The following is a 111,945-nucleotide window of genomic DNA, read 5'->3' on the forward strand; positions in this document are numbered from 1 at the left end:
CGGCCTCTTCGACGCGCATCGTGTACGCGTCCTTCTGGCCGGGCTTGCGCTGGAAGCTGCAGTACGCGCAGGAGGCGGTGCAGACGTTGGTGAGGTTCAGGTGCCGGTTGACGTTGAAGAAGACGGTGTCACCGTTCTTCTCCGTCCGGACGCCGTGGGCCAGCTGTCCCAGCCACGCCAGGTCGTCGCTGGCGTACAGGTCCTCACCGTCCTGCCGGGTCAGGCGTTCGCGCGCCTCGACCTTCTCGGTCAGCTCTGCCTTGCGGGACTCGCTCAACGCCTCGGATGTCACGACAACCAATGTACGACGCGCTCTGAAGCGTGCCGGACGGCGGACAGCAGGGGTGCCCGGTTCCGTCCGATTGCGGGACCTGCGGGGTTTGCGCCGTCCGCAATGTCCGAGTTGGAACTGAGCACTTCGTGCGTGGGAACAAGCTGTCAGTACTTTGGTCCCTTGCCGGACACATCTGCTGCTTAGCGTTGTCGACGTGGACGAGACCGCACAGCTCCCCGAGTTCGAACTGGACTGCCGCGACTGGATCGTGTCGCAGCCCGACGAATGCGACGCCGCGGCCGACGAGGCGCCCGTGCTCGCCGTCCTCTCGACGATGGTCATTGACGACGACATCCGCGAAGCCACCGGCTCGATCACCATCGGCCTGCTCGAGAGCGACGACGACCTCGCCGATCTCGCGCCCCGCCCGGTACGCCCCGGCGCACCGGCGCAGGAGGTCCTGGACCACGACCCGCAGCCCGGCACCCGCCGCTACGTCGTCCCCGCCCCCGGCGGTCCGGTCGACTCCCCCCGCCTCGCCCTCGTCGCCGAGTTCACGGTCCCTCACGACGCCGCCGCCGAGCTGGACCGTCGGGTGGACGCCCTCATGGGCTCCTTCCGGTGGCGCGCCGCCTGAACCTGGCTCGCCCCTCAACCGCCGTCGCCTGCTGCCGCCTGCTGCCGCCGCCTGCTGCCGCCCCTCGCTTCGGGCGCCCCTCGCTTCCGGGCGCGCCCTCGTCGTGATCAACTTGTCTTTTCCGCCGTCACCGTGACGGAAAGCGCAAGTTGATCAACGAGCGTGAATGCCTGCGGTGGCGCCGTTGCAGTTATCCACAGGCCCCGTCGGCGACGTCTCCTCTTCGGCACGCTTGTCGGCATGCGTCCGCCGGCCGACCTGCCCCGAGTCCTGCCGTTGGCTGAAGCCAGCCGATACGGCCTGTCGGAGTCGACCCTGCGTCACGCTGTAGCCCGCCGCGGATGGCAACGGCCGGCTCGCGGCGTCCTCTTCACCCGGCCCGATCCGCTGAGCCGTGACGACTGGATCCAGGTCGGACTCTCGCTGGCAGGGCGGAGCGCGGCCGTCAGCGGGTGGGACGCCGTCCGCTCACGCGGTGTAGGCGCCCGACTGCCGCCGTCGCCGCTGGCACTCGTCCTCACGCGCACCGGCAACCAGCGACGTGCTGCCGGGGTCCTGGTGCGACCCACGGCACGGCCGTTCGGCTCCACGACGCTGCCGGCCGAACATCCCACGCTGCCGTTCGTCTCCGTCGTCCATCCGGCGCGCGCCATCGCAGACACCGCACTGATGCATGACGGGTTCATGCCGGTCCGAGCGATGGTCACTGCCGCGATCCAGCGCGGACTCTGCTCGGCCGAGCAACTGGTCACCGAGTACACCGCCGGGCCGCGCGGGGGGAGTCGATGGTTACGCATGGCCCTGGACGACGCGTTGGTGAATGCTCATTCGATCGCTGAAGCCGAAGCGGCGGATGCACTCCGTGACGCCCGGGTCCCGGAGTTCGAACTGAACGTGCCGGTGGTCGACAGCACCGGTCAGGTCGTGGGCGTCGCCGACGTCCTCTGGCGCTCCCTCAGGGCGATCGGCGAGATTCAGAGTCGCGAGTTCCACCTGAACGAGGCGTCCTGGAACGCCAGCATGGCCAGGCACAACCTGCTGACCCGGCATGCTCTCGCAGTCTCGCACTGGCCGCCGTCGGCGATTCGGCGGGATCCGCGCGGCTGGGCCAAGGAGGTCGCCGACTGGCTGCGACGTCGCGCGACCGAGCTCGACATGCCCTATATCCCCGGGAAGGGAGCGCGACGCCCCCCGCCGGGCGGCCCCTCGCCCTTCTTTGTCTCGTGATCAACTCCCACTTTCCGCCGTGCGCACGACGCAAAGTGGGAGTTGATCACGACCAGGGCGGCGTCACTGGCGTCACGGGCGAGGCCGGGACCAGCGGTACCGGGGTCAGGCGGACCGGGACCCGTCCACCCCTCCCTTGTTCCGGGCAGCGAAGGCGACGCCACGGGCAGCGACCTCGACGAGGGCGGCGCCGGCGAGGCCGACGACGACGGCGACGAGGACGCGCTGCGGGGTCGGGTGGAGCAGGAAGATGTCGGTGGCGAAGGCCGGGACCACCACGATCACCGCGATGATCGCGACCATCGCCGACACCAGCGCCACCTTCCAGCCGGCGAGCGGCCGGGCGGTGACGACGAGGATCCACAGCGCGCAGATGAGGGTGACGAGGGTGGCCACCGTCCGCCCCGCCTGGACCGAGTCGTCGTTCAGCGCGTACCGGATCACCGCGTACCCGGTGTAGGCCGCTGCCCCGACGACGACACCGCAGGGGACCGAGAAGCGCAGCACCCGGCCGAGGAAGCCGGGGACGTAGCGGCGCCGGTTGGGGCCGAGCGCGAGGAAGAACGCCGGGACGCCGATGGTGAGGTTCGAAATCAGCGAGAGCTGGATCGGCTCGAAGAGGTAGGCGCCCAGCGTCACCACGGTGATGAGCGCCAGCACCAGCGAGTAGACGTTCTTGACCAGGAACAGCGACGCCGCCCGCTCGATGTTCGCGATGACCCGGCGACCCTCGGCGACGACGTCGGGCAGGTGCGAGAACTTGCCGTCCAGCAGTACCAGCTGCGCCACCGAGCGGGTGGCGGCCGAGCCGTTGCCCATGGCGACGCCGATGTCGGCGTCCTTGAGGGCCATGGCGTCGTTGACGCCGTCCCCGGTCATCGCCACGACGTGACCTCGCGACTGCAGCGCCGCGACGACGGCACGTTTCTGATGCGGCGTGACGCGGCCGAAGACAGACTTCTGCTCCAGGATGTCGGCGAGCTCGTCCAGGTCGTCGGGCAGCGTGCGGGCGTCGACGGCGTCGTCGGCGCCGGTCACTCCCGGCACGCCCACGGCCGCCGCCACCGCCCCGACGGTGCGGGGGTTGTCGCCGCTGATGACCTTCAGCGCCACCCCCTGCTCGAGGAAGTAGCGCATGGTCTCGGGCGCGTCCTCGCGCACCCGCTCGGCGAAGATCACCAGCGCCACCGGACGCAACCCCGCCGGCAGCGACGCGTCCTTCTGGTGGCCGTCCAGCTCGCTCGGCGCGACCGCGAGCAGCAGCGTCCGCCGCCCTTCGGAGGCGACCGTGTCGGCCTGCTCGCGGGCCGCCCGGTCGGCGTCGCCGGCCGGGTCGGGGAGCACCATCTCCGGCGCGCCGAGCACCCAGGTGCCGTGGCCGCGCGCCGAGAGCGCCGACCACTTGCGCGCCGAGGAGAACGGCACGGCGCCGCAGGACGTCCAGGAGGCAGTCGGGTAGCGCTCCTGCAGGGCCTGCGCGGTGGCGTTGGGATCCGGGGCGTTCGCGGCCAGGGCGAGCGCCTCGTCCACCTCGGCGGCGAGCGACTCGTCGAGCAGCCGGACCTCGTCGAAGACGACGTCGCCGTGGGTGAGGGTGCCGGTCTTGTCCAGGCAGACGACATCGACGCGGGCGAGACCCTCCACCGCCGGCAGCTCCTGGACCAGCGTCTGCTTCCGGCTCAGCGTGACCGCCGCGATCATGAAGGCAAGGCTGGTCAGCAGCACCAGCCCCTCGGGGACCATCCCGACCAGGGCGGCCACCGCCCCGGTGACGGCGTCCTGCCAGCCGTTGTTGTCCTCGCTGCTGAACTGGCTCCAGAGCAGCAGCGGGCCGACGACGAGCATCATCAGCGAGATCCAGCGCAGCAGCTTGTTGGTGCCGGCGACCAGCTCGGAGTGGGTGAGCCGGAAGCGCTTGGCCTCGGCGGCGAGCGCGGTGGCGTAGGCCTCGGCCCCGACCGCGGTGGCCTGGAACCGGCCGGTGCCGGCGACGACGATCGACCCGGACCGGACCTCGTCGCCGACGGACTTGTCGATCGGATCGGACTCGCCGGTCAGCAGGGACTCGTCGATCTCCAGCCCGCCGGAGGCGGTGACGATGCCGTCGGCGCAGACCTGGTCGCCGGTGCGCAGTTCCAACAGCTCGTCGGCCACGACGTCCTCGACGGCGATCTCACTCAGGGTGTCGTCGCGCACCACCCTGGCTCGCGGTGCGTTCAGCACCGCCAGCCGGTCCAGGGTGCGTTTTGCGCGGATCTCCTGAAAAACGCCGATGGCGGTGTTAGCGACGATGATGAAGCCGAAGAGCGCGTTCTGGATGCGACCGGTGGCCAGGATGATCACGAAGAGCGTGGCCAGCAGTCCGTTGAAGGGCGTGACGATGTTGGCGCGCAGGATCTGGCTCACCGACCGGCCGGTGTCGGCGTCGGCGCGGTTGACCCGTCCTGCCTCGACCCGCTCACTCACCTGAGCCGCGGTCAGCCCGGTGGAAGCCGTGGTGAAGTCGGATCGGCGCACGGCGAGCGAGGCCGTCGGCGGCGGGGCGGGGGCGTCCTCGGTCGTGCTCACGACCTGGACGGTAACGGCTCGCGCCATGAGCGGACACGGATACCGCTACCCCCTACCCTTGCCCCGTGCTGCCACGCGCTCTCCACCAGACGGATCGGCCGAGCGTGACGGCGCAGCTGACGCTGCTCTGCCGGGCCATGGAGCTCAGCCGACCGGCGGACGAGCGGATCGTCACCGACCGCTTCGCCCCCACCTTCCTCCCCGCCGGCGCCGACCGCCTGCTCGCGGCGCTGCGCGCCGGAGGCGGGATCGTCCGCACCGTCGAACGGCTCGCGCCGGCCTCCATCGCGACCTCGGTGCTCTGCCGGCACCGGTTCATCGACGCGCACCTGCTCGAGCAGCTGCCCGATGTCTCGCAGGTCCTCGTCCTCGGCGCCGGCTGGGACAGTCGCGCCTACCGCTTCAGCGGCGCGATCGGTCCGCGCCCGGTCTACGAGGTCGACCTCGCCCCGCTGTCGCGGGCCAAGCGCGCCGCCGTCGAGGCCCACCCGGAGATCTTCGGCCGCGGTCACGCCGTCAGCGTCGAGATCGACTTCCGGACGCAGACCCTGCCCGACCGGCTGCGGGACACCTCGTTCTCGGTCGGCGCCCCCACCGTGATCGTGTGGGAGGGCGTGAGCATGTACCTCACCGCGGAGGCCGTCCGTGGGACGCTCCGCGCGCTGGCCGAGATCTGCGGTCAGGGGTCGACGCTCGTCATGGACTGCTGGCAGCTCGTCGGCCGCGGTCCGCGGGCCGGGTTGCGACGGCTGGCCGAGAATTCGCTGGGCTGGATCGGCGAGCCGCTGGGCTTCGCCGTCGCCGCCGACCGGGTGGGCGCCCTGCTCGGCGAGGCCGGCTTCCGGGTCGTGGACCTCGCCACCGCGCCGACCCTCACCAGCCGTTACGCCACCGGCGGTCGCCGCTGCGATCCGAGCATGTACTGCGTGGCGGCGCGGCTGGACTGAGGGTCACTCCTCGGGCAGGGCCACCGGGACGCGATCCTCGAACTTGGTCGAGAGGACGACCGTCGTCCGCGTCCGACCGATCCCGCGGATGCCGTTCATCTCGCGGATGGTGGCCTCCAGACCGGCGACGTCCGGCACCCGGACCTTCACCACGAAGGTCTCCTCGCCGGCGACGAACCAGCAGTCCTCGACCACCGGCAGTGCAGCCAGCGAGGTCGCGATCTTCTCGGTGTCCGCGCTGTCGGTGATGAAGATGCCGATCAGCGCGTTCATGGCGTAACCGAGCGACTCCGGCGCCAGCGCCGCGTGGTAGCCGGTGATGACCCCGGCGGACTCCAGCTTGGAGACCCGCTCGTGGACGGCCGGCGCACTGAGGCCGACGAGCTGGGCCAGCTGGGCGTAGGTGGCCCGGGCATTGCCGCGCAGCGCGTCCAGCAGTTTGCGGTCGGTGGCGTCCATCACCTCGACGCTACCGGGAGGCGGCGCCGTCCGCCCGGTCCCGCGCCGCAGCCCCCAGCTCCCCGGTCCAGCGCGTGATGAGGTCGTGCCCGACACCGATCGCGTCCAGGACCTTGGCGGCGACGAAGTCGACGAGCTGGCCGATGGACTGCGGGGCGGCGTAGAAACCCGGGCTGGCCGGCAGCACCACGGCACCGGCGTCGTGCAGGGTCAGCAGGTGCTGCAGCGTGGCGCGGGTGTACGGCGTCTCGCGCGGCACGATGACGAAGGGCCGCCGCTCCTTCAAGGTGACGTCGGCGGCCCGCTGCAGCAGGTCCTTCGACAGCCCGATCGCGATGCCCGCCACCGCGGCGGTCGACGCCGGGACCACGACCATGCCCTTGACCGGATACGAGCCGGATGCCGGCCCCGCGCCGAGGTCACCGGCCGTCCAGTAGGCGGTGTCGTGCGGCTCGCGGCCGAGCCACGTGGTGAGGTCCTCACGCCAGTGAGCGTCGCGGAAGGAGAGCCCGGTCTCGTCCAGGATCGTGAGCCGGGCCGCGCGGGAGACGACCAGGTCCACCGCCTCGCCGGCGTCGATGAGTCCGTTGATCACCGAGCGGGCGTACGGCGTGCCGGAGGCGCCCGAGACCCCGACCACCCAGGGGGTCCGGCTCATGCCGACAGCCCGTTGACGACCAGATCGGCCAGCGAGAAGGCGAAGAGACCGATCCCGATGACGCCGTTGGCAGTGAAGAAGGCGCGGTTGACGCGGGAGAGGTCGTCGGCGCGGACGATCGTGTGCTCGTAGACGAGTACGAGGGCGGTGAGGCCCACCCCGACGTACCAGAGCACGCCGAGCCCGGCCGCGACGCCGAACCAGACGAAGGCGGCGAGGGTCAGCACGTGCACCAGCGACGACGCCCGCAGCGCCGCGGCCACGCCGAAGCGCGCCGGCACCGAGCGGACGCCCACCCGCCGATCGACCTCGACGTCCTGGCAGGCGTAGATGAGGTCGAAGCCGCCGATCCAGCTGCCGACGGCGATCCCCAACGCCGTGGCCGCCCACGAGCCCGAGTCGGTGACGGCGATCCACGCCCCGACGGGCGCGACGAACTGGGCGAGCGCCAGCAGCGCCTGCGGGTAGTCGGTGAAGCGCTTGCCGTAGCTGTAGAGGACCAGCAGCACCACCGCCACCGGGGCGAGCAGCAGGCAGAGCGGGGAGAGCAGCAGTGCGCTGCCGAGGAAGACGACCAGGGCGACGAGGGTGCCCGTGCCGGCGGTGCGGACGCTGACCTCGCCGGTGACGAGCTCGCGCCGCGCGGTCCGGGGGTTCAGCGCGTCGAAGCTGCGGTCCAGGATGCGGTTGGCACCCATGGCCACCGTCCGCGCCGAGACCATCGCCACGGTGATGAGGAGCAGGTCCCACCAGTGGACCGACCCGCTGACCTGCCACATGGCCGTCAGCGCCGCGATGTAGGCGAACGGCAGCGCGAAGACCGAGTGTTCGATCATGACCAGGGACAGGAACGAGCGCACCCGACCGCGTGGGGGCTGCAGATCGGCGGTCACCGATCCAGTGTGCCAGCGGGTCCCGGCGACAGCTCAGCGGATGCCGTACTCCCGCCAGCGCCGCTCGACGAGGGCGGCGGTGGCGTCGTCCAGCACGCACTCGGTGGGCCAGCCACCGTCGCGGCGGTAACCCTCCGTCGGCAGCTTGCGGGTGGCGTCGATGCCGAGCTTGCCGCCAAAAAACTGCTCGTAGGAGGCATGGTCAAGGTGGTCGACTGGGCCGACGGTGTGCAGCACGTCGTGGGCGTAGTCGACGTTGCCGAAGGCCCGCCAGGCCACCTCGGCGTAGTCGTGGACGTCGCAGTCGGCGTCCACCACGACGACCAGCTTGGACAGCGACAGCAGCCCTGCGCCCCAGACCGCGTTCATGACCTTCTGCGCCTGCTTGGGGTAGCGCTTGTCGATGGAGACGATGCAGCAGTTGTGGAAGACCCCGGCCTCGGGCAGGTCGTAGTCGACGATCTCGGGCACCGTCATCTTGATCAGCGGCAGGAAGATGCGCTCGGTCGCCTTGCCGATCGGGCCGTCCTCCTGCGGCGGGCGGCCGACGATGATCGACTGGTAGATCGGGTCGCTGCGCATCGTGACCGTCTCGACCGTCACGAAGGGGAACGGCTCGACGGGCGTGTAGAAGCCGGTGTGGTCGCCGAACGGCCCCTCCGGGAGCCGTTCCCCCGGCTCGACCCAGCCCTCCAGGACGACCTGCGCCGCCGCCGGCACCTGCAGCGGCACCGAGACGCAGTCGACGAGTTCCACCCGGTCACGGCCGAGGAAGCCAGCGAGCAGGTACTCGTCGATGTCGCCGGGCAGCGGTGCGGACGCCGCGTAGGTCACCGCCGGCGGGCAGCCGAAGGCGATGGCGACCGGCAGCCGCTCGCCCCGCCGTTCGGCCACGGAGGCGTGATTCGTCGAGTCCTTGTGGATCTGCCAGTGCAGGCTCACCGTCCGCGGGTCCTGCAGCTGCAGCCGGTACATGCCGAGATTGCGGGCGCCGGTCTCGGGGTGTTTGGTGTGGGTCAGCCCCAGGTTGAGGAAGACGCCACCGTCCTCGGGCCACGCCTTGACGCCGGGCAGCAGCGCCTCGAGGTCGATGTCCTTGCCACGGATGACGACGTCCTGGCACGGGGCGGACTTGGTCTTACGCGGCGGGACGGTGCGCAGCTGCACCGCCTTGCCCAGCGCGTCCTTCAGGCCGCCGACACCCTTGGGCAGCTCGGGCTTGATCAGCTCGCCGATGCGCTGGCCGATCTCGTCCAGGTCGTCGACGCCGAGAGCCAGCGCCATGCGCCGGTAGGTGCCGAAGGCGTTCAGCAGCAGCGGCATGGAGCCGCGGGTCGGCTTCTCGAAGAGCAGCGCCGGTCCCTGCTGCCGGATCGTCCGCTCGACGATGCCGGTGACCTCCAGGTGGGGGTCGACCGGCACCTTCACGCGGGCGAGGTCACGGTCGCGGTCCAGGGCGCGGACGAAGTCCTGCAGGTCGGCGAAGGCCATGGGTCGAGTATTACTGTCGCGCCTCGGCGACAGGTGAGGCGGTTAGTCTCGCCGCCATGGCCCACCTGCTGCTGGTCGAGGACGACGCCGCCATCCGGACGTCGCTCCTGCGCGCGCTGCGAGACCACGGCCACGTCGTCTCGGCGGTGGGGTCCGGGATGCCTGCGCTGAGCGCTGCCGTCGAGCAGAAGCCGGACGTCGTGCTGCTGGACCTCGGCCTGCCCGACATCGACGGCGCCGACGTGCTGTCGATGCTCCGGGCCGTCAGCGACATCCCCGTGATCGTGGCGACCGCGCGGGACGACGAGTCCGAGATGGTGCGGCTGCTCGACCTGGGCGCCGACGACTACGTGATCAAGCCCTTCACCGCCGCGCAGCTGACCGCCCGGGTACGGGCGGTGCTGCGCCGGTCGGGCAAGACCGACGAGGACCCGGTCATCACCGTCGGCGGGCTGGTCATCGACACCCGGAGCTACGAGGTGACCGTCGACGGCCGCGCGGTGGAGCTGGCCCGCAAGGAGTTCGAGCTGCTGCTCGCGCTGGCCCGCCGGGCCGGTGAGGTCGTGAGCAAGCGGGACCTGTTGAGCGAGGTGTGGCAGCTGGCGTGGGGCGGCTCGGACCGCACCGTGGACGTCCACCTGTCGTGGCTGCGACGCAAGCTCGGCGAGACGGCGGCCGAACCGCGCTACCTGCACAGCGTCCGCGGGGTCGGCGTCCGGCTCGTGGCGCCACCGGCATGAGCCGGCCGGCCGGCCGGGGGTCACGGTGAGACGGCGGATCCTGCTGCTCGTCGTCGGCATGACGGTGCTCGTCGTGCTCGCCTTCGCAGTGCCGCTGAGCATCCTCATCCGCAACAACGCCTACGACGACGGGGTCGCCGCGCTGCGACGGGAGTCGGTCGAGATCGCGTTCTCCTACCTGCGCGGTGAGAACGCGGACCGGAGCGAAGCGCAGATCAAGGCCTACCTCGCGGGGTTGGACGACGATCGCCGAGCCTCGGTGCAGCTGCCCTCCGGGCAGGTGGTCGGCTCGCTGCCGCCGGGCGGCATCGACGATCTGCCGTCGCCCCCGGAGCGGTCCAACGGACCCGGTGGCCGCCCCGACCGGGGCGGCGGGCCGGGCGGTCAGCAGCCGACCCAGTCCTATCTCGACGGGCAGCTGGCCCAGCTCGTCGTGCCCGCTTACTCCGGTGGAAGCTTCGAGGACTCGCTCTATGTCGTCCGGGTCTGGGCCGACGACGACACGCTGCGGTCCGGGCAGACCGCGCCGCTGCTGCTGCTGGCCGGCGCCAGTCTGGGGATGCTGCTGCTCGGAGTCGCGCTCGGCGAGCTGCTGACCCGGCGCATCGTCCGCCCGCTCGTGCACACCGCCGACACCGCGCAGCGGCTCGCGGCCGGCGACGTCTCGGCGCGTGCCCCGACCTCCGGACCGGCCGAGGTCGCCGAGGTCGGCCGCGCGCTGAACCGGCTGGCCGACCGGATCGACCAGCTCATCGCCGACGAGCGGGAGACCGTCGCCGACCTCTCGCACCGGTTGCGGACCCCGATGACCGCGCTGCGGTTGGACGCCGAGGCGCTGCGGGACCCCATCGAGGCCGAGCGGGTCGGGCAGCACGTCTCCACATTGGAGCGCATGCTCACCGCCGTCATCCGGGCCGCGAGGCGGCCGCAGCGTGACGGGCGGCTGCCGTCCTGCGACGCGACGGCGGTCATCGGCGAGCGCGTGGCGTTCTGGTCGGCACTGGCCGAGGACCAGGGTCGGACCGTCCGGGTCTCGCTGCCGAGCGAGCCGTTGCTCGTGAGCGCCGGTGCGGACGACTTGGGTGCCGCCGTCGACGCCCTGCTGGAGAACGTCATCGCGCACACCCCGGAGGGCGCGGGCTTCACCGTCGGACTCACCCGCGCCGCCACCGGCGCTGTCCTGGAGATCGGTGACGACGGCCCCGGACTGCCACCCCACGCCTCCGAGCGCGGCCGCAGCGACCGCGGGTCGAGTGGTCTGGGGCTCGACATTGCGCGGCGATGCGCAGAATCCTCCGGCGGATCGATTCAGCTCGGATCGAGCGCCTCGGGCGGCGCACTGGTCACCCTCGTCCTGGGCATCGCCGCCGGCTGAGCCACCAGCGCAGCGGTCTCGCTCCACGCCCGGAATGGAACACGGGCACAACACCGGCCGAGCACGACACCGGCAGGAACTGCCACCGGGCACCGGGCACCGGACACCGGACACCGGACACCGGACACCGGACACCGGACACCGGACACCGGACACCGGACACCGGACACCGGACACCGGACACCGGACACCGGACACCGGACACCGGCCAGTAACCCCACCACGACCCCGCCCGACGCCCCCCTTTTTTGTCCCCGTGTTCTGCACCCGAATTCGGGTGCAGAACACGGGAACGAAAGAGGGGCAGGTCGGCTTGCGCGGGGAGCCCTCATCGGGGCTTGAGAAAGCCTTGACCTTGCTCTGAGGTCACCGTGATGGTCCCGGCGCGACCGTCTGGGGCATGAACCCACGCCTCGCCCTTCGCAGCCGGGCCCGCGCCGCGGCTGCCACCGTCACCCTGGCCGGAGTCCTGCTCACCGGCGGCATCATCGGCGGCATTGCCGCCTCGGCCGACTCGACGTCGTCGGACGCCAACGGCTCCACCGGCAGCGGCTCCACCGGCAGCAGCTCGACCAGCAACAGCTCGACCAGCAACAGCTCGAGCTCGACGAACGCCGACTCCGGTCAGCTCGGCGCCGCGGACCAGGGCAGCACCTCCCACGGCGGGAGCAACGGGTCGTGACTGCCACCTTCGACACCACGGCGTGGAGTTGCGCGGTGCGGCTCGTCGTCACCGACTCGCGCGTCCTGGACGACGCCGCGCGGGACCTGGTACAGCTGCTGGGGCGGGTGGACCGGGTCGCGAGCCGGTTCCGTAGCGACTCGGCACTGAGCGTCGCCAACGCCGCGGCCGGCCGACCGTGCCCTATTCCGCGGCTGCTGGTCGACCTGGTCGGGGCCGCCCTCGACGCCGCCGCCGTCACCGACGGCGCCGTCGATCCCACGCTCGGCCTCGCGATGCAGCGCATCGGCTACGACCGGGACATCGCCGTGATCAGGACTCGCGGTGTCGCCGACGGTGCCGGCGCGGCGGGTGCCGTCGCACCCGTTCCGCACGAAGCCACGGCCGGGGGGCGCTGGCGGAGCGTGCGGCTGCATCGCGAGGCCGGCCTGCTGACCGTCCCGGCAGGCACCGCCCTCGACCTCGGCGCCACGGCCAAGGCATGGACCGCCGACCGCGCCGCCGCCACGCTCGCGGCCCGCTACGGCACCGGCGTCCTCGTCGAGCTGGGCGGCGACGTCGCCGTCGCCGGCCCGGCTCCCGCCGGGGGCTGGGTGCTGCAGGTGGCCGAGCACGCCGGAGGTCCCGGCCAGCTGGTCACGCTGCACGCCGGCGGGCTGGCCACCTCGACCATCACCGTCCGCACCTGGACCCGCGGCGGCCGTAGCGCCCACCACATCGTGGACCCCGCCACCGGCGCGCCCGTCCGCGGACCGTGGCGCACCGCGAGCGTCGCCGCCGGGACCGCCCTCGCCGCCAACGTCACGAGCACCGCGGCGCTCGTGCTCGGCCACCGCGCCCGACCGTGGCTTCGCGAGCGGGGATCGGCGGTCCGCCTCGTCGACCGCGGTGGCGACGTCCACCTGCTGGGCGGCTGGCCGGTGCCACAGCTGGAGCTGGAGCTGGCGTCATGATCACCTGGTACCTCGCTCGCGGAGCGGGCCTCGCCGCCCTCGTCCTGCTGAGCGCCTCGACCGCCCTCGGCGCGCTCGCCGGCCGCGGCCGTGCCGAGCAGAGCTACCTCCGGCAGTACGTCCACCGAGCCACCGCGGGGCTGGGCGTCGCGACCCTGGCCGTCCATCTGGTCGCCGTGCTCTCGGACTCGTACGCCCACGTCGGGTGGTGGGGAGCGCTCGTGCCTTTCACCGCCGGCTACCGGCCCCACTGGGTCGCGCTCGGCACCGTCGCCGCCTACCTCTTCCTCGGCGTCGCCGTCCTCGGCCTGGCCCGCGGCCGGATGGCTGCCCACCCGGTGGGCGCCCGCGTCTGGCGCGGCCTGCACGCGACGGCCTATGCCGGCTGGGTCGCCGCCCTGATGCACGGCTTCGGCTCGGGCACCGACAGCGAGACCGGGTGGGTCCGGGCCATGTACGTCGCCTGTCTCGTGGGCGTCCTCGTCGCCGTGGCCGTCCGGCTGGCGGCGCAGTCCCGCCGCAGCGCCACCGGCCGGTTCGCGCCCACTGCCCTGCTCCGTCCGCTCCCGTCCACCCCGGAGGCCCTCCGATGACCGCAGTGCTCCCCGTCCCCGTCGCCGCCACCACCTCGGTCCGCGCCATCGGCGCACCCCGACTCCTCGCCGGCCTCGACCACGCCTCGCGGCTGGACGCCGCCGAGCACCACCTGGTGCACGGCGCCCTGCCCGGCAGCGACCTCGACCTGCTGCTCGCCCTCCTCGACAGCGCCCCGATCGCTGGGCGTGGTGGCGCGGGCTTCCCGCTCGCGGCCAAGATCCGCGCCCTCGCCCCGGGCCACCGTCGTCTGGTCGTCAACGGCACCGAGAGCGAGCCGGCCTCGTACAAGGACCGGCTGCTGCTGACTCGCTCCCCGCACCTCGTCCTCGACGGCGCGGTCGCGCTCGGCAGCGCGATCGGTGCCCGCGAGATCACGATCGCGGTGCACGACGAGACGGCCGCCCAATCGGTGACGGCGGCGGTCCGCGAACGACGCGACACCGGCCGGGTCAGGGTCCGCACCGTCGACGGTGGATTCGTCGGTGGCGAGGCGCGAGCGGTCCTGCGGTCGCTGCAGCGCGGCCCCGCCCGACCCACCGGCCGCAGGACCCCGCCGACGGTGGACGGTGTGCTGCTCGGCAACGTCGAGACGATCGCGCAGCTCGCGGTCATGCTGCGGCTGGGCGCCCATCGCTTCGGCGCCACCGGCTCGCCGGACGAGCCCGGCACCACGCTGCTGAGCGTGAGCGGCACGGTCGCGCGACCCGGCGTCCTCGAGGTGCCGCTCGGGACCCCGCTCGGCATCGTGCTCTCCGCCGCCGGCGCGGCGCCACGCCCGCGGGCCGTCGTCGTCGGCGGCTACCACGGCAGCTGGCTCGCCCCCATCGATCAGATCCGGTTGTCCCGGGCCGGAATCGCCGCGGCCGGCGGCAGCTTCGGCGCCGGCGTGATCGCGGTGGTCGGCGACGACACCTGCGCCCTCGGCGAGTTGAGCCGCGTGGCCGACTGGCTCGCCGCGCAGTCGGCACGGCAGTGCGGGCCCTGCACCTTCGGGCTCCCCGCGCTCGCCGCGGACGTCCGGGCCCTGGCCGCCGGGCATCCCGCCGCCGTCGGCAACACGCTGGGACGCGCCCGCGCCGTGGTCGGACGCGGCGCCTGCGCGCACCCCGACGGCGCTGCCCGATTCGTGACGTCGGCCGTCCACCTGCTGCAGGACGAGATCCACGACCACGCCACGCGCGGCCACTGTGCCCGACCCGTTCGCGGCCACCTGCCGATCGGGGAGGGGCGATGAGCGCGCCGACCACCCTGGAGATCGACTGGACCCGCTGCAACGGCCACGGCCTGTGCCACGCCCTGCTCCCGGACGTGATCCAGCTCGACGAGTGGGGTTTCCCCATCCTGCCCCGCACTCCCGTCCCCACCGCAGCAGCGACCGACGCGCGACGGATCGTCGCCGCCTGCCCCGCCCTCGCACTGCGGTTGACCCGCCGTGCCGGCTGACCCCTCCCCGCCCCCCGTGCCCTCACCGGAAGGACCCCCTATGACCGCGCTCGGCGACGGATCCACCGCGACCGACCTCCGACCCGGCGTCCCCGACAGCGCTCGCGAGCGCATCGACGTGGAGATCGTCGTCCCCGTCTACAACGAGGAGACCGACCTCGAACGCAGCGTGCGACGACTGCGCGACCACCTCGCTCGGACGTTCCCGTTCACCGTCGTCGTCACCATCGCCGACAACGCCAGCACCGACGGCACCGCCGGGATCGCCGACCGGCTGGCCACCGAACTCCCCGACGTCCGCGCCGTCCACCTCGACGCCAAGGGCCGCGGCCGCGCTCTGAACCACGTCTGGGGGCAGAGCACCGCGCGCGTCGTCGCCTACATGGACGTCGACCTCTCCACCGACCTCGCCGCCCTGCTCCCCCTCGTCGCACCGCTGCTCTCCGGGCACAGCGACATCGCCATCGGCTCCCGGCTGGCCCGGTCGTCGCGGGTGGTGCGCGGTCCCAAGCGGGAGTTCATCTCCCGCAGTTACAACCTGCTGCTCCGGACGACGCTGCGGACCCGGTTCTCCGACGCCCAGTGCGGCTTCAAGGCCATGCGCACCGACTGCGCCCGGGCGCTGCTTCCGCACGTCCGTGACACCGCGTGGTTCTGGGACACCGAGCTGCTGGTGCTGGCCGAGCGCAGCGGATTGCGGATCGCCGAGGTCCCGGTGGACTGGGTGGACGATCCCGACAGCCGCGTCGACATCCTCGCCACCGCGCGCGAAGATTTGCGCGGCATCGCGCGAATCGGTCGCGCACTGCTGCGCGGCGAGCTCCCGCTGCACGAGCTGCGTCGCGCTGCCGGTCGCGACACCGGGCCGGCTGTCGCCGGCGTCCCCGCAACCCTGACGTGGCAGGCCGTGCGCTTCGGGCTCATCGGCGTCGGCTCGACGCTGGCGTACCTGCTGCTGTTCCTGCTGCTGCGCGTCCCCCTCGGCGCGCAGGTCGCGAATCTGGCGTCGCTACTGCTCACCGCGATCGGCAACACCGCCGCGAACCGCCGCATCACCTTCGGGGTACGCGGTGGCGGCGCCGGTCGGCACCAGCTGCAGGGTCTGGTCGTCTTCGGCATCGGCCTCGCGCTCACCAGTGGCTCGCTGTGGCTGCTCGGCCATGCAACCTCGCATCCCGGCCGCGTCCTCGAACTCTCCGTCCTGGTGTTGGCGAACTTGCTCGCCACGGTGGTGCGGTTCGTCCTCTTCCGCCGCTGGGTGTTCGGGTCCAGCACCGACAAGACCGCCAGCGACAAGAAGGTGTCCGCATGACCACCACGACCCCGTCGTCCCATCCCGCCACGCCGCCGGTCCCCCACTACCCCTCGATGAGTGGGCCGACATCGGCCGAGTGGGCCGGTATATCGGCCCACTCGGCCGGAAACGGCCCACTGAGCGGGGATCCGGGAACTCGGCCGCCCGCCCATCGGTTCGCCGAGCGGCACCGGCTGCATCTCGGCATCCTGCTCGCGGCCACGGCCCTGCTGTATGTCTGGGGTCTCGGCGCCTCCGGGTACGCCAACGACTTCTACGCAGCGGCGGTCCAGGCCGGGACGCAGAGCTGGAAGGCCTTCTTCTTCGGCTCCTTCGACTCGTCCAACGCGATCACCGTCGACAAGCCGCCGCTGTCGCTGTGGCCGATGGAGCTGTCGGGACGGATCTTCGGCTTCAACTCGTGGTCCATGCTGGTGCCGCAGGCCCTCGAGGGCGTGGCGACCGTCGCACTGCTCTACGCGACCGTCAAGCGCTGGTTCGGCCATGGCGCCGGACTGCTCGCCGGCGGGCTGCTGGCCGTCACCCCCGTGGCAGTGCTGATGTTCCGCTTCAACAACCCGGACGCGATGATGACGCTGCTCATCGTGCTGGCGGCGTACTGCGTCACCCGCGCCCTGGACGAGGGCTCCACCCGCTGGCTGCTCGGCGCCGGCGGGATCATGGGGCTGTCCTTCCTGGCCAAGGGACTGCAGCCGTTCACGGTGCTGCCGGCACTCGCGCTCGCCTACCTGGTGGCGGCGCCGGTGTCGTGGCGCAAGCGCATCGCGCAGCTGCTGGGGGCCGGCGTCGCGATCGTCGTCGGTGCCGGCTGGTGGGTGCTCGCCGTCGACCTCACACCCGCGTCGTCGCGGCCGTACATCGGCGGTTCGGGTGACAACACCGCCCTCGGGCTCGCGCTGGGCTACAACGGCATCGACCGGCTCTCCGCCGGTTCCGGCGGTGGTCCCGGCGGTGGCGGCGGCTTCAGCGGTGCGACCGGTGTCAGCCGGCTGATGAACTCGCTCTACGCCGGTCAGATCGGCTGGCTGCTGCCCACCGCGATCATCGCGCTGGTCGCCCTGGTCGTCGTCACCTTCCGCGCTCCGTTGACGGACCGGACGCGCGCCGCCGCGATCCTCTGGGGCGGCTGGCTGCTCGTCACCGGGGCCGTGCTCAGCTTCGCCAGCGGCATCATCCACCCGTACTACTCCATCGAGCTGGCCCCCGCGATCGCCGCACTCGTGGCCATCGGGGCCGCCGTCCTCTGGCGGCACCCGGCCATCGCAGGACGGCTGACGATCGCCGCGGCCATGATCGTGACGGGCGTCTGGGCCTTTCAGCTGCTCGGCCGCAGCGCGGACTTCGTCCCGTGGCTGCGCTGGATCGTGCTGCTCGCGGCCGTCGGTTGCGCGGCGCTGCTCTTCGCCGCGACCCAGCGGCGGAGCTTGATCGTTCTCCTGACGACGCTGGGCATCGTCGCGGCCGCCGGCGGACCAGCGGCCTACGCCGTCGAGACAGCGCGCACCGCGCACACCGGCTCCACGCCGTCGGCCGGGCCGGCCACCGGGGGTGCCTTCGGCCGCTTCGGCGGGTTCGGCGGTGCCGGTGCGGGCCGAGGCGGCTTCGGCGGATCGGCCGCGACCGACTCGGCACTCACCGACCTGTTGAAGCAGACGACCACGACCTGGGCGGCGGCCACCATCGGCTCGCAGTCGGCAGGACCCCTCGAGCTCGCCACCGGCAAGGCCGTCATCGCCATCGGCGGCTTCAGCGGCAGTGACGACTCGCCGACGCTCGCGCAGTTCAAGGCCTACGTCGCCGCCGCAAAGATCCACTACTTCATCGCCGGCGGCGGGATGGGCGGCATGGGGCGCGGTGGCGCCGGCGCGGGCAGCGAGATCTCGTCCTGGGTCGCGGCGCACTACACCAGCACGACGGTCGGCGGGTCGACCGTCTACGACCTGACGAAGGCCGCGTCGTGACCGCAACTTTGACACGGCCGGCGGCGCCGGCGACGCCCCGGGTCCGCCGTGGCCTCACACCGCAGCAGGCCCTGCTCGGCGGGCTACTGCTGGGCACGGCACTGCTCTACCTGATCGGGCTGTCCCGCTCGGGCTGGGCGAACCAGTACTACGCCGCCGCGGCGCAGGCGGGGAGCCAGTCGTTCAAGGCCTTCCTCTTCGGCTCGCTGGACTCGTCGAACTTCATCACCGTCGACAAGCCGCCGGCCTCGCTCTGGGTCATGGACATCTCGGTGTACCTCTTCGGGGCGAACTCGTGGGCAGTGCTCGTCCCGCAGGCACTCGAGGGGGTCGCCGCCGTCGCCCTGCTCTACGCGACGGTCCGACGGGTGGCCGGTCCGAACGCCGGACTGCTCGCCGGGGCGGCACTCGCGCTCACCCCGGTGGCGACGCTGATGTTCCGCTACGACAATCCGGACGCACTCCTCGTCCTGCTGCTGACGGCAGCCGCCTACGCGACGCTGCGGGCCATCGAGCAGGGACGGCCGCGGTGGCTCGTCCTGGCCGGCGTGATCCTCGGCGTCGCCTTCCTGACGAAGATGCTGCAGGGCCTGCTCGTCGTGCCGGCCTTCGCCCTCGCCTACCTGGTCGCGGCCGACACCACGCTGCGACGCCGGATCCTGCACCTGCTCGCCGCCGGTGCCGGGCTCGTGGCCGCCGCCGGGTGGTGGGTCGCGCTGGTCGAGCTCTGGCCCGCCGGGTCACGTCCCTACATCGGCGGCTCGACGAACAACAGCGTGTTGCAGCTGGTCTTCGGTTACAACGGCATCGGTCGGCTCACCGGCTCGGACAACAACGGCAGCGTCGGTGGCCGGGGCGGCGCCGGCTTCTCGTCGGACGAGACCGGCTGGACGCGGCTCTTCGGCTCCGAGATGGGGACGCAGATCAGCTGGTTGCTGCCGCTGGCCGTGGGTGCGATCGCCGCCCTGGTATGGCTGACGTGGCGTCGGCCGCGCACCGATCTGCTGCGTGCCGCGACCGTGGTCTGGGGCGGTTGGCTGCTCGTCACCGGCGTCGTCTTCAGCTTCGCGAGCGGCATCATCCACCCCTACTACACCGTCGCGCTGGCACCCGCCATCGCCGCACTCGCCGGCATCGGCGTGGTCGCGCTGTGGCGGGAGCGAGCGCGGCTGACCGCCAGGCTGCTGCTCGGCGGCCTGCTCGCGGCCACCGCGATCTGGACCAACGGCCTCCTCGGCCGGGCGTCGTGGCACCCCGAGCTGCGATGGTTCGTCCTCGGTGCGGGGATCGTGGCCACGACGCTGGCGCTGCTGGACGGTCGGCTCCGCGGTGTCGTGGTGGCGCCCTTCGTCGCCGTCACCCTGCTGCTCGCGCCGGCGGCCTACTCGCTGCAGACCGCGAGCACCGCGCACTCCGGCGCCCTGCCGACGGCCGGTCCGGCGAGCACGGTCGGTTTCGGCGGTCGTGGTGGGTTCGGCAGGGGTGGCTTCACCGGCGGCCAGGCCACCTGGACCGGCCGTCCCGGCGGCGGCCTCGGTGGCGGAGGCGGCTTCGGCGGCGGCCGGGGCGGCGGTATGGGCGGCGGCGGCATGGGCGGCCTCGGTGGCGCCTCGACCGTGAGCACGTCCCTCGTCACCGCGCTGCGCCAGGGCGCGTCCGACTACCAGTGGGTGGCCGCGACCGTCAGCGACAACCAGACGGCCACCCTGGAGCTCGCCACCGGCGAGGCGGTGATGTCCCTGGGCGGGTACAACGGCACCGATCCGGCGATCACGCTCGCGGCGTTCCGGAAGCTGGTGGCGGCCGGCCGGATCCACTACTTCGTCGCGACGGGACAGGGCTTCATCGGCTCGACGGCCGCGAACACCTCGACGGCGTACGCGATCCAGCAGTGGATCACGTCGACCTTCACCGCGACGACGGTCGGCGGCACGACCGTCTACGACCTCACCGCGTCCCGGTGACCTACCGCGAGTGGTCGATTCTCGCGCCGAGTGGTCGCTCGCTGGGCGACCACTCGGCCGCGAAATCGACCACTCGGCGTGGGACGCGACGGCACAGCTCACGCAGGCGTGGGACGCGATGGCTCAGCTCACGCCGTCGCGGGACGCGACGCCTCGGCGTGGGACGCGACGCCTCAGCTCACGCCGGCGTAGGAGTGCAGGCCGGTGACGACGAGGTTCACGATGATGAAGTTGAAGACGATGGCCGCGAAGCCGGCGAGGTTGATCCACGCCGCGGAGCGGCCCTTCCAGCCGGCGGTGGCGCGGGCGTGCAGGTACCCGGCGTAGATGACCCAGACGATGAAGGCCCAGGTCTCCTTCGGGTCCCAGCCCCAGTACCGGCCCCAGGCGGCCTCGGCCCAGATCGCGCCGCAGATGATGGCGACGGTGTAGAGCGGGAACGAGAAGGCGACGACTCGGTAGGCGGCGCGGTCCAGCGTCTCGGCCGACGGCAGCCGCTCCGACAGTGACGCGAGCCCGCCGCTCTTCACGGTGCCGGCGGCCACCTGCTTGTCGTGCCGCGCCTTGAGCAGGTAGAGGGCGGTGAGGACGGCGCTGGTCAGCAGGGCACCCTCGCCGATCGAGACGAGGAAGACATGGATGGCCAGCCAGTACGACTGCAGCGCCGGGACGAGCTTCTGCGCCTCGCCGTAGAAGACGGTGCCGGCGAGGAACATCAGCATGATGACCGGCAGCAGCACGAAGCCGGCCAGCGGCCGCAGCTTCGGCGCCTTCCAGAGGACGGCCAGGAACGCGAGGACTGCGACGAGTCCGGAGACCGAGGCGAACTCGTACATGTTCGACCACGGCACCGCGTCGACGGCGAGGGCGCGGACGAGGATCGACGCCAGGTGGATCAGCGCGCCCAGGGCGATGACCGCGACCGACCAGCGTCCGATGGTGTCGGCCTTGGCCCGCTTCGAGCGAGCGGCCGGGGTGTCGGTCCCGGAGCCGGCAGCGACCGACGGCCCGCCAGCGCCCACCAGCTGTCGCTGCGGCTCGGCCGCCTTCTCGGCGGCGGTCCGTCCGACGCGGCCGAAGGCGTACTCGGCGGTGTGGCCGACCATGGCGACGGCGTACACCGCGATGGCAGTGGTGAAGAGGCCGTCCGACAGGTGGGCCATGCCGCCGTTGATTCCCGCCATCAGGACTCCTTGCTGCCGGTGCCGACGGCGTCCATCGCCGCGACGGTGTCGTGCGAGCCGTCCGGTGGCGTCACGCCTGCGTGCTGCAGGCGTTCCAGCCATCCGGCGAACTCGTCGGTGAAGTTGCCCGAGTCGCTGCGTGCGAGCCCGCCGACCGTCACCACGGTAGGTGACTGCGGGCCCTCTCCGCTCGCGGGGGTGACGCGGATCCACAACCGCCGACGGCGGACGCCGAGCGAGAGGCCGAGCCCCAGCACCATCGCGCCGGCGGCCCCGAGCAGCCAGCCCTGGGCCGGGTCGTGGGAGACCTGCAGGCTCGCCCAGGGCTTCCAGCCGTCGAAGGTGACTCGGACGCCGCCGGGGAAGGTCGCCGTCTCGCCGACCCGGAGGTTGGCGCGACCGATCCGCTTCAGGCCGGTGGTGTCGAGGTTGTAGACGGACTCCGGCTGACCGGTCGGGTTGATGCTGCCGGCGTAGACGAACATCCCGAGCACGGGGTTACGGGCGACGGGCGAGGACGAGGTGTAGACGCCCGGCGAGGTCTCCAACGGGGTCGGGGCGAAGAAGCCCGCGATGCCGACGTCCCGGCCGTCGTCCCGCCCGCTCTGGAACTTGAAGGCGCCTTCGCTGTAGTACGTGCCGCTGTTGGTGGGCAGGAAGGCGGCGGTGACGTTCGAGCGGACGGTGCCGTCGGGCATCCGGACCGTCACCGTCGGGGCGTAGCCGTGGTTGATGAGGTACACCCGGTCGCCGTCCAGGCGCAGCGGGTTGTTGACGGTGATGGTGGCCTGCTTCGCCGCCGCGTCCGGGCTGCGGCGATAGGTCACGTCAGCGCGATAGGACAGTGGCGCGCCGGAGGCGCTGTACTTGTCGGTGAACCGGTCCAGGCTGTCGATGCAGAAGTCGCCGGGACGGACCGTGCCGTTCGCCGCCAGCCGGCCGGGCTTCCACTGGTCGTACTGCGCGACCGTGTTGCAGAAGCCGGTGCCCTGGACCACGACCCGACTGCCCTCGTAGCTGTAGAGCCGTCCGACCGCGATCAGCAGCAGGGCGGCGAGCAGGGCGACGTGGAAGACGAGGTTGCCGCCCTCCCGCGAATAGCCCTTCTCCGCAGCGAGGGTGACGGCGCCGCTCTCCTCGACCCGGCGGGTGACCCGCCACCGGCGGCCGAGCACCGCGCGGGCAGCGGTCGCGTAGTCGGCCGGCGCGCGTCGGGTCTCGAAGCGGCCGGACTCCGGCAGCCGGCTCAGGTACCGCGGCGCCGGCAGCGGCTGGCGGGTGAGCGCGCGGGCATAGACCCGGATGCGCGGGATGAGGCAGCCGACGAGGGACACCGCCAGCAGCAGGTAGATCGCGGCGAACCACACCGAGCCGAAGACGTCGTACATGCCGAGGCGGTCCAGGAACCGCCCCCACCCGCCGTGGTCGCTGATGTACTGGTCGACGTCGGAGGGGTTCAGCGGCCGTTGCGGCAGCAGTGAGCCCGGCACGGCGGCGACGGCGAGCAGGAAGAGCAGGATCAGCGCCGTCCGCATGCTCGTCAGCCGGCGCCAGGCCTGGCGGAGCACGGTCACGCCTGCGCCGGTCATACCTGCACCCCGGCGTCCTGCGGGACGCTGGTCTGAAACTGGATGATCAGCTCGTTCCACAGACCGGTGACGAGCAGGACGCCGATGCCGATGAGCAGCGCGCCGCCCACGCCGCTGACGACCCGCCGATGCCGCCGCAGGAAGCCGAGGGCGGACGACACCCAGCCGAAGCCGGCGGCGACGAGCAGGAACGGGATGCCGAGGCCGAGACAGTAGAAGACGGTCAGCAGCGCGCCGCGGCCGGCGGTGGCGTCCACGCTGGACATGCCGACCACGGCCGCGAAGGTCGGGGTGAGACACGGCGTCCAGGCCAGGCCGAAGCCGAGCCCCAGCAGCGGTGCCCCGAGCAGGCCGGGCCGCGGCAGCTTGTGGATCTTGAATTCCCGCTGCAGGAAGCCGACGCCACCGAGGAACACCACGCCCATCACGATGACGATGGCGCCGAAGACCCGCTGCAGCACGTCGACGTGGGTCTTGAAGAAGGCCCCGAGTTGGGAGAAGAGCGCCCCCTGTGCCACCAGGATGACGGTGAAGCCGAGGACGAAGAGCAGGGCACCGGTGAGCATGCGGCGCTGGCTGGGGCGCTCGTCCTCACCGGCCAGGCCGGCGACGTAGGAGAGATAGCCCGGCACCAGCGGCAGCACGCAGGGCGAGAGGAAGCCGATCACGCCGACGAGCACGGCCACCGCGGCAGCCACCAGGATCGGGCCGCTCTGCACCGTGCCGCTGAAGCCCTCGGCGAGAAGCATCAGGTCTCCGCGCGCAGCGTGTCGATCGCGCGCTCGAGATCCTTCTCGGCGTAGCGGCCGACGTAGAAGGCCGCGACCTTGCCGGACTTGTCCACCACCATCGTGAACGGCGGGCCGGCGGGGCTGTTGCCCAGCTTCTGGACGTTGCGCCCGGTCTCGTCGTAGACGCTCGGGAAGGTGATCTTGAAAGCGGAGAGGAACGACTTCGCACTCGACCGGTCGTCCTTGAAGTTGACGCCGAGGAAGTCGACCTTGTCGCCGTAGGTCCGCTGCACGCTCTGCAGCAGCGGCATCTCCACCCGGCACGGTCCGCACCAGGACGCCCAGTAGGGCACCACCGTGACGGTGCCCTTCCGCGACGCCAGCGAGGTCTTGGTCCCCGTCGTCACGATCGAGCCGTCGATGTCGAAGACCGGCTTGCGCTTGTCCTTCGGGATGAGCGTGCCCACCGGTGTCGCGCTGCCGTACTGGAAGTACTTCGACGTGCCGGCGTCGCCACTGCAGCCGGCCACGACCAGCAGGGTCAGGCAGGCAATCGCGAGGGCGAGACGGGGCAGCATACGGCGCGTGGACATCGCCGACCAGTGTGCGCCACCGACCTGTGCCCGCGGGAATCGGGTTCAGTAACCGCTAGGCACCGGTGCCGTGGCCGGCGGGCAGGCCGGACGCCGGCTCGTGATAGCCGACGTCGACGATCGTCTCGCCCCGGTAGGTGAGGGTCGTCACCGAGGCGAGGCTGCACTGTCGCTTGCGCGGGTCGTGCGGCAGCCGCAGGCCGCGGGCGAGGCGACCGGCGCAGACGATGGGCAGCTGATGGCTCACGCAGATCGCCTCGTGACCGGCGGCGGCGTCGCGGGCCGCCGCGGCGGCCGCCATCATCCGAGCGGCGATGCGCGCGTACGGCTCACCCCAGGACGGCCGCAGCGGGTTGAGGAAGAACCGGAACATCTTCGGGTCCCGGAACAGGCCCGAGCCCCCGGCCACGCGGCGCCCCTCGAAGGCATTGGCCGCCTCGATGAGGCGCTCGTCGGTGGCAATCTGCAGGCCGGTCGCCGCCGCGACCGGCGCGGCGGTCTGCTGCGCCCGCTGCAACGGCGAGGAGACCAAATAGGTAACGTCGCGGCCGGTGAACCAGTCGGCCGCCGCCCGGGCCTGCCGCTCGCCGAGCTCGCTGAGCCGGAAACCCGGCAACCGACCGTAGAGGACGCCGTCGGGGTTGAAGACCTCGCCGTGACGCAGCAGGTGGACGACGGTCGTCTGCGGGGCGGCCATGGGCGTCATCGTCGCAGACGCCGTGCGGTGTCAGGGGTCACAGCTAGGGTCCACCGCATGGCTCTCGACCTGCTTGCCCACGTCCGTGACGAATCAGCCCGTTTCGCCGCCGTGCTGAGCGAGACGGATCCGGCCGCCCGGGTCCCGACCTGTCCGGAGTGGGACGCCGCCGACCTGTTCTGGCACCTCACCGAGGTCCATCACGTGTGGGCCGAGGTGGTCGGCCGCCGCATCACCGACGGCGACGTCGTCGACGGCGAGGTCGAGGGCGCGCTGACCCGACCCGCGGACCACCACGCGATAGCGGCCCTCTACGACCGCACCACCGACGACCTGCTGCGGGCCCTCGCGGCGGCCGACGACAACGAGCCGGTGTGGACGTGGGCCAGCGACCAGAGCGTCGGTTTCGTCCGGCGCTTCCAGGCCCACGAGGCGTTGATGCACCGGGTGGACGCCGAGCTCGCCGCCGGTCTGGCGCCGTCGCCGCTGCCGGTCGAGCTCGCCGACGACGGCATCGACGTGGTGCTCCGCTTCGGCAAGACATGGCGGCCGGGCTGGGCCGACTGGCAGCCCACCGGCCCCGTCGGCCGGCTGCACGCCACCGACACCGACCGCCGTTGGACGGTGCGCATCGGCAGCTGGTCGGGCCACTCCCCCGACACCGGCAAGACCTACGACGGGCAGGACGCCCTCGAGCTCGTCGCCGACCACAGCGAGACCGATGTCGAACCCGACTTCAGCGTGCACGCCACGGCCGCCGAGCTGGATGCCTGGTTGTGGTGCCGCCCCGGCTTCGGGGAGGTCTCCGTGCAGGGCGACGCCGAGCGCTTCACCGCCCTCGTCAAGGACGGGATGCAGTAGCAGCCGCCCGTGCCGCCGCCGGCAGCGCCGCCTCGATCACGGCGAGGGCGTCGCCGTCGATGGCGGCATTGACGAACCACGCCTCGAAGGCACTCGGCGGCAAGTACACCCCGGCGTCCAGCATCGCGTGGAAGAACGGCGCGTAGCGCCACGTCTCGGCCGCCTGCGCGCCGGCGAAGTCGAGCACGGGCTGCTCGCTGAAGAAGATCGAGAAGAAGTTGCCGGCGTACTGCAGCTGGTGCGCGACACCCTCGGCGGTGAGCGCCTGCGAGGCCAGGGCACCGATCGTCCGGGCCAGCTCGTCGAGCCGCGCGTAGACCTCGGGCGTGGCATGGCGCAACGTCGCGAGCCCGGACGCCACGGCCACCGGGTTCCCCGACAACGTTCCGGCCTGATAGACCGGGCCGGCGGGCGCGAGATAGGCCATGACGTCGGCACGGCCACCGAAGGCCGCTGCCGGCAGGCCACCACTCATCACCTTGCCGAAGGTGAAGAGATCGGCGTCGACCGGCTGCAGGCCGTACCAGCCCGCGGCCGAGACGCGGAAGCCCGTCATGACCTCGTCCATGATCAACAGCGCGCCGTGGCGGCGGGTGATCTCGCGGAGCCCGGCGTTGAAGCCGTCGACGGGCGCGATGGCGCCCATGTTCCCGGCGGCGGCCTCCGTGATGACGCAGGCGATGTCGGCGCCGTGCTCGGCGAAACAGGCCTCGACCGCGGCGAGGTCGTTGTAGGGCAGGACGATCGTCTCCGCCGTCTGCGCGCCGGTGACGCCGGGGGTGTCGGGCAGGCCGTGGGTGATCACGCCGGAGCCGGCCGCGGCGAGCAGCGCGTCGACGTGGCCGTGATAGCAGCCGGCGAACTTCACGACCCGGTGCCGTCCGGTGACGCCGCGGGCCAAGCGCACCGCCGACATCGTCGCCTCGGTGCCGGAGTTGACCAGCCGCACCTGCTCGACGGGGGCGACTCGCCCGATGAGCTCCTCGGCCAGCGCGAGCTCGCCCTCGGTGGGCGTGCCGAACGACAGTCCGGAGGCCGCCGCCCGCTGCACCGCCTCGACCACCGCCGGATGCGCATGGCCCAGGATCATCGGACCCCAGGACGACACGAGGTCCACGTAACGGGAGCCGTCGGCGTCGGTGAGATAGGGGCCCGAACCGCTGACCATGAAGCGGGGCGTCCCCCCGACGGCACGGAAGGCCCGTACCGGCGAGTTCACGCCGCCGGGAATGACCCGCTGCGCGCGCTCGAAGAGGTCTGCGGAGATCGGTGCATCGGCCACTGGTCCACTGTGCCATTCGCGTGCCGACGGTCGACGGCGCACCGTCGCCTCGGTGAACTGGCGTACGGCCCGCATCCGCTCCGTATGGCGAATCGGCGGGGTCGGCCGGTTACTGTGCCTCGTGGCGATGCTGCAGCTGCGGGTGGTGTGCCCGGACGACGAGGCCGACCGGGTGCTCACCACGGTGGCCGATCAGGTCGGGACCGTCGCGGTCACGCGCACGGCATCGAGTGACGGCACGATCGTCTGTGCTGACATCGCGCGGGAGAGTGTCGACGAACTGCTCGACCAGCTGCGCGCCATGCGCGCGCTCGAACGCGGCATGGTCACGCTGACGCCGCTCGACACCGCGCTCGGCCGGCTCGCCGAGCAGGCGGAGGCCGATGCCCCCGGAGAAGGCGCGGACGCGCTGATCTGGGATGACCTCGCCTCCCGCACCGGTGAGGACTCGATCCTCACCTGGACCTTCTGCGCCTTCATGGTGCTGGCTGCCGTCCTGGCCGCCATCGGCATCGTCACCAACTCGACGATCACCATCGTCGGTGCGATGGTCGTGGGCCCGGAGTTCGGTCCGCTCGCCGCGGTCGCCGTCGGCCTCGTCGGTCGACGAATGATCATCGTCCGCCGCGCGGCGGTGGCGGTGGTGGCCGGCTTCGTCCTGGCGATCCTGCTGACGGCGGCGCTGTCCCTGCTCGGACGCGCCGCCGGGCTCTTCGACGTCAGCGCCCTGAACAACCACGACCAGACCGAGTTCATCTATCACCCCGGCTGGTTCTCGCTCATCACCGCCCTGGTGGCCGGCGCCGCCGGAACGCTGTCGTTGACATCGTCGAAATCGGCCGCGCTCGTCGGCGTCTTCATCTCCGTCACGACCATCCCGGCCGCGGGCAACGTCGCCGTCGCTGCGACCTGCAACCTCTGGTACCAGGCCGGACAGTCGCTGCTGCAGCTCGGTATCAACCTCGTCGGGATCGTGGCTGCCGGAGTGGTCACGCTGGTCGCACTGCAGTCGGTCCAGGCCCGTCGGGACAGTCGGCACGAGCGGAACGTCAGCCGAGCTCGCGCCGCATGACGATCCGGCGCCCCGCGGCGTCCAGGCCCAACTCGGCTTCCCGCGCTCGCCGGGCGGCGAGCCCCCCGGTCGGCCGCTCGACGACGCTGAAGCCACGGGCCCTGTACCAGGGGCCGTTCCACGGGACGTCGGCGAAGGTGCAGAGGGTCATCGCGGGGTACCCGGCGGCTCGCGCCGCGTCGCAGGCATGGTCGAGCAGTCGGGAGCCGAGGCCGGTGCGCATGACGCTGGGCAGCACGGCGATCTCGTCCAGGTGGGCATGGCCGTCGACCTCCGCGACGACGGCGAAGCCCACGACGCCGGTGCGCGGATCCTCGGCGACCCAGGTCGCGACGGCGTCCGCGGCGACCGCGAACTCGATCGTCGGCAGCTCGACCCCCGACAGCCCGAAGACGATCTCGGCGCGTTCGTCGATCTCGGCGAGCAGCGGCAGGTCGGCCGGCTCCGCCGCTCGGATCGACGGCGGCTGGTGGTCCGCCACCTCGGCCAGCCCGAGGACGGTGGCCAGACGCTGCGGGTGACGCGACGGCACCAGCACGTCCCGCCCGTCGTCCAACCGCAGCGCCACCCCCTTCGTCCGGCCGGGTTTGCCGTTCGGCCAGCCGAGGACGGGCAGGTCACGCGCGACCGCGGGGGCGAAGCCGGCCACCTCGGCACGGACGAGCATCTCGTCACCGACCCAGACCTCGTCGGTCGTCACGACGAGAGTGCGGGTGGCGCGGGCAGCGCCGACGAAGATCGCGTCCACCCCGCTGACCAGCGCCAGCGCGACCAGCCAGCCGGGCAGGTGCGCGACCGCGCCCCGGACGTCGATGACGAGGTCGATGCCGAAGCCCGCCAGGATGACCGCCACGACGACGAGCACCTCGACCCAGCTGCGCGGCGGCTCGCGCAGCACCACGGCACCGGTGGGTCGCCGGTCGTCCGGGTCGACCGCGGTCTCGGCGGCGGGCTCGCTGTCGGTCACCGCAGCACGGTAGCGGCCTCGGTTGCCCAGTAGGTGAGGATGACCGAGGCGCCGGCCCGCTTGATCGAGGTCAGCGTCTCCATGATCACGCGCTCCCGGTCCAGCCAGCCGTTCGCGGCGGCGGCCTCGACCATCGCGTACTCGCCACTGATCTGATAGGCCGCGACCGGCACCGGGCTGGCGTCGGCGACGGCGCGCAGGATGTCCAGGTAGGGCAGCGCCGGCTTCACCATGACGAGGTCGGCACCCTCGCCGACGTCCAGCGCGACCTCGGCCAGCGCATCGGCGACACTGCGGGTGGCGTCCTGCTGGTAGCTGGCCCGGTCACCCTGCAGCGACGAGTTGACCGCCTCCCGGAAGGGACCGTAGAACCCCGAGGCGTACTTCGGCGCGTAGGCGAGGATGCCGGTCTCGCCGAAGCCGGCGCCGTCCAGGGCCGCGCGGACGGCAGCGACCTGGCCGTCCATCATGCCGCTGGTACCGAGCAGGTGGGCGCCCGCAGCCGCCTGTGCCAGGCCCATGTTGGCGTACCGCTGCAGCGTGGCGTCGTTGTCCACGGCGCCGTGCTCGTCGAGGACGCCACAGTGACCATGGTCGGTGAACTCGTCCAGGCAGAGGTCGGCCATGAGCACCGTGGCGTCGCCGAGCTCGTCGCGCAGCCGCCGCAGGCCGACGTTGAGGATGCCGTCCTCGGCATCGGCCCCGGAGCCGACGGCGTCCTTGCCCTCGGGGACGCCGAAGAGCATCACGCCGCCGACGCCGGCCTCGACGGCCTCGGTCGCGGCCTTGGCCAGGGAGTCCAGCGAGTGCTGGACGACGCCGGGCATGGACGAGATCGGCTGCGCCTCGGTGATGCCCTCGCGCACGAACATCGGGAGCACGAGGTCAGAGGGACGGACCGTCACCTCGCTCACCAGCCGGCGCAGCGCAGGGGTCCGGCGCAGCCGGCGGGGACGCGAGACGGGGAAGGGCGGCAGCTCGGGCAGGCTCACCCGTCCCAGCGTAGGACTCGCCACCCGGGCCCCTGCCGTGCTATCCAATGCAGGTGCGGAGGGCTGTGGGGGTGGGGCTCATCGCGGCCCTGCTCGGCGGATCGCTGACCGCCTCGACCTCCCTGCAGTCCCCGGAGCCCGGCTACCTCAGGTTAGAGGTCTCCGCCGACCCCGGTGACGCCGATTTCGGCTGGTACCTCGACACGACGGAGGGCACGCCTCCGGCGCCCGGTCCGTCCCCTCTCGCGCCCACGAGCGCGCCGCGACCGACGGCGACCGCGCCGCGACCTCCGGAACCCTCCACGCCGATCCCTCGCGCCGCCCGGAGGTTCGCGTGGACGGGCAAGCAGGGCGCCCTGCCCGAGGCCTTCACCCTCACCGTGCTCCGGGGGCTCTCCGTACGGCAGGCGCTCGCGACCGTCGCACCCCACCCTTTCTTCCCGGCGCGACCGGTGGCGACGACCCGGCGTGCCATCGACATCGTCGAGAGCGTCCAGGAGCCGGGGAGCCAGGAAGGCCCGTTCCCGCAGCTTGTCGCCGCCGTCCGTCGGGGGCCGTACACCTTGATCCTGGAGGACAACAACTTCCTCGCCACCGACGAGGCCGGCCGGCTGAGCCGCAAGGGTGTCGCAGCGGTCTACTTCTGCAACATCGAACTGGACACCTCGTTCACGGTGGCACGCCGCGGCCGGGTCACCCGGTCCTTCGAACCGTTCAGCGGGACGGACTACCTCGGCCGCCGCCTCCGGCAAGAGCGCGGACTGCCGTTCGGGGGCCGCTACTCGGAGTGGATGGACGCCACCTCGCTCGAACTCGTGCGGCGCGTCACCGGCTACCGGGTGACCCCGGCCGACGTCGACATCGACAGCTACGACCTCGCCGTGGCCGTCGACCCCTGAGCCACGATTCGGGAGTGCCGGTCCCGCTGAGCGGGACCGGCACTCCCCGATCGATGGCGGTCAGCCGGCGGCGACGTCGTCCACCCAGAAGGTGGACGGGCTCGAAGCGTCGTTGCTGGCGCTGAAGGTGAGTGTCACCGACTGTCCGGCGTAGGCGGCCAGGGACGCACTCGACGACTGCCAGGTGGCGGTGGTCCCGGTGTTGGAGAACGTCTTCAGCGTGGTCCCGCCAAGCTTCACGGTCAGCGTGTCGTGAGCGGTGCCGGAGGTGTCGGTGGTCGTCATCCGCGTCCACCAGGTCAGCGAACCGGACGCCGGCACGGTGAAGGTCTGCGAGGCGGCGTCGGTGGTGGAGCTGGTCGCGCCGAGGTGTAGCGAGTGCGTCCCGCTGTGAGCCTGGCTGGTGACGATGGTGGCCCCGTTGAGCGCCCACGGGCTTGTGCCGCTCTCGAACCCGCCGTTGGCCAGCGCCGAGCTGGTGCCACCGCCGGTACCGCCACCCGTGCCGCCCCCGGTCGTGGTCCCGCCGGCCAGCCACTGCGTGGTGTTGAGGGCGATGGCCGCGTTGGTGCCGGCGGAGTCGTCCCAGCCGTCGTAGAGGGTGTTGCCCGACTGCCCGGTGCCGTCGTCGATGGGTGAGCTGTCCCCCCAGAACGCGACCCGGCCGGAGCCGAAGGTGGAGGTCGCCACCGCCGCGCCCGTCGTCCCCGAGGCCGAGTAGCCGCTGCGATAGACGACGCCACGGACGGCCGAGTTGTCCGACGGGTTGAGGGTGGCCGTCGTGCCGTTGCGGATGATCGTGCCCTTGACGGTGCCGAAGGGACCGTTCACCACGGCGGCCGGCGCACCGGAGCCGATGACGTTCGGGTTCTCGTTGTCGATGTTGAGCTTGTCGATGCTGAAGCCGAAGGGGTCGGAGCTGTCGACGGAGTTGTTCGTCATCAGGTCGTTGAGGACGGCCACCGAGTCGGCGCCGTCGTTGTTGCGGTCGCTCTGGTTGTGATCGCTGATCATGAACAGCCCGCCGCCGTTCTTCACGAACGTCATGATCGCGGTCTTCTCGGCGGCGGTGAAGAGGATGTTCGGCTCGGGCAGGACGAGGGCGTCGAAGTTGGTGAGGTCCAGCGAGCCGCTGCCGCCGTAGGTGATCGAGCCGGACGACTGCGTCTTCAGCGAGTAGTTGCCGGTCTTCTGCAGCCCGACGCCCCAGGCGGAGATGCCGCCGGTCCAGTCGGACTCGACCGAGGGGGTCGCGTCCTGGGCCGTCGGGTCGGGCTTGGACGTGGAGATGATCCAGTCGGCGTTGCCCGCCTCTTCGGCCGACGTGTCGTCGAAGAGGACGCGGTACGGGGTGGCCGCGTGGGCAGCGGGAGCCGTCACGACGGTGGTGACGAGGGCGGGGGCCACAGCGGCGACGAGGGTGGCCGCCAGCAGCAAGGGTCGAGAGCGCATGAGCCGAGATGCTAGCGGCCCAAATGCGACATTTTGGTGACGTCGGGGCAACTCGCACCACCCCCCGACGTGATCAACAGGCGGTTTCGGTCGCGGTGACGACCGGAACCGCCTGTTGATCACGGAAACGGCGGGGGGTGGACCTCAGCGCGAAGCGCGGCGGGCGCCGGAGCGGGCCGGCTTCTTGGCCGCAGCTGCCGCCGCGACCTTCTCCTTCTCGGCGGCCGCACGCTCGACGGCGAACTCGGCCAGCGCGTCGATCAGCGCCGGGACCGTCGCCTGCTCGGGCTGGACGTCCACCCGCAGGCCGAACTCGGTCGCGGTGGCCGCGGTCTGTGGGCCGATGCAGGCCACGACGGTCCGGGCGTGCGGCTTGCCGGCGATGCCGACGAGGTTGCGCACCGTGGACGACGACGTGAAGCAGACGGCCTGGAAGCCACCGGACTTGATGGCGTCGCGGATCTCGGCCGCGGGCGGCGCCGCGCGCACGGTCCGGTACGCGGTGACGTCGTCGATCTCCCAGCCCAGCTCTCGCAGCCCGGCGGCGAGCGTCTCGGTGGCGATGTCGGCGCGCGGCAGCAGGATCCGGTCGATCGGGTCGAGCACCTCGTCGTAGGGCGGGAAGTCGGCCAGCAGCCCCTCGGACGACGCGTTCTCGTCCGCCGGGACGAGCTCGGGCTTGATGCCGAAGGCGCGGACGGCCTCGGCCGTGGCCGACCCGACGCAGGCGATCTTGACGCCGGCGAAGGCGCGGGCGTCCAGACCGAACTCCTCGAACTTCTCCCGGACGGCGCGGACGGCGTTGGTCGAGGTGAAGACGATCCACTCGAAGCGGCCGGTCACCAGGCCCTTGATGGCGCGCTCCATCTGGGTGGGCGTACGGGGCGGCTCGACGGCGATGGTCGGGACCTCGACGGGCACCGCACCGAAGCCGCGCAGCCGGTCGCTCATCGAGCCGGCCTGGTCCTTGGTGCGCGGCACCAGGACCTTCCAGCCGTAGAGCGAGCGCGACTCCCACCACGCGAGCTTCTCGCGCGAGGCGGCAGCCTTGCCGATGGTGAGCACGAGGCGGCCGGACATGCCGACCGTGGTCAGCCCGAGGTCGCCGATCTGCCCGGTGACGGTCTGCTGGCCGGTGGTCGTGCCGGCGCAGCTGACGGCGACGGCGGTGTCGGGCTTGAGGCCGTTGGCGACCAGCTGCTCGCCGACGGTCTCGACCTCAGCGGCGTCGATCGTGATCACCACGGTGCCGCTGGCCGAGGCCAGGAACTCGTAGTCGGCCTCCTGCGCCGAGGCCAGGTCGACCTCGGTGCGGACCGCGCCCACCGGGACACCGGCATAGGTGGCGGTGCCGGTACCGAGCGCGATGCCGGGGACGACGTCGAACGGGACGACCGTCTTGGCGACGGCGAGCGTCTCCTTCACCACGGCGTCGTCGGCGAAGGGGTCACCGGCGACGAGGCGCACCACGTGCAGGCCGTTGCGGGCCTCGGCGAGGGCCGTCTTGGCCGTGTCGGCCGGGGCCGCCTCGGCGGCACGGACCTCGACGGCGGCGAGGTCCCGGATCGCCGCGGGGACCGCCGCGTCGGCGATCACCAGCTCGGCGTCGCGGATCGCGTCCGTCGCTCGGGCCGTGAGCAGACCGGGGTCGCCGGGGCCGGCACCCACGAAGGTGATGCGGCCGACGGTCTTGCGGGCGCGGGTCATGTAGAGCTCCCCATCATGGTGTTAGCGCCGTCAGCGAGCAGCTCGGCGGCAAGCCGCCGGCCGACGCCGTCGGCATCGGTCGTGGGTCCGGTGGCGGAGAGTCGCACGGCACCACTGCCGTCGATCGCCGTCACCGAACCGCGGAGGAAAACTTCGGGACCGTCGTCGCCCTCGGCGATCTCGGCCATGGCGCCGACGGGGGCGGAGCAGCCCGCCTCCAGCGCTTCGAGCAGGGCCCGCTCGGCGGCGACCGCCGCGCGGGTGTCGGCGTGGTCCAGTGCTGCCACCAGCGCCACCGCCTCGTCGTCGTCGGAGCGGCACTCGATGGCCAGTGCCCCCTGCGCCGCCGCGGGCAGCACCTGGATGGGGTCGAGGACCTCGGTGACGACGTCGTGGCGGCCGATCCGCTTGAGGCCGGCGTAGGCGAGCACCACGGCATCGAGCTCGCCGAGGGTCACCTTGCCGACGCGGGTGTCGATGTTGCCGCGGATCGCCACCACCTCGACCCCCAGGCCGAGCGCGTTGAGCTGGGCCATCCGCCGCGGCGAACCGGTCCCGACACGGGCACCGGCAGGCAGTTCGCCGAGCGTCAACCCGTCTCGGGCGACGAGCACGTCGCGGTTGTCCTCGCGGGGCGGGACGGCCGCCACCGTGATGCCGGGCGCCGGCGCGGTGGGCAGATCCTTGAACGAGTGCACCGCGATGTCGATGGAGCCGTCCAACAGCGCGTCACGCAGCGCGGAGACGAAGACTCCCGTGCCACCGATCTGGGCGAGGGCGGCGGACGAGCGGTCACCCTCGGTGCTGACCGGGACGATCTCGACGGCGGCGTCGAGCTGCGCGACGACCTGGTCGGTCTGGGCGCGGGCAAGGGTGCTCGCCCGGGTGCCCACCCGGAAGGTACGAGGAGCCATCAGCGCACCTCACCGGACGGTTTCTTCACCGCGGCGACGGACTCCGCGGCGGCGGGGTCGAGGCCGAACAGCTCCCGCAGCGCCGCGGCGTACTGGTCGCCGCCGGGGGTGGTGGCCAGCTCCTTGACCCGGACGGTCGGCGCGTGCAGCACCTTCTCCACCGCACGGCGGACGGCCTCGGCCACCTCGTGGCGGTCGGTGGGGTCCAGGTCGGGCAGCCGGCCGTCCAAGCGGACGAGCTCGGCGTCGACGACCTGCCGTGCCCGCGCGCGGAGCGCGGTGACGGTGGGGGCGACGGCCAGACGCTGCTGCGCGAGCAGGTACTCCGCCAGCTCGTCGGCCACGATGGTGCTCGCGGCGTCGACCTCGGAGTCGCTGACCATGGCCCCGCCACCGCGCAGCGCCTCGAGGTCGACGTAGGTGACGCCGGGGATGACGGCGACGGCGGGATCGACATCGCGCGGCAGGGCGAGGTCCAGGACGCAGAGCGGCCGCTCGGCGCGCGAGGCCACCAGGTGCGACTCCACGACCAGCCCGGTCGAGCCGGTCGAGGAGACCACCAGATCGGCCTCGGCGATCTCGCGGGCCAGATCGTTCAGCCCGACCGCCCGGCCGTCCAGGGTGGCGGCGAGTCGCTCACCGCGGTCGAGCGTCCGGTTCGCCACGACGATCTCGCCGATGCCGCGACGGCGCAGGGTCGCACCGGCCAGCGCGCCCATCGAGCCGGCGCCGACGATCAGCGCGCTACGACCCGCCAGGCCGCCGCCCAGCGCCTGCTCGGCCCGGTCGAGGGCGACCGAGACGATGGAGGCGCCGGCGCGGTCGATGCCGGTCTCGCTGTGGACGCGCTTGCCCACCCGCAGCGCGGTCTGGGTGAGGTCGTGCAGCACCGTGCCGATCGAACCGAGCTCGGTGCCCAGCGCGTAGGCCGCGCGCAGCTGGCCGAGGATCTGGGACTCGCCCACCACCATCGAGTCCAGGCCCGAGGCGACGCTGAACATGTGCTCGGCGGCCGCCTCGGCGAAGTGGACGTAGAAGTGGTCGGAGAGGTCCGCGAGAGCCATGCCCGCGTGGCGGGCGAGCACCGAGCGGATCTCGAAGTCGCCGGGGTGGAAGCGGGGGATGTCGGCGTAGACCTCGACGCGGTTGCAGGTCGAGAGCACCAGCACCTCGCTGATGGTCTCGGCGATGTGCAGCTCCTCGAGCGTCTTGCGCAGGTCGTCCGCGGCGACGGCGACGCGCTCGAGCACCGACACCGGAGTGGTGCGGTGGGAGAGTCCGACGACGATGAGGCTCACGAGTTCGCCGCCTTCGTCAGGGCCGCGGCGGCCTTGCGGTTCTCGTGGAAGGAGAGGATCTGCAGCTCGGCGGCGAGGTCGACCTTGCGGACATCGACGTGATCGGGCACGGACACCACCACCGGAGCGAAGTTGAGGATGCTGGTGACCCCCGCGGCCACGAGACGGTCGCAGACGTCCTGGGCGACCTTGTCCGGGACGGCGAGCACCGCGATCGTGATCTGCTCCTCCGCCACGACGGTGTCGAGCTCGGCGATGTCGCGCACCCGGCAGCCCTCGACGATGCTGCCGACGAGGGCGGGATCGGAGTCGAGCAGCGCCGCCACCCGGAAGCCGCGCGAGGCGAATCCGGCGTAGCCGGCCAGCGCCTGCCCGAGGTGACCGACACCGACGAGGGCCACCGACCGGTGCACGGTGAGGCCGAGCGTGCGGGAGATCTGCAGCGTCAGGGTGCCGACGTCGTAGCCGACGCCCCGGATGCCGTACGAGCCCAGGTAGGAGAGATCCTTGCGGAGCTTGGCGGAGTTGACGCCGGCCGCCGTCGCCAGCTCCTCGGAGGAGACGGTCGCCACGCCGCGCTCGGCGAGCTGGGCGAGCACGCCCAGGTAGGTCGCCAGCCGGGCGACCGTGGCGTCCGGGACGTTCTGCAGCCCACTCGGCGCGACCGTGCCGACGGCACCGCGATCACTGCGCGGGACGTTCATCGACACCTCGGAAGATGGGCGACGCACAGCCCCGCGACCGGCCGTGGACGGGCCGGGCGGGCAGGCGATCGGGCCCGTGTGGTAGTGGCTGACTGCGAGACCGAAGGTACGCCGCTCGTGAAAGTTTTCCCAAATCGTCGCACTGCGTGATAGTGGGACGTCGCCGGCGGTACAGCCCGCCGCGTCAGCGTGCGACGGCCTTGCGCAAGCGCGCCTCCTCCACGCGCCAGTACCCGTGTTCCCTGCCGTCGACGAGGATCACCGGCACCCGGTCGGAGTACTCCGCGCGCAACGCCGGCACGGCGTCGACATCGGCGAGCCGCAGCGTGAAGCCCAGCTCGGCCGCGAGCGAGGCGAGCAGCGTCTCGGCCTCGTGGCACAGATGGCACTGCTGCCGGGTGATCACCGTCACCACGTGATCACGCGGAGCCATCGACGCCGCCTGCCGGTTCCTCGCCGAGCTGCCACTTCTTCACCTTGCCGGTCACCGTGTGCGGCAGGGCGGGGACGACATGGACCACCGTCGGCACCTTGAAGCGGGCGAGCACCGCCGCCGCCTGCGCCGTCAGCGCGGCCGGGTCCAGCTCCACGCCGGGGACCGGCACGACATAGGCGTGGACGGCTTCGCCGGTGCGCGCGTCCCGAGCCCCGACCACCGCCGCCTCCGCCACGCCCTCGGCGCGCAGCAGGACGGTCTCGACCTCGGCCGGGTAGACGTTGAAGCCGTTGACGATGACCAGATCGGTGACCCGTCCGACCAGGCGGAGCCGACCGTCGGCGTCGGTGACGGCGATGTCGCCGGTGGCGAACCAGCCGTCGGCATCGGGACCGTCCCGCCCGTCGGGCCAGTAACCGGAGAAGAGATTGTCCCCTCGGACGACGAGTCGGCCGGGGTCGCCGTCGGCCACCACCTCGTCGTCGGTGTCACGCAGCTCGACCTCGAGCCCCGGCACCGGCCGGCCGACGGAACCCGCCGCCGCATGGGCCGGGTCCGCCGGCGTGCTCAACGCGACGACCGGGGCGGTCTCGGTGAGTCCGTACCCCTCCCGCAGCGCCACGCCGGCCCGCTCGTAGCGATCGACCAGGCCGCGCCCCAGTCGGGTCGAGCCCGCCATCGCGAACCGCACCCGACCGAAGCCGGTGGCGAAGCCGGGTTGCGCGAGCCAGGCGGCGTACTGGGCGGGGACGGCCAGGACGGTGGTCACGGACTCTGCCGCCATGGTCGCGAGCGTGGCAGCCGGATCGAAGCCGGAGGCACCGCCGAGGACGAGGGTCGCAGCGCTGTGCAGCACCGCACCGAGACCGGCGTTGAGGCCCAGGACATGGGAGAGCGGGACGGGGAGGAAGACGACGTCGGCGGCCTCGACCAGCGGCGGGCTCAGCCGCGACACCTGCTCGACGTTGGCCAGCAGCGCTCGCGCGGAGAGCATCGCGCCCTTGCCCTTGCCGCTGGTGCCGCTCGTGTACAGCACGGCGACGACGTCCTCGCCGCCCCGGACCGCGCCGGCGGCGCCGTCGGCGGGTCCCGAACGCCGGGACGCCACCAGCTCGCGCGCCAGGGCGGCGTCGACCAGCAGCGAGACCCCGGCGTCGGCGGTGATGTGGTCGACCTCGGCCTGCGTGTACGAGGGGTCGATCGGCACGCAGATGAGCCCCGCCCGCAGGGTCGCCAGGTAGGACACCACGAACTCGGCGCTGGTCGGCAGCAGCAGCGCGACGCGGGCACCCGCCTCCGGGAGACGGTCGGCGAGGTCGAGGGCGGCAGCGTCGACGGCGGCGTCGAGGTCATGCCAGCTCCACCGTCGGTCGCCGTCGACGAGTGCGGGGCCGTCCGGTCGCTGCCGGGCCGCGCGGCGCAGCAGATCGGCCGGATTGCTCACGTCCGTTCGTCCGGTGCTCACGGCTCCACCCTGTCACCTGCCCGCCGTCGGATCACGGCCACGGCGCAGATCGGTGACGAGCGCCCTTGCGCTTCGCGCCGCAGCAGGCAAGCTGGACCCGGGGGATGTGCTCCATCTCTGGCAACACCCACATGAACTGCGGCAATTCGGGACCAACGGCCCGCCGATTGCCCGGCCTCGGGGGTGTCGCATTCACCGACAGGTCGTTACAGTTAGCGCAGTTTTTACACCGGTGCCATGACCGGAGCACCGACACCCGCGACGAGAGGTCAGCGATGCCGGGTAGGCGCACGCACGGCCTCACCGTCTCCGGCCATGCCCGATCGGCAACGGGCCTGCAGGCCCTCGCCGCCCTGATCAACGACGTCCTCTCGGGTCTGGGTACGCGGCCGGCTTTCGCCCTTGCCGGGACGTCCGGCAACTCCCGGCCGGACCGCTGGGACCGGGTGCAGCACAGCGTCGAGTCGCCGCCCTCCCGTCGCGGTCCCTCGCCGCGACCGCTGGAGGTCGTTCCCACACCGGCCGGCGAGGACGGCACCGGGCCCTCCGACGACCCCGCGGACCCCGACGGCGACACCACCGAACCGCACGCCGAGATGGACGCCGACCACGTCGAGACCTGGCAGCTGGTGCAGCGCGCGCAGACCGGCGACGGCGAGGCCTTCGGCGTTCTCTACGACCGCTACGTCGACCTGGTCTTCCGCTTCATCTACTACCGCGTGAACGACCGTGCCTTGGCCGAGGACTTCACCAGCGAGACCTTCCTGCGGGCGCTGCGCCGGATCGGGTCGATCTCGTACCAGGGTCGCGACATCGGGGCCTGGTTCGTCACCATCGCGCGCAACATCGTGCTCGACCACGTGAAGTCCGCCCGCAACCGGCTCGAGACCACGACCGCCGACACCATCGAGACCCGCGAGTACGAGCGCAGCACCGAGGCCGCGGTGCTCGAGACACTGCAGTCCGAGCGGCTCATGCAGGCCATCGACCAGCTCGGCGACGAGCAGCGCGAATGCATCATGCTGCGCTTCATCCAGGGACTGTCGGTCAGCGAGACCGCCGCCATCATGGGCAAGAACGACGGCGCCATCAAGGCGCTGCAGCACCGTGCCGTCCGCAAGCTGGCCGACCTCGTCGGTGGTGAGCTGCGATGACCGGCAGCCACCAGACTCCGGGCCGGAATTTGTCGGTTCCCCACAGTAACGCTGGGGTCACCCCGTCGTTGGACTTCATGACAGATGGTCATGGCAGCGGAATCGACGCGGCACTGGGTGGCGGACGCGAGCGATCGCGTTCGGAAGCGGAAGTAGGAACCGATGGCTGACGAGCATCGGACGTGGCGCGGGCAACGCGGAGGTCGACTCGAGGACCCGGCGTCCTCCAGCGACCCCGCGATCGCCGGCCTGATGGAGCAGCTGGGTGAGCTGGCCCGTCAGCAGGCCACGCTCGCGACGCCGCGGCCGGAGTTCCGCGCCGAGCTGCGAGCCCAGCTCGTGGCGATCACGCCGCGCATCGTCGCCGAGAGCGCCACCGCCGCCGAGCCCGCCGCCGGTGTCGCTACCGCCGCGCGGGGCGTCTCCGTCCTGGACCGTCCTCGCCCGTCACCTCGTCCTCGTCCGACAGCGGCCGCCGCAACCACGACGTCACCGAAACGCGACGAGCGCACTCCTCGCCGGGGCCTCGGCGGCATCCTGCGCGGCATTCCGCTCGCACGGCCGCTGGCGGTCGCCGCCTCGCTGGTCACGGTGCTGGCCCTGGTGCTCGGCGGTGCGGTGTACCTGAGCCGCAACGCGGTGCCCGGCGACACCCTCTACGGCCTCAAGCGGGCCAGCGAGCGGGTCGAGCTCTCCTTCGCCGACAACGACACCGAACGCGCCCAGAAGTACCTCGAGTTCGCCACGATCAGGGTCAAGGAGGCCCGCGAACTCGTGTCCCGAGCCTCCGCATCGGCCTCGGGCCGTGGTCCGCTGGCCGGTGGTCAGCTCTCCTCCTCGACCGCCCACCAGGTCTCCGACGCGTTGACGTCTGCCGACGGCGACACCCAGACCGCCTCCCGGCTGCTCGGCGGCGTGGCCGTCGACAGCTCGTCGCCGCGCCCGCTGGATCGGCTCACCCGCTGGGCGCCGAGCCAGCTGCAGAGTCTCGGCGAGCTGCGGGCGGCAGTCCCCGCGACCTCGCCGGTGGCGAGCTCCACGAGCCGCTCGGTGACGCTGCTGAAGCAGGCCTCGCACCGCGCCTCGGCCCTGGCCCAGAAGGTCGACTGCAAGTGCCTGCGTGACGCCCCCACCGACGCCTTCGGTCCGGTGCCCGTCCCGACGCCGACCCGCTCGTCCGGGACGACGCCCGCCGCGCCGTCCACCGGGTCGCCGAAGCGCACCCGGAGCACCGATCCGAACTCCGGGGGCAGCGTCTCCTCGGGGCAGAACCGGCCGCGCCAGTCGCAGCCGCCCGCGTCGACGACGACCACGCGTCCGAGACTGCCACTGCCCAGCCTGCCGCTGCCGACCCGCGCCACCACCACCGGTCCGAGCCTGGACCTGTGCAAGGTGAACCTGCTCGGCATCAGGCTCTGCCCGTCCAAGTCCAGCTGAACGACGCTCCCTGAGAAGCTGCCGACAGCGGGCCGGGTAGCGGCTCGGCCTCGGCGGTCGCACAGCGGCGCCCCGACTAGGCTGGGGCCGTGGCGGCGAGGGATTACGGCAGCGCCGACGAGGAGCCCACCGACGACGGCACCGACGATGTCGTGACGGCCGAGGTCCGGACCGCGGGCGACGGGCGCCCGTTCGGCGTCATCGGCACCATCGCCGAGCCGGGGCTGAACGCTCCCGCCGACCCGCGGGCCGCCGCCTTCTTCGACGTGGACAACACGATCATGATCGGGGCGTCGATCTACCACTTCGCCCGCGGTCTGGCTGCCCGGGACTTCTTCTCGTGGCGGGATCTGGCCCGCTTCACCGCGCGTCAGGCGAGGCTGCGGTTGCGTGGTGAGTCGAGCAGCGACATGCACTCGTCCCGCGAATCGGCCCTGGCCTTCGTCGCCGGCAAGAGCGTTGCCGAGATCGTCGCGCTCGGCGAGGAGATCTACGACGAGGAGATGTCGGACAAGATCTGGCGCGGCTCGGAGGCGCTGGCGCGGATGCACCTCGACGCCGGGCAGCGGGTGTGGCTGGTCACCGCCACGCCGGTCGAGCTGGCCAGCATCATCGCCGACCGCCTCGGGCTCACCGGGGCCCTCGGCACCGTCGCCGAGTCCGCGGACGGGGTCTACACCGGGCATCTCGTCGGCGAGGTCCTGCACGGCGAGGCCAAGGCCGCCGCGGTGCGGGGACTGGCCGCGAGCGAGGATCTGGACCTGACGCGCTGCTCGGCCTACTCGGACTCCATCAACGACCTGCCCATGCTGTCGCTGGTGGGGCGGCCGGTCGCGGTCAACCCCGACACCGCGCTGCGGGCCGAGGCGAAGCGTCGGGGCTGGGAGATCCGCGATTTCCGCACCGGTCGCAAGGCGGCTCGGATCGGCATCCCCGCCGCCATCGGACTCGGCGCAGCCGGCGGCGGTATCGCGGCGGGTGTCTCCGTCTGGCGGGCTCGGCGGGACACCCGTCCGGCCTGGCAGCGGCTCGGCGAGGACGCGGCGCGGCGGGCCGTACGGCTGCTCGGGCGGGGCTGACCCCTTCGTCAGCGCCAGACCGAGCGGCGCTGGACCAGCAAGCGGTAGAGCGAGTGCTGGATCGTCTCGCGCACCCGGTCGGTGAGCTCGAAGACGGTGGCCGGGTCGTCCGCGGCCTCGGACCCGAAGTCCGAGGTCTCGATGGGCGCACCGAACTCCAGGTACCACTTGCTGGGCAGCGGGACGGCGCCGAGCGGCCCCAGCCACGGGAAGGTGGGCGTCAGCGGGAAGTACGGCAGGTCCAGCATCCGCGCGAGGGTGCGGGCGTTGCCGAGGACCGGGTGGATCTCCTCGGAGCCGATGATGGAGACCGGGATGATCGGCGCCCCGACCGCCATCGCGGAACGGACGAAGCCGCCCCGTCCGAAGCGCTGCAGCCGGTACCGCTCCCCGAAGGGCTTGCCGATGCCCTTGAATCCCTCGGGCCACACCCCGACGAGCTCGCCCTTGGCCAGCAGCCGATCGGCGTCGGCGGCGCAGGCGACTGTGGTGCCGCCCTTGCGGGCCAGCTGACCGACGACCGGCACGCGGAAGACCAGGTCGGCGCCGAGGATGCGCAGGAAGCGGCCGGCCGGATGCTCGGTGTGCACCGCGGTCGCCGTCATCAGCGCGTCCAGCGGCCACAGGCCACCGGCGTGGTTCGCCACCAGCAACGCCGGTCCGGACGACGGCAGATGCTCGATGCCGTTGACCTCGACCCGGAACCAATGGTCGTACAGCAGCCCCAGCAGCGGCAGCAGACCGTGCCTGGTCAGGTCGGCGTCGAAGCCGAACTCGTCGACGTCGTAGTCGCCGCGCAGGCGGCGCCGCAGGAAGTCGACCAGCTCGGCACCACCGGGACGGGCAGCTGGCTGCGCCAGCGGCAGGGTCGTACCGAGCGGGACGACCGGCGCGGGCTCAGCGGCTGTCGCCGTCTCGTCCAGGTGGTCGGTCCGGCCGACGCTGCGGGCGGCGAGACGGCGTGCCCGGGCCAACGGCCGACCGGCCTCCCCGTAGAGCTGGATGATCCGCGCGCCGTCCATGTCAGGCACTCACGGCGTGCTCGCTGCGGCGCCGGCCGGCGACGAGGTCGGCCACAGCCTGCGCCGTGGTGACGCGAGGCCGGTAGCCGAAGCGCTCCTGCAACGCGGTCGTCTCCAGCACCCGGCCGTAGGTGAGGTAGCGCGCCTCCTCGGAGCTGAACTCGGCGACGCCGGTGTTGCGCACCAGGTCACCGACGGCCGTCATGAGGGCGGCCGGTACCGGGACCGCCAGCCGGCGGGCACGGCGGACGATCTGCGACAGCGTCAGCACGCCGTCGGCGGCGACGTTGTAGGTCCCGGCCGGCGCGCCCAGCGCGGCCAGCCGCAGCACCTCGACGGCGTCGCTGTCGTGGACCGGTTGCAGCCGGGGGTCGTAGCCGAGGGGGGTCGGCACGACGGGCATCGTCAGGTAGCGGGTCAGCGGGGAGTCGACCTCGGCCCCGATCAGGTTGGCCAGACGCAGCACCGTCACCGCGACATCGGTGCGGCGCCGGGCGAAGCCGCGCAGGTAGCTCTCCACCTCGACGACGTCCTTGGCGAAGCCGCTCCTCGGGCCCCGCATCGGCTGCATCTGCTCGGTGATCACCGCCGGCGAGCCCGGACCGCAGCCGTAGACCGCGGCGCTGGACTTCACGACCACCCGCGTGATGGTCTCCGACTTCTGACAGGCCGCCAGCAGCTGCATCGTGCCGATGACGTTGTGCTCCTGCATCGGCACCCGACCGCCGGCCGCCCGCGGCGAGGAGAGCAGCGCGGCATGGACCACGGTGGTCACGCGTGCCTGTGCGACCACCGTGCTCAGCAGCGGGTTGCGGATGTCTGCCCGGACGAACTCGGTCCGCCCCAGCAGCTGTCGCTGGGACGGCGTCGGCGGGACAGCATCGATGCCGATGACCCGCTCCACCGTGGGGTCGGCCGCGAGCACGGCAGCCAGCCGGCTGCCGAGGAATCGGCTGACACCGGCGATGAGCACGACGGTCGACACGGGCGCGAGCTACTTCCCTGCGGACGTGCGCGAATGCCCGCAGCGGTGCGGGCGCCGGAGAGCGCTACTTCTTGTTTCGACGCTGAATGCGCGTCTTCTTCAGCAGCTTGCGGTGCTTCTTCTTCGCCATCCGCTTGCGCCGCTTCTTGATGACCGAACCCATGCTGTGCCGCCTCTCGGGACTGCGCTGTTGTCGTCACGACCCAGCGAGTCCGTGCGAGATCGCTGTTGCCGAGCACCTGCTCGGTGAAGTTTAGCTAACCCGCTTCGATGAAGGCGTCGCGCAGGTAGTCGTGGACGGCTTTCTCGGGCACGCGGAAGGAGCGACCGACCCGGACGGCGGGCAGTTCGCCGCCGTGGACCATCCGATACACGGTCATCTTGGAGACACGCATGACGGCGGCGACCTCGGCCACGGTCAGGAACTTGACATCGGCAAGCGCGGGGTCGACGGGACGTATCCCGGTCGGCTCCTTCGACTCGTCGCTCTTCTGGGCAGGCTTCTTCGAGCTCATTGCTCACCGATACTTTCGGCACGTGTCGGGTGCCGGCTTCCCCACCGGCCACGGGACACGCACGTGCTACCTGAGAGACTAGCGGTACTCGTGGGGCCTATGCGATACCTGAGCAGCAGGTAAATCCCCACTCGAGGGTGCTATCGGCGGGGTTTCGTGCCGATTCGCCACCCCGGCACCCCGTTCAGGGGGAAGGCGGCGGCTACCGACCCAGCTCACGACTGCGGTCGGCGGCTGCCCGGACCGCCGCCGCGAGGGCAGCGCGCAGGCCGTGAGCCTCCAGTTCTCCGGTTCCGGCGACGGTGGTCCCGCCGGGGCTGCTCACCGCCTCGCGCAGCAGCACGGGGTGCTCGCCCGAGTCCCGCAGCATGGTCGCTGCACCGAGCGCGGTCTGGACGACCAGTTCGCTCGCGAGCGGTCGCGGCAGGCCGATCGACACCCCGGCGTCGATGAGCGCCTCGACGACCAGGAAGAAGTAGGCGGGACCGGAGCCGGAGACCGCCGTGACGGCGTCCAGCTGCGACTCGGGTACCCGCACCACCCGGCCGACCGCCGAGAGCACCTGTTCGGCGCGGTCCAGATGCTCATCGGTGGCGTGGCTGCCCGCCGCGATCGCCGTGATGCCCTCGCCCACCAGAGCCGGGGTGTTCGGCATGCAGCGCACCACCGGGACACCCTCGGGCAGTCCCGACTCGATCCGTTCCGCTGTGGCCCCGGCGGCGACGGAGACCACCAGCTGTTCGGCCACGGCGGACGAGATATCGGCCAGCAGCGAGCCGAGGTCCTGCGGCTTGGTCGCCAGGACGACGAGATCCGCCTCGGCCACCGCGGCCGCGGGTTCGGCGGTGGTGATGCCGTAGCGCTCCCGCAGCTGCGCGGCCCGCTCGGCGTAGCGCTCGCTCACCACGAGGCGGGCCGCGGGATGCCCGCCGGACATCAGCCCCGCCAGCAGCGCCTCGCCCATCTTGCCGCCGCCCAGGATCGCCACGCGGGGTCGGTCGTCGGTTCCGGTCGCGCCAGTCATGACCGTCAGATTAGGACGCTCACCGCGCACGCGGCGCCACCGGTGGCGTTGCGGTCAGCCACCGTCGATCCAGTCCAGGCGGCGCAGGATGACACCTTCTCGGAGCGCCCAGGGGCAGAGTTCGAGTTCGTCGACGCCGAGCGCGTCCATCGCGGCGCCGGCGACGACGGCACCGGCGAGCACCTGGTGCGCCCGGCCGACGCTGACGCCGTCCAGCTCGGCCAGGTCGGCCGACGCCATCCGGGAGATGAAGGACGTCACCTGGGTGAGGCCGGTGCGGGTGAGCGTGCGGCGGACCCGGGGCCCGGCCGAGCTGGGGGCGGCGCCGGCGAGCCGCGCCAGCGTGCGGAAGGTCTTGCTCGTCGCCACCACCCGGTCCGGCAGCCCCGTCGCCAGCAGCCGGCGCGCCGGCGAGCGCAGCGTGTCGGCGACGTAGGCCTGCAGCGCCGCCACCTCGCTCTTGCTGGCGGGGTCGTTGCAGAACCACTCGCGGGTCAGCCGCGCCGCCCCGAGCGGGACGGAGAAGGCCGCGTCGGCGTCCTCGTGCCGGCCCGCGGCGAGCTCCAGCGACCCGCCGCCGATGTCCAGGCTGACGAGGTTGCCGGCGCTCCAGCCGAACCAGCGACGCACGGCGAGGAAGGTCAGCCGTGCCTCGTCCTCGCCGGAGAGCACGCTGAGCGCGACGCCGGCCTCCTTCGCCACTCGTTTGAGCACTCGTGCGCTATTTCCGGCGTCGCGGACGGCGGAGGTGGCGAAGGCGAGTAGTTCGTCGCAGCCGAGCTCGTCGGCCTCGTCCCGCGCGTTGATGGCAGCCTTCACGAGGGTGTCGGCGCCGTGCTTGCTCAGGTCCCCGTCGCGGTCGATGTGCTCGGCGAGCCGCAGCTCCGACTTCTGCGAGAGCTGCGGCGTCGGCTGCGCACCCCGGTGCGCGTCCACCACCAACAGATGGACGGTGTTGGAGCCCACGTCGAGCACGCCGAGTCGCACGCGCGCAGGGTATCGCCTGCGCGTGTCGGCGCGGTGTCCCGCGCCGCCGGGCGATCACCGTCGCCGTACGCTCGGGCCGTGCCCACGCGCAGCCCGGCCCCGGTGCCCGAGACGTCGCTCGACTTCCCCCGCGAATGGATCGAGTTATTCGACCCCGCCGATCCCGAGCACCTGATCCGCGCCGACCTCACCTGGCTGACGTCGCGGTGGACCTGCATCTTCGGCCGGGGTTGCCACGGCACCGTCACCGGTCAGGCCAGCACCGGATGCTGCAACCACGGGGCGTACTTCACCGACAAGGACGACCTCAAACGAACGACGAGGTTCGCCGAGCAGCTCACGCCGGCGCACTGGCAGCTCTTCGACGAGGGGCATCGCACCACCAAGCGTGGGGTGCGGAAGCTGGACTTCACCGAGAAGGTCACCGACGATCCCGAGGGCCGCAGCAAGACTCGCACCGTCGACGGCGCCTGCATCTTCGCCAACCGCGACGGGCATCCCGGCGGCATCGGCTGCGCGCTGCACGGCCTGGCCCTCGAACTGGGGCTCAACCCGCTCGAGACCAAGCCCGAGGTCTGCTGGCAGCTGCCGGTCCGGCGGGAGCAGGAGTGGATCGACCGGCCGGACGAGACCCGCATCCTGTGCTCGACCCTCGCCGAGTTCGACCGCCGCGGCTGGGGCGAGGGCGGCCACGACCTGGACTGGTACTGCACCTCGTCACCCGAGGCCCACGTCGGCGGCGAGCCGATGTACCTCTCCTACGGACCCGAGCTCATCGCCCTCATCGGCCGCGACGCCTACGACGAACTGGCCCGGCTCTGCGCCAAGCGCCTCGAGCTCGGCCTCGTCGCCGTCCACCCCGCGACAGCGAAAGCCGGGACGCAACCACCCACGCGATGAGCGCTCGCGCGAAGAGCCCGCCGGCGCGACGCCGAGCGGAGCGAGGCGAATGTGCGCGCGGATGGCCGGATGGCCCCGAGCGGAGCGAGCGGGTCAGACAAGATCCGCCTACGGCGGATCAGATCGGCGGATCAGATCAGCGGATCAGATCAGCGAATCAAGTCAGCTCTCGAACTTGTAGCCCAGGCCGCGGACGGTGACGAGGTACTTCGGCGTCGCCGGGTCAGGTTCGATCTTGGCGCGGAGTCGCTTGACGTGGACGTCCAGGGTCTTGGTGTCACCGACGTAGTCGGCGCCCCAGACCCGGTCGATGAGCTGGCCGCGGGTCAGCACCCGGCCGGCGTTGCGCAGCAGCAGCTCGAGCAGGTCGAACTCCTTCAGCGGCAGGGCCACCTGCTGGCCGTCCACGGTGACCACGTGACGCTCGACGTCCATCCGGACCGGGCCGGCCTCGACGACGTTGAGCAGCAGCTCCTCGGGCTCGGCACCGCGGCGCAGTACGGCGCGGATGCGCGCCACGAGCTCGCGGGACGAGAACGGCTTGGTGACATAGTCGTCGGCGCCGAGCTCGAGGCCCACGACCTTGTCGACCTCGGAGTCGCGCGCGGTGACCATGATGATCGGCACGTGCGAGCGGTTGCGCAGCTCGCGGCAGACCTCGGTACCTGACAACCCCGGCAGCATCAGGTCGAGCAGCACCAGGTCGGCGCCGCTGCGCTCGAAGGTCTGCAACGCGTCGTGGCCGGTGCCGGCCACCTCGACCTCGTAGCCCTCACGCCGCAGCATGTAGGACAGCGCGTCGGAGAACGATTCCTCGTCCTCGACGACCAGGACTCGCGTCATGCGCGGTTCTCCTCAATCTCGGCGGTGCTCACCGCTGCACTGGTGCCTTCGCTGCGCCCGGCGCGGACTGCGCCGGCCCCTCACCGTCGGACGTGGCCGACGATGGACGATCCGAATGAACGCGCGGTAGACGGATGGTGAATGTAGATCCAGAGCGGTCCGCGCTCCAGACGGAGACCGTGCCCAGGTGGTTCGTGACGATGTTCTTCACGATGGCCAGACCGAGGCCGGTGCCGCCGGTGGCGCGGCTCCGGGCCGGGTCCACGCGGTAGAAGCGTTCGAAGATCCGGTCCCGGTCGGCCTCGGCGATGCCGATGCCCTGGTCGGTGACCGCGATGTCGACGGTGGGCCGGGCATCGATGTCGGTGCTGAGCCGCGCCGTCACGGCGACCTTGGTGCCGCTGCCGCTGTAGGCGATGGCGTTGTCGACCAGGTTGCTCACGGCCGTCCCCAGCTGCGACTCGTTGCCCCGCACCTTCAGCCCCGGCGCGCACGAGGCGGTCACCGTGATGTGCGCCTGCTCGGCGGCGAGCCGGGTGTGCTCGATGGCCTTGGCGACGATGTCCTCGACATTCACCTCCGTCGCGCCGGGCATCGGGTCGGCGCCCTGGACGCGGGAGAGCTCCATCAGCTCCCCGACGAGCTTGGCCAGGCGCGCCCCCTCGTGCTGGATGCGGCCGGCGAAGCGGTGCACCGCCTCGGGGTCGTCGGCGGCGTCCTGGATGGCCTCGGCCAGCAGCGTGAGAGCGCCGACCGGCGTCTTGAGCTCGTGCGAGACATTGGCCACGAAGTCCCGGCGGACACTCTCCAGACGCCGCATCTCGGACATGTCGGCCAGCAGCAGGCAGACGGCGGCGACCCGCTCGTCGGGCCCCGGCAGCAGCGGCACGGCGTTCACGGCCAGCGAGATGGGTTCGCGACCGAGCCGGCCGATGGGCAGGTCGATGGTCGCCGAGCGATTCTGGCCGGTCTCCAGCGAGGTCCGGGCGACGGCGACGAGACCGGGGAAGGCGAGGGTGTCGACGTCCAGCACGCCCATCCGGCGCGCGGCCGGATTGACCAGGACGGCACGCTCCTCGCGATCGAGCACCACGACACCGTGGTCCAGGGCCTCGACCACCAATGAAGCCAGCCGACCATCGGGCTTGTCGTCGTCGGCAGCTGCGGCGGCAGCGTCGGATGCGTCGGCGGGATCGGCCGCGTAGGCTTCCCGTCGCTGTCGCGACGCAGCGACGACCAGACCCAGCACCACGCCGACGGCGAGTGCCACGAGCGCGACCACGGTCGCCAGGACAGGCACACGACGATGGTACGGCGACGGAGCCAGAGGGCCCGTCAGGCCCGGAGAGGCGACCATGCCGACACCTTCTGTTCACCCCGACGACGCTGTTCGTTCAGCGCGGTTGCATCACGCGGTCGACGCGGTCACGGAGAGTGCACGGCATGCGTGACGTCTTCCGTGACGAGATGGACGAGATCGGTGCCGGCGTCGCCGAGATGATTCGTCTCGTGGCCGTCGCGGTCCAGGACGCCACCGAGGCGCTGCTGGACGGTGACCTGGCCCGCGCCGAGCGCGTCATCGAGGCCGACACCCAGGTCGACGCGCTGCGCGTCGACCTGGAGGACCGTTCGTTCCAGATCATCGCCCGGCAGCAGCCGGTGGCCACCGACCTGCGGACCCTCATCACGACCCTCCACCTCACCGCAGACCTCGAGCGCATGGGTGACCTGGCCCTGCACGTCGCCAAGATCGCGCGGCTGCGCTTCCCGGAGCTGGCCGTCCCGGAGGAGGCGCGCGACGTCATCAAGCAGATGGGCGATGTCGCGACCTCGCTCGTCACCAAGGTCGCCGACGTCGTGGAAGGCCGCGACGTGGAGCTCGCCAAGGCCATCGAGGCCGAGGACGACTCGATGGACGCCCTCCGCCGCAAGCTCTTCACGCTGGTGCTCTCGCCGCGGTGGGCCCACGGCACCGAGGCCGCCATCGACATGACCCTGCTGGGCCGGTACTACGAGCGCTACGCCGACCACGCCGTCGCTGTGGCCCGCCGGACCATCTTCATCGTCACCGGCCAGCGTCCCGGCCCGGCCGTGGCCAACGGGATGGGCGGCATCGCCGGCCTCAGCTGACGCGATCCGGGAGTGATGATCCCGCTGAGCGGGACCAGCGCTCCCCGATCGAGCGGGGCGGCTACTTCTTGCCCTGGTTCGCCACGGCCTCGATGGCGGCCTTGGCGGCCTCCGGGTCCAGATAGGTGCCGGGGCCGGTGGGGCGCAGCGTGGTGTCGTCCAGGTCGTAGTGCAGCGGGATGCCGGTCGGCACATTGAGGGAGACGACCTCCTCGTCGCCCATGCCGTCCAGGTGCTTGATGAGCGCCCGCAGCGAGTTGCCGTGCGCGGCCACCAAGACGACGCCGCCGCGGCGCAGGTCCGGGACGATCGCGTCGTACCAGTACGGCAGCATCCGCCCCACCACGTCCTGCAGGCACTCGGTGCGCGGCAGGGTCTCGAGCAGGTCGGCGTAGCGGGGGTCGCCGGCCTGGCTGTACTGGTCGTCGTCGGCGAGCTCCGGCGGCGGGGTGTCGTAGGACCGGCGCCAGAGCATGAACTGCTCCTCGCCGAACTCGTCGCGGACCTGCGTCTTGTCCTTGCCCTGCAGCGCGCCGTAGTGCCGCTCGTTGAGGCGCCAGGACCGCCGCACCGGGATCCAGTGCCGGTCGCAGGCGTCCAGGGAGAGCTGCGCGGTGCGGATCGCCCGCCGCAGCAGCGACGTGTGGACGACGTCGGGCAGCAGTCCGGCCTCGGTCAGCAGCTGGCCACCACGCCTGCCCTCGGCCTCGCCCTTGTCGGTGAGGTCGACGTCCACCCAGCCGGTGAAGAGGTTCTTGCGGTTCCAGTCGCTCTCGCCGTGACGCAGCAGCACAAGGGTGGCCATGCCGGCCATCCTGCCAGCGGGGCGCCGGATCAGGGAGCGAGCCCCCGCAGCACCGTGTCGATCACCTGGTCGGTCTCGGCGGCCGACAGCGGCGGCCGGAGCGTGAACGCCGCCGCGATGATCGGTGAGGTCATCATCCGGCGCGCCAGGTTCAGATCGACGTCCGGCCGGATCGCCCCCTCGTCCACGCACCGCCGCAGCGCCGCCGTCATCAGCTCGATGGACGGGCCGACGAGCCGGTCGCGGGCGGCCTCGTAGAGCTCGGGGTTGTGGCTGCCGTCAGCGGCGATACGCCGCATGATCGCGGCGTAGCGGTCGTTGCTCCAGGTCCGGCGGGCGCGCTGGATGAGCCAGCGGACCTGGTCCACCCCCGGCCCGTCGGGCGGTGGCTCCGGCGCGATGAAGAGGCTCTGCATCGCGTCGACGCAGAGGTCGGTGGTGTTGTTCCAGCGCCGGTACAGGGTCGTCTTGGCGATTCCGGCTCGCTGCGCCACACCCTCCATGGTCACCGCGACGAAGCCGCGGTCCTCCAGCTCGGCCAGGGCTGCCCGGCGGATCCCGGCGTCGATCGTCTCGTCGCGGGGCCGCCCGCGCCGACCGGGCTCGGTCGAGACGCTCACGGCCGGGCGGCGTGCTGCGGTCCGTGGTCGGCGTGCTGCGCCACGTGCGCGGCGTGCTCGGCCACCGGCTGGGCGTCGGTGTCCAGGTGCTTGGGCGTCGGCGGCTCCGCGCTCGCCACCGGGGCGGCGCGGTGCAGCTCGGCGAACTGGCGCCGGTTGGGCAGGAAGCGCCAGGCCACCAGCGCGCCGAGGATCGCGAAGGCGCCGCCGATGAGCGAGGTGAGGTTCATGGCCGAGATGAACGAGCCGCGAGCCTCGCCGACGAAACCCTCCAGCGCGGTCCGGGCCTCGCGGGCGGCCGCTGCCCGCTGCTGCGGGGTCAGCTCCGCGCCCGCGGCCTTGGCCCGCGCCTTCAGCGTGGCCTCGACCTGTTCGGCGAAGGGCAGCGCATCGCCGATGGACTGGCTGGTGTCGCCGTGGACCAGCGGCGCCACCCGCAGTTGCGCCGGCAGCTGCGACACGACGGCGGCGGGCCGGTCCAGCTGCTGCGCCAGCTCCCGCGGGGTGTCGGCGCCCAGGTGCGCCCGGAACGACACGGCGAGGATCGAGCCGAGGATGGCGACGCCGAGCGCGCCGGCCGTCTGCCGGACGGTGTTGTTCACGGCGGAGCCTGCGCCGGCCTTCTCCCGCGGGACGGCGTTCATGATCGCGTTCGTTGCCGGGGACATCGTCAGCCCCATGCCGAGACCGGTTCCGGCGAGCAGCACCAGCACGAGCGGGATCGCCACGGTGGCCGTGACGAAGCCGTAGCCGGCCAGCACCAGGCCGAGGATGAGCAGCCCCGAGCCGGCGACCGCCGCGGGACCGAAGCGGGCCGACAGCCGCGCCGAGGTGGGTGCGGCGATCATGACGGCCGCGGCCACCGCAATCAGGCAGACGCCCGCCGCGAGCGGGGTGTAGCCGCGGATGGCCTGCAGGTAGTAGGCGAGGTAGAAGGTCGCCCCCTGCAGCGCGAAGAAGGCGGTGGCGACGGCGAGCGACCCGGCGCTGAAGGCGCGGTTCTTGAAGAGCGAGACGTCGATGGTCGGGTGCGTGCTCCGCTGCTGCGTCCAGACGAAGACCGCGAGCAGGACGAGGCCGAGGACGATCGCGCCGGCGGTGTCCCAGCGCAGCCACTCGTTGGTGTTGCCGCCCTGGATGACGCCGTAGACGAGCACCACCAGCGCCACGATGGAGAGCAGCACACCGGCGGGGTCGAGCTTGCCGGGCCGGGGGTCCTTCGACTCGGGCACCAGCCAGAAGATCAGCACGAGCGCCACGATCACGATGGGGACGTTGACCAGGAAGATCGAGCCCCACCAGAAGTACTTCAGCAGCAGCCCGCCGGTGATCGGGCCGAGCGCGATGGCGATGCCGGAGGCGCCGGCCCAGATGCCGATGGCCTTCGGACGCTCGTACGGCTCGAAGACGTTCTGGATGATCGACAGCGTCTGCGGCTGCACCGCGGCCGCCCCGATGCCCATGAGGGCCCGGAAGATGATGAGCTCGGTGGACGACCCGCTGAACGAGCAGAGTGCCGACATCGCGCCGAAGACGGCGAGCCCGATGAGCAGCACCTTCTTGCGCCCGATGCGGTCGCCGAGCACGCCCCAGGTGATGAGCAGGCCGGCGAAGACCAGCGCGTAGCTGTCGACCGCCCACTGCATCTCCGTCTGGGAGGCATCCAGGTCGGCCTGGATGGTGCGCAGCGCGACGTTGAGGATCGTGTTGTCCAGGATCACGACGAGCAGGCAGAGCACCAGCACGCCGAGGATGGCCCAGCGCCTGTTGTGCACGGCCTCGGCATCCGCTGCCGGTGGTGGAGCCGTGCTGACGGTCTTCGTCATGATCAAGCCTTCCGATACGCAGTCGTAGCGTTATTCAGTCGACCACGGACATAAGCGCTACGCAAGCGTTTCGTAAGTGAGTGACGTCTCGTCAGTCGCGCTGGGCGAAGGCGGCGAAGGCCTGCAGGTTGGTCAGCGGCTGGTCGTTCTTGACCCGCCAGGCCCATTCCCGCTTGATCGAGGAGCCGAAGCCGATCTCGAGCAGGATGTTGAAGGCGCCGTCGGCGTTCTCCAGGACGCTGCCGAAGATGCGGTCGACCTCGTCGGGCGTGACGGCGGCCAGCGGCAGCCGGCCGGTGAGGTAGATGTCGCCCATGCCGTCGATGGCCCAGGCGACGCCGAACATGCGGGTGTTGCGCTGCAGCAGCCACGAGTAGACCTGCTCGCGATTCTCCTCCGGCTTGCGCAGGACGAAGGCCTCGATCGACAGCGCGTGCGCGCCGACGGTGAGGATGCAGGCAGTCTTGAGCCGCTTCTCGCCGGGGAGGGCCACCGCGTACCCGTCGGCGTCGACCCGCTGCCATTCCAGCTCCAGCTCGGCCAGCGCCTGCTCGATCGCGGCCTTCGCGGTCTCGGTCGGGTTGTCGGTCGCGGTCATGCCCGGACGGCCTCCAGTTCGGTCTTGGCTTCGCGGTAGGCGGTCATCAGCCCGGCGGCGGTCTGTCGCCAGGAGAAGCGCTCGGCGTGGGGCCGGGCGCCCGCCACCAGCCGGGACAGCGTCACGTCGTCGTGGAGCAGATCGGCTAGCACCTTGGCCCACTGGGCAGGATCGTGCCCGTCGACCAGCAGCCCCGAAACACCGTCGGCGACCGCGGTGGGCAGGCCCCCCACCGCCGCGGCGACCACGGGCGTGCCGCAGGACTGCGACTCCAGGGCCACCAGTCCGAAGGACTCGTTGTAGCTCGGCACGACGGTGACGTCGGCGGCCCGGTAGTAGTCCGCGACGACATCGCGGGCGGCCGGCGGCCGGAAGACGACGACGTCCCGGAGTCCCAGCTCGTCGCGCAGCTCGGCCAGCGCGGTGGGGTGCACCAGACCCGAGCCGCTCGGCGCGCCGAGCACCACGACCTGCAGCCGGCCGCGCAGCGCGGGGTCCGCGTGCAGCAGCCCGGCGGCGCGGACGAGCACGTCCGGCGCCTTCAGCGGTTGGATGCGTCCCACGAAGAGCAGGACGGCCGCCTCCGGCCGCAGTCCGAGCCGGGCTCGGGCCGCCGCCCCGTCGCCGGGAGTGAAGGCGTCCAGGTCGACGCCGGGCGAGATCGTGCGGACCCGTCGCGGGTCGGCGCCATAGAGCCGGATCAGCTCGTCGGCCTCGCCCACGGTGGAGGCCACGAGCCGGTCGGCCTCCGCCACCACCTGCTCCTCGCCGATCACTCGGGCTCGCGGCTCCGGAGCGTCACCGGCGGCGAGCAGCTCGTTCTTGACCTTGGCCAGCGTGTGGGACGAGTGCACCAGCGGGACGCCCCACCGCTCCCGCGCCAGCCAGCCCACCTGTCCGGAGAGCCAGTAGTGGGAGTGGATGACGTCGTACCAGCCGGGGTCGTGCCGGACCTCCGCCCGCAGCACGCCGGCGGTGAAGGCGCAGAGCTGGGCCGGCAGGTCGTCCTTTGCCAGCCCCTCGAAGGGACCGGCGCTGACGTGCCGGACGTGGACACCGGGACACATCTCGACGACCGGCGGGTCGTCGCTGGAGGTGGCGCGTGTGAAGATCTCGACCTCGACGTCCGCGGCGGCGAGGCGCTTGGCCGTCTCGACGATGTAGACGTTCATGCCGCCGGCGTCACCGCCGCCGGGTGGGTCCAGCGGCGAGGTGTGAACGCTGAGCATGGCGACGCGCCGGATCACGTCGTCGGGCCCTGCGCCCATGCTGACTCCTCACGCGACTGCGGCACACGTCTCCGCGAAACAACCGTCCGCAATCTTTCATGCCCGGCGGCGCACAATCAGTCCTCATGTCGTCTGTCTCACGCGGGGTCGCGGTCGTCACCGGTGCCAGCAGCGGGATCGGCGCGGCCACCGCGCGCCGCCTCGCCCACGAGGGGTTCGAGGTGGTGGCCGCCGCCCGACGGCGGGACCGGCTGGACGCGCTGGCGGCCGAGGTGCCGGGTTTGCGCCCGGTGACGCTCGACGTCACCTCCCCCGAGTCGGTGGCCGCGCTGGCCGCCGACCTGCCCGACATCGCTCTGCTGGTCAACAACGCCGGCGGGGCGATCGGCACCGAGACGGTGGCCGACGGCGATCCCGAGGACTGGCGCCGGATGTACGAGACCAACGTCATCGGCACGCTGCAGGTGACCCAGGCGCTGCTGCCGGCGTTGACGGCCGGGACGGGCGGGCACGTCATCGTCACCGGCTCCATCGCCGGTCACCTCGTCTACGAGGGCGGCGGCGGCTACACCGCGGCCAAGCACGGCGCGGCCGCGCTGGTGGAGACGCTGCGCCTCGAGCTCAACGGCCGGCCGGTGCGGGTGACGGAGGTCGCCCCCGGCATGGTCCACACCGAGGAGTTCTCGCTGGTCCGGCTGCGCGGCGACCAAGCCGCCGCCGACAAGGTCTACGCAGGCGTCGAGTCGCCGCTCTCGGCCGACGACGTCGCCGACTGCATCGCCTTCGTGGCCACCCGGCCCGCGCACGTGAACATCGACCTGCTGGTGGTCAAGCCGATCGCGCAGGCGGCGCCGCACAAGGTCTTCCGCGGCCCGATCCCCGGCTAGAAGTCCACGCCCACCAGGTGGGCCTCGGGGCGCAGCCGCACCCCGAAACGCTCTTCGACACCGGCACGGATGACGCGGGCGAGGTCGAGCAGCTCGGCGGTGGTGGCGCCACCGCGATTGGTCAGCGCCAGCGTGTGCTTGGTCGAGACCGAGACGTGGGGCAGGCCCGCGTCGAAGCCCTTGCCGAAGCCGGCGTTCTCGATCAGCCACGCGGCCGAGAGCTTGACCGCGCCGTCGACCTCCCAGTTCGGGCACCCCTCGGGCACGGCATCGGGCGCCACGAACGGGTTGACGAAGAAGGAGCCCACGCTCCAGGTGTCGTGGTCGTCGCCGTCCAGGACCATGCCCTTGCTGCGCCGCAGCTCCAGCACCGTCTCCCGGACCGCCGCCGCCGGCGCGGTGGCACCGGGCTCGACGCCGAGCCGGCGCGCGAGCTCCAGGTAGCGCACCGGGACCTCGTCGGTCCGGGGCAGGGCGAAGGTCACGGCCAGCACGACGTAGCGGTCGGTGTGCTTGAAGGCGCTGGTGCGGAAGCCGAAGGCGCAAAGCTGCGGACTCCACTGCTCGACGCTGCCGGTCTCGCGATCGAGGACGCGGAGTCCGGCGATGGTGTCGGCGACCTCGCTGCCGTAGGCGCCGACGTTCTGCACCGGGGTGGCGCCGGTGAGGCCGGGGACACCGGACATCGGGGCGAGGCCGCCGCGGCCGTCGGCGATGGTCCGCTGCACCAGGTCGTCCCACCGGACACCGGCGTCGACGGTGACGAGGTCACCGTCGGTAGCGATCTCACCGGTCCGCACCAGGACGACGACACCGGGCCAGCCGTCGTCGCCCGGGACGAGGTTGCTCCCACCGCCTACGACGAGCACCGGCTCGCCCGCGTCATCGGCGCGCCGGACGGTGTCGACCAGCAGCTCGGTGCTCGTCGCCTCGACGACGCGGCCGGCGGGGCCGCCGAGGCGCAGCGTGGTGAGGTCGGCGAGGTCCACGTCAGGCGACGCTACCGTTGCGCAGGTGGGCGAGCCGCAGCAACCACGCCGCCGGAAGCCCCGGTTGGCGGCCGGCCGCGCCCGGGCGCTGGGACTGCCGACGCGTGGCACCACCAACCCGAACCGGCTGCGACGGATGGACAACTGGATCGTCGCTGCCCTCGGCGGCGCCCTCCGCTCGGCCGCCGACCCGCTGGTCGTGGACCTCGGCTACGGGGCCACCCCGGTGACGGCGGTGGAGCTCGCCGGCCGGTTGGCGACGGTGCGCACCGACGTCCGCGTCCTGGGCCTGGAGATCGATCCCGTCCGGGTGGCCGCGGCCAACGATGCCGCCGACCCGCCGCGGCTCTCCTTCGCGCGCGGGGGTTTCGAGCTCGCCGGTCACCGGCCCGCCCTGGTCCGCGCCGCGAACGTGCTGCGGCAGTACGACGAGCCCGCCGCTCTGGCGGCGTGGGAGACGATGCGCTCCGGGCTGGGGCCGGGCGGACTGCTGGTGGAGGGCACCTGCGACGAGATCGGCCGGCGCGGCTGCTGGGTGTTGCTCGACGCCGACGGTCCGCGGACGGTGACCTTCGCCTGTCGCGTGGACAGCATCGAGCGGCCGTCCGACCTGGCCGAACGCCTGCCGAAGTCGCTGATCCATCACAACGTCCCCGGCGAGCCGATCCACTCGCTGCTGCGCGACTTCGACCGGGCGTGGGACGTCGCGGCGCCGCTGTCCACCTTCGGCTCGCGGCAGCGCTGGATCGCCGCCTGCGACGGCCTGCGGGAGGCCGGCTGGCCGGTGGACGTCGGCCGCGCACGCTACGGCGAGCTGGGCCTGCCCTGGAGCGCCGTCGCACCCCTCTGAGACGCTGGGCCGGTTCGAGACCACCGACGAAAGGCAGTCGTCATGGCAGTGTCCGTCAACCTGGAGAAGGCCCTCGACAAGGCGTGGGAGGACAAGTCCCTCGCCGAGATCCTCGCCGCCCCGCCGTCAGCCCTCGCCGGGCTCACCGAGAAGCACGACGCGGCGCTGGCCGAGGCGTTGAACATCAAGACCATCGGCGACCTGGGCCGGAACAAGTACATCGCGCTCGCTGTCGCGCTGGCCGCCCTCGGCGACAAGGAGGGCTGAGCCGGCAGTGACGCCGACGGGGTGGGCGGCTGCGCGGAGGCCGCCCACCCCATCGGACCACTGCAGCGAACTCGCCGTCCCCCGTGAATGACGCGGTCGGAGACCGGTCAACCGGCGAGGCGCTGCCGCACGGAGCCGAGGCCGAGCTTCGCCGCCTCGGGCAGGTAGGTGTGCAGGTGAGCGTTGCTGTCGGGCACCATCCGGGTGCGTCCCAGCTCGACCATGAGCCGCTGGGCTGCGGGGATCGCGGTGGCCGGGTAGGCGATCAGCTCGGTGAAACCGGCGATCTGCGCGACGCCGCCGAGGTGCGAGGCCAGCGAGCTGCCCACACCGCGCCGCTGCCAACCGTCCTCGACCAGGAGCGAGACCTCGGCGCAGTTGTGGCCGTGCGTGAGGTCGCGGCGGATCGCGCCCACGGCAACCACGGCGTCCGGCGTGTAGGCGACGAAGCAGTGCGGGTTGCGCAGCTCCGCGTCCAGCATCGCCGGTGTCGGCGGGCGGCCGCCGCGGTGGTAGCGGTCGAGCAGCGAACGTGCCGAGCAGCGGCGGTGCATCTGCGCGACGCCGGGCAGGTCGCGGACGGAGGCGGGGCGGACGGCGACGGTCGCCATGCCGATGCGCATCGTCCAGGGCTGCCGGGCGAGCTCGAGCAGGTCGGACGAGTCCTGCCGTGGCTGGACCGGGTCCACGGCGGCAAGGGGGCGGATGCAGGAGGTGAGTGTTGCGGTCATGCCGCCACGTTCACATCGCCGCGTTTCGCGCACATGTCACGCGACGTACGAGCGTGCAACGGTGGGCACGTCATCGGGTGGGACGGCCCCGGTACAGAATGGAGCCGTGCCCGACGACGCTGCCGCCACCGACGAAGAGCTCCGACTCGACCGCGACATCGCGGCGTGGATGGTGCAGGTGAGCCCTGCCGCCGAGGCGGTCTCCATCGAGGAGGCTCGGCAGCAGGCGCGCGAGACCAACGCGAAGGCGCTCGCCGCCCTCGATCCCGCGCTCACCCCGGCCAGCGAGGTCGACGACGAGATCCCCGCGGACGGCGAGGCGCCGGCGCTGCGGGTGCGAGTCCTCCGCCCGGCGACCGAGCCCGGCGGCAGCGAGGTCGACACCTCTCCCATGCCCACCGTCGTCTACTTCCACGGCGGCGGGTGGATCCTCGGCGACCTGGACACCCACCTGGGCCACGCCCGCCGGCTCTGCGTGCAGGTCCGGGCGGTGGTGGTCTCGGTCGAGTACCGGCTCGCCCCCGAGCACCGGTTCCCGACCGCCTTCGAGGACGCCCGGCGGGCGGTGGCCTGGGCGGCCGAGCGACTCGGCGACCTCGGCGGCGACGAGACCCTCGTCCTGGCCGGTGACAGCGCCGGCGGGCAGCTGGCCGCCTCCGTCGCGCTCGCGCGGCGAGGTGAGCAGCCGCCGATCGCGGCGCAGCTGCTGCTCTACCCGGTGACCGATGTCGCCGGTCGTTACGAGGACGCCGAAGTCAACGAGCGCTACATGTCGCGCCGGTCGGCGTACCAGCGCTTCGGCCTGACCCTCGAGACGATGGCGACCTTCGCCCGCGCGTACGTCGACGAGGCCGACGCCGCCGACTGGCGGGTGTCGCCGAAGCGCTCGACGGACCTCACCGACGCGCCGCCGGCCGTGATCCACACCTCGACGCTGGACGTCCTGCGCACCGAGGGCAACTTCTACGGCGACGACCTGCGCGCCGCGGGGGTGGACGTCATCAGCCGGGAGTTCCCGTCACTGAACCACTCCTACTTCGGGCTCGGTGGGGTGTCGGCCGTCGCCGATGCCGCGGCGGCCCAGGCGGCGTCGGACCTGCACGAGCTGCTCGCCCGCCGGAGCTGACGTGCCCGGCCGCGACCTGGACGCCTGGTTCGCGAAGGCCGACGGCGTGCTGCGGACGTGGGACGGCAGTCCGGACGCGATGGACGTCCGGGGTACCGCCGACGACGCCGACCCCGAACTGCCGCTGCTCGGCGACAACCGCGCCGACCAGACCTGGCCGCTGCCCCGCCGGCGCCGGCAGCCCACGCCGTCGCTTCCGGTTCGGCTACGAGACCGACTCCTCGCCGCGGCCCGGCGTCAGGCGGGCACGCTGAAGAAGGCGTTCATCCCCGGCAGGTCGGAGAGGTAGGTCTCGATCGCGGCGATGCGGCCGTCGACGATCCTGCAGACGGTAGCCAGGTGCTCGTCGAGGCGGGCGTCGTCACGGGTGGCGGTGTTGTGCAGCGCCAGCGCGACGTTGTCCCGACTGACCAGGACATGCTCCAACGAGAAGGTCAGGCCGTAGCTGGCGATCAGCTCGGCGCGCGCGATGACGGCGTCGACGCCCTCGGCCGTGCCGGAGATGTGATTGTCACCGGGCAGGGTCCAGGTGACGTCGGGCGCCATGATCTCGCGGATCTGGTCCCAGTTCTTGCTCGTCAGCGCCCGGTGGAACGTCGAGGCCAGCTCGTGCTTGCGAGCTTCGGCGGTGCTGGCTGCGGTCATGGTCGGTGACTCCTTCGTTCTGGTCATGGTTCGAAACAAGTCGAACTATAACCAGGCCGAGCACAACAGTTCAAACGAAAGCGTACAGTTGTGACGTGTCCGTCCTGGAGCAGCCGTCCCGCGAAGACCTGCGGATCGAGGCCGTCATCGCCGCCCTGGACCATCCGGTCCGACTGCGGGTCGTGCGCACCCTCAGCAGCGCGAACGAGGAGCTCACCTGCCAGCAGATCCTCCCTGACATGACTAAGAGCAGCGCCAGCCATCACTGGCGGGTGCTGCGCGAGAGCGGGCTCGTCTCGCAGCGCCGAGACGGTCGCTTCCTGTTCCAGCGGCTGCGCCGGGAGGATCTCGACAGCCGCTTCCCCGGCGTCCTCGACGCCGTGGTCGGCGACACCACCGGCCCGCAAGGCTGACGCCGTCGCCCGTCGGCCGGGGCTCGTCACTCGATGGCCGGGTCTGCGAGACTGTCACGGCATCTTTCCCGGGCCTCTAGCTCAGTCGGTAGAGCAGCGGACTTTTAATCCGTAGGTCGTCGGTTCGAGCCCGACGGGGCCCACCAGTCCATACGCGCGGCCGGTGAATGCTCGGCAGAGGGCCTTGGGTTGATCCGCGACACCTGGCTGACCATGCCACCAGCGTTAGCGCGCATATGAGCTAAACCCGAGACCCGCTCGATCGACCTCGGCTACCTGCCGGCGATAGCCGGTCGCGGACTTCTGGACCGCCTACGTCCTCACTCGGCCGGTCGGCGCGTCGGCCGCCGACTGGCTCGGCAAGCCCACCACCGACGGTGGCGTGGGAGTCGGCTCCGGCCTGGTCACCGTCGTCCTCGCGCTGCTCATCGTGGTCGCGGTCGGCTACCTCGCCTCGCGCGGCCGGGACGGCGGCCGGCGATCGGGGGCACGAACCTCCGGAGTCGCCCGTTGAGTAGAAGAGAGGGCGAGACTCGGCCGCGCAGGCGGCCGCCGACCTGAAGAACGGGTGCAGAGATGAAGGCTTTCAGGACACTGTGTGCCGCGGCGACGGCGGTCGCCGTGAGCCAGTGCGCGGCGCTGGCCGGGTTCATCTGGGCGATCAAGTCGGCAGACGACGCGACGCTGGCGGCGGTCGCTCGGTAGTCGCTTGCGGACAACGGCGGTCGCGGCGGCCCGGTCGGTGACGGCGGACGGCGACGGACTGGTCTTCGTCGAAGGGTCCGAATTCTGCCGCTTGGTCTCGGTGTTCCTACCAATGGCAGCGGGCTGAGGGAGACCTAGCGTCGGCAATCACCAGCCGATCCAGCGTCGAAAGGAACCTCGTGTCCACTCCCACCACCCTCCGCCGGCTCGTGGCGGGGTGTTGCGCGGTGATCGCGACCGCCGCCATCACCGCTCTCTCGCCCGTCGCGGCACAGGCTGACACCACCGTCACCATCGGCGCCGGCTCGTCGTTCGGCACCGGCACGGTCTTCGCCAACGGGACTGTGAAGGACAGCGACTACTGCACGATCGCCGCGGTGGGCAGGGACCCCCAGGGCCGGCTGCTCGCCCTGACCGCGGCGCACTGCACTGTCGAGACCGTCAGCCCGTACGCCAACGTCGACGGTCTGTGGGTGCAGGGTCAGAAGGTCGGCACCATCGCCGGCCGCTACCTCACCAACAGCGCAGGCGGCGTGACGCCGGGCTACTACGACTTCGCCTTCTACTACCTCGACGCCAGCAAGGTCACCGTCGCCTCGCAGCGGGGGGCGAACGTCTCCAGCGGGCTGCCGAGCCCGACGTACCACGCGGGCACCTTCACGACGGTGTGCATGTCCGGACTGACCAGTGGCAGCCGGTGCGGCAACTACATCGGCGACGGTGGCACGACACCCCGCACCCACATCGTCGGCATCGCCGTCCAGGCCGGCGACTCCGGCGGTCCGCTCTACACCAAGGACGGGCTCCTGCTCGGTATCGGTTCTCGCGGCAACACCGGATTCCCCGCCGCCTTCTACTCCGATGCCCGCGACGCGGTCTCCTACGCCGTGTCCCATGGCTTCATCACCGGGTTCACGCCCATCGGCTGATCACATCGCTCGCGGCAACGGCCGGCCCGCACCAGGATGCGGGCCGGCCGTTGTCGTCCTCGGAGCGTCGGCGGAGGCGTCTCACCGGCCTCGGTGCCGACGAGGTTCGCATCCATCCGGCCGGTTCGGACGATCACACGAAGAACTACGGCAAGGCTCGTGCATCGAGCCGAACGGCTCACCGCGGGCATCGGCTAGCGTCGGGCGCAGTTCACGAACGGGAGAAGCACAGTGCCCAGGACGCTCTTGCGCGGCGCCACGGTCGTCGATCCCGCGAGCGGGACGGCCGAGGTGGGTGACGTCCTCGTCGAGGACGGCACGATCGTCGGCCTCGGCACAGTCGTCGCGCAACCCGGCGACGAGGTGGTGGACGTCTCCGGGTCGGTGCTCGGCCCCGGCTTCGTGGACCTGCACAGCCACGTCAACTCGGTGGCCGGACAGCGCCTGCAAGCACTCGACGGCGTCACCACGGCGCTCGACCTCGAATCCGGCCTCATGCCGATCGAGGCGGCGCTGCGCCGGGCCGCGGCGCAGGGACGGCCGCTCCACTACGGCTTCGCGGCCTCGTGGGCGGGTGCCCGCTCGGCGGTGTTGACCGGTGTGACCCCGGATGCGACGGTCCTCGGCGGGCTGCACCTGCTCGACGACGAGCGCTGGCAGCAGAACTCCACGGCGGCCGAGCAGGCGGCATGGCTGGGGATCATCGCCGACGAACTCGGCCGCGGCGGAATCGGCGTCGGCGTCACCATCGGCTACGCCCCACGCACCGACCCGGCAGAGTTCCTCGCGGTCGGCCGGTTGGCGGCCGCGGCCGGCGTCCCCGTCTTCAGCCACGTCCGCGAGCTGATCGAGGTCGATCCCACCACGCCGATCGACGGCAGTGAGGAGATCGCGCTCGTGGCAGCCGAGACCGGCGCGCGGATGCACCACTGCCATGTCAACAGCACGTCCCGTCGGCACGTCGACCGGGTGCTGCGGACGTTGGACCGCGCCCGCGCGGAGGGTTCGACCGTGACCGTGGAGGCCTACCCGTACGGTGCCGGCACCACCGGCATCGGTGCAGCCTTCCTCGCGCCCGACAGCCTGCGCCGCTGGGGCATGGTGCCGTCGAACCTCACCGTGCTCACCACCGGCGAACGAGTCGCCGACGAGAGACGGTTGCTCGAGCTGCGCGCGACCGACCCCGGCGCGCCCTGCCTGGTCGAGTACCTGGACGAGAACGTCCCGGCGGACGCCGCCCTGCTGCACCGTGCGCTTGCCTACCCCGACGCGATCGTCGCCAGCGATGCGCTCCCGGTGATGTGGACCCGCGACGGCACGACCGTCGCCGACAGCGACGAGTGGCCGCTGCCGCCGGGCGGCGCGACCCACCCGCGCACGGCCGGCACCTTCACCAAGGCGCTGCGGACGATGGTGCGCGAGCGGCGAGCCTGGAGCTGGCCGGAGGCGTTCCGGCGCTGTTCCTTCCTCCCTGCTCGGGTGCTGGACGACGTGGCTCCCGACATGCGGCGCAAGGGCACGCTCGCAATCGGGGCCGACGCCGACCTGGTCGTCCTCGATCCCGAACGGGTGACCGACGCCGCCACCTACGCCGACCCGACACGCCCCGCGGTCGGCGTCCGGCACCTGCTGGTCGACGGGACGTTCGTCGTCCGTGACGACGTCCTGCTCCCGGACGCGCGACCGGGTCGCCCCATCCGGGGGGTGCCGCGATGACCGAGCCCTACGACGTCGTGGTCCGCGGCGGCACCGTCGTCACCGCCGGCGGGCGGGGCGAGGCCGACCTGGGGATCCGGGACGGCCGCATCGCCCAGCTCGGAGGTCCGATGCGCGGTCACCGGGAGCTGGACGCCCGCGGCTGCTACGTCCTACCCGGCGGCCTGGATCTGCACGTCCACTTCGCCGCCCAAGCCCCCACGCCGGGCGGAACGCCGCAGTTCGTCGACGACTTCGCCAGTGGCTCGCGGGCCGCGGTCGCCGGCGGCATCACCACCTACGGGCAGATGAGCTTCCCCGACGACGATCACCCCACGATCGTCGGCGCTGTCGCCCGCGACGACGCGGCTGCGGCCGAGCAGTCCGTGACCGACTACGTCCTGCACCCCGGCGTCTTCACCGCCACACCCGATCTGCCGGACGCGATCGCCGACCTCGCAGCGGCGGGACACACCAGCTTCAAGATCGTCACGCTGGGGTTCGATCACGACCCGGCGGGACTGGTCCGGTCGGTGTCGCTCGCCGGACGCAACGGAATGCTCACCCTCGTCCACTGCGAGGACCACGCATTGATCGACTTCGTCACCGACGAGCTCGTCCGCGCCGGCCACGGGCTCGAGCGCTACGCCGACAGCCGACCCGACTACACCGAGGCCGTCGCGGTCGAACGCGCCGTCGGGATCTGCGAGGCGACCGGCGCCCCGATCTGCATCGTGCACCTGGCCAGCGAGGCTGCGCTGGACGTCGCGCGCCGAGCCCGCGCCCGCGGCCTTCCCGTCTTCGTCGAGACCCGACCCTTCTACCTGCACCTCTCGCAGGAGAAGTACGCCGAAGCCGAACCCGGCCGCTTCATCGGCATGCCGCCGCTGCGAGGCCGGCGCGACCGTGACGTGCTGTGGCGCGGACTGGCCGACGGCAGCATCGACACAGTGGCGAGCGATCACGCGCCGTGGTTCCTGGGGGACAAGATCGACCCCGCACTGGACCTGCACACCTGCCGCAAAGGCGTAGCCGAGATCGAGGCCATGCTGCCGATGCTCTGGTCCGAGGGCGTGGCGCAGGGACGACTCACCCCGGAACGGCTCGTCGCCGTCGTCGCCACGAACGCCGCTCGGCTCGGGGGGCTCTACCCCCGCAAGGGCACCCTCGCGGTGGGTGCCGACGCCGACGTCGTCGTCCTCGACCCGCAGCGGTCCCGCGTGATCGACGCCGCCACGATGCAGTCGCGCGCCGACTACTGCGTCTACGACGGCCTCCGCGTCACCGGGTGGCCGCGCTTCACCGTCAGCCGCGGGGACGTGGTCGTCGACGACGGTGCGATCACCGCAGCCGAGGGGCGTGGCCGCCTCGTCCCGCGCGGGCCGACCCGCCGACCCTGACCGGCGTCCCCGGCTTTCTTGGCTGCGGTGTCGCGCGCCGGCGAGCCGTCGTTGTGCTGTCGACCGACAAGGGCTGCGACAGCTGTGCGATCCGACGGGGCCGACGCGACCACGACTCGGGAGGATCGTTGCATGACTCGCCTGCGTGAACTGCTGATCGCCGCCGGACTGCAGGGCGCGGTCCACGCGGTCGACATCGACTCCGGCGCAGAGACCGGTCTCGCCGCCGACGACGCCGTCGTGCCCGCCAGCGTGTTCAAGATCCCGATCCTGGTCGAGCTGTGCCGCCAGTGGTCGGCCGGCACGCTCTCGCCGACGCAGCGCGTCCACCTGCCGGCGGGGGAGCTGCTGACGCCGGGCACCACCGGGTTCTCGATCGCCCTCGACGATGTCGACGTCTCGCTGCAGGACCTCGCGGTCGCCATGATCTCCGTCAGCGACAATCGAGCCACCGATGTGGTGCTCGGCCTGGTCGGGCTGGAGAACGTCAACGCGACCATGCGGAGGCTGGGCCATCACGGCACGGTGCTGGCGGGCGACTGCAACTACCTCTTCGCCACGATCAGCGAGGACCTCGGCCGCCGGGTGGCGGACCTCGACGAGGCCGACCCGATCGAGCTGGCCGAGGCGATGCGCCATGTGCGTGCCTGCGATCCGGCGCAGACAACCCGGACCACACCACGGGAGACGACGCGGTTGCTCCGCCAGCTGTGGACGGACTCCGTGCTCGAGCCGCATGCCTGCGCGCAGGCGCGGCGCATCCTCGCCACCCAGCTCTGGCCGCATCGGATCGGCTCCGGCTTTCCCGAGGCCGACGTCCGGATCAGCGGCAAGACCGGCACCGTGGGGCCGTGGCGCACCGAGGCAGCCGTGGTCGAGCTCGGCGGCGGGCGGCGCTTCGCCGTCGCGGTCTTCGTCACCGGGGTGGCCGCTGGTGCCCGCCACCCCGTGGCCGACCGGCTGATCGGAGAGCTCGCCCGCGCCGCTGTCGACGAGCTCCGCGGGGGCTACTGAGCGCCGTCGGTCAGCGACCGCATCCGCAGCAGCAGCATCGCCGTCAGCCGGGCGTCGGCGTCGTCGAGGTCGAGGCCGCTCACCGAACGGATGCGCTGCAGCCGATACCGCAGCGTGTTCTTGTGGACGGTCAGGCGTTCGGCCGCGGCTGCCACGTTGCCCATCACCGCGAGGTAGATGTCCAGCGTCTCCACGAGACCGGCGCGGTGTTCCGCGTCGTACTCGAGCAGCGCAGCCAGTGGGCCGTCGTCGATGTCACCGTCCGCTCGCATCGCGTCCGAGACCCGCAGCAACAGTGTCTCCAGCCGCACGTCGTCCGGAGCCGCGAGACGGGGGCCGCCGCGATGCCGCAGCACGCCCAGCGCCCGCAGCACGCGATCGGCCTCGGCGCGACAACTCGGCAACCCGGCGACGGTGTCGCAGTAGCTGCTGAGCGACACGATCAGGTCGTGACGGTCCCCCAGCTGCGCGATGAGCGTGGCAGCCGCGCTGCGGACCCGGTCCTCCCCGGCGAGGGTTCGGCCGGGGACCACCGTGTAGACGACACCGCCGATCACCGCCGTGGTGGCGTGGGCGTGCAACACCCCGAAGTGGAAGGCGACGACATCGCGCAGGCCGTCCAGCACGGACTCGTGATCCACGCCGTCCCCGGCGAGGGTCTGACAGCGGCAGGCGACGACCCGCATGGGACCGCCGTGCAGCTGCAGGCTGTCGGCCGCGTCCGCCGCGCCGGGCCCACCGGACAGCACGGTCGCCAACTGGTCGGCCTGCAGCCTGCGCGACACGTCCGCGCCCACCCGGCGGCGCAACAGGTGCAGGGCCACCACCCGGGCAGCGTCGCGCAGGGCGCGTGCTCCCCGCTCGTCGGGTGCGGCCGGGACCGCCGCCCAGATGGAACCGAGCAGTTCCTCGCCGGCGCGCACCGCGATCGCCACCCGCGGCACGAGACCGTCGGCGACCGGGCCGACGAACACCGGGTCGTCGCTGCTGCGCAGTGCGACGAAGACACCCTGCTTGTCCAGTGCACGCAGGTAGTGCGGCGGGACGCGACGGCCGAGCACCGTGGCGATGCGGCCCGCGTCGGCCTCGTCCTGCCTGCGCGAGAAGGCCAGCACGTTGGAGTGCACGTCCTCGATGGTCACCGGGGCGTCGATCAGCGCGGCGATGGAGTCGGCGAGCTCGAAGAGCCCGCCGTCGCTGTTCGTCCCCGAACCCCGGGCGAAGTCGTCGGCGCTGACGGCGGCGGCGACGATCGATCGCACGAGATCGGCGACGTGCAACCAGACCGCGTCAGCAGCCAACCGCAGCACGGGTATCGGTGAGTCCGCGGCCACCGCCACGTCATGCGCCTTGACCACCACCGCGGCGCACCGGGCCGCATCGGCCTGGTCGACGAGGACTCGGAGCGCGTCCTCGTCGTGGACGCCGACCGCGAGCACCACGTCACCCTCACCGGCCACCAACTGTTCCACCGCATCGTGCATCACGACGCCGCGGACGGCACGAGGTCCCGAACCCGGCGCCTCGACGGTCAGCAGCGGGGCAAGGTTGTGGACGAGCCGCGCGGTGTCGACTCGCGGATGGCTCGTCGCGGTCTCGGCGGGCACGGCGCCAGTATCCCGTTCCGGCTTCAACTGTCGATCAGGTCGCAGGACACCGTCGTCTCGGCCAGGACCTCGGGCAGCACGTCGACACCGAGCCCCGGGCCGGTGGGCACCTCGATCGCGCCGTCGGTCAACACGAAGGGCGGGGTGATGTCGGTGGCGTAGAAACGATCCGAGGCCGAGACGTCTCCCGGCAGGACGAAGCCGGGCAGCGCAGCCAGTGCGAGATTGGCAGCTCGGCCCAGCCCCGTTTCGAGCATGCCGCCGCACCACACCGGCACGCCGCTGGCACGGCAGACGTCGTGCACCCGACGCGCCTCGAGGTAACCGCCGACGCGACCCGGCTTGACGTTGACGATCGCGCAGGCACCGAGCGCGATGGCGTCCGCGGCCGCCTTCGCCGACACGATGGACTCGTCGAGGCAGATCGGGGTCCGCAGCCGGCGGGCCAGCGCGGCGTGCTCGGTGAGATCCCCCTCGGCCAGCGGTTGCTCCACGAGCAGCAGGTCGAAGGCGTCCAGCTCGGCGAGCCGGCCGGCATCGGCGAGCGTGTACGCCGCGTTGGCGTCGACCTGCAGCAGGACTCCGTCCCCGAGGTGCTCGCGGACGGCGCGCACCGGCACGACGTCCCAACCTGGCTCGATTTTGAGCTTGATCCGCGCATAACCCTGTGAGACGTAGTCGTCCACGACCGCGAGCAGCGTGGCAACGTCGTCCTGGATGCCGATCGACACGCCGGGTCGGACGACGTCGTGGACCGCCCCGAGGTGGTCGGCGAAGGACAGCCCCGCCGCGCGTAGCTCGGCGTCCAGGACCGCCATCTCCAAGGCGGCCTTCGCCATCCGTTGCCCCTTGAACGGCGCCAGCAGCTCGGCTACCTGCGCTGCCCGCAGGCTCGGACGCGCGAGCAGGGCCGGGATGAGGTGTCGGCGCAGCACCAGGGCGGCCGCGTCGTTGAACTCCTCCGAGTACAGGGGTTCGTCCATCGCGACGCATTCGCCCCAGCCCTCGCCGACATCCGTGAGGACGCGCAACAGCAGCGCTGCCCGCCGGTGCTGCACGCCGAACGACGTTCGGAAGGGCGCCCGCAACGGCAGTTCGACCCGGCGCATCTCGACGGCGTGCACTCTCACGATGTTCCTGTCCCTCGTTCGTGCTCCGCCGCGTGGCGGAGGTTCTCGACGACGTAGTAGCCGTCCCGGGTGAAGTCGACGACCGTCCAGCCCTCGTCCATGAGGGTGCCGAGGGTGTCTCGCACCGCGAGTCGCCACGTCGTGCCGAGGGCCGGATCGGCAGCGCGCAGCGCCTCGACATCGGCCGGTACCCGTACCAGCCGGATCGACCCGCTTGCCGATCGGCGTTCCGGGCGATCGGCGACGACCTCCAGGATCACCTCCGCACCAGCAGCGAGCAGCTCCGGCACCGGTCGGCCGATGCTGCGACCGGCAGCAACGGCGGCAGTACGGGCCCCGAGCAGCGGCCACGACACCTTCACCCGGTCGGTGGCCTGACCGGTGTTGATGGCGTCGTTCATCACGCCGTAGAAATCGACGAGGTAAGAGGTGGGCAGCGCACCGAGCCGGGCCGCGTTGAAGAAGGCGTTGCGCCGGATCAGCGGGTCGAAGGTCCAGCCGATCGTGGTCATCCCGTGTTCCAGCGCCCAGGCACGCTGATCGAGTTTCAGGGCACGGCCGACGTGACGTCCCGCGACTGCCGGCACCACGCCCGCGATGTGCGAGTGCAGTTCCCGCGCCGGCTCGACGCTGAGGAAACCGAAGCAGACTCCGACGGGGCGCCGGCCGTCCCAGGCGATGGCGCAGTAGTTGCCGGCGTGGGTCAGCGCGCGCAGGAAGTCGACGCGCACGGTCGTCTGGCCGGGCGGTGGTCGCCAGATCTCGTCCACGACGTCGCAGACGACCTGCAGCAGCGCCATGTCGCGGACCTGCTCGACACGGACCCCACTGCGCCCGGCAGCGTCGTTCGCCAACGCGCGAGCCGCGACCGCGCCGTCCACCACCGCGGGGGCGGCGTTCATGCCGGCGCCCCCACGGTCGATGCAGCGGTGAGGTCGACGACGAGGTCGGCCAGCAGGCGGGCACGGCCGGGCAGGAAGGCGGCGAGCACGTGCTCGTCGTCGGCGTGCGCGCCACCACCGACCGCACCGAGGCCGTCGAGGGTCGGTGTGCCGACGCCGGCGGTGATGTTTCCGTCCGACGCGCCGCCGACGGCCTCGGCTGCCAGCTCACCGAAGCCGAGGCCGCGGTGCAGCCGTTGCGCCAGCCGCACCAGATCGGCCGACGACGCGGCCTCCAGCGGCGGACGGTTGACGCCTCCGCTGATCTCCACCGCCGTACCGGAGACGGTCGGCGCCGTCTGTCGCAGCTGCACATCCACCCGCTGCTGTTCGGCCAGCGTCCACGCCCGGACGTCGACGGCCAGCCGGGCGGTGGCGGGGATGGTGTTCGACGTGGTCCCCACCGTCGCCGCGGTGGGACTGACCGACGTGCCCAGTCCGACGTCGGCGAGCCCGGCGATGCGAAGCACCTGATGGGCGAGCTCGACCCCGGCGTTGGCGCCGCGTTCGGGTTCCAGGCCGGCGTGCGCAGCCCGGCCCGTCACCGCCACGTCGTAGCGGGAGACACCCTTGCGCGCGCTCTTGAGAGCGCCGCCCGGCGCGGCCGCTTCCAGCACCAGCGCCGCCGACGCCCGACGCGCCTCGGTCTCGAGCAGCACGCGAGAATCCGGTGAGCCGATCTCCTCGTCCCCGGTCACCAGCACGGTCACGTCCGGCGAGACACCGCGTCGGCGAAGAGCTGCCACCGCGTGCCACAGCACGACGAGACCCGCCTTCATATCGAAGCAGCCCGGTCCCCGCAGGACGGGTCCGTCGGCGCCGTCGGTCACCGACCACGGCAGCCGGTCGAGGGTGCCGAGCGGCCACACGGTGTCGTGGTGCCCCACGAGCAGCACCCGCCGCGCGGCGGCCGGATCGCCGAGGGTCCACCGCAGATGCGTCGCCTCACCGACCGTGATCGTCTCCGGGTCGGCGCCGAGATGCCCTGCGGCGATCTCGGCGACGACCGCGGCGCTGCGTCGGCAGGCAGCTCGATCCAGCGAGGGAGACTCGCAGCGCACGAGCTCACCGATCTCGTCGATCATGTCGGGCAGCAGTGGCACGGGCTCACTCATCGGCACCCCCGGCGAAGTGGCATGCGGCACGATGCGGCCGCGAGGCAGCCGCCGCCGAGGGGTCCTCCACTCGGCAGCGGTCCCGCTCGTCCGAGACCTGCGGACCGACAGGGCAACGCGGATGGAAGCGGCAGCCGGAGGGTGGCCGGTGCGAATCCGCGGGCTCTGCCGCCAGTCTCGTGTCGCCCGGTCGATGCAGGCCGGCCGGGTCGTCCAGCGACGGGACGGCCGACAGCAGCAGCTTCGTGTACGGGTGCTGCGGGTTGGCGACGAGGTCGTCCGGCGGCGCGACCTCGACCACCTTGCCGAGGTACATGACCGCCACGAGGTCACTGACGTGACGGACCACGGCGAGGTTGTGGGAGATGAACAGCACCGACAGCGCGAGCTCGCGCTGGATGTCGCGGAGCACGTTGAGGACCGCTCCCTGCACGGAGACGTCGAGCGCCGAGGTGATCTCGTCGGCGATGAGGACTTCGGGCCGGGCGGCCAGTGCCCGCGCGAGCGCGGCACGCTGTCGCTGCCCCCCGGAGAGCTCGGCCGGGAAGCGGTTCGCCAGCCCGCTGTCCAACTGCACCAGGTCGAGGACACGCTCGGCTTCGGTGCGGCGGTCCCGCCTGCCGAGATCACGCCGCGCCTCGCCGATCGCGTCACCGATCCGCTGCCGCGGGTCGAAGGCCGACTGCGGGTCCTGGAAGACCATCTGGATCGGACGCCGCCCGCTCCGGCGGCGGGGCAGCGCGGACGTGCCGTCGAGCAGGATCTCGCCCGCCGTCAGGGGCGCCAGCCCCACTGCTGCCCGGGCGAGTGTCGATTTGCCCGAACCCGACTCCCCGACCAGACCGACGATGGCGCCGGGCGGCACGACGAGGTCGACGCCGGCCACAGCGCGCAGGCCCTCGCGGCCGCTGCCGTAGCGGACCTCGACGTCACGGAAGACCAGTTCGTGGCCCGCCGGGGCCTCCGACGCGCCGGCGGCCCGGCCTGCGGACAGGGTGTCGGTCATGGCCCCACCTCGACGGGATCGACGGGCTCGACGGACTCGGCGGCGGCCGACGCGACACCGGCGACGACCGGGTGCCAGCACGCGACCCGACCGCCGGGCGTGGCTGCCAGGACAGGCTCCTGCGTCCGGCACCGGTCGTCGGCCAGGGCACAGCGGTCGGCGAAGGCGCAGCCGACGATCGCCGTGCCCGGCGCCGGCGGCCGGCCGGGGATGGTGGTGAGCGGCGCGTCACGCGGTGTGGTCATCGTGGGCAGCGAGGCCAGCAGCGCACGGGTGTACGGGTGGCGGGCCTCGGCGCGGATCGAGCCGGCGGCGACGACCTCCACGACGCGGCCGGCGTACATGACCACCACGCGGTCGCACATGGTGGCGACGACCGCGATGTCGTGCGAGATCAGCAGCAGTGCGGCACCCGACTCGGCCCGCACCTCGGCGATGAGGCGCAAGACGTCGCGCTGCACGGTGACGTCGAGCGCGGTCGTCGGCTCGTCGGCGATGAGCAGCCTGGCGCGTCCCATCAGCCCCATCGCGATCATGGCCCGTTGCCGCATGCCGCCGGAGTACTCGTGCGGCAGCTGCCGGGCCCGGCGGTCGGCAGCAGGGATGCGAACCGCGCGCAGTCCGTCGACGGCACGACGCCACGCGGTGGCGCGATCGGCACCACCGTGGGTCATGGGGACCTCGGCGAGTTGCCGGCCCACCCGGATGAGCGGGTTGAGCGAGCTCATCGGGTCCTGGAAGACGAAGCCCATCGAGTCGCCGAGTCGGGCGCGCAGCCGCCGGCCCGACAGCGCGGTGAGCTCGGCTCCGTCGAAGGTGATGGCGTCGGCGTGGACCTCGGCGGGCTCGGCGAGCAGCTGCGCCACTGCCAGCGCGGTGAGGCTCTTGCCCGATCCGGACTCGCCCACGATGCCGACGGCCTCGCCGGCAGCGACATCGAGATCGACACCACGCACGGCATCGTGAGCCACACCGTCCGCCGCCGACGGCGGGAACGACACCGAGAGGTTCCGTACCCGCAGCAACGCCTCGGTGGGAGCGCTCGGCGCGGTGGCGACGCGGCGTCGGGAGACATGCACTCGCGGGGCTCGGCCGCCCAGGGCGCGGGCGGCCAGCTCACCGGAGAGGTTGAGAGCGAGACCGACGACGACGATGGCTACGCCGGGTGCGATCGCCGCGGCCGGGTTCGTGTAGACGCCGTTGACACCCTCGTTCAACAGCCGCCCCCAGTCGTAGGACGGCCCCTGGACGCCCAGCCCGAGATACGACAGCCCGGCGAAGGCGAGCAGGTTCAGGCCTGCGGCGATGGTGGCGTTGACCGCGAGCGGTTCGGCGATATTGGGCAGGACGTGACGAGCGAGGAGCCGGACGCGTCCCACCCCCAGCAGGCGCGCGGCTGCCACATAGTCGCGCGCGGCCACGGCTGCGGCGAGCGTCTGCGTGAGCCGGGCGAACCAGGGGGCACCGGCGATGCCCAGCGCGAGCACGGCGCCCGTCGCCCCGACTCCCACGACCGTCGCGACGAAGATCGCCAGCAGCACGCTCGGGAAGGCCACCGCGGTCGAGACCGTCGCCGCGACGAGGCGGCCGACACGAGGTGACGTGACGGCGTGGACGCAGCCGACGACGACGCCGAGCACGACGGCGATCAGCGTGGCGGCGAGGGCGAGCCCCACGGACAACCGGGTGGCGACGAGGACGCGGAGGAAGATGTCGCGACCGCCGGTGTCGGTGCCTGCCCAGTGCGATCCGGAGACCGGCTGGCTGATGGCCTCCGGATGGTACGTCGAGGCGGCGTCGCCCCAGAGCACGGGCGCGACAGCAGCGAGGACGACGACCAGACCCACGGCGGCGAGCGCGCTGATGCCCATGCCGGACCGGACGAGTCGCCGCAGCGGCCGCGTCGCGTTCGGAGTCGGCGCGGCGGCGACCGGGGCCGTCATGCCGTCGTCCTGAGTGTCGACCGGGGATCCACGGCCGCGAGCAGCAGGTCGACGGCCAGGTTGATCACCAGCACCAGCACCCCGTACACCAGGACGATGCCCTGCACGAGCGGGAAGTCCTTGGCGATGATGGACGAGACCATCGTGGGGCCCAGGCCGGGCCAGCTCAACACGCTCTCGACCAGCACGGTGCCCGCGACCAGACCGGCGAGCACCAGACCGCTCACGGTCAGCGCCCCGGTCAGCGCGTTCGGCAGCGCATGTCGCAGGTACACCCGTGCCGGCGGCAGCCGCTTGGCTCGCGCCGTCCGTACGAAGTCCTCCTCGAGCACGCCCAGGGTCTCGACGCGCACGATGCGAGCCATGGCGGCTGCCGGCCCGACAGCGAGTGCCACGACGGGAATGACGTAGGACGAGGTGGTGCCGTCGTAGGCCGCCGGCAGCCAGGTGTGGGCGACCGCGAGGCCCGCCACCAGGACGACCGCGAGCACGAAATCGGGGATGGCCGCGAGGATCACGGAGACGGCGGCGAAGGTCAGCTCGGTACCACGGCGACGACCCCGCTGGGTCGCGATGGCCATGGCCACACCGATCGGGAACGCCAGCAGGACCGCGACGACGAACGCGAGCCCGGCCAGGACGAGGGTGTGGGGAAGCCGCTGCGAGATCACGTCCGCGACCGGCAACTGCAGCTGGATCGACTCGCCGAGCCGACCGGTGACGAGGTTGGTCAGGTAGTGCCAGTACTGCGCCGGCAGGGAATCGTCGAGACCGAGCTCCGCCCGCTTCGCCCGCACCGCCGCCGGTGAGGCCTGAGCGCCCAGCGCAGCCCGGACCGGGTCGCCCGGGATCAGGTGGACGATGAGGAAGGAGAAGGTCACCAGTACCCAGACCGAGACGGCCAGCCGCACCACCCTGCGCAGCAGATACCCCGACCAGCCGCTCCTCCGACTCGTCGGCGGGTCGGCGGCCGCGACAGTCGGCGCAACCAGCGCGCCCGGATCGACGCCCGCCTGCATCAGGCCGTGCGCAACCGCAGGGTTGCGCCCCAGATCTGCCCGCCGGGTGCCGTCACCTGCGCCTTCCGAAGGTAGGTGCGGGTCGTGGACGTGTAGAGCAGCGACGGGTTGTGGTTAGCGGCCAACGCCTGCTCCGCCTTCGCCCAGTCACCGCATCCGGCGGTGCCCACCTGCGGGGTCGCGCTCGCCACCGCGGCGTCGTAGGCGGAGTTCGCGATGTGCGGGAAGTTGGCACCCTTCGGCGCTGCCGGTCCCGAGACGAAGGCGACCATCTGGGACGGCAGGTTGAAGGTGAAGCTGGAGAAGGCGGCATCCCACGCACCGGTCTGGAACAGCACCTCGTTGAGCTGCGCCTCGGGCAGCGTCTTCACGCTGGCCTCGACACCCAGCTTCTTCCACTGCGCCATCAGGTACTCCGTCCCCGCCTGGCGAGCGTCCGAGCCCTTGCGGTCGTAGACGAAGGAGAGCTGCAACCTCTTGCCGTCCTTGACGCGGACACCGTCCGAGCCGGGCTTCCACCCCGCACCGTCCAGCAGAGCCTTGGCCTTGGCCACGTCGACCGTCGGCAACGCGCCGGTCAGCGGCGAGTTCGTCCGGCACGGGTTCGGATCGAGGGTGATGTAGGACCTCGGCTGCTGGGCGTTGTTGCCGGTGGCGATCCGCGACAGGGCGCTCCGATCGACGCCGGTCACCAACGCCTCCCGGACAGCGGGGTCGGCTGCGGCGCGGCCGGCGGCCTGGTTGAACCAGACCTCGCCGGAGGTGTCGACGGAGTCGACGGAGTCGAGCTTGAGCGAGGCCAGTCGAGCGGTGTCCGTCCCCGTCACCTCGCCCATGTTCACCGTGCCGTTGAGCAGCAGGTTCGCCGTCGTCGACACGTTGGCGATGACCCGCACCTTCACCGCGTCAGGAACCCCGGCGCCGGCGAGACGGGCACCGTCCGGCCCCCAGGTGTACCCCTTGCGCGCAGTGAAGTCGTAGCTGTCGTTGGCGACCGACCTGCTCAGCACCCACGGTCCCGTGCCGGCCGTCTTCGTCGCGATCGACTTGTGATCGGCCAGGCCCGAGCGACAGATGATGAAGACGCCGGAGAGCTCGGTGAGCAGGAACCCGTTCGGCGATGCGGAGGTGACGCGCACCGTGCCGGCCGCGTCGTCCGCCTTGGCCGTGGTCCCCTGGTGCACCACGACGTCGAGCAGCGGGGACGCGTTCTTGGGGTTGGCGATGTAGTTGATGTTCTCGGCGACGTCGTCGGCGGTCAGTGGTGTGCCATCAGAGCAGGTCACGCCCTTGCGCAGCGTGAACGACGCCGTGGTGGCCGTCGAGGACCACTTCTGCGCCAGGCCGCTCACGAGCGTGCCGTCGGCCCGCTGGTAGACCAGCGTGTCGTAGGCCAGCCCGAGCACCGATCTGGCGACGGAGCTCGGCGTCATGGACGGGTCCAGATTGCCGGGGTCGCTCGCCACCGCGATCGTGAAGGTGCCGCCGTCGGCCAGGCGTCCCTTCGCCCCGCCCGAGCCGGCGTCGTCGCCGTCGGCGGTACAGGACGCCAGCAGCAGGACCGGCGTCGCGAGCAGAGCGAGGGCGATCGTGGACCGGCGCATCGATGACCTCCTGGTGTGCCCGGACGCCGATCGTCTCGCCGTCTGCGGTGCACACAGTCTCGGGCCGCACGGAGAGCGCACCCATGGTCGATCGCACCAATGTTTGCGTCTCAGATCGGTTGATCGTCCAGGTGACGCGCCGGCGGGCCGGCGTCGGGCCAAGCTGCGGGCGTGCTGCCGCGCTGACAGGTAACGGGAGCTCGGGCTGCGGAGCTCGTTAGGCTCCGGCCGTGAGCGAGCCCCGTCCCCCGGCGCTGCGGGACGTGGCGGCGCGGGCGGGGGTGTCGGCGCAGACGGTGTCGCGGGTGCTCAACGGACACGCGCATGTCTCGGCCACGACCCGGCACGCGGTGGAGCGGGCGATCGCCGAGCTGGGCTACCGCCGCAACATGGCGGCGCGGGCGCTCAAGACGGGGCGGCCCTCGGTCATCGGGGTGCTGGCGCCGAGCTCGGCGATGCACGGACCCGCGGCCATGGTGGGTGGGCTCGTCCGGGCGGCCCGCGCAGCGTCGATGACCTGCACGGTCGACCACCCGATGGCACTGACGGAGGCCGCCATCGCGGAATCGGTCGGTCGCCTGGTCAGCCACGGCATCGCCGGCCTCTTCGTGGTCTTCCCCTACGACGCGGCGGCGGCGATCCTCGCTGCCGCCGTCCCACCGGGCATCCCGATGGTGGTCGTGGACGGCGAGATCGGCGTCGCCGCGCCGGTCGTGGGCGTGGATCAGCACGCCGGCGCGGTCCTGGCCGTCGAGCACTTGCTGGGCCTCGGCCACCGCTGCGTCTGGCACGTCGCCGGCCCGGAGGGCTGGCACGGCACGCGCAGCCGGGAGGCGGGCTGGCGGGAGGCGTTGCGGCGTGCCGGCATCGAGCCGTCGCCGCCGCTGCGCGGTGACTGGACGGCGCGCTCAGGCTACGAGGCGGGCCAGGTGCTGGCCACGAGCACTGACTGCACCGCCGTCTTCGTCGCCAACGACGCCATGGCGTTGGGGGTGATGGCGGCGCTGCGCGACGCCGGACGGCGGGTACCCGACGACCTGAGCGTCGTCGGATTCGACGACGTCGCCGAGTCGGAGTTCTTCGTTCCGCCACTCACCACCGTGCACCAAGACTTCGGCGCCGTCGGCCGGGCCGGCCTGGAACTGCTGTTACAGCGGCTCCGTGATCCCGCTGCTGACCCGGCGCCGACGACGCTGCTTCCTACCGCATTGGTACTGCGACGCAGCACCCAACCGCCCGGCTGACCGGGATCAGCGTCGCGGTCGGTCGGTCGCCCGGATGAGCCGGTGGACCGCGAGCGCGGCACCGAAGCCGTTGTCGATGCCGACCACGGTGACGCCGGCGGCACAGCCGGAGACCATGCCGAGCAGCGCGGTGATGCCCTCGAACGAGGAGCCGTAGCCGACCGAGGTCGGCACCGCCACCACCGGCACCTCGACGAGCCCGCCGACGACGCTGGCGACGGCGGCCTCCATACCGGCGACGACGATGACCACGTCCGCGGCCCGGATGTCGTCGACCCGGCGCAGCAGCCGGTGCAGCCCGGCCACCCCGACGTCGTCGATCCTCGTCACGCGGCAGCCGAGCACCTCGCAGACCGCGGCCGCCTCGCGCGCGACCGGGCCGTCCGCGGTCCCGGCACTCACCACCGCGACCCGCCTGCCGTTCGTGCCGCTTGCACGCCAGGACGAGAGCCGCGCGCCGGCATCGTGTTGTCCACCCGGCACGGCGGCGGCGATCTCCGCGGCGGGGGCCTCGTCCAGGCGGGTGACGAGGACCGGACCGGTGCTGCCGCCGAGCAACGTCCGGACGATGCCGATCACCTGCTCCGGCGTCTTGCCGGGCGCGTAGACCACCTCCGGCAGACCCTGCCGGGCCTCCCGGTCGAGGTCGACCACCGCGTACCCGAGATCGTGCTCGTCCTCGGTCATGTCGCCGTCCCTCGGAGGTGCTCGGCCACGGCCCGCCGGACACTGCGGGCCGTGTCGGTCATGGCCGCGAGGCGGCCGAAGCGCTCGACGAGCGAGACGACGGTGGCGGCCGGGACGTCGACCCCGTCGTCCCGGATGCCGCAGACCACGAGCACCGGCCGCCCCGCCGCGGCCGCGCGCGCGGCGACCTCGCCGACCACCTTCCCCTGCAGCGAGGTGCGATCCAGCCGGCCCTCGCCGGTGACGACGAGGTCGGCGCGGCCGAGCGCGGCGTCGAGCCCGACATGGTCGGCAACGATCCGCACGCCCGGTTCGAGACGGGCTCCCAGCACGGCGAGACCGCCGGCGAGGCCCCCGGCGGCGCCGGCACCGGCCAGCTCGTCGGGGTCCCGGCCGAAGCGGTCGATCAGCCGACGGCGGGTCTCGTGCAGGCGCTCGGTCAGCCGCGCCACCTGCTCGGGCTCGGCCCCCTTCTGCGGACCGAAGACAGTCGCAGCATCGGCATAGCGAGTGGTGACGTCGCAGGCCACGACGACCTCGGTCCGCGCCAGGAGGTCGAGGAGGTCCCGCTCGGCCAGCACCTCGATCGCGCCCAGGCCGCCGTCGGTCGTCGCCGAGCCGCCGACACCGACGACCACCCGCCGCGGCCGGGTCGCCAGGACGGCGGCGAGCAGCTCGCCGACACCGCGGGTGGAGGCGCGTTCGGGATCGTTGCCCGCGGCCCCGCCCACCAGTTCCAGGCCGTTGCTGCGCGCGCTCTCGACGACGGCGATGTCGCCGTCCAGCCGCCACGCGGCCGCCACCGGACGGCCCAGCGCGTCGGTCACCTCGGTGAGGCGGTTCGCGCCGCCGAAGACCTCGAGCAGTCCCTCGCCGCCGTCGGCCATCGGGACGGTCTCGACGGTGGCGCCGGCACGAGCGGCCGCGGCCGCGACGGCGGTGCCGAACTCGGCGGCGGTCAGCGTGCCCCGGAACTTGTCCGAGGCCGAGACCACCTGGGTCACCTCGCGGCCAAGGTGGCGCCTCGCAGGTACGGGATGGTCTGCGGTCCCTCGGGCAGGACGCAGACCGTCGCTGCTCGCCCCTCCTCGCGGGCGATGCGCTCGACCTCCGCGGCGACGGCGGCATCGGCGTCCGGAGCCGGCAGCACCCCGACGCGTTCCAGGTCGGCGGCGGCGAGGCCGTCGGCGTGGATAGCCACCCGCGCCGCGACGAGCACCCGGGCGAGGACCTGCACCTGCCACTGGTCGGGGACGGTCGTCTCGCGCGCCATGATCTGGTCCAGCAGCCCCTGCGCCGTCGGCGCCGCGACCAGCTCGTCCCGGAACGAGCCGTGGTCCGGCCAACCGTCACGGCACTCGGCCACGCCGAGGATGAGCCCGCCCGGCCGGACGACCGTCTCGGCCGCCGACAGTCCCTTCACCGCCTGGTAGAAGTTCTGGTCCAGCGGGAACCCGCTGTTGCTGGTGACGACGATGTCGAAGCGGTCCGGCACCGGGACCATCGCGGTGCGGCGGACGTGCTCGCGCGCCGCCTCGTGCATGGCCAGGACATCGCCGCCGAAGGCGGTGACGATGCGCTGCTCGGCGTCGAGGACGACGTCGAAGCCGTAGGTGACGCCGGTGGCGGCGGCGATGGCCCGGACGTCGTCGTGCACCGGGTTGCCCTCGCAGACGCCCCAGGTCGCCCGCGGGCTGCCGATGCGGGCCGCGTCGTGCAGCGTCAGCACCGTCTCCAAAGCGGCGAGGCCGGGCGAGACGAGCTTGGGTCCGCCGGAGAAGCCCGCGAAGAAGTGCGGCTCGACGAAGCCGGTGGTGATCTTGACGTCCGCCTCGACCCACCGCCGGTTCAGCCAGACCGGGACGCTGTCGCCGAAGTGGCCGAGCCACGCCAGCGAGTCCCGGTCCCGGGCGTCGTGGTTGACCACCTCGACGCGGGCGAGCAGATCGGCGCCGAGCATCGCCTCGAGCTCGGCGGGGGTGTTGCCCCGGTGGGTGCCGGTGGCGACCAGCAGCGTGACGTCGTCGTCGCCGACGATGCCGTCCAGCTCGGCGAGCAGGGCCAGCACCATGTCCCGCCGCGGCTGCGCCCGGGTGTAGTCGCAGATCGAGACGGCCACGCTCGATCCCGGCGGCACCCGGTCACGCAGCGGAGCCCCGCTCACCGGTTCGCGCAGCGCACGCGCCAGGACCGCCGGCGCGTCGGCCGCGGCGGCACCGTGCTGCGGCCGGACCACGGTGGCGTCGTCGGGGACGGCGACCTCCAGCCCGTCCGTGCCGTAGGCCATGGTCACCTGCATCTGCTCACCCCTCGGCGTCGACGGTGGCGCCGGCGTCCGCGACGGCGTCCCAGACAGCATCGTCCACCACGCTGCCGTAGCGCGCGGTCGCGGCGGCGACCTCGGCCGGGCTGCGCAGCCCCACCACCACCGCGGCGGTGGCGGCGTGGCGCAGCGGGAACCGGACCGCCAGCGCCGGCAGCGAGACGCCGTGGTCCGCCGCGGTCGCCGCGAGCCGCTCGGTGCGGGCCAGCACGTCCGCCGGGACCCGGCCGTAGTCGAAGTGAGCCGTCGGGTCGGGGCGGTCGGAGGCGAGCAGGCCGGAGTTGTACGGCGCGGCGGCCAGCACCGACACCCCGGAGTCGGCGCAGGCGGCGAGCAGTGGCTCGCCGGATCGGTCCAGCAGCGTCCACCGGCCGGCCAGCATCACCACATCGATGTCGGTCTCCCGCACGAAGCGCAATGGCGCCTGCCACTGGTTCATGCCGACACCGACCGCGCCGATCACGCCCTCGTCGCGCAGTCGCAGCAGGGCCGGGATCGCCTCGGTCATCGCCACCTCGACGTGCTCGTCGGGGTCGTGCACGAGCACGATGTCGAGGCGGTCCAGATCGAGGCGTTGCAGGCTCGCTTCCAGCGAGCGCCGCACGCCGTCGGCCGAGAAGTCCCAGACCCGGCGGAGGTCGTCCCGCACGGCGAAGCCACCGGCCGCCAGGTCGGAGCCGGTCGGCGTCGGGTTCGGCTCCAGCAGCCGGCCGACCTTGGTGGAGACGACGAACTCCCGGCGCGGCCGGGCAGCGAGGGCCAGCCCGAGCCGCCGCTCGGCCAGCCCGAGACCGTAGTGCGGGGCCGTGTCGTAGAACCGGACCCCGGCGGCCCAGGCGGCGTCGATCGTCGCCCGCGCGGCCTCGTCGTCGACGGCGGTGAAGAGGTTGCCGATGCCCGCCGAGCCGAAGCCCAGCTCGGTGACGGCGAGGCCGCCGCGGCCCAGCGGACGGGTCAGCACGGGACGCCCGGCCGCAACCCGTACCACCGCACCGCCGTCCCGCCGTTGATCTCGACCTGCTCAGCCGGCGAGGCGCCCGTGATGAGCTCCCGCGTCGTCGCCATGACCTCCGCGTAGGAGCTGCGCAGCAGCGAGACCGGCCAGTCCGAACCGATCATGGTCCGGGTGGCGCCGAAGCAGTCGAGCAGCTGATCGGCATACGGGCGCAGGTCGTCGACCGTCCACTCCGGGGCCGCCTCGGTAAGCATCCCCGAGAGTTTGACGGCGACATTCGGTTCGGCGGCGAGGACGGCGATGTCACCACGCCACGGGTCCAGCTCCGCCGTCGCGATCCGGGGCTTGCCGCCGTGGTCCAGCACGAAGCGGACCTCCGGCAGCAACCGGACGGTCTCGGTCGCCGCCGGCAGCTGGTCGGCGGTGACGAGCAGGTCGTAGACCAGGCCGGCCTCGCCGACGGCGCGGAGCCCCGCCTGGACGTCGTCCCGGAGCAGCCACCGCGGATCGGTCTCGCTCTGCACCAGGTGCCGGATGCCGACGAGCGCGTCGCCGCCGGGACCCTTCCGCAGCTCGACGAGCCGCTCGGACACGGCAGGCGAGGTGAGGTCCACCCAGCCGACGACACCGGCGATCTCGGGTGAGGCCGCGGCGATGGCGAGGAACTCCGGGGTCTCCGCCGCGACCGCGACGGTCTGCACCAGCACGGTCCGTGAGACGCCGGCCAACTGCAGGTGCGGCCGCAGGTCGTCCATCAGGTACGTGCGGTGCAGCACCGGTTCGGCATGGGTCCAGTCCGGGTCGCGTACCGACAGGTCCCAGAGATGGTGGTGGGCGTCGATCACCGGGGCGGTCTGCTCAGTCAGCGTGGAACACCTCTTCCATGGGTGCCCACCACTGTCCCTCGGCCGCGGTCGCGACCGGTTGCTGGCAGGGGTCGGTGAGGGCCCACCACCGCTGCGACTCGGGGTCCTCGGCGAGGCGGGCCTGATCGGCATCCCAGTCCGTGCCGGTGTACTCGAGGTAGGAGAAGAGCAGCCCGTCCCGCAGGAAGATCGAGAAGTTGCGGATGTGCGCGAGCCGCTGCGCCGCCAGGACGCCCGGCCACACCGTGGCGTGGAGCCGGCGGTACTCGGCCTCGTGCTCCGGCCACAGCCGGATCACCGAACCGAAGCGCTGCACCTGCGGCCCCGCCGTCGCGGTCACGAGCGGGGCCGTAGCCGGAGTGCGGACATGCCGCCGTCGACCGCGAGCTCGGTGCCGGTGGTGGAGCCCGCCGTCGGCGACGCCAGGTAGACGACCGCCGTCGCCACCTCGTTGGCCGAGACGAGCCGGCCGTGGGGCTGCCGGGCCGCCAACGCAGCCCGCTCGGCGGCTGGGTCGTCGGCCGAGTCGAGCAGCCGCTGCACCCACGGGGTGTCCGCGGTGCCGGGGTTGACGGCGTTGACGCGGATGCCCTCGGGCAGCAGGTCGGCGGCCATCGCGCGGGTGAGCGCGGAGACGGCCCCCTTGCTCGTCGCGTAGACCGCCCGCTGCGGCAGCCCGGCCGTCGCCGCGATGGACGACGTGTTCACGATTGCCGCGTCGCCACGCGCCGCGGCCTCCCGCAGAGCCGGCAACGCCGCCCGGGTGACCCGGACGATGCCGAGCACGTTGACGTCGAAGACGCGGTGCCACTCGTCGTCGGAGTTCGTCTCGACGGTGCCCTGGGCGCCGATGCCGGCGTTGTTCACCACGATCTCGAGGCCGCCGAGCTGCGCCACCGCGTCGGCCACCGCGGCGTCGACGGCGGCGGCGTCGCTGACGTCGGCCCGGACCGCGACGAAGGGCGAGGCGGGGTCGACGGGGTCGCGGTCCAGGACGGCCACCTTCGCGCCGGCGGCCTGCAGTGCGGTGGCCGTGGCGAGGCCGATGCCGCTCGCGCCGCCGGTCACCAGCGCGCGCCGACCGGCCAGCGGGCCGGTGTTCTCGTGACTCGTCATCTCAGGCCGCTCCGAAGGTCTGTCGCTGCCGGCCGAGGCCGTCGATCTCGAGCTCGACAACGTCGCCCGGCCGCAGGTACGGATGGTCGGGGAGTCCGAGGGCCACGCCCGCCGGTGTGCCGGTGTTGATCACGTCGCCGGGGTAGAGCGTCATGAACTGGCTCAGGTAGTGCACGACATGCGCCACCGGGAAGATCATGTTCGCCGTCGTGCTGTCCTGCCGGAGCACGCCGTTGACCCAGAGCTTCATGTCCAGGGCCTGCGGGTCCGGCACCTCGTCGGCCGTGACGAACCAGGGACCCATCGGGTTGAAGGTCGCGCAGTTCTTCCCCTTGTCCCACTGCCCACCGCGCTCGGCCTGGAAGTGACGCTCGGAGACGTCGTTACTCATGACGTAGCCGGCGACGCAGGCCAGCGCGGCCTGCTCGTCAGCCAGGTAGGCGGCCTGCTCACCGATGACGACGCCCAGCTCCACCTCCCAGTCGGTCTTCGCCGACCCTCGCGGCACGAGCACCTCGTCGTTGGCGCCGACCACGGTGTCCGGGGCCTTCATGAAGAGCACCGGTTCTGCGGGCGGCTCGGCGCCGGTCTCGGCCGCGTGGTCGCGGTAGTTGAGGCCGATGCAGACGATCTTGCCGATGCGGTGTAGCGGCGCGCCGAAACGCTCCCCCTCGATCACCGGCAGCTCGCCCACGGCGAGAGCAGCGCTCACGCGCTGCCGGGTGGCGGCCTCGGCGATGCGCTCGTCCGGCGCGAGCACCGACGACAGATCTCGCCAGGACGAGCCGTCCCACACCGCCGGCCGCTCGTGGCCGGCGGAGCCCAGACGTGCCAATCTCATCGTCTTCGTCCTTTCGCTGTGCTGTCGTGGCGCCGTCCGGCGCGATCGGGGAAAAGCCTCCCGGCAGGGCGCCGGGTGCGAACTGCGGTCAGCCCCGCGCGGCGGGGAGGCCGTCCGGGACGGGCACCGGCGGCGTCAGCCGTAGTCCTGCCCGCACCGGTCGGACGTGGGGTCCCGCCACCGTCGCCCACCCGGCCCCGGCCTCCGGCCGCGCGACCGCGTCCTCGTCGAGGGTGATGCCGTGTCCCGGCTGGTCGCCCAGGACGATGCAGCCGCCTTCGTAGTGCTGGTCGAGGAGCAGGCCGCGGGCCGTCCGGAGGTCCTGCAGCTCGGTGGTGAGATGGTTCGGCATGGCGGCCCCGACGTGGGCGAGGGCATTCCCCTCGTGCCCGACCGGGCTGAAGGGCAGATCGAAGGCGTGCGCCAGGGTCGCGACCCGCAGCGCGTGGGTGATCCCGTAGACGGTTCCGGGCTGGACGACGTCCACGGCCCCTGCCGTCATCAGCGCACGGACCTGCTCCAGGCCGGTGAGGTTCTCCCCCGTCGCTACGCCGGCCCGGATCGAACCGCGCAGCTCGTGCAGGCCGCGGCTGTCCCACCGGCGCAGCGGCTCCTCGACCCAGGTCAGGTCGACCTCCCGTTCGAGCCGGGCGATGTGACGCCGCGCCTGCGAGAAGTGCCACGACTCGTTGGCGTCGATCATCAGCGCGGGCTCCGGCGAGTTCCGCAGCAGCACGTCCCGCACCGCCAGCAGCCGCTTGACGTCGACCTCGGCGTCCAGGCCGCCCTTGAGCTTCGCCGCATCGAAACCGGATTCGGCGAACTCGCCGTAGACCGCCACGAGCTGCTCGGTCGAGAGCCCTGCGCAGAGGCCGGAAGCGTAGGCCGGCACCCGCGGGTCGACACCACCGAGCAGCCGCCACAGCGGCTCGCCGGCCAGCTTCGCCTTGAGATCCCACAGCGCGGTGTCGACGGCGCCGATGGTGGAGAAGACCGAGCCGTTGTGGCCGTTCTTGAAGACGGTGGCGAGCATGCGGTCGTAGCAGGCCGTCACGCCGCGCGGGTCGGCGCCGCGCACGCTCGGGAAGACGGTGTCGATGTCGTGGTGCGGACCCACGGCGTAACCCTGGTGCCCGGAGTCGGTCTCCAGCACCAGGACGTGGACCGCCGTCGAGGTGCCCTCGCTGAGCCCGTTGACGTCACCGACGACGCGGCCCCACTCGTGGGTCGTGACGAAGGACCGGTATCCCGTGATCCGCACGTCCGGAATCGATGTCGAGATCATTCCTTCACCCCGCCGGCGGTCATGCCCCGCACGAGGAAACGCTGCGAGAAGAGGAAGACGATCAGCACCGGCAGCACGGAGAGCACGGTGGCCATGGCCAGGACGGGGAGCTCGATGCTGTCCGCGCCCGCCGAGCTCGGATTGAACGACGGCGTCGAGGCGAGCAGCGAGGTGAGCCCGACCTGGACGGTGTAGTTGTCGCTGGAGGGGAGCATCACGAACGGCAGGAAGTAGTTGTTCCAGTTCTGCACGAAACTGAAGAAGCCGACCAGCGCGACGATCGGCTTGGCCAGCGGCAGCGCGATCGTGGTGAAGAGCCGCAGCTCGGAGCAGCCGTCCAGCCGCGCCGCCTCGAGGATGCTCACCGGAATGCTGGTGGAGAAGTAGATGTAGGCCAGGTACACGCCGAAGGGGTAGAACGCGAACGGCAGGATCACCGCCAGCGGCGTCCCGATCAGGCCGACGGAGTTCAGCTCCAGGAAGATCGGCAGCACCAAGGCCTGCGTGGGCAGCAGCATGACCACGAGCGTCGTCACCAGCAGCGGCCGGCGTAGCCGGAATTCCATGCACCCCAGCGCGTAGCCGGCGGGGATCGCGGTGACGAGGGTGAGGACGAGCGCGGCCACCGAGTAGTACGTCGAGTTGCCCAGCCACTGGACGAAGGCGCCGGACTGGAAGTCCACCAGCGTGGCGAAGTTGTCGCCGATGGCCGACAGGCTGCCGAAGGAGAAGGGGTTGCCGTCGGCGAGCTGGCGCTGCGTCTTGGTGATCGCCAGCGCGACCCAGACGAGCGGGACGCCGAAGAAGACGGCGAAGAGCGCCAGGAAGAGCCCGGTGAGGCTGCGACGCGTCCAGGCCGAGGCTCCGGACGAGCCGCGGGAGCGGCGGGTCGGGCGCCGCGGGACGGCCACCGGGGCCGGCGGGAGCGCGGGTTCGGTCACGGTCACGATCAGTCCTTCTCGAACAATCCGCCACGCAGGACGAAGACGGCCGACAGCGCGAGCGCGACGAGAAGCAGCAGGATCGAGATCGCTGCGGAGCCGTTGAAGTCGTTCTGCTGGAAGGCGTAGAGGTAGGCCAGCTGGTTCACCGAGTAGTCGTTGCCGACGATGCCGTTGCTCGCCTGCGAGAGCAGCTGCGGCTCGACGAACAGCTGCGTGCCGCCGGCCAGCGAGATGACGGCCATGTAGGTGATCCACTTGCGGATGAGCGGGATCTGGATGTGCCAGGCCATACCGAACGGGGTCGCCCCGTCGATGCGTGCGGCCTCCATGACCTCCGAGCTGATGTTGTTGAGCGCGCCGTACATGACGACGACCCAGCCACCGGCTCCGGTCCAGAAGGCGATGACGGCGAAGATGACGGGCAGGTGCGAGGGCTCGATGACCGCCGCGAAGCTGTCCCAGCCCAGGGCGTCGAGGATGGCTCCGGCCGGCCCGGCCGACGGGTCCAGCACGAAGAGCCAGAGCAGCACGCTGGATGCACCGGCGAGCGCGCCCGGCAGATAGAAGATCAACCGCGCCGAGGCATTGACCCAGCGCACCCGCACGGTGTGGACCACCACCGAGATCGCCACCACGATGACGATGAGCATCAACAGCCACAGCACCATGAAGAGGGCGACGTGCTGCAATGCAGGCATGAAGCGGAAGTCGTCGATGACCTTGCTGAAGTTGCTGAACCCCGCAAAGCCGCCCGCCCCGTCGGTGAACGCGAGCTTGACCGCGTAGAGCGCCGGCAGCAGGCCGAAGACCACGATCAGGGCGATGTAGCCCGAACTCAGGACGTAGGCGAAGGACGGGCGGCGTCGCCGCGACCGCGTGGTGGCGGTCGCGGCGACGACGTTGCCCGGCAGGGCTGCTCGGGTCACGAGCTGACCTTGTACCCGTTCACCTTGGCCTGGTTGACGATCGCGGTCTGCCAGTCGGGCAGCATGTCCACGAACTTCTTGCCGCTCGTGAGACCGGGGATGATCGTCTTGGCGAAGATCGCCTCCTGACTGAAGGCCGGCGAGCCCCAGCCCGACCAGATCTCGGTCGCGGCGGAGGTGATCGGCTGCAGGTCGGTGGCGTAGTAGCCGCTGGCCTTCTGCTTGGCGAGCCACTTGGTCGCGGCCGCGGTGTAGGCGGGGAAGCCGGGCGCGAGGTCGACCTGGTAGGCGTCGGCCGTGGTGACCCAGGTCGCGAACTTAACGGCCGCGGCCAGGTTCTTGGAGTGGCTGGAGAGGAACCACGTGCCGCCACCGACGTTGCCGGTCACGGGCGCGTCGCTGCCCCAGGCGAGCGGTGCCGCGACGCCGAGCTCGCCGGCGGGGACGTTCAGCGCCGACTTGCTGTTGAAGATCGCGCCGGAGTACCACGCCGGGCCCGGCATCATGAGGACCTTGCCGGTGTACTTCTGCAGGAACTGCGGCGTGAAGACGCTGAGCGTGGTCATCGTCTTGTTCGCGACCATCGCGTCGATCATGCTCGCGGCGCGCTTGCACTCGGTGCTGTCGGTCTTGATCGTCATGCTGCGGGCGCCGGTGACATCGTTGGCCTGGCACTTGCTGGCCCACATGTAGATCTCGGAGCCGAAGCCGTCACCGACGGCGCCCAGGATGTAGCCGGGGTGTTCCTTGGCGACGCGCTCACCGAGCGCCTGGTACTGCTCCCACGTCGTGGGGACCGTGTAGCCGAACTGCTTCATCAGCTTGGCGTCGTACCAGGTGACGTTCTGGGCGAGGTCGTTGCGCAGGCAGTAGACCGTTCCGCTGACGGTGCAGGGGTTGAGGGCGCCCTTGGCGAAGCCGGCGAGGGTGTTGTTCGGGACGAGGCCCTTGTTGAGCGGCGCGGCGAAGGCCTGCGTGCCGTTCGTGCCCTGGCTGGCCCACGCAGCGTCATTGTTCTGGCTGGAGAAGACGACATCCGGCCAGCCGTTGCCGGCGCGGTCGAAGAGACTCATCTTGGTCTTGAAGGAGTTGGAGCCGTTGGCCGAGCCGTCGTAGGTGACGACCTTGATCTTGGTGTCGGGGTTGGCCTTCTCGAAGGCCGTGGCGGCCGCCGCCCGAGTCTGGTCGACCCACACCGTGATGGTGGACTTGCTGTCCTGCTTGGCCTGCGAGAAGCCGTCCTTCTTGGTGCCCGAATCCGAGCTCGAGCTGCCGCACGCGGCGAGCGCGGTCGCCGCCAGCACGCCGCCGGCGATCACCGCCACCATCTTGCTCGTCGATCTCTTCTGAGAGGTCATCGTCTTCCTTAGTCGAGGCCTGCGGCGCTCCGCCGTGCGCCGAAACATACTACGTCTGATGTAAGACGCAAGCTTTTGTTTCGGTTCCGTAACCTCGGTCCGAGCGTGCCCGGTGTGGTTCGATACATATGACGTGTCGAAGCGCGGCACACCCCCGCCCCACGTCGACGCGCATGGCACAGGAGAGTGACGTGACCACTTCGACCGGACCGAGGAGCCTGCCGACGACCCGGTCGGCCGCACCCGGGCGTCGAGCCAGCCTCGCCGTCGTCGTCGTCGACTCGCTGCTGGACCAGATCGTCTCCGGGGCTCTGGCCGAGGGCACCGTGCTGCCGACCGAGACCGAGCTCTGCGACAGCTTCAACGTCTCACGGACCGTCGTGCGCGAGGCCATGAAGGTCCTGCAGGACAAGGGCCTGGTCCGGGTCCGCCAGGGTCACGGCACATCGGTGGCCGAACCGGATGCGTGGCGCCTCACCGACGCCGCCGTCCTCGGCGCGGCGGTCCGCGGCGATCCCGGCCTCGACCTGCTGGACGAGCTCGTCCGGATCCGGGAGCTGCTGGAGTGCTCGATGGCCGAGGCCGCCGCGGTACACATCTCACCGGAGCAGCTGGCGGAGATGGCGGAGCTGCTCGACGACATGGACCGGGCGCTCTCGCAGCCGAACGACTTCGCCGTCGCCGACATCGGCTTCCACGACGTCATCATGGTGGCGTCCCGCAACCGGCTCTCGCGGGCGATCGTCCGGACCGTCACCGAGGAGGCTCGCACCTCCAGCCGGTACATGGGCCGGACCGGCAAGGCCCACCGGGAGCATTCCAATGCCCAGCACCGCGCCATCTACGAGGCGATCGCGGCCGGCGACGGGGCGGCGGCCGCCGCGGCGATGTCCAGCCACATCACCTGGTCGTGGCAGGAGCGGCGTCCGCGGCGCGCCCGCGCCGGTGAGCGCTGACCGGGACCGCGCAGGACGGGGCACGGGTCATGGCTGATCCCGGCACGACGCCGACCGCAGGGTGGCTGGATCTCACCGCCGGCGCCAGCGGCGACATGCTGCTCGGTGCACTGGTCGATCTCGGGGTCCCCCTCGCCGTCGTCGCCGACGCCGTGGCGACCGTCTGCGGCGACGCGGTGACGCTCACGCCCGAGCCGACCCGGCGTCACGGCCTCGGCGGGACGCTCGTCCGGGTGACGACCCCGGTTCGCAGCACGCCCCGGACCTGGCGCGACGTCCGCGCCCTGCTGCAGCAGGCGCCGCTGGCCCCCGCGGTCGGCTCGGCCGCGCTCGCCGTCTTCGCGCTGCTGGCCCGCGCCGAGGCGGCCGTGCACCGGATCGAGCCGGACGAGGTCCACTTCCACGAGGTGGGGGCATGGGACGCCCTCGCCGATGTCGTCGGCGTGGTGGCGGGGATCGATCATCTCGGTGTCACGCGCTGGACGGCGAGCACGGTGTCGGTCGGAGCGGGCAGTGTGCGGGGTGAGCACGGGGTCATCCCGATCCCGGCACCCGCCGTCCTGGAACTGCTCCGCGACGTCCCCGTGGTCGCCGGCCCCGTCCCGCACGAGAGCTGCACCCCGACGGGCGCCGCGCTGTTACGGCACCTGGTGGACGACTGGGGACCGATGCCGGCGCTCCGGGTGAGCGGCATCGGCCACGGCGCCGGCGGCCGGGACCCGGCCGAGCACCCCAACCTGCTGCGGATGATCGTCGGTGAGCCGGCAGACGGACAGCGGGACGAGATCACGACCTCGCAGCTCGTCGTCGAAACCAACGTCGACGACCTCGATCCGCGCGCCTGGCCGCATGTCCTGGCCGCCCTGCTGCGCGCGGGCGCGGCCGATGCCTGGCTGACCCCGATCCTCATGAAGAAGGGTCGGCCGGCGCAGATGCTCTCGGTCCTCTGCGCCGACCGCGACCTGGCGACGATCCGGGAGGTCGTCTTCCGGCAGACCTCGACCATCGGGCTCCGGGTCGGCCGCGTCGACCGGCACGCGCTGCCCCGGACCACCACCTCGGTGGAGGTCTACGGGCAGGTCGTGGGGGTGAAGCTGGCCGGCCGGGGTGACGACATCGTCAACGTCAGCGTCGAGCACGACGACGTGAGCCGTGCCGCCGACGCCACCGGCCGGCCGTTCCGGGACGTGCTGGCCGCGGCGCAGGCGGCGGCTCACACGGCGGCTCACACGGCGGCTCACACGGCGGCTCACACGGCGGCTCACACGGCGGCTCACACGGCGGCGGAAGGGGCGCCGAAGCCATGACCGACACCGTCGCCGGCAACGACGACCCAGCGGTGGCCCACGCCGCCCTCGCGGCCTGGGCCGCTGCCGCCGCCCCGCTCGCCGTCGCCGTCAGCGGCGGCGTGGACAGCCTCACCCTCGCCACCGTGATCGCCCGGTCACGGGTCGCGGTGACCGCCTTCCACGCCACCTCGGCCGCGGTCCCGTCGGATGCCCGGCAGCGGGTCCGGGCCTGGGCCGAGCAGACCGGGATCGCCCTGGAGATCGTCGACGCCGGCGAACTCGCGGACCCGCGCTACGTCGCCAACCCGGTCGACCGCTGCCGCTTCTGCAAGGCGGACCTCTACGCCACAATCGCCGCTCGCACCGAGGCGCAGATCGTCTCGGGGACGAACACCGACGACCTCGGCGAGTGGCGGCCCGGCCTGCAGTCGGCCGCCGCCGCGAACGTCCGCCATCCCTTCGTCGAGTGCGGGGTGGACAAGGCGACGATCCGCAAGCTGGCCACGCGACTCGGCCTCGGCGCGGTGGCCGACCTCCCCGCCTCGCCCTGTCTCGCCAGCCGGGTCGAGACGGGGCTCCCGGTCCGGGCCCCGGAGCTGCTGGCGATCGACAGCGTCGAGAAGGCCGTCGCCGCCCTGGTCGGGCCGGGCGACATCCGCTGCCGGATCCGTCGCGACGGCATCGTCGTCGAGCTCGACGCCGGCAGCGCGTCCCGCCTCGGCGCGGAGCAGCGCCGCACCGTGATCGATCTGGTCCGTCGGCACTTCGGCGCGGCGGCCCCGATCTCGTTCGCCGACTACGCCCGGGGCAGCGCCTTCGTCGGGCTCCCCACCCGCGGTGACCGGGAGGCGTCGGGCGCCGGACGATAATCGGCGGGATGCCGGTTCCTGTCTCACCCCAGAAGGGCGGTCCGATGCCCGACCTCGACACCACCTCGTTGCGCGCCCGCTTCGCGCACCGGTTGTCCGAGCTCTACGGCCGAGAGGTCCCGGCCTACACGACGCTGGTCGAGGTCTCCCGCGAGGTGAACGACCGGGTGCTGGAACGCGACCCGACGCGGGCGGAGCGGCTCGGCTCCATCGCCCGCGTCACCGCCGAACGGCACGGGGCTATCCGGGTCGGCACCCCCCGCGAGCTCGCTCAGGTGGCTCGGATCTTCGCGGCCCTCGGCATGTTCCCGACCGGCTTCTACGACCTGCGCGACGCCGCACCGCGACCGGTGCCGGTCGTCTCGACGGCCTTCCGCCCGCTGGCGCGCGACGAGCTGGCCCGCAACCCGTTCCGGGTCTTCACCTCGATGCTCGTCCCGCAGGACCGCCGCTTCTTCGACGCCGACCTCGAGGCCCGGCTGGTGCGCTTCCTCGACGAGCGCGAGCTCTTCCCGGACGAGCTGCTCACCCTCGCCGACCGGGCCGAGCGCGACGGCGGGCTCGCAGGCGAGGCGGCCGAGCGTTTCCTCGACCTCGCCGCCGCGAGCTTCGCCCTCTCACCGGAGCCGGTCGACCGCGCCTGGTACCGGGAGCTGGAGTGCGTCTCGAGCGTCGCCGCGGACATCGGCGGCGTGGCCAGCACCCACATCAACCACCTGACCCCGCGCGTGCTGGACATCGACGACCTCTATGCCAGCATGCAGGCTCGCGGCGTCGAGATGATCGACGCCATCCAGGGACCACCCCGCTGGGAAGGTCCGGACGTCCTGCTGCGCCAGACGTCGTTCCGGGCGCTCTCGGAGCCGCGGACCTTCCGCGAGCCCGACGGCTCGCTCGCTGCCGGGGCGCTGCGGGTGCGCTTCGGCGAGGTGGAGGCACGCGGCGTCGCCCTGACCAACCGGGGCCGGGACCGGTACGAGCAGCTCACCGCCGCGGTCGACGAGCGCCTGCGCGCCGAGCCCGGGGCGCTGCGGACCGAGGTCGCGCCGGCGGTCTGGCGCGACGGCTTCCCCATTTCCGATGCCGCCCTGGCCCGCACCGACCTCGCCTTCCACACCTACGCCCCGGCCAGGCGCGTTGCTGACGGAACCGCGCCGCCGCGACAGCTCTCGGCCCTGCTGGAGGGCGGCTGGCTGGACCCCAGCCCGATCGTCTACGAGGACTTCCTGCCCCGCTCCGCCGCCGGCATCTTCGCCTCCAACCTCACCGGCGGCGGCGAGGCCGACGCCGGCCGGGGTGCTGCACCCCGCGACGCCGCGTGGCTCGCCGAGGCCATCGGGCGTCCCGTCGCCGTCCCGGAGGAGCTGTACGCCCGGGAGCGGGCGGCCTCGCTGTCGGCGTCCGCTACCGCACTGGGGCTGGATCCGGGGTCAGTCGTCGACGACCTCGCCGAGGAGCCGGCGCGGCGCTGACCGTCAGTCCCAGTCAGTGGGGCATCGCGAGCGGCTAGCGCCCTGGCCGCTCCTGCTGCTCCTCGACGAGCCGCTTGGCGTTGAGCTCGGCCTGGACGCGCCGCAGCTCCTCGTCCTCGGCAAGCTCACCGACCAGCGGCGCGACCTCCTGCTCGTCCAGGAGCTCCTCTGCCACCTGCTCGACCAGCTCGCTCTCGTCAGGCGCAGCCGAGTCCGACGCTGCCGACCCGGCCGAGTTGGAGGCCGCCGAACCGGACGGTGCGGAGGCGGCCGCCGTCGATCTCGCGGAACCAGAGCGAGCCGACGTCGACTCAGCAGACTTCGACTCAGCCAACTTCGCTCCAGAAGACTTCGGTTTGGCGGACCTCGTCCCTGCGGGCGTCGTGGCGCCTCGCCGCGGCCGGGAACCGGGCTCGCGGACCGGCGAGGAGACCTCGGGCCCGCCGTCGGCCGAGACCCGCCGGGCGACCGCGTCCAGGGCGGCGATGCCGCGCTGCACCGTCGAGCGGATCGCCGGCGCGGCGCCGGCGCGAGCCGCCAGCTGGTCAGCGGCCAGCAGCGGGGCGCGCAGCAGCGCGACCTCGATGGCGACGGCGCGACGGACCAACGACTTCGGGCGAGGGGCGGAACGAGTGCTCATGGCCGTCGAGGTACCCCGGCTGCAGCGCAGGCATGCGGCGCAGCCCCGCCGCAGGACGCATTCCCACGCCCGTGTTAATTCGGTGTTTACTTTGAATCGTGACGGGAGGCAGAATGACGCCCGGCGGGGGGCGCCGCACCCGAGGAGTCCACGTGAACCACCCGCTCATCGCTCGATCGCAGTCGACCCGCCGGCTCGCCCTCGCCGCACTGGCCGTCGTCGCCACGACTTCGGCCATGGCTCCCGCCGCCGCTGCCCCCGCCCATGCCGGCGGTCACGGTCACTCCGGCAGCCACGGCAGCCACGCCCACTCCGGTCGTCCCACCGCCCGTCCCTTCACCGCTCGCGGCATCGTCGTCGGCAAGGATGCGCGTTCACTGACCATGCTGGCCGCCGACGTCCGCTCCGGGCGCACGGTGAGCCGCGGGGTGCAGGTCACCGTGGCCGTCCCCACCGGGCGGAAGGGGAGCGCGAAGAAGCTGGCGCGCAGCCTCGCCGCAGCCCGACCGGGGGATCGCGTCGTCGTCAACGGCACCCAGTCCGGCACAGCCGTCACGGCCCGGCAGTTCGCCACCGCGCCCGCCGCGTTCCATCTGTACCTCGGCACCGTCACGGGCCTGTCCGGCAGCCGCTTCACGGTCACGAAGAACGCCGTGCCGAGCGACGATCCGCAGGAAGTCCCGCGCGGCACCCTCACCGTCGAGGCCGGCTCTGCCGCCGTCAACACCGACGGGGCAGCGTCGGACCTCTCGACTCTCGCCGTGGGCACCTCCGTCGCTGTCCTCGGCTCCGAGTGGCGCGACACCGTCCTCGCCACCGCGATCTGGGACTTCACCGCCACCCCCACCGTGGTGGCGGGGCGGGTCGCCTCGGTGTCGGGCAGCACGGTCACGCTCGCCGACGAGGACGGCAACGACGCGTCCGACTCCGGCGACGACCCCGTGACCGCTCCGACGACGGTCGATCTCGGCTCTGCGGCGCTCGTGGTGGACGGCGTGAGCGGCGCCGCGCCGGCCACGCTCACCGCCGGTAGTCGCCTGGTCGTCCTGCAGTCGGCCGACGGGACGTCGCTGCTGGCCGTGGCCTTCACCCACAGCTGCACCAGCCGGCATCACGGCGACGGCGGCGCCGGGGCAGCCGGCGACGACGAGCACGACGGCGACTGAGCCTTCGCTCCCGCCGCGGCGCCTCAGTCGGCCGCGGCGGGAGGGCTGACGATGTCGGCCGCGGTCCCAGAGATGAGCTCGGCGAGACTCTCCAACTGCCGGACCAGTTCGAGCCGGGTCTCGTCGTCGAAGGCCTCGCCGATGCGGTGCGTCAGCTGCGTCTGACCGTCGGCGAGCGCCTCGGCACCCCGATCGGTGAGCAGCACATGGACGCTCCGACGGTCGTCCGGATTGGGCATCCGCTGCACGAAGCCGACGCGTTCGAGGCGGTCCAGCATGGCGGTCATCGAGCCGGTGGTGACGTTCAACAAGGCCGCGAGGTCGCGGGGGCGGACGCCGCCGCCGGCCGCGACGAGATGCGACATGACGACCGAGTCGTTGCCGGCCAGCCCCCAGCGGTGGGAGAAGTCGCCGCGCCATCGCTCGAGCGCGAGGCTGACCTGCCGCAGGGAGGCCACCACGTCTTGGGCCGAGGCGGTCACACGGGCCATGGACACCTCCGCCAGAAAGCCAAGACCGTCATGATATCCGAGTAGCTTGAGTATCAAGCTAATCCGGGGTTACAGTGACCGGGTCAGGTCGTGCGGCCGCGTCTTCCCCCGGGACCCGGCCGCACGACCGACACGAAGCCTCCGCAGACGCCCACCGCGTCAGACGCGCCGGGCCAGATCGTCCGAGACGGCCAGCAGCCGCTGTTCCAGGTACGGCGCCAGGCTGAGCGTGTACGTGCTCGTCAGATGGTGGTTGTCCAGGTACACCACCACGTTGCCGACGGCTCCGGAGCAGGCGGTCGCGGAGCAGAGGCGGTCGGTGAGGTCCACGACCGGGACCGTCCCGTCGAGCTGCGCGGCCGCCACCGTCACCGGCGACACCGACGAGAAAGCCCGTTCGCGCTCCACCGAGCATCTCGCCGGGCTGCCGTCGCGCCCGGCCAGGCAGTCGCCGAGATTCGCATGCGGCTCCGGCGTCTCGTGGATGGCGACGACCGCTATGCCGGCCGCCTCCAGCCGCTTCCAGTAGCTCGCCATCCCGTTGCCGATCGCGGTCAGGCTCGCCGCGTCGGCCGAGGTGCTGGGCAGCACGGCGTTGTACGACCGGTCGCTGGTGATCACCACGTCGGGCTTGATCTTGTCCGTCAGCTGGGTCAGGACGTCGCCGTTCCAGTCGGCGCAGGAGCTGTAGGCCGTCTTCTCGCCCACCGTCGTGACCTCGGTCGCCGTGAAAGGACAGCCACTCTTCGTCGCGACGACGATCCGCCAGTGCCGCTGCTTGCCGATGGCGTCCAGCGCGTCGGACCACTGCGCGGCGTGCGAGTCACCCACCAGCGCAACGGTCAGCTCCGGTTCGCTGCTGTCGCCCAGCACGCAGGAACGCACCACCGAGTCGGTCTTGGTCGCCTCGCAGCTCGCATCGAAGCCGGCCGGCGCGTCCTTCGCCAGCGACGCGAGCGAGGGGATGAGCGACGCGGTCCCGAGCTCGGTGACGGAGCTCGTCAGGGCGGCAGCGCCGGGATGCTCGTCGTCGAGCTCTCCGGTGTTCGGGCTCTGCCCGCCCAGCCAGATGCTCACCAGCAGCACCGGGACCAGCGCCGCCGTGACGACGGTCAGCGAGCGGAACGGGTTCGCGACGACGAAGCGCGCCCGGCGGATCGGGTTCTCGACGAAGCGCGTCGTCGCCCACGCCAGCAGGACCGAGCCGGCCGCGAGAGCCACCCCGTCCGGGATGCCCGGCGCGTGCCCGTACCACGCCTGCCACAGCACGATGGCCGGCCAGTGCCAGAGGTAGAGCGCGTACGAGATGCCACCGAGGAAGACCAGCGGCCGCGCGGACGCCAACCGCCCCGGACCACCGCGCGCCTCGGCACCGCCAGCCACCAGGACCAGCGCCGCCCCGAGGACGGGCAGCAGCGCGAGACCACCGGGGAAGGCGTTGGTCCCGGAGAGCAACAGCGCCGACCCGGCGATCAGGGCGAGACCCAGCCACGCCAGCGGCCCGATGCGGCCGAGCCGGCGTGCCACACCGACCGGGACCATGGCGAGCAGGCCGCCCAGCCCGAGTTCCCACACCCGGGTCGGCGTCACGAAGTACGCCGCCGCCGGGTCGGCCGCCGTCTCGTGGACGGAGAACCACAGCGACGCCAGCACCACCGCGGCAGCCGAGACGGCCACGATCCGTCGCAGCAGTACCGGGGCGACTGCCCGACGCCGACGCGCCAGCGCCGTCACTGCCCAGGCCAGCACGAAGAGCAGCGGCCAGCCGAGGTAGAACTGCTCCTCCACCGACAGCGACCAGAAGTGCTGCACCGGGGTCGGCGCCCCGTCGGCGCTGAGGTAGTCCACCGAGTCATGGGCCAGCAGCCAGTTCTGGACGTAGAACGCGCTCGCGCGGATCTGCGCCGCGGTCGCCGCGAGCTGGGTGGCCGGGAGCAGCAGCAGCGAGGCGAGCCAGGTCACGGCGAGGACCAGTGCGGCCGCCGGCAGCAGCCGTCGAGCCCGCCGCGCCCAGAAGTCCAGCAGCCGCACCCGCTCGCCGCGGGCCACGCTCTGCATCAGGTGGCCGGTGATGAGGAAGCCGGAGATGACGAAGAAGACATCGACGCCGACGAAGCCGCCGGGCAGGAGCCCCGGCCACAGGTGATAGACCACCACCAACGACACCGCCACCGCCCGCAGTCCCTGGATGTCGGCGCGGTACCCGGACCGCGGCGGAGCGGTCGGCCGGCCTGACGGGGTCGCGACGGCGCTGTCGGTCATCACTCCAGGCGTACGGGGCGTTCCTGGCCGAAGTATGGGAATTCGCTGGCCATCGGCTGAGCCGGGCCGTCGCAGCACCCGCAGCTTCCGGGGTCCGCAACATCGTCCTCGGCGTCGAATCCGCCCGAGCCGTTTCATACCGCGGGCACGAAAAGGAACCGGTTTCCCTCACCCGGCACGCAACAGTCTTTTCACCGTCACCCGCGCTGCCACGATGCGAAATGTCCGTTTCCGCGCTACCGCGGCCCATCCGAAGGAGTTTTATGAAGGCGACCCGTCTTCGTCACCGCCTGCTGGCGGCGGCCCTGGCCACCGTGACCACCACAGCCATGACGACAGCGCTGCTCCCGGCCGCCGACGCCTCGGCGGAGGTCAGCGGCGGCGTCACCATTCCTGCGTTCTACGACCCGCCGTCCGACCTGCCGGCGGCGAACGGCGCGCTGATCCGGACGCAGCCCACCGCCCTCGGCGTCCAGCTCGACCTCCCCGGCTTCCACGGGCCGCTGCCGGGTTCGGCGACGCTGATCATGTACAAGTCGACGGACTCGGCCGACGCCCCGGTCGCGGTCACCGGCACCTACATCGAACCGTCGACCGCGTGGCAGGGCAGCGGACCGCGCCCGCTCGTCAGCTTCGCCGAAGGCACCCAGGGCCAGGGCGACCAGTGCTCACCCTCCTATGGCCTCACCCATGCGCTGACGGTCACCGGCAGCACGGTGGTCGTGAACTACGAGATCCCGGCGATCTACTCACTGCTGAGCAAGGGCGTGGCGGTCGTCGTCACCGACTACGTCGGCCTCGGCACCACCGACCGGCTGCACACCTACGTCAACCGCGTCGACGAGGGGCACGCCGTGCTGGACGCCGCCCGCGCGGCACTGCAGGTACCGGGCGCCTCGGTGACCTCGGCGAGCAAGGTCGGTGCCTACGGCTACTCCCAGGGTGGCGGCGCGGCGGCCTCGGCTGCCGAGCTGCAGCGCAGTTACGCCCCGGACGTCAACCTCGTCGGCGCCTACGCCGGCGCCCCGCCCGCGAACCTCGCCGTCGTGCTGAAGGGCATCGACGGGACGTCGCTGGCCGGCGCGCTCGGCTGGGCCCTCAACGGCTTCGTCCAGTCCTATCCGCAGCTCAAGCCGATCGTGGACGCCGAGACCTCCGCGGCCGGCAAGGCCAAGCTGAAGGATCTCGAGCAGCGCTGCGTCGTCGACGGCATCACCGCCTTCGCCTTCCGCTCGTCCAAGGAGCTCACCCGCACCGGCGAGTCGCTGGACCAGGTGATCGCGCGCTACCCGGTGGCGCAGGCCGTCGTCGACGCCCAGCGCATCGGTCGCATCAAGCCGGCGGTGCCGGTCCGCATCGCCACCGGCACCCTGGACGACCTCGTCGACCACGGCCAGGCCAAGCAGCTCGCCCGGGACTGGTGCGGTCGGGGCGGCAACGTCCTGTACGCGCCGCTGGTCCAGACGGTGCCGACCGGCGGCACGGGGGTCAACCACCTCGCGCCGGCCTTCACCGATCAGGGCGCCGCGCAGTCCTGGCTGCTGGACCGGTTCGCCGGCACCCCCGCGGTGTCGAACTGCGCGCTGGTGCCGCTGCTGCCGTGACGCAACCTCCGACCCCGCTGAGGGGGTTGGGCGGACCTCAGACGCGAGCGGTCAGACTCTCGCGGTGATCTCAGCCCCGGGTGCCGGTTCGGAGCCTTCGACCAGGAGGTTCCGGACCGGCCTCGGGGCTCTCTTCGTGCTGGCCTGCCTGGTCCGGGTCGCCCTCGTGGTCGCGAGCCCCGGCGGCTTCGGGGGTTCCTACGGCTACGACTCGGGCGTCTATTTCGACGCCGCGAACCAACTCCTGCACGGACGGCTGCCCTACGGCGACTTCGTCCTGCTGCACCCGCCGGGGCTCGTGCTCGCGCTGACCCCGTTCGCCGCGCTGGCCCGCCTCACCTCCGACCACGCCGGCTTCGTCACCGGCTGCGTCGCCTTCGTCGGTATCGGCGCGCTGAACGCGACCCTCGTCGCCGCCATCGGTCACCGCGCCGGGCTCACCCGGTGGGCCGCGCTGCTCGGCGGCACGATCTACGCCGTCTGGCTCAGCCCGGCAGCCGCGGAGATCGGGATCCGTCTCGAGCCGCTCGGCACGCTCTGCTTCCTGGCCGGGCTGACCGTCCTGCTCTCCCCCGGTCGCGGCCCGGCGCGGACGATCGTGGCAGGCGCCCTGCTCGGGTTGGCCCCGGCGGTCAAGATCTGGTGGATCGTCCCGGTCACCGTGGTCCTCGTCTGGCTGGCGGTCACCACCCGGCACCGCGGGACCGTGCTGCGGTGCCTCGTCGGCGCGGCCGGCTCGCTGGCCGTCGTCCTCGGTCCGTTCTTCGCCCTCGCGCCGGGCTCGATGTGGCGCATGGTGGTGCTGGATCAGCTCGGCCGTCATGTCGTCCACGGCAAACCGCTGGTGCGGGTCGCTGACATCGCCTCGCTGAGCGCGGTCTCGCTGCCGGCCGTCCTCGGCCATGTCGTCCTGCCGGTCGTCGTCCTGCTGCTCACCCTGCTGCTCGCCGCCCGCGCCCTCCGCACACCGCTCGGCCGACTGGTGGTGCCGCTGGCGGTCGTCCAGGTCGCGGTGCTGCTCTGGTCGCCCAGCTTCTTCTCCTTCTACTCGAGCTACCCGGCTGCCGCGCTCTGCCTGCTCGTCGCCGCGGCGGTGGACCGGCGCCCGCCCGATGACGGTGCGACTGCGGCACCGACGCCGCCGCAGGCCGGAGTCGCCGCAGCCGGGGGACGGATCCGTGCCGTCGCGGGACTCGCCGTCGTGCTGCTGTCGGCCGGTGTCACGGTGGCCGCGCTGGCCAGCACCCACCCGACCGAGATCCGGGCCGTGCCACGGCCGCTGCCCGCCGTCCCGGCATGGGCTCGCTGCGTCACCTCCGACAGCCCGCAGGCGTTGATCCAGCTCGACGTCCTGAATCGCAACCTGTCACGCGGTTGCCCCGACTGGGGCGACTTCTCCGGCCGCACCTACGACGTCGACGCTCCCCGCGGGTCGCGCTACCTGCCCCGGCAGCGCAATCCGCGGTGGCAGGCGAGCATCCGGCGCTACCTGCTCGCAGGGGACGTCTTCCTCGTGGTGCGTAAGCAGACCGGGTTGAGCCGAGCCACGCGCGCGCTGCTCGACCGGCGGCCCGTCGTGGCACGACGCGGGGGTTACGTGCTCCGCGAGGGCTGCGGCCCCGACGTCAGCCGACCGCAGCGATCCGCATCGTCGTGTGCAGCTGCTCGCCGGGCGCCAGCACGCTGAGGCCGGCGCCGGAGTTGAAGGCGTCGGGGGCGCAGGTCATCGGCTCGATCGCCACCGCGCGACGGTGCATGTCGCTGCCGGGCTTGTCCAGGGTGTAGACCTGCAGCCAGCTCGCGGCCGCGTCCCAGGAGATCTCGACACCGCGACCGTCCCGTCCGACCAGCGAAGCGGCGGCTCCCCCGTCAGCGCCACGCCGCGTCACCACGAAGGCGTGGTCGAGGCTGCGGGTGCCGATGGCCGCCGCGGCGGTGAAGTCCAGGCCGAGCTTGCCGGCCGGGACGTCGGTGCGCGGCAGCAGCCGATCGTCGACGTCGATCACCTCGTCACACGGCAGCTGCAGGCTCCAGCCGTCGAGCGTCCCGCCGTCGCCCGCGCTGAAGTACGGGTGGCAGGAGAGGCCGACCGGCGCGGGGCGGTCCCCGGTGTTGCGCGCCGTCAGCTCGATGACCAGGCCGGCTGCCGAGAGGCGGTAGTCGGCCCGCACCGTGAGAGCGAAGGGATAGCCGGGACGGGGGAAGAGCTGGTGCTCGAAGCTCACGGCGTCCCCGGACTGCCTGACGATCGGCCACGCGTCCCACAGCGCCAGCCCGTGCAGGGCACAGCCCCGCCCCACCTCGTTGACCGGGAGCTGATGGGTCTCGCCGGCGAAACGCCACCGGCCGTCCCGGATGCGGTTGGGCCAGGGCGCGAGGACCATGCCGCGGTACGGCGGCGTCGGGACCGGCGCCTCGGGGACGTCGAAGAGCAGCTCACGGCCGTCGTGGCGCAGCGAGACGAGCGCCGCCCCCTGCGCCGAGAAGTGCGCCTGCCACTCCCCGGCGACGAGGTCGACCATCGGCGCCGTCACGTGCCCGGTGGCGCGGTGCGTCGGCTGATCGTGGCCTGCACGACCACCACGGCGAGCAGGAACGCGCCGGAGACCACCTGCTGGACGTAGGAGTTGAGGTTCGCGCCCTGGACCACCAGGTTCTGGATCACGAACAGCAGCGTAATCCCGGCCAGCGTGCCGAGGATCGAGCCGACGCCACCGGCGAGCAGCGTGCCACCGATGACCACGGCGGCGATGGCCTGCAGCTCGTAGGAGTCACCGATGCGGGCCTCCTGCCCGCCGCCGCTCTGGGCGGTGGTGAGGATGCCGGCGATGGCTGCGCAGACGCCGCTGATGACGTAGACGAGCGTGTTGGCCCGCCGCACCGGCAGTCCCATGAGCTCGGCCGCAGGCTGGTTGCCGCCGATGGCCTGGATGTTCTGACCGAAGGCGGAGCGGTTCAGCAGGAACCAGCCCACCGCGAAGACGGCGAGGGCGATCCACACCGGGGTGCCGATGGTGCCGAGCGCCCCCTTGCCGAGCGACTCGAAGGCCTGGTCGCCGGGGACCCGCGGCACGCTGTTGCCCTCGTCGGTGATGAAGAAGACGATGCCCCGCACGCCACCGAGGCCGGCGAGCGTCACGATGAAGGCGGGCAGCCGGGTGTAGGCGATGATCAGGCCCTGCACGAGACCCACGACCGCGCACGAGACGAGCGGGACGAGGATCGCGGCCGTCGAGCCGTAGATGGAGTACTGCGCGCTGAGGATGACCGCGAGCGCGTAGGTGGACCCCACCGACAGGTCGATGCCACCACTGATGATCACGAACGTCATCCCGGCGGCGATGATCGCCAGGAAGGACGCCGCCAGCGCGATGTTGCGCAGGTTGTCCAGCGAGCCGAAGGTCGGCACCAGCACGAAGCCGATGATCACGGTGAGCACCAGCGCGACCAGGGCGCCGTTGCGCAGGATCAGCGACGTCAGCGCCCGACCCCGGGCGATGGCGGCCTCGCGACCACCGTTGTCGGCCGCGGCGGTGACCACGGCGGCATCGTCCGGCAGGGGACGGATCTGGGTCATCGGTTCCTCCACGGACGCTGCAGCGAGACGGCGGCGATGATGATGAGCGCTTCGACGATGCGGGCGATCGAGTCGCGGACGCCGTGGGAGACCAGCGTGTTCTCCAGCAGCTGGATCAGCACGGCGCCGGCGACGGTGCCGAGGATGCGCACCCGGCCGCCGGTGAGCAGCGTGCCGCCGATGACGACGGCGGTGATCGCCGTCAGCTCGATGTTCAGCCCTACGTAGGACGGGTCGGCGGCGCGGATCCGGGCGGTGCTGATGACGCCGGCGAGGCCGGCCAGCAGGCCCGAGATGGCGTAGACGGTGATGAGGGTGCGCCGCACCGGGACGCCGGCCAGCCGACTCGCCCGGATGTTGCCGCCGATCGCCAGCAACCGGTAGCCGAAGCTGGTGCGCCGCAGGATCAGCGCCGCGAGCAGGGCCAGCAGCAGGGCGAACCACATGATGCTCGGCAGCCCCAGCACCTTGGACTCGCGGACGTCGCCGAAGAACGGCGGGAAGAGCTCGACGAGCGCACCGCCGGTGATGACGAGCGCGATGCCGCGGCCGCCGACCAGCATGGCCAGGGTGGCGACGATCGGCTGCACCCGCGCGAAGGCGACGACCGCTCCGTTGAAGGCGCCGACCAGCGTCGCCAGCAGCACCGCCAGGACGATGGCGACCCCGATGGGCAGTCCGAAGCCGTCCGGGGTGAAGGCCTTGGCCGTCATGGCGGCGGCGATGGCCATCACCGCGCCCACGGAGAGGTCGACGCCGCCGGTGCCGATCACCAGCGCCATCCCCAGCGCCACCATGATCACCACCGTGGTCTGGGTGGCGAGCAGCTGGATCGTCTCGGCGGTGAGGAAGTTGTTGGTGGCGATCGCATTGAAGATCACCAGCAGCACCAGCGCCACGTAGACGCCGTGGTCACGCAGGATCCGCCCGGCCACCGCGACCGGACCGGGGCGACCCGGTCGGGACGTCGCCGGCGGCGTCGCGGCGGCTGCCGGGGCCGGATCGGCCTTGCTGATCGACATGCTCACGACGCCGCCTCCCCGGAGGCGGCGAGCGCGCTCTGCGGCTGCTCGTCGCCGGTCTCGGCCGCCGCCCCGGCGATGGTGTCCATGATGGTGTCCTCCGTGATGTCGTCGCCGAAGAGCGTCGCCAGCTGCGCGCCGTCACGCAGGACGACGACGGCGTCGGAGCCTTCGACGACCTCCTCCAGCTCGGAGCTGATGAGCACGACGGCCATGCCCTTCTCGGCCAGCTCGGCCACCAAGCCCTGGACCTCGGCCTTGGCGCCGACATCGATGCCACGCGTCGGCTCGTCGAGGAGCAGCACCTTCGGGTTCAGGCAGAGCAGGCGAGCCAGCAACACCTTCTGCTGGTTGCCACCGGAGAGCTCGGAGACCTTCTGCCGCGGGCTGTGCGCCTTGATCCGCAGCCGCTCCATGAAGGTGGTGACGATGCCGTCGAGCTTGCGGCGGTTGACGATCCCGGCCCGCGACAGGTGCGGCAGCGCGGCGAGACCGATGTTGTCGCGGATCGAGAGGTCGGGGATGATCCCCTCCGCCTTGCGGTCCTCGGGCAGGAAGGCGACGCCGCGCCGCAGCCGGGAGGCAGGCGTCTGCCGACGCAGCGCCTCACCGCCGACCTCGACGGTGCCGCTGTCCAGGGGCAGGGCGCCGAAAACGGCCTTGGCCGTCTCCGAGCGGCCGGAGCCGAGCAGTCCGGCCAGGCCAACCACCTCACCGGGGCGGACGACGAGCGAGACGTCGTCGAGGACGAGCTTGCGGCTCATGTTCGTGGCCGCCAGCACGGGCGGGGCGTCGGCGACCGGCGCGCGGCCGGCCAGCCGGGTGCGGTTGCCGTCGGTGAGCTCCGCGGCGTCGCGGCCGAGCATGCGCGAGATGAGCTGCCGGTGCGAGGTGGTGCTCGTCGGCCCCGTCCAGACCAACCGGCCGTCGCGGAGCACGGTGATCGTGTCGCAGGCGCGGAAGACCTCGTCCAGCTTGTGCGAGACGTAGACGACGGCGACACCGTCGGCCTTGAGCATGGCCACGACCGCGAGCAGCTTCTCGACCTCGCGCGGCTCCAGCGAGCTCGTCGGCTCGTCCATGATCACGACGCTGGCCTTGGTCGAGACGGCGCGCGCGATGGCGACCATCTGCTGGATGCCGAGGCCGAGCTCGCCGAGCGGGCGGCGGACGTCCACGGCGATGCCGAGCCGGTCGAGCTGCTCGGCAGCCTCGCGGTTCATCCGGCGCAGGTCCAGCCGGCCGGCGCGGCTCGGCGACCGGCCGAGGAAGAAGTTACGGGCCACCGAGAGCTGCGGGGCCAGATGCACCTCTTGGTAGATGGTGGCGATGCCGGCCTGCTGCGCCGCGCGCGGCGAGGCGAACGACACCGCCTCACCGGCGAGGCGGACCTCGCCGGAGTCGGGGGTGTAGACCCCGGTCGCCAGCTTGATCAGGGTCGACTTGCCGGCGCCGTTCTCGCCGACGAGGGCGTGGACCGAACCCGGCGCCAGGTCGAGTGAGACGTCGCGCAGGGCATGCACCCCCGCGAACGCCTTCCCCAGGTTGCGGACCGACAGCGCCGGGACGCTGTCGCGCGGGCGGTCGGACGGGCTGTCCGGTGGGCTGGTCACGTACACGCCTCTCGTCTGACGGGTCTGGTCGCGGTGCCGCGCCGGCCGGGTTCACCGGCCGGCGCGAACCTCACGTGCATGCGGTCGGGATCGACCGCTCAGTACGCGGCGCCGGAGGCGAGCGCCTGCTTGGCGTTGCTCTTGTCATACTGGTTGTCCGTGGTGATCGTGACCGCCGGCGCGCCGGAGCCGTTCACGTACTGGACCAGGGCCGCCTGGGCAGACGGGCCGAAGGCCGGGTTGGACTCGATCACGGCGTCGAAGTTGCCGTCCACGATGGCCTGGACCGCGCCCTTGGTGCCGTCGATGGAGACGATGTGGACCTTGTCGGTGCCCGCCTTGCCGGCGTCCTCCAGCGCGGCCAGCGCGCCGAGGCCCATCTCGTCGTTCTCGGCGTAGATCGCGTTGACCTCGGGGTGCGCGCGCAGCAGCGTCTCGGTGACCGACTGGCCCTTCTCCCGGGTGAAGTCGGCGGTCTGCTGGAAGATCACCTTGATGCCGCTGGCGTTCTTCTTCTTCAGCTCGTCCAGGAAGCCCGCGGTGCGGTCGTCCGTGACGTTGACACCCGAGGCGCCGAGCAGGATGGCGAGGTTCGCCTTGCCCCCCGTGGCCTTGATCATGGCGTCGGCGGCGCGGCGACCCTGCTCGACGAAGTCCGAGCCGAGCTGCGGACCCACGCTCTGACAGCCCTTGACGCCGGTGATGTTGCGGTCCACCGGGACCATCGCGACCTTCTTGCTCTTGGCGTAGGAGATCGCGTCGTTCAGGCCGGTCGAGTTGATCGGGGAGAAGATGATCGCCTTCGCGCCGCGGTCGATCATGCCCTTGATGTCGGAGTTCTGCTGCTGCACGTTCGACTGCGCGTTGGTGGTGATCAGCTTCCAGCCGTTCTTCTTCGCGGTCTGGATCTGCGACTTGGTGGAGGCGATGCGGAAGGGATTCGCCTCCTTCTCCGACTGCGACCAGCCGATGGTGGCGGTCTTGAAGTCGATCTTGCCGATGCCGAGCGAGGATGCCTTGCAGATGGGACCGTACTGCGCCGAGACGCCTGCGGGCTTGGCCGTGGTGAGCAGCTCGGTGCCACCGGCGGCGACGATCGCGGCCGGCACGCCGGACTGGTCGGCGCCGAGCGTCTGCTGCGCCGCTTGGGAGCCGGACTGCGATGCACCGCTGCTGGAGCTGTCCCCGGTGTCGCCCGTGGTGCAGGCACTGGTGAGAGCGACGGCGGCCAGCGCGGCTGCCGTGGCGGTCTTGCGGTAACGCAGGATCATGCGAAGGTCCTCCACCGATGTGTGCGGGCCGGAGCGCTGCTCGCCGCGACGCCGTGAGAAATGTGAGAGCGATAACAGTCGCTCGGCGAGCTCCTGTCAAGGTCGATGTCGGGCTCGTTGCCGTTCCGTAGCCAAAGCCTCGACAGAAAGCCGCAAAGGCGGCACATTCGCCGTCGTAGGTAACATCCACATCACACTGGTGACGCTCACAGGCCGGAGCCGGCCGCGGTGAGGCAGCAGCTGTAACACGGCGTTGACTTCACACGTCAAACCGGCGAAGGTGGGTCAAATCCCACATGGCAGCGTTACCAGAACGCCGCACCACCTGGAGGACGTGTGCCACTGGCGGCCCCACTCCGGATCGACGCCCATGCGATCGACTACGCCCTCGTCGCGGTGTACTTCGTCCTCGTTCTCGGCATCGGGCTCGTCGCCCGACGGCGCGTCTCCAACAGCCTGGACTTCCTGCTCTCCGGCCGCAGCCTGCCGGCCTGGGTCACCGGGCTGGCCTTCGTCTCGGCGAACCTCGGCGCGATCGAGCTGCTGGGCCAGAGCGCGAACGGCGCGCAGTACGGCGAGCAGACGTTCCACTACTACTGGATCGGCGCCATCCCGGCGATGGTCTTCCTGGCCCTGGTGATGATGCCGTTCTACTACGGCACCGGGGTTCGCAGCGTTCCGGAGTTCCTGGCCCGGCGCTTCGACCGCAAGACGCAGCGACTGCAGGCGGTGCTCTTCGCCGTCGCCTCGGTGCTGCTCGCGGGCGTCAACCTCTACGCCATGGCGATCGTGGTCAACGCCTTGCTCGGCTGGCCCACCTGGCTGGCCATCGTCGCGGCCGGCGTGGTCGTCCTGGCCTACACCGTGCTGGGCGGCCTGTCGGCCGCGATCTACAACGAGGTGCTGCAGTTCTTCGTCATCGTGGCCGCGATGGTCCCGGTGACCCTCGTCGGCCTGCACCGCGTCGGCGGCTGGTCCGGACTCACCGACCGCATCTCGGCGCAGCCCGGTGGCGAGGCGACACTCTCGCCGTTCCCGGCCCACGAGCTCACCGGCATCGGCAGCTCGGTGGGGTCGGTGATCGGCGTCGTCCTCGGGCTGGGCTTCGTCACGTCCTTCGGCTACTGGACGACGAACTTCGCCGAGGTCCAGCGCGCCTTCTCCGCCCGCAGCGGGTCGGCGGCCCAGCGCACGCCGCTCATCGCCGCGATCCCCAAGACGCTCATCGCCCTGGTGATCATCATCCCCGGCATGGTCGCGGCCGTCCTGATCCCCGGCATCGCCGACCTGCGGGAGGGGTTGCCGTCGAACTTCCAGTACAACGACGTCGTCCCGCTGCTGCTGCGCGAGCTGCTGCCCAACGGCTTCCTGGGCGTGGCGCTCGCCGGCCTCCTCGCCTCGTTCATGGCGGGCATGGCGGCGAACGTCAGCTCGTTCAACACGGTCTTCACCTACGACCTCTGGCAGGACTGGATCCGTCCCGGCCTGCCCGACCGGCACTACCTCGTCGTCGGCCGGATCGTCACCGTCCTCGGCACCGCCCTGGCCGTCGGCACGGCTTTCATCGCCGCCGGTTTCAGCAACATCATGGACTACATCCAGACCCTCTTCTCCTTCTTCAACGTGCCGCTCTTCGCCGTCTTCGTCTTCGGCCTCTTCTGGAAGCGCCTCACCGGTAGCGGCGGCTTCTGGGGCATGGCGGCCGGCACCCTCGCCGCGGTCGTCGTCTTCATCCTCAACCGCACGGGGGTCATCGAGCTCTCCGGTCAGGGCTCGAGCTTCCTCGGCGGCGGCGCGGCCTTCGTCGTGGCGCTGCTCGTCGGCGCCGCGGTCTCGCTGCGGGGGACGCCGAAGCCCGACGCGGAGCTCGTCGGCCTGGTTCGCAGCGTCACCCCGAAGGAGCAGCGCACGGTGGAGCGCGAACCCGGTTGGTACCGCTCCCCCGGCCTGCTCTCGGTCGGCGTGCTGGCGCTCGCCGGCGCCGGCTACATCGTCTTCAGCATCATCTGACCGGTGTCCCGCCACCTGGAGGAGTCATGAGTCCACGCCCGCGCCCGCCGCTGCGGGAGATCCTCTTCGACCTGCGGATGATCATCGGCGGCCTCTTCCTGGTTTACGGCACGGTCTGCACGATCTATGGGCTTGTCGACTTCACCGCCGTCGACGCGCGACGCAGCGGCGGGATCAACGTCAACCTCTGGAGCGGCATCGGCATGCTCGTCGCCGCGGCCGCCTTCATCGCCTGGACGCTGTGGCGCCCGGTGGACGAGGTGGCGCGCCGCGACGCTGACCGGCGCGCCGACAGCGGTCTGCCACCGGAGTGAGTGAGCCGATGCCGGGGCGATCCTGGTATCGCTGCCATGCGCCGTTGTTCCCGTGTCAGCGGGCTTTCGTGACGCCGGTCTGTCGATAGTCTGTGACGATGACGCGCAGCCGACCGCCCGCACTGAGCGATGTCGCAGCACGTGCCGGCGTCTCGGCGCAGACCGTCTCGCGCGTCCTCAACGATCACCCCTACGTCTCCGAGACCACGCGCGCCGCGGTCGAGCAGGCCATCGCCCAGCTGGGCTACCGGCGCAACATGTCCGCGCGCGCCCTGGCCACCGGGCGTTCCAGCGTGATCGGCGTGATCGCGCCGAGCTCCACGCTCTACGGACCGTCGGCGATGGTCGGCGAACTGGGACGGGCCGCCCGGTCGGCCGACATGACCTTCAGCGTGGACTATCCGGCCTCGCTCTCCGAGCGCGCCGTGGCCGAGTCGGTCGACCGGCTGGTGGGCCACGGCGTCGCCGGGCTCTTCGCCGTCCTCCCCCTCGACTCGGCAGCGGCGATCGCAGCCAAGGCGCTGCCCAAGGGCACCCCCCTCGTCGTGGTCGACGGCCCGCCCGACACCCCTGCGCCGATCGTCGGGGTCGATCAGCAGGGTGGGGCCGAGCTGGCGGTGGAGCATCTGCTCGGCCTCGGTCATGAT

107 protein-coding genes, 1 tRNA gene and 1 pseudogene (2 of these 109 running past the window's edge) are annotated in these 111,945 nt (G+C 72.0%); 44 read left to right on the forward strand and 65 right to left on the reverse strand.

Translation table 11 applies throughout. The features are described from left to right. Window positions 1-277, reverse strand: partial view of an aminofutalosine synthase MqnE gene (mqnE, locus tag AC0NZQ_RS00535; protein WP_474529374.1) — the beginning only. It extends 863 nt beyond the left edge of the window; only the first 277 of its 1,140 coding nucleotides appear in the window; the start codon lies at window positions 275-277; its stop codon lies beyond the left edge, outside the window. A 211-nt stretch (window positions 278-488) separates the two neighbouring features. Between mqnE and AC0NZQ_RS00540 the strand changes: the two genes are divergently transcribed. Together AC0NZQ_RS00540 and AC0NZQ_RS00545 are read left to right on the forward strand one after the other, a co-directional pair. After that, complete coding sequence (locus AC0NZQ_RS00540) at window positions 489-911, forward strand: hypothetical protein (protein ID WP_474527652.1); 423 nt, start codon at window positions 489-491, stop codon at window positions 909-911. Window positions 912-1,469: 558 nt separating this feature from the next. Beyond that, a complete protein-coding gene (locus AC0NZQ_RS00545) occupies window positions 1,470-2,138 on the forward strand; it encodes a hypothetical protein (protein ID WP_474527653.1) in 669 nt (222 codons plus the stop codon). A 105-nt stretch (window positions 2,139-2,243) separates the two neighbouring features. Here AC0NZQ_RS00545 and AC0NZQ_RS00550 read toward each other — a convergent pair whose 3' ends face one another. Beyond that, window positions 2,244-4,706: an HAD-IC family P-type ATPase gene (locus AC0NZQ_RS00550; RefSeq protein WP_474527654.1), complete on the reverse strand. Its 2,463-nt coding sequence runs from the start codon at window positions 4,704-4,706 to the stop codon at window positions 2,244-2,246. Between the two features lie 65 nt (window positions 4,707-4,771). Here AC0NZQ_RS00550 and AC0NZQ_RS00555 point away from each other — a divergent pair, with 65 nt between their 5' ends. Further along, window positions 4,772-5,653, forward strand: coding sequence for a class I SAM-dependent methyltransferase (locus tag AC0NZQ_RS00555; RefSeq protein ID WP_474527655.1), 882 nt, complete (start codon window positions 4,772-4,774; stop codon window positions 5,651-5,653). Window positions 5,654-5,656: 3 nt separating this feature from the next. Here AC0NZQ_RS00555 and AC0NZQ_RS00560 read toward each other — a convergent pair whose 3' ends face one another. Genes AC0NZQ_RS00560 through AC0NZQ_RS00575 form a run of 4 tightly spaced genes read right to left on the reverse strand, consistent with a single transcriptional unit; the run spans window position 5,657 to window position 9,154 of the window. Further along, window positions 5,657-6,112 (reverse strand): Lrp/AsnC family transcriptional regulator, encoded by a 456-nt coding sequence (locus AC0NZQ_RS00560; protein ID WP_474527656.1) that lies wholly within the window; start codon window positions 6,110-6,112, stop codon window positions 5,657-5,659. 10 nt (window positions 6,113-6,122) lie between these two features. After that, complete coding sequence (locus tag AC0NZQ_RS00565; protein ID WP_474527657.1) at window positions 6,123-6,770, reverse strand: UbiX family flavin prenyltransferase; 648 nt, start codon at window positions 6,768-6,770, stop codon at window positions 6,123-6,125. Then, window positions 6,767-7,663, reverse strand: coding sequence for a menaquinone biosynthesis prenyltransferase MqnP (gene mqnP / locus AC0NZQ_RS00570; protein ID WP_474527658.1), 897 nt, complete (start codon window positions 7,661-7,663; stop codon window positions 6,767-6,769). Before mqnP ends, AC0NZQ_RS00565 begins: the two co-directional genes overlap by 4 nt. A gap of 33 nt (window positions 7,664-7,696) precedes the next feature. Continuing rightward, window positions 7,697-9,154: a menaquinone biosynthesis decarboxylase gene (locus AC0NZQ_RS00575; RefSeq protein WP_474527660.1), complete on the reverse strand. Its 1,458-nt coding sequence runs from the start codon at window positions 9,152-9,154 to the stop codon at window positions 7,697-7,699. A 56-nt stretch (window positions 9,155-9,210) separates the two neighbouring features. Between AC0NZQ_RS00575 and AC0NZQ_RS00580 the strand changes: the two genes are divergently transcribed. From AC0NZQ_RS00580 to AC0NZQ_RS00625, 10 genes are all read left to right on the forward strand, one after another. Continuing rightward, window positions 9,211-9,894 carry a response regulator transcription factor gene (locus tag AC0NZQ_RS00580; protein ID WP_474527661.1) on the forward strand — a complete coding sequence of 228 codons (684 nt, stop codon included), beginning with the start codon at window positions 9,211-9,213 and terminating at the stop codon, window positions 9,892-9,894. 25 nt (window positions 9,895-9,919) lie between these two features. Next, window positions 9,920-11,269, forward strand: a complete 1,350-nt coding sequence (locus tag AC0NZQ_RS00585; protein WP_474527662.1) for a sensor histidine kinase — start codon at window positions 9,920-9,922, stop codon at window positions 11,267-11,269. 400 nt (window positions 11,270-11,669) lie between these two features. Further along, the gene (locus AC0NZQ_RS00590) at window positions 11,670-11,951 is read left to right on the forward strand and encodes a hypothetical protein (RefSeq protein WP_474527663.1); all 282 of its coding nucleotides are present in this window, start codon (window positions 11,670-11,672) and stop codon (window positions 11,949-11,951) included. Further along, complete coding sequence (locus AC0NZQ_RS00595) at window positions 11,948-12,904, forward strand: FAD:protein FMN transferase (RefSeq protein ID WP_474527664.1); 957 nt, start codon at window positions 11,948-11,950, stop codon at window positions 12,902-12,904. The genes AC0NZQ_RS00590 and AC0NZQ_RS00595 overlap by 4 nt, the downstream gene beginning before the upstream one ends. After that, the gene (locus AC0NZQ_RS00600) at window positions 12,901-13,497 is read left to right on the forward strand and encodes a hypothetical protein (RefSeq protein ID WP_474527665.1); all 597 of its coding nucleotides are present in this window, start codon (window positions 12,901-12,903) and stop codon (window positions 13,495-13,497) included. Before AC0NZQ_RS00595 ends, AC0NZQ_RS00600 begins: the two co-directional genes overlap by 4 nt. Beyond that, window positions 13,494-14,735 (forward strand): NADH-ubiquinone oxidoreductase-F iron-sulfur binding region domain-containing protein, encoded by a 1,242-nt coding sequence (locus AC0NZQ_RS00605; protein WP_474527666.1) that lies wholly within the window; start codon window positions 13,494-13,496, stop codon window positions 14,733-14,735. The genes AC0NZQ_RS00600 and AC0NZQ_RS00605 overlap by 4 nt, the downstream gene beginning before the upstream one ends. Next, complete coding sequence (locus AC0NZQ_RS00610; protein WP_474527667.1) at window positions 14,732-14,944, forward strand: ferredoxin; 213 nt, start codon at window positions 14,732-14,734, stop codon at window positions 14,942-14,944. Before AC0NZQ_RS00605 ends, AC0NZQ_RS00610 begins: the two co-directional genes overlap by 4 nt. Window positions 14,945-14,984: 40 nt before the next feature. Then, window positions 14,985-16,256, forward strand: coding sequence for a glycosyltransferase (locus AC0NZQ_RS00615; RefSeq protein WP_474527668.1), 1,272 nt, complete (start codon window positions 14,985-14,987; stop codon window positions 16,254-16,256). Next, the gene (locus tag AC0NZQ_RS00620) at window positions 16,253-18,220 is read left to right on the forward strand and encodes an ArnT family glycosyltransferase (protein WP_474527669.1); all 1,968 of its coding nucleotides are present in this window, start codon (window positions 16,253-16,255) and stop codon (window positions 18,218-18,220) included. Before AC0NZQ_RS00615 ends, AC0NZQ_RS00620 begins: the two co-directional genes overlap by 4 nt. Beyond that, window positions 18,217-20,184: a glycosyltransferase family 39 protein gene (locus AC0NZQ_RS00625; RefSeq protein ID WP_474527670.1), complete on the forward strand. Its 1,968-nt coding sequence runs from the start codon at window positions 18,217-18,219 to the stop codon at window positions 20,182-20,184. Before AC0NZQ_RS00620 ends, AC0NZQ_RS00625 begins: the two co-directional genes overlap by 4 nt. Before the next feature lie 173 nt (window positions 20,185-20,357). Here AC0NZQ_RS00625 and ccsB read toward each other — a convergent pair whose 3' ends face one another. The 5 genes from ccsB to AC0NZQ_RS00650 are packed head-to-tail and all read right to left on the reverse strand — an operon-like array spanning window position 20,358 to window position 24,978. Further along, a complete protein-coding gene (ccsB, locus tag AC0NZQ_RS00630; RefSeq protein WP_474527671.1) occupies window positions 20,358-21,368 on the reverse strand; it encodes a c-type cytochrome biogenesis protein CcsB in 1,011 nt (336 codons plus the stop codon). Beyond that, entirely contained in the window at window positions 21,368-22,957 is a 1,590-nt protein-coding gene (gene resB / locus AC0NZQ_RS00635) for a cytochrome c biogenesis protein ResB (RefSeq protein WP_474527673.1), read from the reverse strand. The genes ccsB and resB overlap by 1 nt, the downstream gene beginning before the upstream one ends. Further along, a complete protein-coding gene (locus tag AC0NZQ_RS00640) occupies window positions 22,954-23,706 on the reverse strand; it encodes a cytochrome c biogenesis CcdA family protein (RefSeq protein WP_474527675.1) in 753 nt (250 codons plus the stop codon). Before AC0NZQ_RS00640 ends, resB begins: the two co-directional genes overlap by 4 nt. Next, entirely contained in the window at window positions 23,706-24,281 is a 576-nt protein-coding gene (locus AC0NZQ_RS00645) for a TlpA family protein disulfide reductase (RefSeq protein WP_474527677.1), read from the reverse strand. Before AC0NZQ_RS00645 ends, AC0NZQ_RS00640 begins: the two co-directional genes overlap by 1 nt. Window positions 24,282-24,336: 55 nt before the next feature. Next, window positions 24,337-24,978, reverse strand: a complete 642-nt coding sequence (locus AC0NZQ_RS00650; RefSeq protein ID WP_474527678.1) for a histidine phosphatase family protein — start codon at window positions 24,976-24,978, stop codon at window positions 24,337-24,339. Between the two features lie 57 nt (window positions 24,979-25,035). Here AC0NZQ_RS00650 and AC0NZQ_RS00655 point away from each other — a divergent pair, with 57 nt between their 5' ends. Next, the gene (locus AC0NZQ_RS00655; RefSeq protein ID WP_474527679.1) at window positions 25,036-25,839 is read left to right on the forward strand and encodes a maleylpyruvate isomerase family mycothiol-dependent enzyme; all 804 of its coding nucleotides are present in this window, start codon (window positions 25,036-25,038) and stop codon (window positions 25,837-25,839) included. On the opposite strand, the gene hemL is transcribed toward AC0NZQ_RS00655, so the two are convergent. Next, a complete protein-coding gene (gene hemL / locus AC0NZQ_RS00660; protein ID WP_474527680.1) occupies window positions 25,820-27,121 on the reverse strand; it encodes a glutamate-1-semialdehyde 2,1-aminomutase in 1,302 nt (433 codons plus the stop codon). The genes AC0NZQ_RS00655 and hemL overlap by 20 nt on opposite strands. 127 nt (window positions 27,122-27,248) lie before the next feature. On the opposite strand from hemL, the gene AC0NZQ_RS00665 reads away from it, so the two are divergent. Continuing rightward, window positions 27,249-28,193, forward strand: coding sequence for a DUF389 domain-containing protein (locus tag AC0NZQ_RS00665; protein ID WP_474529375.1), 945 nt, complete (start codon window positions 27,249-27,251; stop codon window positions 28,191-28,193). Here the strand turns inward: AC0NZQ_RS00665 and AC0NZQ_RS00670 are convergent. Together AC0NZQ_RS00670 and hemB are read right to left on the reverse strand one after the other, a co-directional pair. Further along, entirely contained in the window at window positions 28,171-29,160 is a 990-nt protein-coding gene (locus tag AC0NZQ_RS00670; RefSeq protein WP_474527681.1) for a GNAT family N-acetyltransferase, read from the reverse strand. The genes AC0NZQ_RS00665 and AC0NZQ_RS00670 overlap by 23 nt on opposite strands. After that, window positions 29,157-30,152: a porphobilinogen synthase gene (gene hemB, locus AC0NZQ_RS00675; RefSeq protein ID WP_474527682.1), complete on the reverse strand. Its 996-nt coding sequence runs from the start codon at window positions 30,150-30,152 to the stop codon at window positions 29,157-29,159. The genes AC0NZQ_RS00670 and hemB overlap by 4 nt, the downstream gene beginning before the upstream one ends. A gap of 53 nt (window positions 30,153-30,205) precedes the next feature. Between hemB and AC0NZQ_RS00680 the strand changes: the two genes are divergently transcribed. Beyond that, the gene (locus AC0NZQ_RS00680; protein WP_474527684.1) at window positions 30,206-31,051 is read left to right on the forward strand and encodes a DUF6461 domain-containing protein; all 846 of its coding nucleotides are present in this window, start codon (window positions 30,206-30,208) and stop codon (window positions 31,049-31,051) included. Window positions 31,052-31,111: 60 nt separating this feature from the next. On the opposite strand, the gene AC0NZQ_RS00685 is transcribed toward AC0NZQ_RS00680, so the two are convergent. The 7 genes from AC0NZQ_RS00685 to AC0NZQ_RS00715 all read right to left on the reverse strand — a co-directional run bounded on the left by AC0NZQ_RS00685 (window position 31,112) and on the right by AC0NZQ_RS00715 (window position 39,027). Then, window positions 31,112-32,503, reverse strand: a complete 1,392-nt coding sequence (locus AC0NZQ_RS00685; RefSeq protein ID WP_474527687.1) for a hydrolase — start codon at window positions 32,501-32,503, stop codon at window positions 31,112-31,114. Between the two features lie 144 nt (window positions 32,504-32,647). After that, the gene (locus AC0NZQ_RS00690) at window positions 32,648-34,210 is read right to left on the reverse strand and encodes a bifunctional uroporphyrinogen-III C-methyltransferase/uroporphyrinogen-III synthase (protein ID WP_474527688.1); all 1,563 of its coding nucleotides are present in this window, start codon (window positions 34,208-34,210) and stop codon (window positions 32,648-32,650) included. Then, entirely contained in the window at window positions 34,207-35,124 is a 918-nt protein-coding gene (gene hemC, locus AC0NZQ_RS00695) for a hydroxymethylbilane synthase (RefSeq protein ID WP_474527689.1), read from the reverse strand. The genes AC0NZQ_RS00690 and hemC overlap by 4 nt, the downstream gene beginning before the upstream one ends. Continuing rightward, window positions 35,124-36,422 (reverse strand): glutamyl-tRNA reductase, encoded by a 1,299-nt coding sequence (locus AC0NZQ_RS00700; protein ID WP_474527691.1) that lies wholly within the window; start codon window positions 36,420-36,422, stop codon window positions 35,124-35,126. Before AC0NZQ_RS00700 ends, hemC begins: the two co-directional genes overlap by 1 nt. Further along, the gene (locus tag AC0NZQ_RS00705; protein ID WP_474527692.1) at window positions 36,419-37,126 is read right to left on the reverse strand and encodes a redox-sensing transcriptional repressor Rex; all 708 of its coding nucleotides are present in this window, start codon (window positions 37,124-37,126) and stop codon (window positions 36,419-36,421) included. Before AC0NZQ_RS00705 ends, AC0NZQ_RS00700 begins: the two co-directional genes overlap by 4 nt. Before the next feature lie 184 nt (window positions 37,127-37,310). Next, entirely contained in the window at window positions 37,311-37,559 is a 249-nt protein-coding gene (locus AC0NZQ_RS00710; RefSeq protein ID WP_474527693.1) for a glutaredoxin family protein, read from the reverse strand. Further along, window positions 37,546-39,027 carry an AMP-binding protein gene (locus AC0NZQ_RS00715; RefSeq protein WP_474527694.1) on the reverse strand — a complete coding sequence of 494 codons (1,482 nt, stop codon included), beginning with the start codon at window positions 39,025-39,027 and terminating at the stop codon, window positions 37,546-37,548. Before AC0NZQ_RS00715 ends, AC0NZQ_RS00710 begins: the two co-directional genes overlap by 14 nt. A 275-nt stretch (window positions 39,028-39,302) precedes the next feature. Here AC0NZQ_RS00715 and AC0NZQ_RS00720 point away from each other — a divergent pair, with 275 nt between their 5' ends. The 3 genes from AC0NZQ_RS00720 (at window position 39,303) to AC0NZQ_RS00730 (ending at window position 42,697) form a co-directional block, all read left to right on the forward strand. After that, window positions 39,303-40,181: a sigma-70 family RNA polymerase sigma factor gene (locus AC0NZQ_RS00720; RefSeq protein WP_474527696.1), complete on the forward strand. Its 879-nt coding sequence runs from the start codon at window positions 39,303-39,305 to the stop codon at window positions 40,179-40,181. Window positions 40,182-40,343: 162 nt separating this feature from the next. After that, window positions 40,344-41,618, forward strand: a complete 1,275-nt coding sequence (locus AC0NZQ_RS00725) for a DUF5667 domain-containing protein (protein WP_474527698.1) — start codon at window positions 40,344-40,346, stop codon at window positions 41,616-41,618. A 152-nt stretch (window positions 41,619-41,770) separates the two neighbouring features. Further along, window positions 41,771-42,697: an HAD family hydrolase gene (locus AC0NZQ_RS00730; protein WP_474529377.1), complete on the forward strand. Its 927-nt coding sequence runs from the start codon at window positions 41,771-41,773 to the stop codon at window positions 42,695-42,697. Window positions 42,698-42,705: 8 nt separating this feature from the next. Here AC0NZQ_RS00730 and AC0NZQ_RS00735 read toward each other — a convergent pair whose 3' ends face one another. The 6 genes from AC0NZQ_RS00735 to AC0NZQ_RS00760 form a co-directional block, all read right to left on the reverse strand. Beyond that, complete coding sequence (locus tag AC0NZQ_RS00735; protein ID WP_474529379.1) at window positions 42,706-43,719, reverse strand: lysophospholipid acyltransferase family protein; 1,014 nt, start codon at window positions 43,717-43,719, stop codon at window positions 42,706-42,708. A gap of 1 nt (window position 43,720) precedes the next feature. Beyond that, window positions 43,721-44,704: an NAD-dependent epimerase/dehydratase family protein gene (locus AC0NZQ_RS00740; protein ID WP_474527699.1), complete on the reverse strand. Its 984-nt coding sequence runs from the start codon at window positions 44,702-44,704 to the stop codon at window positions 43,721-43,723. A gap of 64 nt (window positions 44,705-44,768) precedes the next feature. Continuing rightward, on the reverse strand, window positions 44,769-44,867 hold the full coding sequence (locus tag AC0NZQ_RS00745; RefSeq protein WP_018654693.1) for a 30S ribosomal protein bS22: 99 nt from the start codon (window positions 44,865-44,867) through the stop codon (window positions 44,769-44,771). Window positions 44,868-44,961: 94 nt separating this feature from the next. Further along, window positions 44,962-45,219 carry a helix-turn-helix domain-containing protein gene (locus AC0NZQ_RS00750; protein WP_474527700.1) on the reverse strand — a complete coding sequence of 86 codons (258 nt, stop codon included), beginning with the start codon at window positions 45,217-45,219 and terminating at the stop codon, window positions 44,962-44,964. 202 nt (window positions 45,220-45,421) lie between these two features. Beyond that, window positions 45,422-46,243: a pyrroline-5-carboxylate reductase gene (proC, locus tag AC0NZQ_RS00755; RefSeq protein WP_474527701.1), complete on the reverse strand. Its 822-nt coding sequence runs from the start codon at window positions 46,241-46,243 to the stop codon at window positions 45,422-45,424. Window positions 46,244-46,297: 54 nt separating this feature from the next. Beyond that, window positions 46,298-47,230 carry a Ppx/GppA family phosphatase gene (locus AC0NZQ_RS00760; protein WP_474527702.1) on the reverse strand — a complete coding sequence of 311 codons (933 nt, stop codon included), beginning with the start codon at window positions 47,228-47,230 and terminating at the stop codon, window positions 46,298-46,300. Window positions 47,231-47,308: 78 nt separating this feature from the next. On the opposite strand from AC0NZQ_RS00760, the gene AC0NZQ_RS00765 reads away from it, so the two are divergent. After that, window positions 47,309-48,130 (forward strand): DUF3109 family protein, encoded by an 822-nt coding sequence (locus AC0NZQ_RS00765; RefSeq protein ID WP_474527703.1) that lies wholly within the window; start codon window positions 47,309-47,311, stop codon window positions 48,128-48,130. A gap of 162 nt (window positions 48,131-48,292) precedes the next feature. Here the strand turns inward: AC0NZQ_RS00765 and AC0NZQ_RS00770 are convergent, their stop codons facing one another. Next, on the reverse strand, window positions 48,293-48,973 hold the full coding sequence (locus tag AC0NZQ_RS00770) for a response regulator (protein WP_474527704.1): 681 nt from the start codon (window positions 48,971-48,973) through the stop codon (window positions 48,293-48,295). A 28-nt stretch (window positions 48,974-49,001) separates the two neighbouring features. Beyond that, the gene (locus AC0NZQ_RS00775) at window positions 49,002-50,273 is read right to left on the reverse strand and encodes a sensor histidine kinase (RefSeq protein ID WP_474527705.1); all 1,272 of its coding nucleotides are present in this window, start codon (window positions 50,271-50,273) and stop codon (window positions 49,002-49,004) included. 143 nt (window positions 50,274-50,416) lie between these two features. On the opposite strand from AC0NZQ_RS00775, the gene phoU reads away from it, so the two are divergent. Continuing rightward, window positions 50,417-51,103, forward strand: a complete 687-nt coding sequence (gene phoU / locus AC0NZQ_RS00780; protein WP_474527706.1) for a phosphate signaling complex protein PhoU — start codon at window positions 50,417-50,419, stop codon at window positions 51,101-51,103. A 61-nt stretch (window positions 51,104-51,164) separates the two neighbouring features. Here phoU and AC0NZQ_RS00785 read toward each other — a convergent pair whose 3' ends face one another. The 5 genes from AC0NZQ_RS00785 to mshA all read right to left on the reverse strand — a co-directional run bounded on the left by AC0NZQ_RS00785 (window position 51,165) and on the right by mshA (window position 56,220). Further along, window positions 51,165-51,917, reverse strand: coding sequence for a phosphoglyceromutase (locus tag AC0NZQ_RS00785; RefSeq protein WP_474527707.1), 753 nt, complete (start codon window positions 51,915-51,917; stop codon window positions 51,165-51,167). 20 nt (window positions 51,918-51,937) lie between these two features. Continuing rightward, entirely contained in the window at window positions 51,938-52,528 is a 591-nt protein-coding gene (locus tag AC0NZQ_RS00790; protein ID WP_474527708.1) for a TetR/AcrR family transcriptional regulator, read from the reverse strand. Further along, on the reverse strand, window positions 52,525-54,354 hold the full coding sequence (locus AC0NZQ_RS00795; RefSeq protein ID WP_474527709.1) for an MFS transporter: 1,830 nt from the start codon (window positions 54,352-54,354) through the stop codon (window positions 52,525-52,527). The genes AC0NZQ_RS00790 and AC0NZQ_RS00795 overlap by 4 nt, the downstream gene beginning before the upstream one ends. Before the next feature lie 91 nt (window positions 54,355-54,445). Then, complete coding sequence (locus AC0NZQ_RS00800) at window positions 54,446-54,952, reverse strand: type III secretion system chaperone family protein (protein WP_474527710.1); 507 nt, start codon at window positions 54,950-54,952, stop codon at window positions 54,446-54,448. Beyond that, the gene (mshA, locus tag AC0NZQ_RS00805) at window positions 54,949-56,220 is read right to left on the reverse strand and encodes a D-inositol-3-phosphate glycosyltransferase (RefSeq protein ID WP_474527711.1); all 1,272 of its coding nucleotides are present in this window, start codon (window positions 56,218-56,220) and stop codon (window positions 54,949-54,951) included. Before mshA ends, AC0NZQ_RS00800 begins: the two co-directional genes overlap by 4 nt. A gap of 86 nt (window positions 56,221-56,306) precedes the next feature. On the opposite strand from mshA, the gene AC0NZQ_RS00810 reads away from it, so the two are divergent. Further along, on the forward strand, window positions 56,307-57,068 hold the full coding sequence (locus tag AC0NZQ_RS00810) for an SDR family NAD(P)-dependent oxidoreductase (protein WP_474527712.1): 762 nt from the start codon (window positions 56,307-56,309) through the stop codon (window positions 57,066-57,068). Here AC0NZQ_RS00810 and AC0NZQ_RS00815 read toward each other — a convergent pair. Continuing rightward, window positions 57,065-58,057 carry a UDP-N-acetylmuramate dehydrogenase gene (locus AC0NZQ_RS00815; RefSeq protein ID WP_474527713.1) on the reverse strand — a complete coding sequence of 331 codons (993 nt, stop codon included), beginning with the start codon at window positions 58,055-58,057 and terminating at the stop codon, window positions 57,065-57,067. The two genes, AC0NZQ_RS00810 and AC0NZQ_RS00815, sit on opposite strands and share 4 nt — an antisense overlap. Window positions 58,058-58,193: 136 nt before the next feature. On the opposite strand from AC0NZQ_RS00815, the gene AC0NZQ_RS00820 reads away from it, so the two are divergent. After that, on the forward strand, window positions 58,194-58,907 hold the full coding sequence (locus AC0NZQ_RS00820) for a class I SAM-dependent methyltransferase (protein WP_474529380.1): 714 nt from the start codon (window positions 58,194-58,196) through the stop codon (window positions 58,905-58,907). Between the two features lie 42 nt (window positions 58,908-58,949). After that, on the forward strand, window positions 58,950-59,174 hold the full coding sequence (locus AC0NZQ_RS00825; RefSeq protein ID WP_474527714.1) for a hypothetical protein: 225 nt from the start codon (window positions 58,950-58,952) through the stop codon (window positions 59,172-59,174). Between the two features lie 107 nt (window positions 59,175-59,281). Here AC0NZQ_RS00825 and AC0NZQ_RS00830 read toward each other — a convergent pair whose 3' ends face one another. Further along, entirely contained in the window at window positions 59,282-59,905 is a 624-nt protein-coding gene (locus AC0NZQ_RS00830; protein ID WP_474527715.1) for an N-acetyltransferase family protein, read from the reverse strand. Window positions 59,906-60,011: 106 nt separating this feature from the next. Here AC0NZQ_RS00830 and AC0NZQ_RS00835 point away from each other — a divergent pair, with 106 nt between their 5' ends. Beyond that, complete coding sequence (locus AC0NZQ_RS00835; RefSeq protein ID WP_474527716.1) at window positions 60,012-61,031, forward strand: alpha/beta hydrolase; 1,020 nt, start codon at window positions 60,012-60,014, stop codon at window positions 61,029-61,031. Between the two features lies 1 nt (window position 61,032). After that, window positions 61,033-61,320, forward strand: coding sequence for a hypothetical protein (locus tag AC0NZQ_RS00840; RefSeq protein WP_474527717.1), 288 nt, complete (start codon window positions 61,033-61,035; stop codon window positions 61,318-61,320). Here AC0NZQ_RS00840 and AC0NZQ_RS00845 read toward each other — a convergent pair. Next, on the reverse strand, window positions 61,269-61,676 hold the full coding sequence (locus AC0NZQ_RS00845; RefSeq protein WP_474527718.1) for a nuclear transport factor 2 family protein: 408 nt from the start codon (window positions 61,674-61,676) through the stop codon (window positions 61,269-61,271). The two genes, AC0NZQ_RS00840 and AC0NZQ_RS00845, sit on opposite strands and share 52 nt — an antisense overlap. A 95-nt stretch (window positions 61,677-61,771) precedes the next feature. Here AC0NZQ_RS00845 and AC0NZQ_RS00850 point away from each other — a divergent pair, with 95 nt between their 5' ends. The 7 genes and pseudogenes from AC0NZQ_RS00850 to AC0NZQ_RS00880 all read left to right on the forward strand — a co-directional run bounded on the left by AC0NZQ_RS00850 (window position 61,772) and on the right by AC0NZQ_RS00880 (window position 67,832). Then, on the forward strand, window positions 61,772-62,089 hold the full coding sequence (locus tag AC0NZQ_RS00850) for an ArsR/SmtB family transcription factor (protein WP_474527719.1): 318 nt from the start codon (window positions 61,772-61,774) through the stop codon (window positions 62,087-62,089). 70 nt (window positions 62,090-62,159) lie between these two features. After that, window positions 62,160-62,235, forward strand: a tRNA-Lys gene (locus AC0NZQ_RS00855). Window positions 62,236-62,402: 167 nt separating this feature from the next. Continuing rightward, window positions 62,403-62,603, forward strand: a pseudogene (locus AC0NZQ_RS00860) (COG4705 family protein); the annotation flags it as partial. A 370-nt stretch (window positions 62,604-62,973) separates the two neighbouring features. Continuing rightward, complete coding sequence (locus AC0NZQ_RS00865) at window positions 62,974-63,723, forward strand: chymotrypsin family serine protease (protein ID WP_474527720.1); 750 nt, start codon at window positions 62,974-62,976, stop codon at window positions 63,721-63,723. A 231-nt stretch (window positions 63,724-63,954) separates the two neighbouring features. After that, the gene (locus AC0NZQ_RS00870) at window positions 63,955-65,439 is read left to right on the forward strand and encodes an amidohydrolase family protein (protein ID WP_474527721.1); all 1,485 of its coding nucleotides are present in this window, start codon (window positions 63,955-63,957) and stop codon (window positions 65,437-65,439) included. Beyond that, on the forward strand, window positions 65,436-66,818 hold the full coding sequence (locus AC0NZQ_RS00875) for an amidohydrolase family protein (protein WP_474527722.1): 1,383 nt from the start codon (window positions 65,436-65,438) through the stop codon (window positions 66,816-66,818). The genes AC0NZQ_RS00870 and AC0NZQ_RS00875 overlap by 4 nt, the downstream gene beginning before the upstream one ends. Before the next feature lie 132 nt (window positions 66,819-66,950). Beyond that, window positions 66,951-67,832 carry a serine hydrolase gene (locus tag AC0NZQ_RS00880; protein WP_474527724.1) on the forward strand — a complete coding sequence of 294 codons (882 nt, stop codon included), beginning with the start codon at window positions 66,951-66,953 and terminating at the stop codon, window positions 67,830-67,832. On the opposite strand, the gene AC0NZQ_RS00885 is transcribed toward AC0NZQ_RS00880, so the two are convergent. From AC0NZQ_RS00885 to AC0NZQ_RS00920, 8 genes are read right to left on the reverse strand one after another with little or no spacing between them, the layout of a single operon-like run. Then, a complete protein-coding gene (locus AC0NZQ_RS00885) occupies window positions 67,826-69,439 on the reverse strand; it encodes a PucR family transcriptional regulator (protein ID WP_474527725.1) in 1,614 nt (537 codons plus the stop codon). The two genes, AC0NZQ_RS00880 and AC0NZQ_RS00885, sit on opposite strands and share 7 nt — an antisense overlap. Before the next feature lie 23 nt (window positions 69,440-69,462). After that, window positions 69,463-70,569, reverse strand: coding sequence for an o-succinylbenzoate synthase (gene menC / locus AC0NZQ_RS00890; RefSeq protein ID WP_474527726.1), 1,107 nt, complete (start codon window positions 70,567-70,569; stop codon window positions 69,463-69,465). Then, on the reverse strand, window positions 70,566-71,471 hold the full coding sequence (locus AC0NZQ_RS00895) for a GNAT family N-acetyltransferase (protein WP_474527727.1): 906 nt from the start codon (window positions 71,469-71,471) through the stop codon (window positions 70,566-70,568). The genes menC and AC0NZQ_RS00895 overlap by 4 nt, the downstream gene beginning before the upstream one ends. Further along, window positions 71,468-72,625, reverse strand: a complete 1,158-nt coding sequence (locus AC0NZQ_RS00900; protein WP_474527728.1) for a M20 family metallopeptidase — start codon at window positions 72,623-72,625, stop codon at window positions 71,468-71,470. Before AC0NZQ_RS00900 ends, AC0NZQ_RS00895 begins: the two co-directional genes overlap by 4 nt. Beyond that, complete coding sequence (locus tag AC0NZQ_RS00905) at window positions 72,618-73,631, reverse strand: oligopeptide/dipeptide ABC transporter ATP-binding protein (RefSeq protein WP_474527729.1); 1,014 nt, start codon at window positions 73,629-73,631, stop codon at window positions 72,618-72,620. Before AC0NZQ_RS00905 ends, AC0NZQ_RS00900 begins: the two co-directional genes overlap by 8 nt. Further along, a complete protein-coding gene (locus AC0NZQ_RS00910) occupies window positions 73,628-75,574 on the reverse strand; it encodes a dipeptide/oligopeptide/nickel ABC transporter permease/ATP-binding protein (RefSeq protein ID WP_474527730.1) in 1,947 nt (648 codons plus the stop codon). The genes AC0NZQ_RS00905 and AC0NZQ_RS00910 overlap by 4 nt, the downstream gene beginning before the upstream one ends. After that, window positions 75,571-76,593: an ABC transporter permease gene (locus AC0NZQ_RS00915; RefSeq protein ID WP_474527731.1), complete on the reverse strand. Its 1,023-nt coding sequence runs from the start codon at window positions 76,591-76,593 to the stop codon at window positions 75,571-75,573. The genes AC0NZQ_RS00910 and AC0NZQ_RS00915 overlap by 4 nt, the downstream gene beginning before the upstream one ends. After that, on the reverse strand, window positions 76,593-78,197 hold the full coding sequence (locus AC0NZQ_RS00920; protein WP_474527732.1) for an ABC transporter substrate-binding protein: 1,605 nt from the start codon (window positions 78,195-78,197) through the stop codon (window positions 76,593-76,595). Before AC0NZQ_RS00920 ends, AC0NZQ_RS00915 begins: the two co-directional genes overlap by 1 nt. Window positions 78,198-78,427: 230 nt before the next feature. On the opposite strand from AC0NZQ_RS00920, the gene AC0NZQ_RS00925 reads away from it, so the two are divergent. Continuing rightward, window positions 78,428-79,441, forward strand: a complete 1,014-nt coding sequence (locus AC0NZQ_RS00925; RefSeq protein WP_474527733.1) for a LacI family DNA-binding transcriptional regulator — start codon at window positions 78,428-78,430, stop codon at window positions 79,439-79,441. Between the two features lie 6 nt (window positions 79,442-79,447). On the opposite strand, the gene larB is transcribed toward AC0NZQ_RS00925, so the two are convergent. The 12 genes from larB to AC0NZQ_RS00985 form a co-directional block, all read right to left on the reverse strand. Continuing rightward, window positions 79,448-80,128, reverse strand: a complete 681-nt coding sequence (larB, locus tag AC0NZQ_RS00930) for a nickel pincer cofactor biosynthesis protein LarB (RefSeq protein WP_474527734.1) — start codon at window positions 80,126-80,128, stop codon at window positions 79,448-79,450. Beyond that, complete coding sequence (locus AC0NZQ_RS00935; RefSeq protein ID WP_474527735.1) at window positions 80,125-81,123, reverse strand: glycerate kinase; 999 nt, start codon at window positions 81,121-81,123, stop codon at window positions 80,125-80,127. The genes larB and AC0NZQ_RS00935 overlap by 4 nt, the downstream gene beginning before the upstream one ends. Window positions 81,124-81,128: 5 nt before the next feature. Beyond that, the gene (gene larA, locus AC0NZQ_RS00940; protein ID WP_474527736.1) at window positions 81,129-82,427 is read right to left on the reverse strand and encodes a nickel-dependent lactate racemase; all 1,299 of its coding nucleotides are present in this window, start codon (window positions 82,425-82,427) and stop codon (window positions 81,129-81,131) included. Between the two features lie 4 nt (window positions 82,428-82,431). Further along, window positions 82,432-83,412, reverse strand: coding sequence for an aldo/keto reductase (locus AC0NZQ_RS00945; protein ID WP_474527737.1), 981 nt, complete (start codon window positions 83,410-83,412; stop codon window positions 82,432-82,434). Beyond that, window positions 83,406-84,251: an amidohydrolase family protein gene (locus AC0NZQ_RS00950; protein WP_474527738.1), complete on the reverse strand. Its 846-nt coding sequence runs from the start codon at window positions 84,249-84,251 to the stop codon at window positions 83,406-83,408. Before AC0NZQ_RS00950 ends, AC0NZQ_RS00945 begins: the two co-directional genes overlap by 7 nt. Window positions 84,252-84,264: 13 nt before the next feature. Beyond that, complete coding sequence (locus tag AC0NZQ_RS00955; protein ID WP_474527739.1) at window positions 84,265-84,612, reverse strand: L-rhamnose mutarotase; 348 nt, start codon at window positions 84,610-84,612, stop codon at window positions 84,265-84,267. Next, the gene (locus tag AC0NZQ_RS00960) at window positions 84,609-85,388 is read right to left on the reverse strand and encodes an SDR family NAD(P)-dependent oxidoreductase (RefSeq protein ID WP_474527740.1); all 780 of its coding nucleotides are present in this window, start codon (window positions 85,386-85,388) and stop codon (window positions 84,609-84,611) included. Before AC0NZQ_RS00960 ends, AC0NZQ_RS00955 begins: the two co-directional genes overlap by 4 nt. 1 nt (window position 85,389) lies before the next feature. Next, window positions 85,390-86,229, reverse strand: a complete 840-nt coding sequence (locus tag AC0NZQ_RS00965) for a fumarylacetoacetate hydrolase family protein (protein WP_474527741.1) — start codon at window positions 86,227-86,229, stop codon at window positions 85,390-85,392. 88 nt (window positions 86,230-86,317) lie between these two features. Then, the gene (locus tag AC0NZQ_RS00970) at window positions 86,318-87,490 is read right to left on the reverse strand and encodes a mandelate racemase/muconate lactonizing enzyme family protein (protein ID WP_474527742.1); all 1,173 of its coding nucleotides are present in this window, start codon (window positions 87,488-87,490) and stop codon (window positions 86,318-86,320) included. Window positions 87,491-87,510: 20 nt separating this feature from the next. Further along, window positions 87,511-88,425, reverse strand: coding sequence for a carbohydrate ABC transporter permease (locus tag AC0NZQ_RS00975; protein ID WP_474529381.1), 915 nt, complete (start codon window positions 88,423-88,425; stop codon window positions 87,511-87,513). A 38-nt stretch (window positions 88,426-88,463) separates the two neighbouring features. Next, window positions 88,464-89,384 carry a carbohydrate ABC transporter permease gene (locus tag AC0NZQ_RS00980; RefSeq protein WP_474527743.1) on the reverse strand — a complete coding sequence of 307 codons (921 nt, stop codon included), beginning with the start codon at window positions 89,382-89,384 and terminating at the stop codon, window positions 88,464-88,466. Further along, window positions 89,381-90,742 (reverse strand): ABC transporter substrate-binding protein, encoded by a 1,362-nt coding sequence (locus AC0NZQ_RS00985; protein ID WP_474527744.1) that lies wholly within the window; start codon window positions 90,740-90,742, stop codon window positions 89,381-89,383. The genes AC0NZQ_RS00980 and AC0NZQ_RS00985 overlap by 4 nt, the downstream gene beginning before the upstream one ends. Before the next feature lie 191 nt (window positions 90,743-90,933). Between AC0NZQ_RS00985 and AC0NZQ_RS00990 the strand changes: the two genes are divergently transcribed. From AC0NZQ_RS00990 to hglS, 4 genes are read left to right on the forward strand one after another with little or no spacing between them, the layout of a single operon-like run. Then, window positions 90,934-91,698, forward strand: a complete 765-nt coding sequence (locus tag AC0NZQ_RS00990; RefSeq protein ID WP_474527746.1) for a FadR/GntR family transcriptional regulator — start codon at window positions 90,934-90,936, stop codon at window positions 91,696-91,698. 29 nt (window positions 91,699-91,727) lie between these two features. Further along, complete coding sequence (larC, locus tag AC0NZQ_RS00995) at window positions 91,728-93,005, forward strand: nickel pincer cofactor biosynthesis protein LarC (protein WP_474527747.1); 1,278 nt, start codon at window positions 91,728-91,730, stop codon at window positions 93,003-93,005. Continuing rightward, entirely contained in the window at window positions 93,002-93,856 is an 855-nt protein-coding gene (larE, locus tag AC0NZQ_RS01000) for an ATP-dependent sacrificial sulfur transferase LarE (protein WP_474527748.1), read from the forward strand. The genes larC and larE overlap by 4 nt, the downstream gene beginning before the upstream one ends. Before the next feature lie 44 nt (window positions 93,857-93,900). Continuing rightward, the gene (gene hglS / locus AC0NZQ_RS01005) at window positions 93,901-95,328 is read left to right on the forward strand and encodes a 2-oxoadipate dioxygenase/decarboxylase (RefSeq protein WP_474527749.1); all 1,428 of its coding nucleotides are present in this window, start codon (window positions 93,901-93,903) and stop codon (window positions 95,326-95,328) included. Between the two features lie 34 nt (window positions 95,329-95,362). On the opposite strand, the gene AC0NZQ_RS01010 is transcribed toward hglS, so the two are convergent. Further along, window positions 95,363-95,968 (reverse strand): hypothetical protein, encoded by a 606-nt coding sequence (locus AC0NZQ_RS01010; RefSeq protein WP_474527750.1) that lies wholly within the window; start codon window positions 95,966-95,968, stop codon window positions 95,363-95,365. A 152-nt stretch (window positions 95,969-96,120) separates the two neighbouring features. On the opposite strand from AC0NZQ_RS01010, the gene AC0NZQ_RS01015 reads away from it, so the two are divergent. Continuing rightward, window positions 96,121-97,134: a hypothetical protein gene (locus AC0NZQ_RS01015; protein WP_474527751.1), complete on the forward strand. Its 1,014-nt coding sequence runs from the start codon at window positions 96,121-96,123 to the stop codon at window positions 97,132-97,134. 23 nt (window positions 97,135-97,157) lie between these two features. Here AC0NZQ_RS01015 and AC0NZQ_RS01020 read toward each other — a convergent pair whose 3' ends face one another. Beyond that, a complete protein-coding gene (locus tag AC0NZQ_RS01020; protein ID WP_474527753.1) occupies window positions 97,158-97,625 on the reverse strand; it encodes a MarR family winged helix-turn-helix transcriptional regulator in 468 nt (155 codons plus the stop codon). A 159-nt stretch (window positions 97,626-97,784) separates the two neighbouring features. Further along, entirely contained in the window at window positions 97,785-99,887 is a 2,103-nt protein-coding gene (locus AC0NZQ_RS01025; protein ID WP_474527754.1) for an acyltransferase family protein, read from the reverse strand. 263 nt (window positions 99,888-100,150) lie between these two features. Between AC0NZQ_RS01025 and AC0NZQ_RS01030 the strand changes: the two genes are divergently transcribed. After that, a complete protein-coding gene (locus AC0NZQ_RS01030) occupies window positions 100,151-101,491 on the forward strand; it encodes a lipase family protein (RefSeq protein WP_474527755.1) in 1,341 nt (446 codons plus the stop codon). 64 nt (window positions 101,492-101,555) lie between these two features. Beyond that, window positions 101,556-103,178: a hypothetical protein gene (locus tag AC0NZQ_RS01035; RefSeq protein ID WP_474527756.1), complete on the forward strand. Its 1,623-nt coding sequence runs from the start codon at window positions 101,556-101,558 to the stop codon at window positions 103,176-103,178. On the opposite strand, the gene AC0NZQ_RS01040 is transcribed toward AC0NZQ_RS01035, so the two are convergent. The 5 genes from AC0NZQ_RS01040 to AC0NZQ_RS01060 form a co-directional block, all read right to left on the reverse strand. Further along, on the reverse strand, window positions 103,117-104,025 hold the full coding sequence (locus AC0NZQ_RS01040) for an aldose 1-epimerase family protein (RefSeq protein ID WP_474527757.1): 909 nt from the start codon (window positions 104,023-104,025) through the stop codon (window positions 103,117-103,119). The two genes, AC0NZQ_RS01035 and AC0NZQ_RS01040, sit on opposite strands and share 62 nt — an antisense overlap. Continuing rightward, window positions 104,022-105,068 carry an ABC transporter permease gene (locus AC0NZQ_RS01045; protein WP_474527758.1) on the reverse strand — a complete coding sequence of 349 codons (1,047 nt, stop codon included), beginning with the start codon at window positions 105,066-105,068 and terminating at the stop codon, window positions 104,022-104,024. Before AC0NZQ_RS01045 ends, AC0NZQ_RS01040 begins: the two co-directional genes overlap by 4 nt. Then, complete coding sequence (locus AC0NZQ_RS01050) at window positions 105,065-106,090, reverse strand: ABC transporter permease (protein ID WP_474529384.1); 1,026 nt, start codon at window positions 106,088-106,090, stop codon at window positions 105,065-105,067. The genes AC0NZQ_RS01045 and AC0NZQ_RS01050 overlap by 4 nt, the downstream gene beginning before the upstream one ends. 2 nt (window positions 106,091-106,092) lie before the next feature. Then, window positions 106,093-107,703, reverse strand: a complete 1,611-nt coding sequence (locus tag AC0NZQ_RS01055) for a sugar ABC transporter ATP-binding protein (protein WP_474527759.1) — start codon at window positions 107,701-107,703, stop codon at window positions 106,093-106,095. 98 nt (window positions 107,704-107,801) lie between these two features. Then, window positions 107,802-108,974, reverse strand: a complete 1,173-nt coding sequence (locus AC0NZQ_RS01060; protein ID WP_474527760.1) for a substrate-binding domain-containing protein — start codon at window positions 108,972-108,974, stop codon at window positions 107,802-107,804. A gap of 336 nt (window positions 108,975-109,310) precedes the next feature. Between AC0NZQ_RS01060 and AC0NZQ_RS01065 the strand changes: the two genes are divergently transcribed. The 3 genes from AC0NZQ_RS01065 to AC0NZQ_RS01075 form a co-directional block, all read left to right on the forward strand. Next, on the forward strand, window positions 109,311-110,984 hold the full coding sequence (locus tag AC0NZQ_RS01065; RefSeq protein WP_474527761.1) for a sodium:solute symporter family protein: 1,674 nt from the start codon (window positions 109,311-109,313) through the stop codon (window positions 110,982-110,984). A 26-nt stretch (window positions 110,985-111,010) separates the two neighbouring features. Further along, window positions 111,011-111,298, forward strand: a complete 288-nt coding sequence (locus AC0NZQ_RS01070) for a hypothetical protein (RefSeq protein WP_474527762.1) — start codon at window positions 111,011-111,013, stop codon at window positions 111,296-111,298. Window positions 111,299-111,396: 98 nt separating this feature from the next. Further along, on the forward strand, window positions 111,397-111,945 hold the 5' portion of the coding sequence (locus AC0NZQ_RS01075) for a LacI family DNA-binding transcriptional regulator (protein ID WP_474527763.1). Its footprint extends 462 nt past the window's final position; the window shows 549 of its 1,011 coding nt (coding positions 1-549); the start codon lies at window positions 111,397-111,399; the stop codon falls past the right edge of the window.

The organism is Jatrophihabitans sp. sgz311053 (assembly GCF_056135305.1).

What these genes read in the sequence shown, in the direction of transcription:
- AC0NZQ_RS00560 (WP_474527656.1), bottom strand. Translation starts at nt 6,112, where the DNA reads ATGGACGCCACCGACCGCAAACTGCTGGACGCGCTGCGCGGCAATGCC.
- AC0NZQ_RS00565 (WP_474527657.1), bottom strand. Translation starts at nt 6,770, where the DNA reads ATGAGCCGGACCCCCTGGGTGGTCGGGGTCTCGGGCGCCTCCGGCACG.
- AC0NZQ_RS00575 (WP_474527660.1), bottom strand. Translation starts at nt 9,154, where the DNA reads ATGGCCTTCGCCGACCTGCAGGACTTCGTCCGCGCCCTGGACCGCGAC.
- AC0NZQ_RS00580 (WP_474527661.1), top strand. Translation starts at nt 9,211, where the DNA reads ATGGCCCACCTGCTGCTGGTCGAGGACGACGCCGCCATCCGGACGTCG.
- AC0NZQ_RS00590 (WP_474527663.1), top strand. Translation starts at nt 11,670, where the DNA reads ATGAACCCACGCCTCGCCCTTCGCAGCCGGGCCCGCGCCGCGGCTGCC.
- AC0NZQ_RS00600 (WP_474527665.1), top strand. Translation starts at nt 12,901, where the DNA reads ATGATCACCTGGTACCTCGCTCGCGGAGCGGGCCTCGCCGCCCTCGTC.
- AC0NZQ_RS00605 (WP_474527666.1), top strand. Translation starts at nt 13,494, where the DNA reads ATGACCGCAGTGCTCCCCGTCCCCGTCGCCGCCACCACCTCGGTCCGC.
- AC0NZQ_RS00610 (WP_474527667.1), top strand. Translation starts at nt 14,732, where the DNA reads ATGAGCGCGCCGACCACCCTGGAGATCGACTGGACCCGCTGCAACGGC.
- AC0NZQ_RS00615 (WP_474527668.1), top strand. Translation starts at nt 14,985, where the DNA reads ATGACCGCGCTCGGCGACGGATCCACCGCGACCGACCTCCGACCCGGC.
- AC0NZQ_RS00620 (WP_474527669.1), top strand. Translation starts at nt 16,253, where the DNA reads ATGACCACCACGACCCCGTCGTCCCATCCCGCCACGCCGCCGGTCCCC.
- ccsB (WP_474527671.1), bottom strand. Translation starts at nt 21,368, where the DNA reads ATGGCGGGAATCAACGGCGGCATGGCCCACCTGTCGGACGGCCTCTTC.
- resB (WP_474527673.1), bottom strand. Translation starts at nt 22,957, where the DNA reads ATGACCGGCGCAGGCGTGACCGTGCTCCGCCAGGCCTGGCGCCGGCTG.
- AC0NZQ_RS00640 (WP_474527675.1), bottom strand. Translation starts at nt 23,706, where the DNA reads ATGCTTCTCGCCGAGGGCTTCAGCGGCACGGTGCAGAGCGGCCCGATC.
- AC0NZQ_RS00645 (WP_474527677.1), bottom strand. Translation starts at nt 24,281, where the DNA reads ATGTCCACGCGCCGTATGCTGCCCCGTCTCGCCCTCGCGATTGCCTGC.
- AC0NZQ_RS00650 (WP_474527678.1), bottom strand. Translation starts at nt 24,978, where the DNA reads ATGGCCGCCCCGCAGACGACCGTCGTCCACCTGCTGCGTCACGGCGAG.
- AC0NZQ_RS00655 (WP_474527679.1), top strand. Translation starts at nt 25,036, where the DNA reads ATGGCTCTCGACCTGCTTGCCCACGTCCGTGACGAATCAGCCCGTTTC.
- AC0NZQ_RS00665 (WP_474529375.1), top strand. Translation starts at nt 27,249, where the DNA reads ATGCTGCAGCTGCGGGTGGTGTGCCCGGACGACGAGGCCGACCGGGTG.
- AC0NZQ_RS00685 (WP_474527687.1), bottom strand. Translation starts at nt 32,503, where the DNA reads ATGCGCTCTCGACCCTTGCTGCTGGCGGCCACCCTCGTCGCCGCTGTG.
- AC0NZQ_RS00690 (WP_474527688.1), bottom strand. Translation starts at nt 34,210, where the DNA reads ATGACCCGCGCCCGCAAGACCGTCGGCCGCATCACCTTCGTGGGTGCC.
- hemC (WP_474527689.1), bottom strand. Translation starts at nt 35,124, where the DNA reads ATGGCTCCTCGTACCTTCCGGGTGGGCACCCGGGCGAGCACCCTTGCC.
- AC0NZQ_RS00705 (WP_474527692.1), bottom strand. Translation starts at nt 37,126, where the DNA reads ATGAACGTCCCGCGCAGTGATCGCGGTGCCGTCGGCACGGTCGCGCCG.
- AC0NZQ_RS00710 (WP_474527693.1), bottom strand. Translation starts at nt 37,559, where the DNA reads ATGGCTCCGCGTGATCACGTGGTGACGGTGATCACCCGGCAGCAGTGC.
- AC0NZQ_RS00720 (WP_474527696.1), top strand. Translation starts at nt 39,303, where the DNA reads ATGCCGGGTAGGCGCACGCACGGCCTCACCGTCTCCGGCCATGCCCGA.
- AC0NZQ_RS00725 (WP_474527698.1), top strand. Translation starts at nt 40,344, where the DNA reads ATGGCTGACGAGCATCGGACGTGGCGCGGGCAACGCGGAGGTCGACTC.
- AC0NZQ_RS00735 (WP_474529379.1), bottom strand. Translation starts at nt 43,719, where the DNA reads ATGGACGGCGCGCGGATCATCCAGCTCTACGGGGAGGCCGGTCGGCCG.
- AC0NZQ_RS00745 (WP_018654693.1), bottom strand. Translation starts at nt 44,867, where the DNA reads ATGGGTTCGGTCATCAAGAAGCGGCGCAAGCGGATGGCGAAGAAGAAG.
- AC0NZQ_RS00750 (WP_474527700.1), bottom strand. Translation starts at nt 45,219, where the DNA reads ATGAGCTCGAAGAAGCCTGCCCAGAAGAGCGACGAGTCGAAGGAGCCG.
- proC (WP_474527701.1), bottom strand. Translation starts at nt 46,243, where the DNA reads ATGACTGGCGCGACCGGAACCGACGACCGACCCCGCGTGGCGATCCTG.
- AC0NZQ_RS00770 (WP_474527704.1), bottom strand. Translation starts at nt 48,973, where the DNA reads ATGACGCGAGTCCTGGTCGTCGAGGACGAGGAATCGTTCTCCGACGCG.
- phoU (WP_474527706.1), top strand. Translation starts at nt 50,417, where the DNA reads ATGCGTGACGTCTTCCGTGACGAGATGGACGAGATCGGTGCCGGCGTC.
- AC0NZQ_RS00785 (WP_474527707.1), bottom strand. Translation starts at nt 51,917, where the DNA reads ATGGCCGGCATGGCCACCCTTGTGCTGCTGCGTCACGGCGAGAGCGAC.
- AC0NZQ_RS00795 (WP_474527709.1), bottom strand. Translation starts at nt 54,354, where the DNA reads ATGACGAAGACCGTCAGCACGGCTCCACCACCGGCAGCGGATGCCGAG.
- AC0NZQ_RS00800 (WP_474527710.1), bottom strand. Translation starts at nt 54,952, where the DNA reads ATGACCGCGACCGACAACCCGACCGAGACCGCGAAGGCCGCGATCGAG.
- mshA (WP_474527711.1), bottom strand. Translation starts at nt 56,220, where the DNA reads ATGGGCGCAGGGCCCGACGACGTGATCCGGCGCGTCGCCATGCTCAGC.
- AC0NZQ_RS00810 (WP_474527712.1), top strand. Translation starts at nt 56,307, where the DNA reads ATGTCGTCTGTCTCACGCGGGGTCGCGGTCGTCACCGGTGCCAGCAGC.
- AC0NZQ_RS00820 (WP_474529380.1), top strand. Translation starts at nt 58,194, where the DNA reads ATGGACAACTGGATCGTCGCTGCCCTCGGCGGCGCCCTCCGCTCGGCC.
- AC0NZQ_RS00825 (WP_474527714.1), top strand. Translation starts at nt 58,950, where the DNA reads ATGGCAGTGTCCGTCAACCTGGAGAAGGCCCTCGACAAGGCGTGGGAG.
- AC0NZQ_RS00830 (WP_474527715.1), bottom strand. Translation starts at nt 59,905, where the DNA reads ATGACCGCAACACTCACCTCCTGCATCCGCCCCCTTGCCGCCGTGGAC.
- AC0NZQ_RS00845 (WP_474527718.1), bottom strand. Translation starts at nt 61,676, where the DNA reads ATGACCGCAGCCAGCACCGCCGAAGCTCGCAAGCACGAGCTGGCCTCG.
- AC0NZQ_RS00875 (WP_474527722.1), top strand. Translation starts at nt 65,436, where the DNA reads ATGACCGAGCCCTACGACGTCGTGGTCCGCGGCGGCACCGTCGTCACC.
- AC0NZQ_RS00880 (WP_474527724.1), top strand. Translation starts at nt 66,951, where the DNA reads ATGACTCGCCTGCGTGAACTGCTGATCGCCGCCGGACTGCAGGGCGCG.
- AC0NZQ_RS00895 (WP_474527727.1), bottom strand. Translation starts at nt 71,471, where the DNA reads ATGAACGCCGCCCCCGCGGTGGTGGACGGCGCGGTCGCGGCTCGCGCG.
- AC0NZQ_RS00900 (WP_474527728.1), bottom strand. Translation starts at nt 72,625, where the DNA reads ATGAGTGAGCCCGTGCCACTGCTGCCCGACATGATCGACGAGATCGGT.
- AC0NZQ_RS00905 (WP_474527729.1), bottom strand. Translation starts at nt 73,631, where the DNA reads ATGACCGACACCCTGTCCGCAGGCCGGGCCGCCGGCGCGTCGGAGGCC.
- AC0NZQ_RS00910 (WP_474527730.1), bottom strand. Translation starts at nt 75,574, where the DNA reads ATGACGGCCCCGGTCGCCGCCGCGCCGACTCCGAACGCGACGCGGCCG.
- AC0NZQ_RS00915 (WP_474527731.1), bottom strand. Translation starts at nt 76,593, where the DNA reads ATGCAGGCGGGCGTCGATCCGGGCGCGCTGGTTGCGCCGACTGTCGCG.
- AC0NZQ_RS00920 (WP_474527732.1), bottom strand. Translation starts at nt 78,197, where the DNA reads ATGCGCCGGTCCACGATCGCCCTCGCTCTGCTCGCGACGCCGGTCCTG.
- larB (WP_474527734.1), bottom strand. Translation starts at nt 80,128, where the DNA reads ATGACCGAGGACGAGCACGATCTCGGGTACGCGGTGGTCGACCTCGAC.
- larA (WP_474527736.1), bottom strand. Translation starts at nt 82,427, where the DNA reads ATGCAGGTGACCATGGCCTACGGCACGGACGGGCTGGAGGTCGCCGTC.
- AC0NZQ_RS00960 (WP_474527740.1), bottom strand. Translation starts at nt 85,388, where the DNA reads ATGACGAGTCACGAGAACACCGGCCCGCTGGCCGGTCGGCGCGCGCTG.
- AC0NZQ_RS00965 (WP_474527741.1), bottom strand. Translation starts at nt 86,229, where the DNA reads ATGAGATTGGCACGTCTGGGCTCCGCCGGCCACGAGCGGCCGGCGGTG.
- AC0NZQ_RS00985 (WP_474527744.1), bottom strand. Translation starts at nt 90,742, where the DNA reads ATGACCTCTCAGAAGAGATCGACGAGCAAGATGGTGGCGGTGATCGCC.
- larC (WP_474527747.1), top strand. Translation starts at nt 91,728, where the DNA reads ATGGCTGATCCCGGCACGACGCCGACCGCAGGGTGGCTGGATCTCACC.
- larE (WP_474527748.1), top strand. Translation starts at nt 93,002, where the DNA reads ATGACCGACACCGTCGCCGGCAACGACGACCCAGCGGTGGCCCACGCC.
- hglS (WP_474527749.1), top strand. Translation starts at nt 93,901, where the DNA reads ATGCCCGACCTCGACACCACCTCGTTGCGCGCCCGCTTCGCGCACCGG.
- AC0NZQ_RS01010 (WP_474527750.1), bottom strand. Translation starts at nt 95,968, where the DNA reads ATGAGCACTCGTTCCGCCCCTCGCCCGAAGTCGTTGGTCCGTCGCGCC.
- AC0NZQ_RS01020 (WP_474527753.1), bottom strand. Translation starts at nt 97,625, where the DNA reads ATGGCCCGTGTGACCGCCTCGGCCCAAGACGTGGTGGCCTCCCTGCGG.
- AC0NZQ_RS01025 (WP_474527754.1), bottom strand. Translation starts at nt 99,887, where the DNA reads ATGACCGACAGCGCCGTCGCGACCCCGTCAGGCCGGCCGACCGCTCCG.
- AC0NZQ_RS01030 (WP_474527755.1), top strand. Translation starts at nt 100,151, where the DNA reads ATGAAGGCGACCCGTCTTCGTCACCGCCTGCTGGCGGCGGCCCTGGCC.
- AC0NZQ_RS01045 (WP_474527758.1), bottom strand. Translation starts at nt 105,068, where the DNA reads ATGACCCAGATCCGTCCCCTGCCGGACGATGCCGCCGTGGTCACCGCC.
- AC0NZQ_RS01050 (WP_474529384.1), bottom strand. Translation starts at nt 106,090, where the DNA reads ATGTCGATCAGCAAGGCCGATCCGGCCCCGGCAGCCGCCGCGACGCCG.
- AC0NZQ_RS01060 (WP_474527760.1), bottom strand. Translation starts at nt 108,974, where the DNA reads ATGATCCTGCGTTACCGCAAGACCGCCACGGCAGCCGCGCTGGCCGCC.
- AC0NZQ_RS01070 (WP_474527762.1), top strand. Translation starts at nt 111,011, where the DNA reads ATGAGTCCACGCCCGCGCCCGCCGCTGCGGGAGATCCTCTTCGACCTG.